This is a genomic window from Tenacibaculum sp. M341 (assembly GCF_004337695.1).
Taxonomy (GTDB): Bacteria; Bacteroidota; Bacteroidia; order Flavobacteriales; family Flavobacteriaceae; genus Polaribacter.
In genome coordinates, this window is sequence record NZ_SJXJ01000007.1 from 1 (window position 1) to 113008 (window position 113008).

Genomic DNA, 113008 nt, shown 5'->3' on the forward strand with positions numbered 1-113008 from the left:
ACTCTTTAAACAGATGTAAGCAATCTTGAAACAATATCAAATCATTTTACCAATTATGTTAAAATATTAGCAGCTAAGCTGCGCTATAGGCAAAAGGCATACAGCTAAAAGTCAATAGCAAAAATTTAAGGTGATTATAGCAATGGGGCTCACCTCTTACCATTCCGAACAGAGAAGTTAAGCCCATTAGCGCCGATGGTACTGCCACTGGTGGGAGAGTAGGTCGTCGCCTTTCTTTATAACAAAACCGTTCAATCTATATTGAACGGTTTTTTGTTTTTATAATAACTTCATTTTTTATAACTCACAAACTCAAAAAATACTTTATATACAATTAATAGGATTAAATGATAAAGTTATATGTTGTACATTATTTTCAAGTGAAACTCATTTTATAATCTTCTTTGTTTAATAGTCGGCTTAACATTTTTAAGCAAATTAAATTAAAAACCAATCAAATAGCAGTTTTGCTCAGGTTTTACTTACATATAGTAAAAACAAGTGAACGTTTTCGTAATAAAAAAATAATAAAAAGTTCATTTTTTTGAAGTAAATATATTTTTAGTGTCTTTTTTTTAATGATTTAATCATATTTTTTTTAGAGCGATTGCTTAACTTTAAAGAAACTATAATTAAGTCTCCATTAATGAAAATTCTACATTTAAGTTTTGAATGTTATCCAATAGCTAAAGTCGGTGGTTTAGCTGATGTTGTAGGTGCACTTCCTAAGTATCAATCAAAATTAGGTACTACATCTAGTGTTATTATGCCTTATTATGATAATGCTTTCACAAAAAAGAATAAACTAAATGAAATATATAAAGAGGAAGTAAGTCTAGACACGAATATTTATCAATACACAATTTATAAAGTCGATTCAAAAAAAATAGGTTTTGATTTGTTTTTCGTACATATAGAAGGTTTATTAGATAGAGAAAATGTATACGGTTATGAAGATGACTTATACCGTTTCTTAAGTTTTCAGTTAGCTACTTTAAATTGGATTAAAACAGATGCTGTTGATTTTGATATTCTTCATTGTCACGACCACCATACATCTATGGTACCTTTCTTTATAAATTATTGTTACGATTATAAACAGTTAGAGGATACGCCAACAATATTAACAATTCATAATGCTCAGTACCAAGGACAGTTTTCTCATGATTTAATGGATCTTTTGCCAAGTTTTGATTTTAGTAATGTTGGATTGTTAGATTGGTATGGACAAATTAATCCATTAGCAACTGGTATTAAGTGTGCTTCAAGGGTAAATACAGTTTCTCCATCTTATATGGATGAATTGAAGCACAATGCAAATGGTTTAGAAGGATTACTTAGATCAGAAGAAAATAAATGTATTGGTATTTTAAATGGGATTGATGATGTTTTTTGGAATCCAGAGAAAGATAAAATGTTAGTAAAAACATATAAAGTAACTAATGTTGTTTCTGGAAAGAAGAAGAATAAAATAGAATTATGTAAAAAGTATGGATTAGATCCAGAACTTCCACTATTTGGTTTTATTGGACGTTTGGTAGGAGAAAAATCAGCAGATTTATTACCAGAGGCATTTAAACAATCAATAAAAGAAAATCAGAATATAAATATCTTTTTACTTGGTTCGGGACATCAACATGTAGAGGAAGAGTTACTAGGTTTAAAAGAAGAATTAAACGGTAATTTTAATGTACATATCGGTTATGATGAAAAGTTATCGCATGAAGTATATGCGGCATCTGATTTTTTATTAATGCCATCTAGAGTTGAACCTTGCGGTTTAAATCAGATGTATTCACTAAGATATGGAACCATTCCTATTGTTAGAAGAACAGGAGGATTAAAAGATACAGTTATAGATATAGGAGACGACGGCTTTGGTATCTGTCATGATCAAGCTTCAGTATGGGATATTTGTTATTCTATAAACAGAGCAATACAATTATACAACGAAACAAACACCTTTAGAAAAATACAAAAACGAATAATGAAAATAGATAACTCTTGGACCAAATCGGCACAAGACTATTTAAATTTATATTCATCAATTAACTTACCTCAAATACATAATGATTAACAAAAAAGTTCTAGCTATTATTTTAGGAGGAGGACAAGGATCTAGGTTATCTCCTCTAACAGACAAACGTTCAAAACCAGCTGTATCGATTGCTGGTAAATACAGATTGGTAGACATACCAATTTCAAATTGTATCCATTGCGATATTAAACGAATGTTTGTACTTACACAGTTTAATTCAGCATCATTAAATAGACATATAAAAAATACTTATCGATTTAGTTCGTTTAGTGAGGCTTTTGTAGACATAATGGCTGCAGAACAAACTCCCGATAATAAAACATGGTTTCAAGGTACAGCAGACGCTGTAAGGCAATCAATGCATCATATCTTAAATCACGAGTTTGATTATGTACTAATTTTATCAGGAGATCAATTATATCAGATGGATTTTAATGATATGATTCAACAACACATTGATAAAAAAGCAGAGATAAGTATAGCAACAATACCAGTAGCTAGTAAAGAAGCTACTCAGTTTGGAATTCTAAAAACAGATAATGATAGTTATATCTCTTCTTTTGTAGAGAAGCCTTCGGCAGAACAACTTGTAGGTTGGGAATCGGAAGTTGATGATGAAATGAAGAAAGAAAACAGGCATTATTTAGCTTCTATGGGTATTTATATTTTTAATAGAGACTTGCTAGTTGAATTAATGACAGATACTGCTACTATCGATTTTGGTAAAGAAATCATACCGCAATCAATAGGGAAAAATACTGTATTGGCATATCAATACAAAGGGTACTGGACAGATATTGGAACCATTGCTTCTTTTTTTGAGGCTAATGTAGGTTTAACAGAGGAAGTGCCAAAATTCGATTTATTTGATACTTCTAAAAATGTATTGACCAGACCAAGGATATTACCACCTTCTAAGATTTATGGAACTAGATTAGATAAAGCAATGATTGCTGATGGTTGTATTATTAATGCAGATACCATAGAAAATTCAGTAATTGGAATTAGATCAAGAATAGGAAAGAATAGTAAAGTGAATAGTACCTATATGATTGGTGCTAATGTATATCAAGATATTGAAGAAATAGAAAGTGATAAGGCAAAAGGAATTCCTTATATAGGAGTTGGAGATAATTGTGTAATTGAGAATACGATTATTGATAAGGACGCTCGTATAGGTAATAATGTTATTATCAAAGGAGGAAAACATCTAGAAGATGTAAAAGAAGAAGGATATGTAATTAAAGATGGTATTGTAGTCATTAAAAGAAGAGCTGTAATTCCTGACGGATTTACTTTGCAATAAGTTTTAAGGACTAATTTTTTTATGAGTAAAGTTATAGCGCATAGTTTATTAACAGATTTTGATATTAATTTATTTAAAGCAGGAAAGCATTATAAATTATATGAGAAGTTAGGTTCACATATAATGACATTAGATGGTGTTGAAGGAACCTATTTCGCAGTTTGGGCTCCTTCTGCCACTGCTGTTTCTGTTGTAGGAGATTTTAATTTTTGGAAAGACGAAGAATATAAATTAAATGTTCGATGGGATTCATCGGGTATTTGGGAAGGATTTATACCAAATGTAGGTAAGGGAAATTTATATAAGTATAAAATACATTCCTCTAATGATGGTATTATAACAGAAAAAGCAGATCCTTATGCTAGAAGATGTGAGCACCCTCCAAAGACAGCTTCAGTGGTTTGGGATGACGATTATATTTGGGATGACACTTCATGGATGGAAAAGAGAGCAAAAAATAATGCAATAGATGCTCCTTTTTCAGTGTATGAGGTACATTTAGGATCTTGGAAAAGAAAGTCAGAAGACAATAATAGATCTTTATCATATATTGAATTAGCGGATGAATTGGTTTCTTATGTAAAAGAAATGCAATTTACACATGTTGAGCTAATGCCAGTAATGGAGTATCCTTATGATCCTTCTTGGGGATACCAAATAACAGGATATTTTGCACCAACCTCTAGGTTTGGTTATCCTGAAGATTTTAAACATTTAATAGATACATTTCATAAGAATGATATAGGAGTCATTTTAGATTGGGTACCCTCTCATTTTCCTGAAGACAGTCATGGTTTAGGTTTCTTTGATGGATCACATTTATATGAACATCCTGATAGAAGAAAAGGATATCATCCAGATTGGAAAAGCTTAATTTTTAATTACGGAAGAAATGAAGTAAAAAGCTTTTTAATTAGCAATGCACTGTTTTGGTTAGATCAATATCATGTAGATGGTATTCGAGTTGATGCAGTTGCTTCTATGATTTTTCTTGATTATTCAAGAAACTATGGAGAATGGGAACCAAATATTTATGGAGGGAACGAAAATTTAGATGCTATTAATTTTTTAAAAGAATTAAATGAAGCAATCTATGGTAGTTTTCCAGATGTTCAGAGTATAGCAGAGGAGTCTACAGCGTTTCCTAAAATTTCAAAACCGACTTATTTAGGTGGATTAGGATTTGGAATGAAGTGGATGATGGGATGGATGCATGATTCATTACAATATTTTAGTAAAGAACCTATTTATAGAAAGCATCATCAAAATGATTTAACATTTAGTATGACGTATGCTTTTACAGAGAATTTCATGTTGCCGTTTTCTCATGATGAAGTGGTACATGGTAAAGGAAGTATTATTTCTAGAACACCAGGCGATGAATGGCAAAAATTTGCCAATCTGAGATTATTATATAGTTACATGTTTACACACCCTGGAACAAATTTATTGTTTATGGGAAGTGAATTTGGTCAGCATGCAGAATGGAATTTTCAAGGAAGTTTAGATTGGTATGTTTTAGAATATGATTTTCATTTTGGAGTACAAAAACTAGTAAAAGATTTAAATAAACTTTATAGAGAAGAGGAAGTTCTGTATAAGAGTCAATTTAAACAAGAAGGCTTTGAATGGATAAGTTATGATGATCATGAAAACTCCGTAATAAGTTATTTAAGAAAGTCAGAAACGGTAGAAGATTGTTTGGTTGTGGTTTGTAATATGACACCAGAACCAAGAAAAGCATACAGAATTGGTTTACCTAAAAAAGGAAAACTAGTTCAAGTTTTTAATAGTGATTATAAAGAGTACGGAGGTAGTGGCATAACTAACAAAAAGAAGATAACAATAGAAAAGACTGATTGGAATTCTAGAAATTTTTCATGTGAAGTTACACTTCCACCTTTAGCAACAGTGATATTTAAAATAGAATAAGGTTAATGCCTATCTATTATTGGTATAAGTAGAATCATAAACGGTTTAAATTCTCATAGCTTAGTCTAATGTAGAAAATAGCCAAATAAAAATAAACTAAACCCCAAGTATTATGATAATTAATACAGAACTAGAACACAAAGGGAATCTGTTTCCTGGAAAAATTATTTCTTTTTCTCAAGATGTAGATAAGATGTATTTTAAAACAGAAAATGGTGTAATACTTCAAGTTACCATATTAAGGGGTAGCGTTATTAGATTTAGATATGCTACTGATAATAATTTTGAAAATGATTTTTCTTACGCAATTAGTGAAGATGGTGTTAGAGGATATAGCTTATTAGAAGTTGAAGAAGAAGAAGATTATTATAAAATTATAACCAGAAGAGTTGAAATTTATATCAACAAAGTAGATCTAAAAACGAAGATTGAAGATAAAGAAGGAAATGTTATTTGTAAAGATGACTGGGGCTTTCATTGGGAGCAGAGTTATGAGTTTGGAGGTAACATTGTAAAAATGAGTAAAGCTGCTCCGCAAGGAGAATGTTATTATGGTTTAGGAGATAAACCAATGCATTTAAATTTAAAAGGAAAACGAGTAGAAAATTGGGCTACAGATCAATATGCGTATGGTAAAGATCAAGACCCTCTTTATAAAAGTGTTCCATTTTATATTGGTATGCATGAAGAAAGAGCTTATGGAATTTTCTTCGATAATACTTTTAAAACATTTTTTGACTTTTGTCATGAAAGAAGAAATGTAACTAGTTTTTGGGCTCATGGTGGAGAAATGAATTACTATTTCTTCTATGGGTCTAACATGCAAGAAGTAATTACTCGTTATACAGATTTAACAGGAAAACCAGAGTTACCACCTTTATGGGCTTTAGGATATCATCAATGTAAATGGAGTTATTATCCAGAATCTAAAGTAAAGGAAGTAACTAGTAAATTTAGAGAACTAAAAATTCCATGTGATGCAATTTATTTAGATATTGATTATATGGATGGTTTTAGATGTTTTACTTGGAATAAAGATTATTTTCCAGATCCGAAGCGAATGGTTGCAGAATTGGCTGAAGATGGATTTAAAACCATTGCAATTATAGATCCGGGAATTAAAATTGATGATGATTATTGGGTGTATAAAGAAGCCATGGAAAATGACTACTTCTGTAAAAGAGCTGACGGACCTTATATGAGAGGTAAAGTTTGGCCAGGAGAATGTTTCTTCCCAGATTTTACAAATCCTAAAGTAAGAGAATGGTGGGCAGGATTGTATAAAGAAATCATTGATGAAATTGGAGTGAAAGGTATTTGGAATGACATGAACGAACCAGCAGTGATGGAAGTACCAGGTAAAACTTTCCCTAATGATGTTCGTCATAGTTACGATGGAAATCATTGTAGTCATAGAAAAGCACATAATATTTATGGTACGCAAATGGCAAGAGCTACCTATGAAGGTGTTAAAAAGTATGCGTATCCAAAACGCCCGTTTATAATTACAAGATCAGCATATTCAGGAGCACAACGTTACACATCATCATGGACAGGTGATAATATTGCTACTTGGGAACATTTATGGATTGCCAATATTCAAGCGCAACGAATGAGTATGAGTGGTATGTCGTTTACAGGAAGTGATATTGGAGGTTTTGCTGAACATCCAACAGGAGAGTTATATGCAAGATGGATACAATTAGGTGTTTTTCATCCGTTTTGTAGAACACATTCATCAGGAGATCATGGGAATCAAGAACCTTGGACTTTTGGGCAGGAAGTAATTGATGTAACTAGAAAATATGTTGAGTTACGTTATCAATTATTACCATATTTATATACGATGTTTTGGGAATATGCAGAGTTTGGAATCCCTATGTTAAAATCATTGGTTTTATACGATCAATACGATCCTCAAACACATTACAGAACAGACGAATTTATTTTCGGAAATCAAATTTTGGTATGCCCAGTACAAGAGCCTAATTCAAAAGGAAGAAGAATTTATATTCCTAGAGGAAAATGGTATAATTACTGGACACGTGAATATGTAACTGGTGGATTAGAAAAATGGGTAGATGCAGATATTGATATAATTCCATTATTTATAAAGGAAGGAGCTATTATTCCGAAGTATCCGGTACAACAATATGTTGGAGAAAAGAAAATAGAGCAACTAAAGTTAGAATCGTATTTTACATTAGATGAAAAAATAATTTCTAAAGTGTATGAAGATGCTCAAGATGGGTATGATTACATGAAAGGAAGATATAGCTTACGTACCTTTACTTTTACAGGAAAAGAAAAAGAGGTAATTATTCAGCAACATAAAGACGGAACTTTTGTTAATGAGTACGAAACCATGAAGATAGAATTGATTGGTTTGCCTTTTGAGATAAAAGAAGTAGAGATAGATAATGTTACTGTACCATTAAAAGAAGTTCATTTTGATGCAATACAAAATACATTAGTAATACCAAAGAATTTTGCAGAACTACATATTGTAGGTTAAGCACTAAATTTTGATAAAAAGCACCACTTTTACCTAAAAAAGTGGTGCTTTTTGGCTTTTAGGACTAAAAATATTCTAATTTTGCCTAAAATTAGAATATGAACAAAGCAATATATATAGCTGCCAGCGGAGCCAATTCAGGAAAATCAATGTTAAGTTTAGGGTTAATGCAATTGTTATTGCGAAATAAGCCTAAAGTTGGGTATTTCAGACCAATTATAGACAATCCTGTAAATGGAAAAAAAGATAATCATGTAAATACCATTGTCAACTTTTTTGATATAAAGTGTGATTATGAAGATACATATGCTTTTACAAGATCTGAATTAATAGATTTATTAAATGAAGATAAAGAGGATGAAGTACTTAGTTTGATTCTTGAAAAGTACAAAAAGCTTGAAGATAAAAATGACTTTGTAATTGTTGAAGGAACCGATTTTTCTGATCATGGTGCTGTAATTGAAATGGATTTAAATGTTTTAATTGCAAAAAACTTAGGAATTCCGGTGATTATTGTTGCAGGAGGAATTGATAAATCATTAGAAGATTTTATTCAAGGATTACGATTAACTTATGATTCTTTCAATAACAAAGAAGTTGAAGTTATAGCAGTAATAGCAAATAAAGTTCAGGAGAAAAATATTTCGGCAATTGTGGAAGGTATTGGAAAAAATTTGCCTCAGTCGTTATTGATTAACGCAATACCAATTAATAGCAAGTTAAATAACCCAACGATTCATGAAATAGCAACTGCTTTAGATGCAGATGTTATTTTTGGAGAAAAGTTTTTAAATGCTACTACCGGAGAAATAAAAGTGGGAGCAATGCAATTGGCTCACTTTTTAAATCATTTAACAGATGAGTGTGTGGTAATTACACCTTCTGATAGATCTGATATTTTATTAGGTACTTTACAAGCTAATATTTCTAGTAAATACCCAACAATTTCAGGAATTATTCTAACAGGAAATATGGAGTTAAGTCCATCGGTTATTGAATTAATAAATGGTTTAGAGAAAGTAGTACCAATTTTAAAAGTAAATGGAGGAACTTTTGGAATCGCATCTAAATTAGGGTCGATTCGTTCACATATTTATGCAGAGAATAAGAATAAAATTAAATTATCAATTAACACTTTTGAGAAATATGTTGATGTTGATGCATTGAGTGATAAATTGATAACTTATAAAGGTACCAATGTTCTTACACCAAGAATGTTTCAGTACAACCTTATAAAAAGAGTTAAGTTAGCTAAAAAACACATTGTATTACCAGAAGGAAGTGATGATAGAATTTTAACAGCGGCTGCTCAATTACAAAAGACAGATTTAGTTGATTTAACTATCTTAGGTAAAAGAGTAAATATTGAAGCAGCTGTAAAGCGTTTGAATATTTCATTTGATTTTGAAAAAACTCAAATTATAAATCCAATAACTTCTGATTACTTTAGTGATTTTTCCAATACATTGTATGAATTAAGAAAGCACAAAGGTATAAGTCCGGCAATGGCTGAAGATTTAATGGCTGATGTTTCTTACTTCGGAACCATGATGGTTTATAAAGGTTTAGCAGATGGAATGGTTTCTGGAGCAGCGCATACAACTCAGCATACGATTAGACCGTCTTTACAATTTGTGAAAACTAAACCAGGATTCTCTGTAGTTTCTTCAATCTTTTTTATGTGTTTAGAAGATAGAGTTTCTGTTTTTGGCGATTGTGCTATAAATCCTAATCCAACTTCTGAACAATTAGCTGAAATTGCAATTTCATCAGCAGATTCAAGTATTTCTTTTGGAATTGATCCGAAGATTGCCATGTTATCTTATTCATCAGGAAGTTCAGGTAAAGGAGAAGATGTAGATACGGTTAGAAAAGCTACAGAAATTGTAAAAGCAAAAAGACCTGACTTAAAAATAGAAGGACCTATTCAATATGATGCAGCTGTAGATCCTACTGTAGGAAAAAAGAAATTACCAAATTCAGAGGTAGCAGGACAGGCAAATGTGTTGATTTTTCCAGATTTGAATACAGGAAATAACACATATAAAGCAGTTCAGAGAGAAACAGGCGCTTTAGCTATTGGTCCTATGCTACAAGGATTGAATAAACCAGTAAACGATTTGAGTAGAGGTTGTACCATAGATGATATTTACAATACCATTATAATAACAGCAATTCAAGCACAAGAAAGTTAATCACTTTTTCAATATATAAAAATAGAAAATGAAAGTATTAGTCATTAATTCAGGGAGTTCATCTATTAAATATCAATTATTCAATATGCCTGAGGAGAAAGTGATTTGCTCAGGATTAATTGAAAGAATAGGTTTAGAAGAAGGTGTAGTACATTATGAATCTGAAACTAATTCAATAAAAGAGACAATAACCATAAAGAATCATAAAATTGGTTTAGAAAAAGTAGTTTCATTGTTGTTGGATGATAAAGTAGGAGTATTAAAGTCTACAGAAGAAATAGAAGTAGTAGGGCATAGAGTTGTGCATGGAGGAAGTGCTTTTACAAAAACAACAGTTATTACAGAAGAGGTAAAAACACAGATTGAAGATTTATTTTCTTTAGCACCACAACATAACCCAGCTAATTTAGAAGGAATTAAAGTTGCTGAAGCAATTTTTAAAAAAGCAAAACAAGTTGCAGTTTTTGATACAGCTTTTCATCAGTCAATTCCAGAGAAAGCATATACTTATGCCATACCTAAGCAGTTTTTAAAAGAAAATAAAATTCGTTTGTACGGTTTCCATGGAACTAGTCATAAATATGTTTCAGAAAAAGCGAATGATTATTTACAAACAAAAAAATCAAAAATAATTACAGTTCATTTAGGGAATGGTTGTAGTATTTCTGCAATTGAAAATGGACAAAGTATAGATCATAGTTTAGGATTCGGACCTGTTACTGGTTTGGTAATGGGGACTAGATGTGGAGATATAGATCATACCCTAATATTTTATTTGATAAATACGTTAGGTTATGATGCAGATAAAGTGAATAGTTTACTACAAAAGGAAAGCGGAATGTTTGGTTTAACTGGCTATAGCGATTTAAGAGATATTGAAGCTGAAGCAGCTAAAGGAAATGAAGATTGTTTATTAGCATTAGATATTAATACGTATAGAATTAAAAAATATATAGGTTCGTACATTGCGGCAATGAATGGAGTAGATGCTATTGTTTTTACTGCTGGAATTGGAGAAAACTCATCATTGATAAGAGAGAAAGTTTGTACAGATTTAGAATTTTTCGGAATTAGTTTAGATATTGAAAAGAACAATGTAAGAGCAAAAGAGCTTACTAAAATTAGTACTAATGATTCTAAGGTTACTTTACTAGTAATCCCTACAAATGAAGAATTAGAAATAGCAAAGCAATCATATAAATTATAAAAAAGATTGTTAATATTTATTGATTGAGATAGTAAAATTATACTTAATGTACCATTTTTAATACACAGAGAAATCATTAAAACGAGCATACATTGGTATTTAATAAGCAATAATTGCTCGTTTTTTTACCTCTCATTGGAATATTGAAAAGTATTCTTATAAGAGAAAACTGAATAAAAAGTAAAATTTTCTTTTAAAAAGAGAAGAAAAAAAAGATCAAGTTCGTTTTTACAAAAGTACTTGAACGAAACATGTTTCGAACTTGATCTTTTTTTATTTAATTAGACTTGTTTTAATATCAAAAAAGCATAAAAAACCCAAACCATATGGTTTGGGTTTTAAATTTCTATTTGTAATAAGTAATGTTTAGTTCTTTGATACAAAAGAGTTATAAGCATACCTAATTTTAGAGTTATACTTATTTTTTATTTTTTTTAGTGTTAATAATAGTCTGATCTCCATAGCTTATAAATAACTGTTTTTAATTACAATTATAAATGTCTTTTTATTTAAATCAAAATCAATTTTCAAAGGTTGAAACAAATAAAGCAGTCATTGTATTTTTAGAGTATCAATTACTATTGCTTAAAAATTCACCAACACTTACTCCTGATTTAAAATTATAATTTTGTTTTTCTAAAGCACTTTCTATGGCGCTTAAAGTTGCCACAATATCACTTTTTGTAATAGCTCCCATGTGTCCTACTCTAAAGTACAAGTTTTTAATTTCAGCATGTAAACCCCCAGCTATTATAACTCCAAAGTCTGCAATGTCTTTTCTAAATTGTGCTGCATCAATATTTTTAGGATAATAAATAGCTGTCATAGTATTAGCGGCAATGGCTTCTTTTTTAGGTACAATTTCTAACCCTAAAGCTAAAACCGCTTTTCTAAAAGCATTTGCATATTTGATATGATTTTTTACTCTATTAGCAATTCCTTCTTTATCAATTAAGGTAAGACTAACTTCTAATGCTCTAATTAAATTTACAGGAGGAGTACCAAAATAAGAAGGTCTTCGCTCTTCGTAAGCAGTCATAATTGGAAGCCAGTTATGAAAGCTACCGTAATAATTCTGTACATTGGTTTTTCTTTCTTTCCAAACATGCATTGCTCTTTCAGATACAACTAACAATGCCAAGCCAGGAGGTACACCTATTGCTTTTTGAGATCCTGTTAAAACAACATCAATACCCCAGTTATCTTGTAAAGTTTCTTCTCCTGCAGTAGCACAAACTCCATCTAAAATACTTAAAGTATTGTGTTTTTGCGCAATTTCTGCTATAGGTTTCGGATCTGTTAAAACACCTGTAGAAGTATCAACATGAGTAATAGTTAAAAGTTTATAATCCTTAGAAGCTAATTCTTTTTCGATAATTTCTAAAGAAACTGTTTCACCTATCTCAGCCTGAAGAATTGTTACATTAGCTCCATATGTTTCTAAAATATTTTTGTAACGTTCTCCAAAATATCCAGTAGAAATAACTAGAGCATTTTCATTAGGTTCTATAAGATTACTAACTGCCATATCCATAGCTAAAGTACCACTACCAGCAACAATAAAAGGCTGTCCTTTTGGAGATTCCCATATGTTTCTCATTAACTCTAGCGATTTACCAAAGCTTTCAATAAAATTAGGAGCAACATGACTTGTGGTTACTTCACCTATGGCTCTCAATACTGCAGGATCCATTTCAATAGGACCAGGAATCATTAATAGTTTTCTATTTTTCATGTAAAATTAGATAGAAATTAAAACGTTATGTTGTCAATTTACGTAAATGTTTTTAACTATCTATTGTTTTAAAATGAGTTTATCAATTCAATAAAAACACGTATTTATTTTTGTTTTTTGTTAAAAAAGACAAGGTGATTTTTAGAATTACGAAAACGTTTTAGTAATGTGGTTTAAGTAAAATAAAAAAGAGAGTGGAAACTCTCTTTTTTATTATTTTGAAATTTATCTCTGAATGGCTATTCGATCATTATCTATTTTAGCCCAATCATGATTTCTTATTTTATTTGTTGAGATACAACTAATTTTCCAACTTTTACATAAGTTCCATTCATCTCTATTATTAGCAGAATATACTCTGGTTATCATTCCTCTTCTAGCCATTTGTCTGGCGTATTCTCTTGAGCCAGCTCTATTTTTCTTATCGTTAATGTCAGACATGCTGAAATTATAAAAAACATAGTTAGGCGTATTATCAATTGTATTATTTGCGTGCCAAATTCCAGAAGCAGCATCATTATTTCCAGCTATAGTTTGAGCTTTCATTCCAAATGCCCATCTGTATCTAGAGTTAGTTCTTACATATTGATCCATCCAACTACCATTTCCAGTTAACACAATAATGAATTTACCTCTTAATTCATTTAAAGAAGGCCAAGCATTTTCGTAAAGAACATTATGTCTGATAGATCTTGCTGGATCTTTAAATAAACGTTGTGCTTTAAAAATAACGTCACTATCTCCTAAGTATCTTTGTAAATACCATTCTATTTGCTCGTGAAAGTTTTGATATCCTCCGTTAGAACTCTTAACATCTAATTTAATCATTATAGGTAAATGATTTTGATTGCGATTATGCCAATCTTTTAACTTAGAAAAATAATAAGATAATGTTCTTCCATATCTTCCTGGATGTGGCCAGTGATTTACAACCCATGTATTTGCAGGAATTGTTTTATTGTTGTAAGAATCTTTAGGAGTATTTCTCCAAATATCCAATTCTAATGCTAATACATTGTTTTGATAAATAGGAGTACTGTTACTAATTTGCTCTATAATATCCTCTTTTCGTTCATAAGAATTATGAGAACCTTTATACATTACTTGATTGTATTTTAAATGACCTGGTGTTGGTAGTTTGTTTCCAGTAACATTTACATTGGTTTCATTATTTATTTGTTCAGATTCACAACTTAAGCAGTTTTCAACATCTGAGCAATTGTATAAAAACAAGGTTAGGATAAATAATAAGTTTAGTTTTTTCATGATTTAGTAAGATTAATAATTAAACAACTAAAATACAGCCTCTAAATTGTTTTTTGTTATCATGACATTAACGAAAATTACCTAAATGTAAAATTTGATGCAAGAATAATAATTTAGTATTAAGAGCATTAAACAATGGTGAAAGAGATCTCAAAACAGTATCGTTTTAATTACTTAAAACTTCTTTAATTTTGTGGTATGAATTATAAGCATTCTTATTTAGTAAGATTTCAATATTTAGGATTTAGATTTCATGGTTGGCAAAAACAACCAAATTTAAAAACAGTTCATTGGGCATTAGATAAAACATTAAAATTTGTATGTAAAGGTGTGCGATTTAAAACGGTTGGTGTTGGTAGAACTGATGCAAAAGTATCTTCTACAGATTATGCATATCAATTGTTTATAGATGAGCCTCCGGAAGCAGCGAGCTTTATAGAAAGTTTTAATATAAACTCTCCTGCTGATATTAGAGTGTTATCTATTGAAGAACTATTAGATGAAAAGTTCAACATAATCCAACATCCAAAAGTAAAAGAGTATAATTATTATTTTTCATTTGGAGAAAAGAATCATCCATATTGCGCTCCATTTTTAACTGGGTATTTAGATGATTTAGATATTGATTTAATGATGGAAGGAGCAAGTTTGTTTGAAGGGCAACATAATTTTACCATGTTTTGTACCAAACCATCAGAAGAGACTAAAGTAGTAAGGACTATAGATAGCTGTGAAATTATTGAAAATACAAAGTTGACTGCATCTTTTTTTCCTGAAAAAAGTTATGTGTTAATAATAAAGGGGCAAGGTTTTTTAAGAAATCAGATACGATTAATGATGGGAGCTTTGGTTGAATTGGGAAGAGGTACTATTTCTTTAGAGTTTATAAAAAAGAGTTTAACAGGTAAAATAGAAGGGGAATTTATAAAAAATATTGCGCCAGCATCTGGACTGCATTTGAACACAATAGATTTAAAAAAATAAAGAGGAAAGTTTTAATACTTTCCTCTTGTAATATTTTATAATTTAAACATTACTCCTAATCCAACATTAGAAATATTTTGACCATTACTTGAAATTCCACTGTAAGAAGCTTGTAATGAAATATCATCTGAAATATTATAAGCCAGCATTGGTCGGTAATAGAAACCACCGTCATTTCCAGTATTAATTCCTATTCCATAACCTATATCAGCACCAAGTGTAAACTCATCAGAAATATTGAATCTACCAGCAGCAGCCAATGGTAAGAATTGAATATCTCCAAAACCTACATTATTTTCTTCTTTACCAAAGTAATTGATAAAAGAAGCAGAAGGACCAACTGAAATGTTTTCTGAAATATCGAAAAGATAATTAGCTTCAACGCTTAGAGCAAAAGAAGTAATGTTACTATAATTACCAGTAGGAAGCCCAAAATTAGCACCTAAATTAAATTGACCTTCTTGAGCATTCATTGATAATCCTAAAGCGATTGTAATAATAAAAAATAGTTTTTTCATTTCTCTTATATTTAAAGTTGTTTGGTGTTTATCCAACTTTCATGCCATAAATAAAAATGAATAAGTTTAGTAAAATGGATTAGTTATTCTTACTACTATAAATATTTAATCTTTTATGATTATCTATAAAAGATCTTCTTATTAAGAAATATTAATTATGTTAACTTTTCATAATTATTGATTTTATTAGTAAATAAGTATTAAAAAAACTTGAAAAGTGCTTTTTTTTATTTGTTTAATAAGAAATTATTAGCTTTTTATTATCATTTGAACTTTTTGTTTACAAATAGATTTGCCTTCACAATTAACAAATTATTTAATTATGAAAGTAAAATTACTATTGATTCTATTAAGTTTAATAACTGTGAATACGTTTGCACAAGAAAAAGAAAAGTTTAAAATAGAAAAAGGAAGTTGGAATTACTCAGGTCAATTATCATTAAATTTCTCAGCAGTTAATGGAGGCTTCGATTTTGTTGGAGATATAAAAGCACAGGTAGGGTATACCATAAAAGATAATTTAGTTTTGGGAATTGGGTTAGGAAGTTTCAATTCAGATTTACCGCTATTAGATAATTCAAGTAATAACTTTAAAATGAATGGAGCGAGTGTTTTCACTTATTTGAAAAAGTATTATCCTATTTCAGAAAAACTAGCATTTACTTTACAAGGAGAGATTAAATATTCTTTCGAAGAAAATGAAATAAATTATTTGGCAGCGCCTGTTATAAAGAATGATGTGTTTTCCATAGGAGTTCGACCAGGATTCACTTATTTTTTATCTAAAAACATAGCCTTGGAAACAAATTTAGGCTTTGTAGGTTACTCTTATACTCACGAACGAACTCTTAATAATAATACTCATAAGTTTGGTGTGGATTTAGATGCAACTAACGTCACTTTTGGAGTTTTATTCAACTTTTAATTATAATTCAGTAAAAAATAAAACACTCTAAGAACAATTAGTTTTTAGAGTGTTTTTTAGTGAGTTTATCTTTTCAAATTAATTTGCTTTTGTATAATGTCTCCAATAAATTTGATCAATACTTTTAAAACCTAACTGTTCGTATAGTTTAATAGCACCTTCATTAATTTCTAAAACATGTAGTATTGGAGTTTTATTTTTTGCTAAAATTTGTTCAGAAGTTTTAGCTACTAGTTGTTTAGCAAAACCTTTTCTTGTAAAATCAGGATGTGTAACAACACCACTAACTTCAATAAAATCATTTCCTTGAATACGTTCACCAGTCACAGAAACTAGTTGGTCATTATTAAAAATACCATAATAATCACCTACATTAAAAGACTTCTCACGATAAGTTCCTGGCATTACAAGCATAATTAAATCATACACTTTTTGTTCGTCTTCTTTTGTTAGTTTTTTAATTGTAGCGGTGTATTTGGGTATTTTAAAATCATTTTTAGTCAATGCCATTTGTTTACAAGCATATTCACCTTCTAAAGAAATATTGTTTGAATGATTAGGAGCTTCTTTACCGACAATAAAAAAATCGGAAGTTAGTTTGCTATAGGCATCCATTGCAGTTTGAATATTTTTAGAATTATTAAAGCTTCCAAACGGACAATATTCAGGAAGATAAAATTTAGCATTCTCATAATCAATTGTATAATTTTTATGAGTTTCTTCTAAGGCTAACCAAACAGGATTATTGAAGTTTTTCTTTTCTTTCATAAGAGTAAAAGTAAAAAAGGTAATTTTAAAAAGACTAGTATTAATTATAAATTTTAGTTTGATTACAGGATATTTTAAATAATCGTAATAGCTTATTTATTAGAAGATTAATTTTAATTGTTCGTAATAATTTCTTATATTTAAAGGAATATCTCTAAAGTAAAAAATTGATCTATAGTTTTTTGTTTTCAATTTTTATTATAGATAATTGTTTTACCCCGAATAAAACTAAATCATGCAAGCAGCAAGTATTCCAGTAAACGAAGTGGAAAGAATAGCATCACTAAATAGCTATTCTATTTTAGATACACTTCCAGAAAAAAATTATGATAACATTACAAAAATAGCAGCAGAAATATGTAATACCCCCATAGCTCTGGTATCATTAGTAGATCCATCCAGACAATGGTTTAAATCTACTTATGGTTTGGACGCACAGGAAACACCAAGAGATTTGGCTTTTTGTGCGCATAGTATATTGGAACCAGATAATTTATTTATTGTGCCAGATGCTACAAAAGATGATCGTTTTCACGATAATCCATTAACGGTAGAAGCTCCTTATGTGGTTTTTTATGCCGGTGCTCCTTTAGTTACTGAAGATGGTTTTGCGTTAGGGACGTTATGTGTTATTGACAATGAACCAAGACTTTCACTTACAGAAGGACAAAAAGCGTCTTTAAAAGCTTTGTCAGAACAAGTCGTGAGTCTTTTAGAATTAAGAAAGAAGAATCAAAGGTTAGAGCAAGCAAATCATGAAATCACTAGATTAAATGGAGAGTTGAATCAGTTTGCATACAGATTAACTCACGATTTAAAAACACCTATACGTGGTATTAATTCATTAGCGGAATTTTTAAAAGAAGATGTAGAAGAGTTATCTGAAGATTCAAAAGTAGGAGAGTTTGTAGATCTTATTTCATCACGAACCATATATATGGAATCAATGATTGATCAGCTTTTGAATTATGCGAAAGTAACCAATGAGAATATTTATTTTGAAAGTTTCAATTTTCAATCATTATTAATAGATATTCTAAAAAACTGCGATTTACAAAGTGTGATAGATATTAATTTAAATGAGTTAAATTTCGAAATTGTTCATTCAAAAATATGTTTTATACAAATTTTTCAAAACCTACTAACGAATTCTTATAAGTTTAATGATAAAGAAAGATGTGTTGTAAATATTAAATATGCACATAATAAAGATGTTTTCAAATTTATTTACGAAGACAATGGTCCAGGAATACCAGACAAATATTATGACAAAGTTTTTTTAATGTTTGAAACAGTTGCAGAAGCAAGTTTTAAAAACACAGGTATTGGGTTGGCTACTATAAAATCAATTATCACAAGGTTAAATGGAACCATCAAATTAGGAAAAAAGAAAGACAATACAGAAGGTGTTTGTTTTGAATTTACAATACCAAAGTCAAATAGATATGTATAAATAAAAAAGCTCATCTTTTTTAAGATGAGCTTTATAATATTATATTGAAAAAATATTATTCTTTAATTAAGCTTCTAGAAATTACAATTTTTTGAATTTCAGAAGTACCCTCATAAATTTGAGTAATTTTAGCATCACGCATTAAACGCTCAACATGGTATTCTTTTACAAAACCGTTACCACCGTGAATTTGAACAGCTTCAACAGTATGTTCCATTGCTACTTTAGAAGCATATAATTTAGCCATAGCTCCAGAGCGAGTGTAATCATCTCCATTGTCTTTATCACAAGCAGCTTGCATTACTAAATGACGAGCAGCAGTAATATCTGTATACATATCAGCTAATTTAAAAGCAATAGCTTGGTGGTTACAAATTTCAGTACCAAAAGCTTTACGCTCTTTAGAATATTTTAAAGCTAATTCGTAAGCTCCAGAAGCAATACCTAATGCTTGAGCAGCAATACCAATACGACCACCTGATAAAGTTTTCATTGCAAACTTAAATCCAAATCCATCTTCACCAATTCTGTTTTCTTTAGGAACCTTTACATCATTAAATTGTAATGTATGCGTATCAGAACCACGAATACCTAATTTATCTTCTTTTGGACCAATGTGGAAACCTTCCATACCTTTTTCAACAATAAAAGCATTGATACCTCTATGTCCTTTAGCTCTATCAGTTTGAGCAATAACTAAATATACATCAGATCTACCACCGTTTGTAATCCAGTTTTTAGTACCGTTTAATAAATAGTAATCACCTTTATCTTCAGCAGTAGTAGCTTGAGAAGTAGCATCAGAACCAGCTTCAGGCTCACTTAAACAAAAAGCACCAATTTGTTCACCAGTAGCTAATTTTGTTAAGTATTTTTGTTTTTGCTCTTCAGTACCATAAGCTTCTAAACCATAACAAACTAACGAGTTATTTACTGAAACCATTACAGAAGCAGAAGCATCAATTTTAGATAACTCCTCCATAATTAACACATAAGAAATAGTATCCATACCACTTCCACCGTATTTTGGGTCAACCATTACTCCCATAAAACCAAGCTCACCCATCTTGCGAACTAATTCATCAGGAAACTGTTGTTTTTCATCTCTTTCAATAACCCCCGGTAATAATTCATTCTGAGCAAAATCGCGGGCAGCGTCACGTATCATTAAGTGTTCTTCTGTAAGATTAAAATCCATACTATATCGTTATCGTTAATAATTTTTAAAATTGGTTTCAAAGATACCTTTTTAATATCATTATTTCAATATGCAATTTGTATTTTTACCTTATGCAGAATGAATATAATTATGCTATAGGTTTAATGTCTGGGACATCATTAGATGGGGTAGATATTGTGTATGTGAAATTTGAAAATGACTTCAAAAAAAATGAAATAATTCATTGCAAAACATATGATTATGATACTTCTTGGAAAAAGAAGTTGCAACAAGCTTTTTTTTTAAAAACAGATGAGCTAAATAAGTTAGATGTTGTTTATGGGCAGTTTTTAGGAAATAAAGTAAATGAGTTTTTAAAAGAGTATGATGTAAAAAACGTCGATTTTATAGCTTCACATGGTCATACAATTTTTCATGAACCCGATAAAGGGATTACTTTACAAATAGGAAATGGACAAGAAATAGCCAATGTTACTGGTTTTAAGGTAATATGCGATTTTAGATCTCAAGATGTTGCTTTAGGTGGTCAAGGAGCTCCTTTGGTTCCTATAGGTGATGAGTTGTTGTTTTCTGAATATAATTATTGTATAAATCTTGGAGGTTTTGCTAATGTCTCTTTTAAAGAAGATGATAAAAGAATTGCTTTTGATATTTCTCCAGTGAATATTGTGATGAATTTTTATGCTAATAAATTAGGATTAGCATTTGACAAAAATGGTGAAATAGCTTCAAAAGGAACTGTAAATACTAAGCTTTTAAATGAATTAAATGCTTTAGCATACTATAAAGAAAAGGCTCCAAAATCTTTAGGAGTAGAATGGGTTAATGAACAAGTTTTTCCAATAATTAACAATTTAGAAACCAACATATCGAATATTTTAAGAACATTTGTCGAGCATGTTGCTGTTCAAATTACCAATAATTTGATAGCAGATAAAACGGTATTGTTTACTGGAGGAGGTGTTTTTAATAGTTTCTTGATAAATAGAATTAAAGAAATTAGCTCAAACATAGTTGTTATTCCAAATAGAGAAGTAATTGATTTTAAAGAGGCTTATATTTTTGCTTTTTTAGGTTTATTACGTTTACAAGGAAAAAATAACTGTTTATGTTCAGTTACAGGAGCAAGTAAAGACCATTCTTCAGGGGTTATTTTTAAACCAATGAGTTAAAGTTTTCTAAAAATAAATTTTAGTGGAAACTTTTTTTGATTTAAAAGTTTCCTATTTGTATTTTAGCGACCGTTTTTTAGCAAACAAACAATTAATTTATAGAATACTTTTTTTAAAGTATGTTTGTAAATACGTATAAATTTTAAAAACAGATAAAATGAATCAGCTTTAGCCCCTTCAGAGGGGAGTTTACGACAGAAAATCAGGTTTACATGAAAAGGAAGAAAATAGAAGTTGATATCATAATATTAAATTTAAAATGAAAGAATTACTTAAGAAATACGAAGAAAAACAACCAGAAATAGTTTTCAACTGGAAAGACTCTGAAACAGAAGCAGAAGGATGGACAGTAATAAACTCTTTACGAGGAGGAGCAGCCGGAGGTGGTACTAGAATGCGTAAAGGATTAGATAAATATGAAGTAATGTCACTTGCAAAAACAATGGAAGTGAAGTTTACAGTTTCAGGACCAACAATTGGTGGTGCAAAATCAGGGATTAATTTTGATCCTAGAGACCCAAGAAAAGAAGGGGTTTTAAGAAGATGGTATAAAGCTGTATCTCCATTATTGAAAAACTATTATGGAACAGGTGGTGATTTAAATGTAGATGAAATCCATGAAGTGATTCCAATTACAGAAGATTGTGGAGTTTGGCATCCGCAAGAAGGTGTATTTAACGGGCACTTTAAACCAACAGAAGCAGATAAAATCAATAGAATAGGTCAGTTAAGACACGGAGTAATTAAGGTTTTAGAAAATGAAAGCTATTCGCCAGATGTATCTAAGAAATATACAGTGGCAGATATGATTACTGGTTTTGGTGTTGCTGAAGCTGTAAAACATTATTACAATATTTATGGAGGTTCTGTAGTTGGTAAGAAAGCAGTAGTACAAGGATTTGGAAATGTAGGTTCAGCAGCAGCATATTACTTAGCACAAATGGGAGCTAAAGTAGTTGGAATTATAGATAGAGTTGGTGGTGTAATTAATGAAGAAGGATTTTCTTTTGAAGAGATTAAAGAGATGTTTTTAAATAAAGACGGAAATACTTTAGTTGCTGAAAAAATGATTCCTTTTGAAGAAATGAATGCTAAAGTTTGGAATTTATCTTGTGAAATCTTTGCACCATGTGCGGCTTCAAGGTTAATAACCAAAGAACAAATAAACCAAATGATTGGAACAGGTTTAGAGGTAATTTCTTGTGGAGCAAATGTTCCTTTTGCTGATCAGGAAATATTTTTTGGACCAATCATGGAAGAAACAGATAAAAAGGTAAGTTTAATTCCTGATTTTATCTCAAACTGTGGAATGGCAAGAGTGTTTGCTTATTTTATGGAAAAAAGAGTTTCAATGAATGATGAAGCTATTTTTAACGATACATCAAATACAATAAAGAAAGCTTTGGAGATTGCTTACGCTAAGAGTGAATCAAAAACAAACATTAGCGCAACAGCATTTGAAATCGCTTTAAAAGAATTAATTTAAATCAAATAAAATAACATAATTATGTTAAAATACTTTTTAGGAAATAGTCCAAAATGGTTTAAAATGACCATGATAGGCTTTTTAATTTTTAACGTGTTTTCTCTATTTGCTTTTGGAGAAACAGTTACATCTTGGTTGTTTATAGGTGAATTTATTTTCACGTTAGCTATGGCTTTAAAATGTTACCCTTTACAATCTGGAGGTTTGTTAGCAATAGAAGCAATGGCTTTAGGATTAGCGCATCCAATGTATAAAGTTGATCATGGGAAAGTAGTGGAAAATGCAGCAGGAGAAGCTATTAAGGGAGGAGTTTTACTAGAAGTAGAACATAATTTAGAAGTTATTTTATTATTAGTTTTTATGGTGGCTGGTATTTACTTTATGAAGCCACTATTAATGTATATCTTCAGTAAGGTATTTACAAAAATTAAATCAAAATTAGCTTTATCATTACTGTTTGTGTTTTTAGCAGCTGTTTTATCAGCATTTTTAGATGCTTTAACAGTAACAGCAGTATTAATAAGTGTATCAGTAGGGTTTTATGGTGTGTATCATAAAATTGCATCTGGATCTTCAGATCATGATAAAGATGGAATTTTAGATAGAAAAGAACTGAACAAGGATACTTTAGAACAATTTAGAAGTTTCTTAAGAAGTTTAATTATGCATGGAGTTGTAGGTACAGCTTTAGGTGGTGTATGTACTTTAGTAGGAGAGCCTCAAAACTTATTAATAGGTGAAAGAATGGGATGGGATTTTGTAGAGTTTTTCTTGAAAATGGCACCTATTACAATGCCTGTACTTGTAGGGGGGATGCTAACAACTACTGTTTTAGAATTAACAGGTTGGTTTGGATTTGGAGCTAAGTTACCAAAAGTAGCTGCTGAAATTATTGAGGCTTACACAGTAGAACAAGATGCGCAAAGAACAGATAAAGAAAAATTTGGATTAATAGTACAAGGAGTATCTGCCGTTTTATTAATTATAGGTTTGGCATTACACATAGCACCTGTTGGTTTTATAGGTTTAGGACTTATAATTGTTCAGACAGCATTTATGGGAATTATTGATGAACATCAATTAGGACACGCTTTTGAAGAAGCATTACCTTTTACAGGTTTATTAGTTGTGTTTTTTGTAATTGTAGCAATGATTCATCAACAACATTTGTTCAGTCCTATTATCAATTGGGCTTTACAGCAAGATCCAGCATCTCAACCAGGTTTATTTTACATTGCAAACGGATTTTTATCAGCAATTAGTGATAATGTATTTGTAGCAACAGTATATATAGGAGAAGTTCAAAGTGCATTTCATAACAAAGTAATTGGTCCAGAACAATACGAAAAACTTGCAATCGCTATTAATACAGGAACAAACTTACCAAGTGTTGCTACTCCTAATGGGCAAGCCGCATTTTTATTCTTATTAACATCTTCATTAGCACCATTAATTAATTTATCTTATGGTAAAATGGTTAAGATGGCATTACCATATACAATTGTACTTGGAGGATTAGGATATATAATGGTAAAAATTGTTTTATCATAAGGAAAGTAGCCTTTACAATATAAAAAAAATCCTGAATTTTTATAATTCAGGATTTTTTTTATATTGCTGTATAATAATCCTTTAAATACGTTTTTAGTTAGAAGAAAATTACCATAGTTTCATTTTAATAATAGCTTTTATAAAGTTCAATCCCTTTTCAATTATAATAAAATAGTTGAGTTTTCTGTGTTATATAAAAGCAAAATTCTTTTAGCTATAATCTAGGTCAATAAGTCTACCATGGGTAAAATTATAGCTATTTGTAACCAAAAAGGCGGAGTAGGTAAAACTACTACATGCGTTAATTTGTCTGCTGCATTAGGCGTTTTAGAAAAAAAAGTATTGATAATTGATACAGATCCTCAAGCCAATGCTTCAATGTCGTTTGGTTTTGATTCGGGTACCATAAATAATCCGGCTCTCGAGTTTATGGATTTTATTTCAGTGATTAACAATAATCTAGTACAAACAAAAGTTCCTAATGTTGATCTACTTCCTTTTTATGAAGATTTGAATTTTTTCGATAAACCGTCAGCCTTGTCAAAATTTCAAAAAGCAATAAAATCAATAAAAAGTTCATATGACTATATAATTATAGATTGTATTCCTTGTTTTAAAGCTAAAAACTTAGAAATATTAGCAATCTCAGATTCAGTAATAATACCTATTCAATGCGATTATTATGCTTTAGAGGGTTTGCATGAATTTTTAAAAACAGTTCGTTTCGTTCAAAAGAAAATGAATAGTAGTTTACATATTGAAGGTTTTTTATTAACCATGTTTGATCAAAGGTTGAATTTATCTAAAAAAGTAGCTAATTACGTTTAAGAATGTTTTGAAGATTTGGTTTTTGATGTATTAATAGTTAGAAATTCAAAAATTACTCAAGCACCTAGTTACGGTCAAAGTATAATTGAGTTTGATGCTACTTGTAAAGGTGCATTATGTTATTTGGAATTAGCAGCAGAAATTTTAGAAAGAAATATTTACTCAGATGAAATTGAAGAGGAAATAGTACCCAACTAAAGAAACTAATTTCAACGCTAAAAATTTTAATATTTTACCAGAAGAAGAAATAGAAAATGAAGTTATTTATGAAAGAGTTTTGGATAAATTCAAATCTTCATGTGATGATAAAGTTTCTAACTTTTTAAACGATTTTAATGAGTTAATTGATTTGGATAAAAAAACGGTAGAAGATATGATGGGCGCTTGTCATAAAAATCATTTTGGAAGTATTTGGGTTTACAAAATAAACAAAGCAAATTTGTTTAAAAAGAAGTATTTACATGTTCATTTTGATAATGATGTGGTTTCTCATTATACTACTAAATGGTTCAGCAATTAAAAATTTTACTTTTATTATAAATCTAAACATACTTTTAGTCTATAATGAATATATTTGTTTTAATGGTTTATGTTGATTAAACATATAATCTTATTATGAATTTTGAAGTTAACACCAGTTTGTTTTTTGAGCTAATTGTTAAATTTTACACAATAAACACAAGTTGGTCGGCTTTTTGATTCAAGTACTAAAATTTTTAAAGAAACAATTCGTTAAAATCTAAAAAGTAAGAATACTATATGTTATTATTTATTCAAGAAGTAGCAGAAGAAGCATTGAAAGAAGAAACACAGGAAAAAACGCTATCAATCATTCAGTTAATTAAAGATGGTGGTTTAGGAGGTCAATTAATTATAGCCTTGTTATTTGTGTTATTAGGAGTGGCATTATATATTTATTTTGAAAGATTTTTTGCTATTAAGGCAGCTTCTCAGGTAGATAAAGATTTTATGAATCAAATTAGAGACTTTGTTTTAAATGGTAAGTTAGAAGCAGCAAAGTCATTATGCGAATCAACAAAAACTCCAACATCAAGGTTGATCGGTAAAGGGATTTCTAGAATAGGAAAACCTTTAGACGATATTAACAAAGCAATAGAAAATGCGGGTAAATTAGAGGTGTATAAACTTGAAAAAAATGTATCTGTTTTAGCAACAATAGCAGGAGCTGCTCCTATGATTGGTTTCTTAGGAACTGTAATCGGAATGATAGTTGCTATACATGAGATAGCAAATTCAGGAGGTCAGATAGATATTAAAATGTTATCTGATGGTTTATATACTGCAATGACTACAACAGTAGCTGGTTTAATTGTTGGTATTATAGCATATATAGCTTATAACCATTTAGTTGTTAGAACTGATAAAGTTGTTTATCAAATGGAGGCTAAGTCTGTAGAGTTTTTAGATTTACTAAACGAACCAGTGTAGTATACTAACGTTCTTAAAATTAAAATATAATGAATTTAAGAGGTAGAAATAAAGTAGATCCTAGTTTTAATATGTCGTCAATGACAGATATTGTTTTTCTATTATTGATATTTTTTATGCTAACATCTACATTGGTTACCGTAAGTGCTATTGATGTTTTGTTGCCAAAAGCAGGAGGTAAAACTGAGAATAATACATCAATAGCTGTGACAATTACGAAAGATTCAGATTTTTTTATAGATAAAACCAAAATAGCATCTAATAATTTAGAGCAAGAGTTGTTAAATAAAGTAGGAGCTGAAAAACAAAAAACAGTTGTTATTAGAGGAGATCAAAATGTTCCGTACAAAAATGTGATGAAAGTTATTGATATCGCTAATAGGAATAAATTAAAAATGATTTTAGCAGTAAAAGGAAGATAATATGCAGTTACTTGATACAAAACATAAAAGGAAATCGGCAATAATTACGGCAGTAATTTTGCTTCTTTTGTTGTTTTTAATGTATGGATTCGGAATGAAGTATATGGATCCGCCTATTGAGTATGGAGTAGCTATCAACTATGGAGATTCTAGTGTAGGTAATGGAGAACCTGTAGAAGAAGTAAAAACAGCTTCATCACAAGAAAGCAATGATGTGCAAGAAGAAGTTGAAGATCAGGTAGAGGAAGAGGTTGAGGAAACTCCAACAGAAGAAGCTGTACAAGAAGAGGTAATCACCGATGATTCTGCAACTGATGCTCCTGTAGTAGAAAAAAATAAAGAAGATAAAGTAGAAGGAAAAACTGAAGAGGTTAAAGAAGAGAAGCCTAAAGAAGAAAAGCCCAAAGAGAAACCAAAACCTAAACCATCGAAAGCTACCACAGATGCTTTAAATAGTTTGTTAAATGGAGATGCTTCTGATACAGGAAAACCTCAAGGAGAAGGAGATGATAAAGAGTCTGGAGTAAAAGGAAGCAAAGATGGAGATCTTGGTTCTTCTAACTATTATGGAAAAAAAGGAGGAGGTTCTGGCGGTAACTATAATTTAGCAGGTAGAAAAGCTTTAGCAAAACCAATACAGAAACCTAAGTGTGAAGAAGAAGGTAGGGTGGTAGTTCGTATTGAAGTAGATAATAATGGAAATGTAATTAAAGCAATTCCAGGAGTAAAAGGCTCAACTAACACAGCTCCATGTTTGTTAGAACCTGCAAAACAAGCAGCATTAAAAACTAAGTGGAATGCTGATGGTAAAGCACCTGCAAAGCAAAGAGGAACTATCATTTACAACTTTTCTTTATCTAAGTAAATTAGTTTAATGGATGCTCATGTTTATAAAGAGCTTATTAAACTAATAATATCAAATATTTTTTTGTTTAAATGAATTATCAAGAAACGGTAAATTGGATGTTTAACCAATTACCAATGTATCAAAGTCAAGGAAAAAAGGCTTATAAAGAAGATTTAACAAATATCATAAAGCTGTCAACTTATTTAGGGAATCCGGAACATAAATTTAAGTCGATTCATGTAGGCGGAACTAATGGAAAAGGATCTACAAGTCATATGATAGCTTCTGTTTTGCAGGAGGCAGGATATAAAGTTGGTTTATATACTTCACCGCATTTAAAAAGTTTTACAGAAAGAGTTAAAATAAATGGTAAAGAGATTCCTGAAAAAATAGTAACAGCGTTTATTAACTCACATAAAACATTTTTTGAGGAGAATCAATTGTCTTTTTTTGAAATGACTGTAGGTTTAGCATTTGACTTTTTTGCAAAAGAGCAAGTGGATATTGCTATTATTGAAGTAGGTTTAGGAGGAAGGTTAGATTCAACAAACATTATAACGCCAGAAGTTTCCGTAATAACTAATATTGGGTTAGATCATGTTCAAATTTTAGGAGACACACTTCCTAAAATAGCGGCAGAGAAAGCTGGCATAATTAAAAGAAATATTCCTGTTGTAATTGGAGAGAAACAAGAAGAGGTAGCAGAAGTTTTTTTGAAAAAATCAGAAGAATTAAGTTCTGAAATTATTTTTGCATCAGAAGAAAACATTAGAAATTTTGAAACAGATTTATTAGGAAGTTATCAAAAGAAAAATGCAAAAACAGCTATTACAGCCATAGCAAAAGTTTCATCTGTATCTGTTTCAGAAGAAAATATAAGTAAAGGCTTATTAAATGTAGTTAAAAATACAGGTTTAAAAGGAAGATGGCAGATATTACAAGATAGTCCTAAAGTTATTTGTGATACAGCGCACAATAAAGAAGGACTGACTTATGTGTTAAATCAACTTAAAGAAGAAACTTGTAAGCAGTTACATATTGTTTTAGGGGTAGTTTCTGATAAAAATTTAAAAACAATTTTATTCTTATTTCCTCAAAAAGCCATTTATTACTTTTGTAAACCGAATATTCCTAGAGGATTAGATGAAAAGGAGCTTTTTAAAGAAGCACAATTATACAATTTAAAAGGAAGAATTTTTAATTCGGTTAATGAAGCATATAATAGTGCATTAGAAAAAGCAGATAAAGAAGATTTAGTTTATGTAGGAGGTAGCACATTTGTGGTATCTGAAGTCATATAAAAAAGATAGAATGAATATAGTTATAGTAGGAACAGGATATGTAGGATTAGTTTCAGGAACTTGTTTTTCTGAAATGGGGAATAAAGTAACCTGTGTTGATGTTGATAAACAGAAAATAGAAAAGTTAAAAGAAGGAGTGATTCCAATTTATGAACCTGGTCTTGAAGCTATGGTAACAAAGAATGTAGCGAATCGCAACTTATTTTTTACGACAGATTTAAAAGAGTGTTTAAATTCAGCTGAAATTGTTTTTATTGCAGTTGGTACCCCTATGGGTGAAGACGGCTCTGCGGACTTAAAATATGTATTGTCAGTTGCAAAAGAGATCGGGGAAAACCTTCAAAAAGATATAGTAATAGTAAATAAGTCAACTGTACCTGTAGGAACTGCTGACAAAGTGAAAGAAACTATTGCAAAGGAATTACAAAAACGAAATTTAGATTTAAAATTTCAAATGGTATCTAATCCTGAGTTTTTAAAAGAAGGAGATGCTATTAATGATTTTATGAAGCCAGACAGAATTGTTATTGGAGCTGAAAGTGAGTTTGCATTTAAACAAATGAAACAGTTATATAGTTCTTTTTTTAGAACTCATGACAGATATATAACTATGGATATACGTTCAGCAGAAATGACAAAGTATGCTGCAAATGCCATGTTAGCAACTAAAATCTCTTTTATGAATGAAATAGCCAATATTTGTGAAAGAGTAGGGGCAAATGTTAATGATGTTAGAATAGGTATTGGATCAGATAAAAGAATAGGTTATAGCTTTATTTATCCTGGAGCGGGTTATGGAGGGTCTTGTTTTCCTAAAGATATTAGGGCTTTAAAGAGAGTAGCAGAAACTCATAATTATAAAGCAGAGTTAATTACAGCTGTAGAAAACGTAAATAATAGACAAAAATTTGTAATATCAGAGAAAATAGTAAAAAGGTTTGGAGAAGATTTAACTGGTTTTACTTTTGCTCTTTGGGGATTAGCTTTTAAACCTGGTACTGATGATATGCGTGAAGCTCCTTCATTATATCTAATAAAAGAGTTAGTAAAAAGAGAGGCTAAAGTAAAAGCATATGACCCTAAAGCAATTTTAGAGGCAAGAGATTTTTATTTAAAAGATGTAGATGGTGTTTCATATCATGAGTCGAAATATGAAGTGTTATCAAATTCAGATGCTCTTATTTTGTTAACAGAATGGAAAGAATTTAGATCTCCTGACTTTTTAGAAATAGAAAAACAATTAAAAAATCCAATCATTTTTGACGGTAGAAATCAATATGGAGTTTTCGATTTAGATGAAAAAGGGTTTGAATACTACCAAATAGGAAAATAAAAGTGATTTTTGTTTCTTTTGATTTACAGTTTGTTATGTTTTTAAAAGAAAAAAAGTTCTTTTTTTTATTAAAAAAGTAGTGATTTTATTTTGTGGGATCGAAAAACAGTTATATATTTGCACCCGCAATAACAATAGAGGGCGCGTAGCTCAGTTGGTTCAGAGCACTTGGTTTACACCCAAGGGGTCAGGGGTTCGAATCCCTTCGCGCCCACAAATATTACTCTAATTGTTGTTGTAAGAAACAGAAAAGGGCGCGTAGCTCAGTTGGTTCAGAGCACTTGGTTTACACCCAAGGGGTCAGGGGTTCGAATCCCTTCGCGCCCACAGAATATAAAGGTTACTTTTTTAAGTAACCTTTTTTGTTTTATTATATTTTAGTTTTGTTAACTTCGTAGGCTAAACAATAATAAAGTCAAGATTAATTAGTTCTTCAAGAATGGAAATACAACTTTCAGAGAAAAAAATATTAGTAACAGGAGGTGCAGGATTTATTGGTTCTAATTTGTGTGAAGAATTACTTCGACTAAATAATGAGGTGGTTTGTTTAGATAATTTTTCAACAGGAAAAAGAGAGAATATACAAGCTTTTGAAGATGATGAGAAGTTTAAATTGATTGAAGGAGATATAAGGAGTTTAGAAGATTGTAAGAATGCGATTGAAGGGTGTGATTACGTTTTACATCAAGCAGCTTTAGGATCTGTACCTCGTTCTATTAATGATCCGATAACTTCAAATGGAGTAAATGTATCTGGTTTTTTAAATATGTTAGTGGCAGCAAGAGATGCAGGAGTTAAAAGATTCGTGTATGCAGCTAGTTCTTCTACTTATGGAGATTCTGAGACTTTGCCTAAAATAGAAGACAAAATAGGAAAACCTTTATCGCCCTATGCTATTACAAAGTATGTAAATGAATTGTACGCAGATGTTTTTTCAAAAACTTATGGGATAGAAACAATTGGTTTACGTTATTTTAATGTATTTGGAAGAAGACAGAATACTGATGGAGCTTATGCAGCTGTTATACCAAAGTTTGTTAGTCAGTTTATGAATGGAGAATCGCCAGTGATTAATGGAGATGGGTCTTACTCTAGAGATTTTACATATATTGATAATGTGATACAAGCTAATTTATTAAGTTTAATATCTGAGAATGCTGAATCTGTTAATACTGTTTATAATGTGGCTTACGGAGATAGAAATACGTTAAATGATTTAGTATTATATATTAAGAGTTTCTTGTCTTCTTTTGATGAGAAAATAGCTGATATAGAAGTTAAATATGGTGAAACTAGGTTAGGAGATGTCCCTCATTCACATGCAAGTATTGATAAAGCAAAGAATTTATTGAATTATAGTCCTAAGTTTTCTTTAAAAAATGGATTAAAAGAAGCGATAGTTTGGTATTGGGAAAATTTATAAGATGAAATTAACTGAAGTTAAAATAGGGGTAATAGGTCTTGGTTATGTAGGATTACCTTTAGCAAGACTATTTGCTACTAAATATTCTGTAGTAGGATTTGATATTAATAAAGAAAGGATAGCTGAGTTAAATAAAGGAGATGATATAACATTAGAAGTTAATAAAAATGATCTTCAGTCAGTTTTAATTTCTGAAAATTCACAGCAGAAAGGACTTTTTTGTACTGATAAAGAAGAGGAATTGAAAGAGTGTAGTTTTTATATTGTAACAGTTCCTACTCCTATAGATAAAAATAATCGACCTGTATTGACACCATTACTCAAAGCTAGTAAAACTGTTGGGAATGTTTTGAGAAAAGGTGATATTGTGGTTTATGAATCAACGGTGTATCCAGGAGCAACTGAAGATGATTGTGTACCTGTGTTAGAAGAGTGTTCACAATTAAAATTTAATAAAGATTTTTTTGTGGGGTATTCTCCAGAAAGAATCAACCCAGGAGACAAAAAACATACTATAGAGAAGATTTTAAAAGTAACATCTGGTTCAACACCTGAAATAGCAAAAAAGATAGATGAGTTATATGCTTCAGTAATTAAAGCAGGTACACATTTAGCGCCAACAATTAAAGTAGCTGAAGCAGCTAAAGTTATAGAGAATTCTCAAAGAGATATAAATATTGCTTTTGTTAATGAGTTAGCAAAAATTTTTAATCTCATGGACATAAATACTTATGATGTGTTAGAAGCCGCAGGAACAAAATGGAATTTTTTGCCTTTTAAACCAGGTTTGGTAGGTGGACACTGTATTGGTGTTGATCCATATTATTTAGCACAGAAAGCTCAAGAGTATGGGTATCATCCAGAGATTATTCTAGCAGGAAGGAGATTGAATGATGGAATGGGAGAGTATGTAGCTTCTCAAGTTGTAAAACTCATGATTAATAAAGATATTCGAGTTAAAGGAGCTAAGGTTTTAATGTTAGGAATTACTTTTAAAGAGAACTGTCCAGATGTAAGAAATACAAAAGTTGTAGATGTAATAAGATCTTTGAAAGAATATGGTACAGAAGTTATAATTTATGATCCTTGGGCTGATGTAGAAGAAGTTGAAAAAGAGTATGGCTTAGTTGCTAAGAAGTCTTTGCCTAAAGAAAAGTTTGCTGCAGTTGTATTAGCGGTAGCACATAACGAGTTTAAGAAAATTGATTTCAGTACAATTGTAAAGAAGAAATCGGTGATATATGATGTGAAAAATGTCATGCAAAATTCAAATATCGATAAAACATTATAAATGAAAAACTTTGCTTTATTTGGAGTGGCAGGTTTTGTTGCACCTAGACATTTAGAAGCTATCAAAGAAACAGGTAATAATTTAATAGCTTCTTTAGATAAGAGTGATAGTGTTGGTGTTTTAGATCATTATTTTCCTGAATCAAAGTTTTTTTTAGAGTATGAGCGTTTTGATCGTTTTATAGAAAAAACAAAAAGAAGAGAAGGGTTACAGTTAGATTATTTGAGTATATGTACACCAAATTATTTACATGATTCGCATATTAGAACAGCCCTTCGTTTGGGAGCAAATGCTATTTGTGAGAAGCCATTGGTTTTAAATCCTTGGAACTTAGAAGCGTTAGAAGCTATAGAGAAAGAGTCTGTTAATTCTGTAAACACAATTTTACAGTTACGTTTACATCCGGAGATAAAAAAACTGAAAGAAAGAGTTGAAAAAGAAAGTGTCAAAGAGAAATATGATGTAGATTTAACCTACATAACCTCCAGAGGTAATTGGTATTCAATTTCATGGAAAGGAGATGATGCTAAGTCTGGTGGAGTAATAGCTAATATAGGTATTCACTTTTTTGATATGCTAGGCTGGGTATTTGGTGGTCTACAAGATACGTATGTGCATCACAGAGATGATAAAACAGCTGCTGGTTATTTAGAGTTTGAAAAAGCTAGGGTTCGTTGGTTTTTGTCTATAGATAAAGATAATTTGTCAAGTGTGATAAAAAACAAAACAACTAAGATGTATCGTTCTATTACAATTAATGGAGAGGAGATTGATTTTAGTAAAGGTTTTGAAAAATTACATGTAAAATCTTATCAAGAAATTTTACAAGGTAATGGTTTTACTTTACAAGATGCTAAAGCTTCTATTGAGTTGATGTATAAAGTAAGAAATGAACAAATCATTGATAAAAGAGAAAAACACTTTTTATTATAGATATACTTAATCTAAATATGTGTCTAAAGAATGTTTATTGGTGATTTTTAATATAACAACATAAATGTTTGTTAAGTCTAAGTTCAAGTAATAAGTGCAATATTTATATTTAAAATGCTTTGGGGTTATCCTCAAGTGTGTTAGTTTCAATATTGGTACTGATCTTGCATGAAATATTACAAATAATTACTTCTTTTCTCAAGGATATCAAATTCAAAGTCTATTAAAGGTTGGTTTTATTGAAGCTCAAATAGCTATTGAGTTATGTGTTAACCATTAGACTATTTATAAATGGATATGGAACGTAAAGCATAGTAATCATCTTTAATATAAACAATATAAAGATCTTTATAAATATCTTCTTCATACGAGCATAAGACAAAAACGAGGTAATCTAAAAGATAATCCAGAGGCAATAGTTAATAGAGTTTCAATAGAAGAACGATCAGAAGTAGTATCTCAAGTGCAAGCTTATAGAAGATGTCGAAGTAGATTTTATGATGTGAGGTAATCACAAATCTGGATTATAGGTAATGATAGATAGAGTAACATTAGTAACTATATTAGAATATTTAATAGGTGAAAATGCACAACAGGTCTATCAGAAAAAAGAGTAAACTTTTATCTAATTTTAGTAGTTCTTGGATAAAGATAATCACATTTGATAATTTGCATATCACTATAAAATAGCTAAAGAGTTAAAAGTAAAAATACACTTTACAGGAACTTATATTCTTTCAAGACAAAGGGTGAATAGAATAGGTGTAATTAGGCGTTTTTTTCCAAAGAAAACTGATCTTAACAAAATATCCAAACAAAGAATTAAAGAAGTAGAATTATTGCTAAATTACAGATTTATTAGAAGATTTAATTATAACAATTCTATTGAAGTCTTAAAAAACACCTGTGTTGCACTTATCTATTGAATACAGTAAGTAGTTAATGTTATTTTTTAAAGTTTAAGTTCTAAGTGCATGAAAAAAATATATCTAGTTGATTAATAGGGTTTAGGTTTTTTTATAAAATCTAGACTGTGTTAGAATATACTTTTAGCTTTTTCTTTGGTGTTTTTTAATTTTGATAGATTACATTTTATGTGAAAATTTCCTATTTAATAGGTCTATATGAAAGCTATCATGACAATTAGTATGGGGTTTCAATTCTATGTATATTTGTCAAGTGTTTTTTTTTATTAAATCCGCTAGACTTCATAGCTTTAAAACACATTTCTATTTGCTGCTTTTTGTGGTATTGTTCTTTAGATTTTTCTGTCTATGATTTTTATTTCTAATAAATAACAATATTGATTATTAACCTTTATAATTTCATAAAATCGCAAAAACTTATTGATCTTCAGGTTGTTAAAAAGATGGGGCTTTTATTTCTTTATTTTTATGTGGGAGAAATACTTTAAGATTATTACGATTTCTAATATAATAGTGTAGTTGATTAGTGTTTAAAAAATCAAACCATTGTTCCTTTACAAATTCTCTGTCTGCCACAATACAGTCAATAACCTCTTTACCAAAAAGTTTTATAAATCAATATATTCTTGGCTATTAAAATTCCCTCGTTTAGCTAACATTGTAAATAATAAAGGAAAAGCCACACCTTTGTAAACAACACCAAGCATGAAAATATTAATATTGGTTTTTCCAAACTTTCAATTAGTTCTATCAATACTTAACACAAGTTTTTCTTGAAGAGGTAATAAGTTGAAAACTAATAGAGCTATTAAACTAGTATCCAAAGTATAATTGACTATAAATCGTTGAATTCTTCTTGAAGAGGATGTTGGTTCAGCTTTAGTGTTAAAAGTATTTAGTACTTTTTCGAAAGTGACTGTTTGTGTTTTGCATAAGGCTATTATTAAGTGAGTAATCAATTTGATTCTAGCTAAATTGATGTTTCCTTGAAATTGATTCTTTAGAATTGACCTTAGTTTTTAGTGTAAAAGCCGCATCTAAATATTTTAAAATAAGACGCTTCTATTTTTATTGTGTATTAAAAGATGTTTGTTTATTAGTTGCTTTGGTGGATTTGTTGTAAATTAAAGGTTAATAAAGTAGTAAAATACTTTTCAATATAAATTAACTTAATATATTTGTCCTTCGAAAAAAGAAAGAATTATGAAAGTAGGTATAACTTTTAGTGCATTTGATTTACTTCATGCCGGACATATTAAAATGTTGGAGGAAGCAAAAATGCAATGCGATTATTTGATCTGTGGTCTTCAAACAGATCCGACTTTAGATAGACCAGATAAAAATAAACCTGTTCAATCAGTAGTAGAAAGATACATACAGCTTAGAGGGTGTAAATATGTTGATGAAATAGTTCCATATGCCACTGAACAAGATTTAGAAGATATTTTAATGTCTTTTCATATTGATGTGCGAATTATTGGAGATGAGTATGCTAATAAAATGTTTACTGGAAGAGATTATTGTGAAAAGAAAGGAATAAAATTATACTTCAATAAAAGGGAACATCGTTTTTCAAGTAGTGGTTTACGTAAGGAAGTTCATGAAAAGGAAAGCTTAAACTCTAAAGATAAGTGAAAATATTTGATTTTAAAAACATAGCATAAATTTTAAATAAAATTAGCGAAAAAATAAAAAATGTTAGACTTAAATAATAAATCGGTTTTAATTACTGGCGGAACAGGTTCTTTCGGTAAAATGTTTACCAGGTTAATATTAAAAAACCATCCAAATGTAAAAAAGTTAGTGATTCTATCTAGAGATGAACAGAAACATTTTCAGATGGCTCAGGAATTTAACGAGTCTAAATTTCCACAAATTAGATATTTTATTGGAGATGTTAGAGATAAAACTCGTTTAATTAGAGCTTTCGAAGGTATAGATGTTGTTATTCATGCTGCTGCAATGAAACATGTTCATTTAGCAGAATATAACCCTATGGAATGTGTTAAAACGAATATAAATGGGGCTGAAAATGTAATTGATGCTGCCTTAGAATGTGGAGTTAAAGATGTAGTAGCTTTATCTACAGATAAGGCAGCTGCACCAATTAATTTATATGGAGCAACTAAACTAGCGTCTGATAAATTATTTATTGCGGCGAATAATATTAAAGGTAATAGAAATATAAAGTTTTCTGTTGTTAGGTATGGGAATGTAATGGGGTCAAACGGTTCGGTGATGCCTTTCTTTTTGAATAAAAGAAAAGAAGGAGCAAACTTCTTACCAATAACAGATGATAGAATGACTCGTTTTAATATATCTTTAGAAGATGGGTGTGAAATGGTTTTTTATGCCATTGAAAAAGCATGGGGAGGAGAGGTTTTTGTTCCTAAAATACCTTCGTATAAGATACCAGATGTAGCAAAAGCAATAGCTCCTGAATTAGAACATAGAGTTGTGGGTATTCGACCTGGAGAAAAATTACACGAAGAAATGATAACTTCTTCAGATTCGTATAATACGGTAGACTTAGGTAAATATTATGCTATTTTACCTCAAAAGTCTCCATATTCTCAATATTCTAAAGAAGAATATAAAAAAGCATTTGGAGGAGTTGATGTTCCCGATGGGTTTTCTTATGACTCAGGGAATAATACAGAATGGGAAACAGTAGAGTCTCTTAGAGATCTAGTTAGGAAGCATGTGGATTCTAATTTTGAAGTATAATGAAAGCAATACCATACGGAAGACAAAATATAGAGCAAGATGACATAGATGCAGTTTTGAATACATTGACTGCAGATTTTTTAACACAAGGACCAAAAGTTAAAGAATTTGAAGAAAAATTTGCTGACTATGTGGGAGCTAAATATGCAGTTGCAGTTAATAATGCAACATCAGGCTTACATTTAGCGGTTTTATCATTAGGATTAAAAGAAGGGGAAAGAGTTATAACTACCCCAATTACTTTTGCAGCATCTGCAAATTGTATAAGATATGCTGGAGGTGAGGTTTGGTTTGCAGATATTGATGCTGATTCGTATTTATTATCATTAAAAAAGACAAGAGAGCTTATAGAGAGTAAACCCAAAGGTTTTTTTAAAGGTATTATTCCTGTAGATTTCGCTGGTCTTCCTGTAAATTTAGAATCTTTTAGAGAGTTAGCTAATGAACATGATTTATGGATAATTGAAGATGCATGTCATGCACCTGGAGGTTATTTTATAGATTCTAAAGGAGTCAAACAAATGTGTGGTAATGGAAGTTATGCCGATATAGGTGTGTTCTCATTTCATCCAGTAAAACATATAGCTTGTGGAGAAGGAGGGATGATAACAACTAATTCTGAAAAATTATATAAAAAACTATCTTTATTAAGAACACATGGTATTACTAAAGAGAATATGAATGAAAACCATGGAGGGTGGTTTTATGAGATGCAAGAATTAGGGTTTAATTATAGATTAACAGATATTCAATCAGCATTGGGTATTACGCAATTGTCTAAAAATGTTCAAGGGGTAATTAGAAGGAATGAGATAGCAGATAGATATAAAGAAGCTTTTAGTGGGAAAATTAACTTTCAGAATCTTCCACAAAATTTTTACAATGCTCACCACCTATTTGTTATAGAGGTAGAAAGAAGAAAAGAATTGTACGATTTTTTAAGAGAACAAAATATTTTCGCCCAAATACATTATATCCCAGTGCATACTTTGCCTTATTATATGGGTATAGGATATAATAATGCGGATTTAGTTAATGCAGAAAGTTACTATTCAAAATGTATTAGTTTACCTATGTTTCCTTCATTAAAAGAAGACGAACAAAACTTTGTTATTACAAAGGTATTAGAATTTATAGATGAGTAATTTAGCGATTATACCTGCAAGAGGAGGGAGTAAAAGAATACCTAAAAAAAATATTAAGTTATTTTTAGGTAAACCAATAATAGCTTATTCAATAGAAGCAGCTATAAATAGTGGCTTATTTGATGAAGTTATGGTTTCTACCGATAACAGTGAAATTGCAGAGATTGCAAAATTATATGGGGCTACTGTACCCTTCATGAGGAGTGATGAAAATTCAGATGATTTTGCAACTACTATAGATGTAATAGAGGAGGTGTTATCTGAATATTCTAATTTAGATAAAGAATTTAATAATACTTGTTGTATTTACCCTACTGCCCCTTTTATTGATGATCAAAAATTAGTTAAGGCGTACAAACATCTAATTGATAATGATTTTGATTGTGTGTTTCCTGTATTGAAGTATGGTTTTCCGATACAAAGGTCGTTGAGGAAAGATGAGAAAAATGGAGAAGTTTTAATGTTTTATCCAGAAAATTTGAATGCTAGATCTCAAGACTTAGAACCTGCGTTTCATGATTCTGGTCAATTTTATTTTTTTAATACAAAAGTAATCTTAAAAGAAAAAAGATTATGGACTAATAATACTGGAGCAATAGAAATATCAGAATTAGAAGGACAAGATATAGATAATGAAGTGGATTGGAAATTAGCTGAAATAAAATATAAAATTATTAATGAGAAAAAGAATTCTTTTTAGAGCTGATGGTAATTCATCTATTGGATTAGGACATATTTACCGCTTAATTAGTTTAGTAGAGATTTACAGAAATAAATTTGATTTTGTCTTTGTTACTAAAAGTGATTCAGAACTAAGTGTCATCCCTAGTAATTATTCATTAAAGTTAATACCAATAAACATTACAATAGCAAAAGAAAGTAATTGGTTAAAAGATAACTTTAGCCAACATGAATCTATAATTATAGCTGATGGATATCAATTCAATTCAGAATATCAAAAAGAAATAAAAGAGATTGGTTTTAAATTGATATATATAGATGATTTAGTTAAAAATCATATGTATGCAGATATTGTAATCAACCATGCACCAGGCTATATACAAAGTGATTATTCGAAAGAAAAGTATACTATTTTTGCATTAGGAACTGAGTTCTCATTGTTGAGACCTCAATTTATTAATGCAGCTAGTAGGAATAGAGGAATAGATAAGGTTGATTCTGTTTTTATTTGTTTTGGAGGGGCAGATCCTTATGGATTAACATTAGAAGCAGTAAAAGCTGTTCTAGAATTAAAAAAAATAAAATCCATTAATGTTGTTATAGGAGCGGCATATAAAGATGAAGAAATATATGATATTTCTAAAAATAATTTAAAAGTCCAAATCTTTCAAAATCTATCTGAAGATGAAATGATGGAATTAATGTTAAACAGTAATTTTGCAATAGCCCCATCTAGTACTATTTTATATGAATTGTGTAGTGTGAAAATGCCTATAATATGTGGCTATTATGTAGAAAATCAAAAACGAATATATAATAGCTTTTTGAATAAAGGTGCTATTTACGGTATTGGTAATATTAATAGTTTTACGAAAATTGATTTTAGTAAAGTTATTGAAACGTTTTTGTCATTAGAGAGATATGATAATTATATAGAAATTCAGAAACAAATGTTCGATAGTGAAATTGAAGAACGATTTCTTAAATTAATACAAGAAGTATGTTGAAATTAGGTGTTTTATGTAGTGGTAATTTAGGGCTTTCTGTTTTAGAATATTCTTTTAATAATTATGAAATAGGCTTTATTTTAACGGATAGAAAATCAAAAGATATTTTAAAATTTGCTTTGGATAATAATGTGCCTTGTTTTTCAGGAAATCCTAGAAATGGTAAAGCATATAATTTTATAAAAAATATAGAAGTAGATGTAATTGCATCTGTAAATTATTTATTTTTAATAGAGGAGGATATTATTAACCATTCTAAGAAGGTCACTTTCAATATACATGGTTCTTTATTACCTAAGTATAGAGGAAGAACCCCACATGTATGGTCAATAATAAATGGAGAAAAAGAAACAGGTGTAACAGCACATTTGATAGACCCTGAGTGTGATACAGGAGAGATAATTTATCAAGAAAAAGTCGAAATTAATGAAAATGAGACAGGAGCTGATATTTTAGATAAATATAAAAAACTGTATATACCACTTTTTGATAAAGTTTTACATCTAATAATTAATGATACTATAGAGACTTTTCCTCAGGATGAATCTAAGGCTAGTTTTTATGGGAAAAGAACCCCAGAAGATGGAGAGATTAACTGGTGTTGGAATAAAGAAGATATTAGAAATTGGGTAAGAGCACAAGCATACCCATATCCAGGTGCTTTTTCTTTTTTTGATAATCAAAAAATAATAATAGATAGAGTTTCTGTTAAGGAAGGAGGGGCTTCTTTTGAAGAAGGAACAATTTTATCTGTGAAGCCTAAAATATCAGTTAAAGCTAGAAATGGAGTTGTAGTTTTGGAAGAAATTAGAACAAAGAATAATATATTTGAAATAGATAAAAAATTCAAAAATGAAAATAGGTAATAAAGAAATAGGAGGAGAAAACCCATGTTTTATAATAGCAGAACTCTCAGCTAATCATAATGGTAATTTAGATGTTGCAATAGAGACAATTAAAGCAGCAAAAAAAACAGGTGCAGATGCTATTAAACTACAAACCTATACACCAAATACTATAACAATAGATTGTGATAATGAGTACTTTCAAATAGATAGCGGGACCTTATGGGATGGTAAAACCCTTTATGAATTATATGATGAAGCATATACTCCTTGGGAATGGCATAAAAGACTTTTTGAGGTAGCAAAAGAAGAAGGATTGATATGTTTTTCTTCGCCTTTTGATATAACTGCAGTTGATTTTCTTGAGGAATTAAATGTACCAGCTTATAAAATAGCATCATTTGAGATTCAAGACATTCCATTAATAGAATATGCTGCATCTAAAGGAAAACCAATAATAATGTCAACTGGTATTGCAGAAGAAGACGATATAAGGTTAGCAGTTGAAACATGTAGAAAAGTAGGGAATAATGATATTATTTTATTAAAATGTACCTCTTCTTATCCAGCCCCGTTAGAATTAGCCAATCTTAAAACAATACCAGATTTAAAATCAAGATTTGGAGTAGAAGTAGGATTTAGTGATCATACTTATGGTTCTTTAGCTCCTACCATCGCAACTACTTTGGGTGCCAAAGTGATAGAAAAACATTTTATTTTAGATAAATCTATAGGTGGGCCAGATGCTGATTTTTCATTAGATGTAAACGAATTTACTGAAATGGTAACTAAAGTTAGAGATACAGAAAAATTATTAGGAGCTGTGTCTTATCAGGTATCAGATAAAGTTAAAAAAAATAAAAAATTTGCGAGATCATTATTTATCGTTAAAGATATGAAAAAAGGAGATGTTTTAACTAAAGATAATTTAAAATCAATAAGGCCTGGATATGGGTTACATCCTAAATATTATAGTGAAGTATTAGGTAAATCTATAAATAAAGATGTTAAAAAAGGTAAACCGTTTAGTTTAGAGGATTTTGATTAAGTTTATAAAAAATAAAGTATTTTTATATACAATAAGTAGATATTTAACTTATATAATACAGTTTGTTAATTCATTATTGATAGCTAAATATCTTGGTGTTTATTATCTTGGTGTTTGGGGTTTTATAACACTTGTATTACAATATTTGATGAGGTTTAACTTTGGTATATCCAATGCAACAACTGCTATTGCATCAGTCAATAAATCAGATGAAAAGTACGTGTCAAAGATAATAGGTGTCTCTATAACATTACTATTAATACTATCAGTTTTAATAATATTGTTTTTTTTAGTAACAACTATATACTCAATTGATATAGGAACTAAATATTCTTTTACAAAATTTATACCTTATGTTATTGTTATAGCTATTTTAAATCATTTTAATTTGTTTTTTTCTAATATATTTAGAGTCTATGGAAAACTAGTTGCTGTGGCTTTTAACCAGTCTGTATTACCAATAGGAATATTAATAACTACTTTTTTTTATAAAGGAGAAGATTTGTTATGGGCATTAGTTTATGCTAATTTAATAGCAGTGTTTACTGCTTTTTTGTTTTTTATAACTACGAGACCACTTTCTTTTTTGCCTAAAATAAATTGGAAATTAGTGAAGAAAATACAGATTAAAGCTACTTACTTGTTTATATATAATGCCTGTTTTTATTTTATAATAATCTCTACAAGAACTTTTGTTAGTGAGTATTATACCATAAAAGAATTTGGTTTTTTTACTTTTGCTTTTATTTTAGCAAATTCAGTATTACTTTTATTCCAATCTATAGCATTTTTAATATACCCCAAATTATTAAATAGATTTTCAAATAATTCAAATGAACAATCTATTAAGCTATTAAACATACTTAGGAATGCTTATGTTACTGTCTCACATTTTAGTATTCATATTATTATTTTTTTATATCCATTTTTAATAACATTTTTCCCTGAATATGAATCGACTAAAGTTGTTTTTTCAATTATCGCTTTAACTACAGTTGTTTATACAAATTCTTTTGGTTATCAGGGACTTATTGTAGCGAAAGAAAAAGAAAAACAAATTAGTTTTATGGCTTTAATAGGATTGGTTCTAAATATATTGTTAAGTTATTTATTAATTTGTTTTTTTGATTGTTCATATGAGTACGTGATCATATCTACCATGATAACTTATTTTGTTTACATAATTTTAATAACAAAATATGGAAGAAAATTAATATCAGTTAAATATGATTTAATAAATACTTTTAGAGATGTTTTTCCATTAAAATGGATGTTTCCTTTTGTTTTAAGTTTATTAATAACAATCTATAATTCTAAATATAATGATTGGTTATATACACTACCTATTATTGTCTTTGTTTACTTTAATTATAGAGGGTTGCGTGAAGCTACAGGTATGGTGAAGAAAATTTTAAAGAACCCTAAAGTGATAGATGTTTAATTATGAAAGTTCATAATAGTGTTATTTTATCTTTCTACATGTTCATAGCAAGCATATATTATATGTTTAATGATACTGTTAGAATAGTTTTTTTTGGGATATCGTTAGGTATCTCTTTGTATATGAGTGTTAAAGTTGAAAATTCAAACTCAGTATTAAAAGTACCAGTACGTTTATTTAGGTTATTTATTTGTATTTTTATTTTTACACTGTTTGTACAAGTTATAAATGATACATTTACACCTCTAATATTGTATTATCTTTCCTCTCCATTAGTAGCATATTTTGTTTATAAAAATAAATTTAATACTAAGATACTCCAAGTGCCTTTTTATGTGTTCTCATCATACATATTGATATACTTTTATTTTAGAAGAAATTTAACAGGAGTATTAAACCTTGTTAGTGAAAATTATATATCTATCATTATTATAATGAATATATCTACTATATATATAATAAAATACATACAAAAAGAAAAAATGCCAATTTTGCCAGTTATTATTGGATTGTTTCTTTCCATATTAGCCAAAGGAAGATCTGGTATAATTACAGTCTTATTCCTTTTAATGCTTGTTGTTTGGTTAAAATGGAAAGAACAAGGAGTGTTAAGAAAAATAGTTACATTTTTAATGTTTTTTATTCCAGTAATAGTTGTTGTTAGATTAAAATGGAGTATGTTATTGAATGCTTTTGAAAAAATGCAATTTTTTGAAAAATTTTCTAAGTCAGGGGTAGATTCACCTTCTCGTAATATAATAAAAGAAGCTTACCTTTCTAATATAAATAATATTACTTTTTTTACGGGTTATAATTATGAAAATAATTATTGGTTTCAATATTATGGTTTAAATCCTCATAATTCGTTTATTAGGTTACATTATTTTTCTGGATTTGCTTTTTTTATAATAATATTTTTATTATTAATTTCATTCTTTAATTTAATAAAGAAAAATCTTTTTTTTGCAGGATTATTAATTACTATTTTGCTTAGAAGTTGGACAGATAGTGTAATTTTTCTAACATTATTTGACTATGTTTTAATTTTACTTACAATAGTAGCATTCAATGACAAAAGAAGAGTTAAACAGATTAATTAAAATAGAAAAGAATCTAGATTTAGATAGTATTAAAATTGATGATATTCCTATATGGAGAATATTAAGGTTTTCGTTTAGGTTAAATTATCTCAAAAGGAAAACAGAATTTAGAAATAAAACAACAAAAAATAAGATAAAAGTAATTGATGTTATTACTAATTATCTAAAATCAAAAAGACAATTTAAAAAAATAAAGAAGCTAAAGATCGAAAATATCGTATTTGCATTTCCAAGATTAACAAGAATTTCTAAAATGGAATATATAGATAGATTTACAGATCCATTAATTGAACAAACTTTAATAGGAGAAAGCTTTGTTGTTTTTCAAAAAACATTGTCTGGGAAGAAATTAGAACCCAGGCATAACTCAAACAAAGTTGTTTATATAGATTCAATAGACATAGAAACATTTTTTACAGTCCCATTTCAAATGGTTAGGTTATATGTAAAACATCAAAAAAAAATCAAGAACTTATTTAACTTGTTAAAAAAAGAGTTTGATTTAGGTAAGAAAGATCTATTCAGTTTTTATTTAAAATTATCTGTTTTTTTTGTAAAAAAAGAAAAATATAAGAAAAAAATAAAATCTCTTGGAGCTAAAAGAATTTTTATAGTTTCTAGAGAAATTTATACATCAGCTATAGTAGCTGCTAAATCATTAGATGTTTCAGTATATGAATTACAACATGGAATTACTTTAGAAAAAACAGTTTTATATTCTGGAATTTATAATAGTGTTGTAGACCCAGATTATTTCCTCGCTTTTGGAGAAAGATCAAAAGGAGAATTTTTTGCTTTACCTAATGATAAAATAATAAATTTAGGTTTTCCTTATATAGATTATCTTAAAAAAAGAATAAAAATAGATAAAAAAAGCATTAATAAGAGTGTATTAATAGCTTCATCTCCTAATATAACAAGTGAAATTTTCTTGATAACAGAAAAATTAGCAAAAAATATAAAAAATTTTACTTTTGTTATAAGGTTACATCCTCAAGAAGGAATAAAAGAAAAGGAAATGAAAATTATAGATAATAATGATAATATAATTATTGATGAAGGTACTATTGATTCTTTTATAAATATTTTAAATTATAATATTATTATAGGAGATAAATCTACTGTTTTATATGAAGGTTTAGCCCTAGGTAAGAATGTCATCAAATTAAACTGTGAAAATTTTGATAATGAACCTAAAGAAGATAATTTTTTATATGCAAATTCTTTTCAGGAACTTGTTAATCATATTAAAAATTGTAATCATAAAAAAAATAAAAATGATAGGACATATTCAAAATTTGATTCATCTAAACTAGAAAAAACATTTAAGAAATGATAAAAGTACTTGTAACGTGTGTAGGATCTGGAGTTGGTCAATCTGTTATTGATTCTTTAAATTTAAAAAGAGATTATGTTTTGATTGGATGCGACGGAAATAACAACGTATATGCTCATAGTTATTGTGATAAATTTTATAAGGTAAGTAGCTTATATTCTAAAGGATATATAGATGAAATAGTTAATATCTGCTTAGAAAATAATGTAAATATAGTGATACCTGGTCATGATCATGAATTAACATTATTCGCAAATAATTTAGATAAATTTGAAAAAGCTAAAATAAAAGTATTGGTTTCTGAACCGAGTGTCACAGAAATAAGTAGAAACAAACAAATTTGGTATGATTATTTTTCTCCAAAAGGGTGTAAAATAGTACCAACTCTTTCAGTTAATGAGTTTAAAAAAAATATAGATACAACAATCTTTCCAGCAATAGTTAAACCTAGTGGAGGTTCAGCATCACAAGGAATTACTATTATCAATACTGAAGATGATTTAAAAGGTTTAAAAGAAGAAGATATAATACAACCTTATTTGTTTCCTGAAGAAGATGATATTAATTATAAGGCAATTAAAGAAGCAGTAAATAAAGGAAAGTTTATTCAGAAATCAGAAATTTCTATTCAATTATTATTTAATAAAGATTCAAAATACGTTGCAGTTTTTATTTCTAAAAACACACTAAAAAATGGGGTTCCGATATTTATAAGTCCAATTAATCCTGATTCTTTTGAGTATATAGATGAGATACTAAAATTTGTTCCAATTTTAGAAAATAAAAAAGTAAAAGGGCCGGTTAATATTCAGGGAAGGATAACACCTAATGGTCTTTGGTTTTTCGAAATGAATATGAGGTTCACAGGGATAACAGGAAATAGAGCATTATTAGGGTTTAATGAAGTGGATTACCTAGTGAGAGATTTTTTAGGTAAAGAAACTTCAATTAAAGGTTACGCTTATAATAAGTTAGGAGTTCGTCAAGTAGCTTGTAGTACTATACCTAAAGAAAAAACAGAAAAGAAAGTTTTAACAATTTTAGGAGCTGGAAGTTCTTTAGGAAAATGTTTTTTAGAGGCAATAGATCATAAAGAATATTATAAAATATATTTAATTTCCAGGGAGAAATCAATTAAAAAGTATAGAGAAATATTTTCTAATCCTATTTTTGAAATTGTTTCCAGTGAAAGCTTTAAGCTTTCAAATTGCTTTACACAATCTGATGTTTTAGTTAATTTTGTAGGAGCATTAGCATATGAAGAAGACAGTTTAAAATATGATGCAATTAGGTATATTTATAAAATGATACCTAAGATATCAAAAGCTAAAATTCCTCAAATAATAAATATTTCATCTCAATCAGTTTATGATCAAAAAGAAAATATTTCTAAAACTGAAGAATCTAGTGTAGAAATAAAAACAAGTTATGCTTTTCAGAAATTAATAATTGAAGATTTTATATCATCAATAAAAGAATTTAATGTTCAATCAAATGTGTTAAATTTGAGATTACCACGTATTTTAAATACAAAAGATATTAATCAGTTAGGTTTTTACGGAACTGTTATTACAAATTGTATTCAAAATAAAGAAACATTAATAAGTAACCCGAATAATAATACGAACTTAATAGATGTAGAAGATGTAGTTGGGGTTGTCAAATATTTGATAGATAATAAAATAAATGAAGAGTCTGTTTTAAATGTTTCAGGCGAAAATATTAGTATGAAAGAATACTGTGAGGAAATAAAAAAACAATTATCTTATGAGAAAAAAGGTATAATTATTTACGGGGATGACTTAACTGTAAAAAACAGTTCTATGTTAAATGGTGAAAAGCTTTTAAATTATGGCTGGAAACCTAAATTTTTAGTAAAAGATATTATTAGCAAAATTATAAAAACAATTAATAATGCGTAGACTTATTTGGAATTTTTTATCTCAAATTTACCCTTTTTTTTTGCGTAAGAGATATAGAATGAACATCGAGAAAAATGTCATAATATCTTATAAAGCAAGATTAGATAAGAGTATAAACCCTAAAGGGATTCATATAGGAGAAAACACTTGGGTATTAGCAAATTCAGTTATATTAGCTCATGATCATTTAAGGAAAATGAAAGTCAATACATACATTGGTAAAAATTGTTTAATAGGAATTGACTCTATAATTATGCCAGGGGTAGTGATAGGTGATCATGTAGTTGTAGGAGCTGGAGCAATAGTTACTAAAGATGTAAAGAGTAATTGTATTGTAGCTGGTAACCCTGCAAAAGTTTTAAAAACAGGGATTAAATTAAATAATAAAGGACAATTAATTAAAGAAAATGTATAATTTATTTTTTAAAAGAGTATTTGATATTTTATTATCATTAGTAGCTTTGCTTTTTCTTTTTCCTGTTCTGTTATTGGTTGTTTTTTGTATAAAAATAGATTCAAAAGGATCTGTTTTTTACATAAAAAAAAGACTTGGTAAGGACCAGAAACTATTTAAGTTTTATAAGTTTAGAACAATGACGGATAAAGAAAGAAGTCAATATAAACAAGTTTTTGAAGGAGATTCTGAAATTACTAGAGTTGGAGCTTTTTTAAGAAGAACTAAAATAGATGAGTTACCTCAATTGTTAAATGTTTTTATAGGAGACATGTCTATAATTGGCCCTAGGCCATGTTTGCCAAAAATGAAGGAACGTTTTGGGAAACATTGGGAAGAAAGGTTTAAAGTAAAACCAGGTCTATCGAGTTTAGCTGCAGTTAAGGGAAGTATATACTTGACATTTGAAGAAAAAGGGTATTGGGATAAATATTATGTTGATAATTTATCTTTTATCCTAGATGTAAAAATTATTTTAAAGACGATTCGAATTGTTTTAATAGGGGAAAAAAAATTATTTAATAAAGCTAACTAAAAATATAAATAATGGAAATAAAAAATTTTAAAGAAGGAGATGAATATCAAATATTTAAATTATTTGAGTTAGTATTTGAGAGACCAATGAACCCTGAATATTGGTATTGGAGGTTTCAAAACAACCCTGCTGGTAAGCACATGATAAAATTAATGTGGAGTGGAGAGACATTAGTTGGTCACTATGCGGTTAGCCCTGTTCAAATGAGTGTAAATAACACAACGGTTTTAGGAGCTCTGTCTATGACTACGATGACTCATCCAGATTATGGTAGACGAGGTATCTTTGGGAGTTTAGCTGAAGCTTTATATAAAGATTTAGAGGAAAATAAAAATGTGCAAGCAATATGGGGCTTCCCTAATAATAATTCACATTATGGTTTTATAAAAAAGTTAAAATGGAATGATTTAGGAGTAATAAATCACTTAATAAAAGACTCTGAAAAAATTGAGTCTGAAAAGAATTCAAATATAAAACTATGTAAAGTATTTAATAATAATCATGAAAATATTATTAAATCGATTACAAGTAATTTTGATGTAAAAGTTGATAGAAACGCCAAGTATTTAAATTGGAGATTTAATGATAACCCAAATGTTGAATATATAACATTTGAATATACTGAAAATATGGAAGTAGAAGCCTTTTTAGTTGTCAAAAAATACCCAACAGAAGAAGAAGGCGTTTATAATATTTTTATAGTAGAAAATGGGATACCTTTTGAAAAATTAGAATTATTACCAAAGTTTTTATCACATATAAAAAATCATTTTGAAGTTTCAATTAAAACGTTTAATATTTGGTTGTCATTATTTGATAAAAGACATATATATTTAGAAAGAAATGGATTTTTAATTGGAGGTAGACCTACTTATTTAGGTTCTAGAAATCAGAGTGAGAATCAAAATATACTTAAAGATTTTAGGAATTGGTATTTTTCTTATAGTGATTCTGATGTTTATTAAATAAAATAATTATTATAAAATGAAAGATATATTAATTGTAGCACCTCATGCAGATGATGAGGTTTTAGGTTGCGGAGGCCTAATTAAGAGAAAATCTAATGAAGGAAATAACGTTATAGTCTTAATAGTAACAAGAGGAACTCCTAAATTATATTCAGATGAAAGAGTTTCTAATGTTAGAAAAGAAGCGCTAGAATCACATAAGATTTTAGGTGTTAAAAAAACACTTTTTCTAGAATTTCATGCACCAGAATTAGATATAACATCTTCTGCAGAGATAGCCAGAGAAATTAGTAAAGTAGTTAAGGAAAACAATATCAGAGAAATGTATATTCCACATAGAGGTGATATTCATTCTGATCATACAATTGTAGCTAATGCATGTTATGTTGCAGCAAGACCTGTAAATGAATGCTCTGTAAAATCTATATTTGCCTATGAAACTCTTTCTGAAACAGAATGGGCACCTCCTTTTGGTGATGATGCTTTTATTCCTACTCATTTTGTTGATATAACTGGCTCTTTTGAGTCTAAGTTAGAAGCTATGAAGTGTTTTAAAAGTCAACTTAAAGAGTTTCCAAATCCTAGATCTTTAGAATGTTTAGAATCTTTATCTAAATTTAGAGGAGCTACTATTGGTGTTAAAAGAGCTGAAGCTTTCATGGTTATAAGGACTATAATATAAAATAGATGAAATTATTTTTTATAAGTATATTTTTATTTAGCATTAATTTCTCTTGCCAAACAGTTAGAAAAAAAAAAGTTAAAAAAATAACTTGGAATGAACATTTAAATAAAGTATATGATGATGGAGTAAAATTCGGAATTAAAGTATATGAAAATCCAATTAATATAATCTACAAAAAAAATGAAAAGGAGAAATTTAGCATACATATTCAAAGACCAAAGACTGTTTTTAAAGCAAGAAAACCTCAGGGTTGGGGATTTGTTCAGTTTCCAAGGTTAATAAAAAAAAATGAAAATACATTAGCAGTTATATGGAATATGAATGAAGATGATGTTTTGGCAAGACCTAAAACAGAATGGAAATTCTCTAAAGATAATGGGAAATCATGGTTTTTTAATAATGAAAAACTTCCATATGATGAAGGGGTATCTTTATCTGATGGAAGTAAACTAAAATTATATTCTAAGAAATATAAAGTAAGTAATTTTCCCCATATAGGATTTAAAGACGATTCAAAAATATCAAAAATATCAAAAAGTAAAAAAAAGGACTTAATAAGTTTTAAAAAATATGATGAATTGGTTTACTATAATGTAGAAAACCTTAATGATTCACTTACAAGTTTTAATTCTATAAAGACTAAAAAAGGAGTTAAAAAAATAAGTAAATCTATAGTTTCATATTTACCTAAAACAATTAAACATTCATTTAAGGGGATATATTATAATCAATTATGGGGAAGGGTGATGAAATTAAAGGATGGAAGTTTATTAACATGCCAATACCCGTATTTTTTTCGTGATGAAAATGATAATATTAATCCATCAGGAGTAGCTTTTTATAAATCATTAGATGATGGAGAATCATGGAGTCAGATAAGTAAAATTCCTTTTTCTATTAATAAGAATTTAGATCAAGATAACTTTAAGTATAGAACTTTTTATGGGTTTACTGAACCTATTTTTCAAATTGTAAATGATCAAAAAATAGTATGTATACTTAGATCTTCACCTACTTATAGATCTGCACCTATGTATATGACTATTTCTAATGACTTAGGGGAAAGTTGGTCTAAACCTAAAGCAATTACAAATCATGGAGTTTTACCTCAATTATTACTTTTAAATAATGGAGTATTAGTACTATCATATGGTAGACCTGGTGTTCAGGTTCGATTTTTAGATACTAAAAAAGAAGAATTAGAATGGTCTGATCCTATAGAAATGTTAAGGGTTAATGGATTAAAAGGACAAGTTTCATGTGGCTATACAAATTTGGTTGCTATGTCAGAAAATGAATTTTTAATTGTTTATTCTGATTTTAGAAGTAGAGATGATGAAGGGAATCTTCGTAAATCGATATTAGTTCGGGAAATATCAATAAAAATTACAGACAAGTAAAGTGTTTATTTTAATTTAGTTATGAGTAAAATATGGTTATCATCACCTCATATGGGAGGTGGAGAACAAAAATATGTACAAGAAGCCTTTGATACTAATTGGGTAGCGCCATTAGGACCAAATGTAAATGGATTTGAAGAGGATTTGGAAAAATATGTAAAGGAAAATTCTAAAGTGGCTTGTTTAGCATCAGGTACTTCTGCTTTACATTTAGCTTTAATTTTAGCAGGTGTAAAATCTGGAGATAATGTAATATGTCAAAGTATGACATTTTCTGCTTCAGCAAATCCAATTAAATATCAAGGAGCTGAACCTATATTTATTGATAGTGAAAAAGATACATGGAATATGTGTCCTTTAGCATTGGAAGCAGGAATTCTAAATTCTATTAGTAAAGGAAGTAAACCAAAGGCAATTATTGTAGTTCATTTATATGGAATGCCAGCAAAAATGGACGAGATTTTAAACATTTCAAAAAAATATGAAATTACTTTAATAGAAGATGCTGCGGAAGCTCTTGGTTCAACTTATAAAGGTCAAAAATGTGGTACTTTTGGAGATTTTGGAGTTTTATCTTTCAATGGAAATAAAATTATAACTACTTCAGGTGGAGGTGCTTTGGTTTGTAATAATCAAGAAGATAAGAATAAAGCGATTTTTTTAGCAACGCAAGCTCGAGATAATGCTCCGCATTATCAACATTCTCATGTAGGATATAACTACAGGATGAGTAATATTACAGCTGGTATTGGTAGAGGACAAATGGAGGTTTTAGATGAACATATAGGGTTTAGAAGGGTAAATAATCAATTTTACAAGGAACTATTTGCAGAAGTCGAAGGAATAGAAGTTTTAAAAGAGCCTGATTCTAATTATTTTTCAAATCATTGGTTAAGTTCTATAATCATTGATAAAGAAAAAACTGGTTTTAGTAGAGAAGATTTAAGGTTTTCAATGCTAGAGGATAACATTGAATCAAGACCATTATGGAAGCCAATGCATATGCAACCTGTTTTTAAGGATTGTTTATTTTATGGAAGCAATATTTCAGAAAAATTATTTGAAGAAGGATTATGCCTTCCTTCAGGATCAAATTTAACAGATAGTGATAGAGATAGAATTAAGGTATCCATACATAAATTATTAAAAAAATAACCTCAGAAATTTTTCTGAGGTTATTTTTTTAATTTAGCAGATATAATTTTACAACAAAATGAAGGGCATAATATTAGCAGGCGGGTCAGGAACTAGGTTATATCCAATAACCAAAGGAATATCAAAACAGTTATTACCTGTTTATGATAAGCCTATGATTTATTATCCGTTGTCTATATTAATGTTGGCTGGTATAAGAGAGATTCTTATTATTTCAACTCCTGTCGATTTACCAAATTTTCAAAAACTGTTAGGTTCTGGAGAGGACTTAGGAATTAAACTTACTTATAAAGAGCAACCATCACCCGATGGTTTAGCTCAAGCATTTATTTTAGGAGAAGAATTTATAGGTAATGATGATGTCTGTATGATCTTAGGAGATAATATTTTTTATGGTCATGGATTACCCGAATTATTAAAAAATGCTATAAAAAATGTTAAAGAAGAAAATAAAGCCACAATTTTTGGATACTATGTGAAAGATCCAAATAGATATGGAGTTGCTGGTTTTGATAGCGAAGGAAATGTAAATTCAATTGAAGAAAAGCCAGATAAACCTAAATCAAATTATGCAGTTGTTGGCTTGTATTTTTATCCGAATAATGTGATTGAGATAGCCAAAAATGTAAAGCCATCAAATAGAGGTGAACTTGAAATTACATCTGTGAATCAAAAATATTTACAAGATCAAAATTTGAAAGTTCAATTAATGGGAAGAGGATTTGCTTGGTTAGATACAGGAACTCATGATTCATTAATGGAAGCAGGACAGTTTATAGAGACTATAGAAAAAAGACAGGGATTAAAAGTGGCTTGTTTAGAAGAAATTGCTTTGTATATGGGGTATATAGATAAGGATCAAGTAAGAAAAATGGCTGAACCATTAAAGAAAAATAACTACGGACAATATTTATTAAATTTAGTAAAAGACTAAAAGTCTACTAAAAATGAACATATTAATAACAGGAGCCTCTGGTCAATTAGGATCAGAAATACAGATTGAATCTAAAAATTTTTCTCAACACAATTATTTTTTCGAGACTTCAAAAAGTCTAGATATCACTAATTCTATTAAAGTAAAAAAATATTTTAAAGATAATAGTATTGATTGTGTAATTAATTGTGCGGCTTATACAGCCGTAGATAAGGCTGAATCTGAGACTGAGTTAGCTCAGCAAGTAAACGTAGGTGGAGTAGAGAATTTAATATTAGCATTAGAAGGTAAGGGAAAGTTTATTCAAATATCTACTGATTACGTTTTTAATGGACAAAATTTTCTTCCTTATAAAGAGTCCGATGATGTTGATCCTATAGGAGTTTATGGTAAAACTAAACTAAAGGGAGAAGAAGTGTTTTTAGATTCTAAGGTTCAAGGTCTTATAATAAGAACATCTTGGGTATATTCTAGTTTTGGTAATAATTTTGTAAAAACAATGTTACGATTAGGAAAAGACAAAGATAATCTTGGAGTTATTTTTGACCAAATAGGTTCTCCAACATATGCTAGAGATTTAGCTAGAGTATGTTTATATTTAATAAATGAAGATTTATCTAATAAATCAAAAGTTTATCATTATTCAAATGAAGGAGTAGTTTCATGGTATGATTTTGCAAAAAATATTATGGAATTAGCCAATCTTAATTGTAAAATAAATCCTATAGAAACAAAAGATTATCCAACACCTGCTAAAAGACCCAATTATTCTGTAATGAATAAATCTAAAATAAAGGAAGATTTTGGAATTGAAATTCCTTACTGGAAAGATTCGTTAAAAGAATGCATATTTAAACTTGAAAATAAATAAATGAAAAACATTTTAATCACTGGAGGGGCTGGTTTTATAGGTTCACATGTAGTTCGATTATTTGTAAATAAGTATCCTGATTACAACATCATTAATTTAGATGCATTAACATATGCAGGAAATCTAAAAAACTTAACAGATATTGAAAACGCCTCTAATTATACGTTTGTGAAAGCAGATATTTGTGATGAAAAAATAATAGATAATATTTTTTCTGAATATAATATTGATGCTGTTATTCATTTAGCAGCTGAGTCACACGTAGATCGTTCTATAAAAGATCCATTATCATTTGCAAAAACAAATGTAATAGGAACATTAAATTTATTACAAGCAGCAAAAAGTAATTGGAATGGTGATTTTAAGAATAATTTATTTTACCATGTTTCTACGGATGAAGTTTATGGTAGTTTAACAGATCAGGGGTTTTTTACTGAGAAAACGCCTTATGATCCACATTCTCCATATTCAGCATCTAAAGCTTCTTCAGATCACTTTGTAAGAGCTTTTTTCGATACATATAGATTGCCAATAGTAATTTCTAATTGTTCCAATAATTACGGATCATATCAGTTTCCTGAGAAGTTAATTCCGTTGTTTATAAACAATATTTGCAATAATAAACCTTTACCAGTTTATGGAAAAGGAGAAAATGTTAGAGATTGGTTGTTTGTTAATGATCATGCTAGAGCAATTGATGTTATTTTTCACAAAGGAAAATTAGGAGACACTTATAATATTGGTGGATTTAATGAATGGAAAAACATTGATTTGATTAAAGTTTTAATAAAAACTGCAGATAGGTTATTAGGTAGGGAAGAAGGAGCTTCTGAAAGCTTAATTACATATGTTACCGATAGAGCAGGACATGATTACAGATACGCCATAGATTCATCTAAATTAAAAGATGAGTTAGGCTGGGAACCTTCGTTACAGTTTGAAGAAGGAATAGAAAAAACAGTTAAATGGTATTTAGAAAATACAGATTGGGTTGAGAATATTGTGAATGGAGATTATCAAAAATATTACTCAGAAATGTATGAGAATCGATAGTAGACGAAAGATTACATTCTAAAACACATAAAAGCCTTTTGAAACTTATTTCAAAAGGCTTTTATGTTGTTTATAAGATTTAATTATTATCTCAATCGCTCTAAACTTAAATCACGATTGTATTTTACTATAAATAAACCTTTATTACTAGTAGCTCCAAAAAGCTTTTTAGAGTATTGAAACTTATTTTTTAAACGTAATGAAACTCCTTCTTTAAATGTATCTGTAAGTTTTTCTCCAGAAGCCATTCTTATTAAGATGTCATAAGTAATATCGAATCCTTTAAAAGAATATTCAGAAGGAATATCTTTGTTTTTTAGACGATATTTTTTGTTAAAAGCTTTAATTTTTTCATTATCCGACTCAGAATAATTATTAGCTACGTAGGTAAAATCTATTCTAGCTAAAGTATTATTATCAACTTCATTATAAGCTCTGTTTTTTTCTACAGCAAAAACTTGCGCGGTCATATTTTCAGGTAAAACAACCATACTATTTAAAGCGTCAGCAACAGCTGCATTATCATCAGAAGTTAAAATTACCCAGTTATGAACACCTTCTTTCATTTCATTGGTAAAACGCTCTTTTTTAATGTATCCATCTTTAGGTTTTAAAACATGAATTTTTTCTATTGAATCATGTTTTTTTAAGCCTGTTAGCATACTTTTAACTAAGTCGTTAGATTCTTCGCTTCCATCACCAACAAGAAAAATATTTTCACCTTTATACAAGCTCTTTAAATGGCTTACTAAAAATTCACTATGAGTTTCTTTATCAGGTGCAGATTTTATAATTTTAGAAGATGAGAATTGTTGTTGATTCTTTGAAAAATGAGGGAAAACTACAGGAACATCTACTTTATCAGCAACCAGTTCAGTTTTATCAGAATAAAAAGGACCAATAACTACGTCAGTTTCATCTAAGCTATTTTGCTCTAAAATTTTAGAAACTAGTTTTCCTCTATTTCCAGTATCAAAAACAGATACGTCAATGTCTATCCCTTGATTTCTGATAGAATCAATTGCCATTTCTGCTCCTAAATAAAAATCAGTAACAATATTTGCTAATCTTGCAGCACTAGCTGATTTTTTGTTTTTTTTCTTATCAAAAATATCTTCATAGTTAATACTGTCATATTCTTTAGCTCTAAAAGGTAATAATAAAGCTAATTTTATAGATTCATCATTTTCAGCAATAGAATCTGTGTATATAGCCAATTCGTCTGTTTCTATTTTTTCTTCAATAGGTCTTATTCTTAAAACTTGACCAATATCTAATTTATCATCAACTATTTCTGGATATTCAGGATTCATTTGAATTAATGTTTCCTTAGATATGTTGTAGAATCTAGTTAAACCATAAACTGTTTCTTTTGGTTTAACGATATGAGTTACGTGATTTTTCAAATCTTCTTCTCTAGAAATATAGATTAATTTTTTTTCAGCAACTTTAATTTTTAAGTTTTGACCAACGTCTAAATAATTGTCTTTAATTCTAGGGAATTGCGGATTCCATTTAATTAGATCGTCTTTAGAAATATTATATTCTTTTGTGATTCTGTATACTGTTTCTCCTGGTTGAACAGTATGATCTTTAAACTCATAAACAGTTCTAACTATTTGAGTAGAGTCAGGAGACTGAGAAGTTTCGTTTTCAGTGTCTTTTTTTATATCTTCTATATCTTTCTCTTCAGAAGGTACAGATTCATTGGTGTTTTTTGTTTCTTTACCTTTTTGTATTAAAGGTATTGTTTTTTGATATTCAGGATTAGGAATAATGATAGTACTATTTGCTGAAGGACTATCTCCGATATCTGGGTTTAATCTAACTAAATCTTCTGTTTCTACATTAATTCTTTTAGCGATGTCTCGCATTGTTTCTCCTTCTTTTACTTTATAAGAAATATATCTTTTTTGTTGGCTACAAGAAAAAAACAAACTCAATATTAAAGTAAAAGTCAAGAACTTTATTGTATTCATACATTTTTTTTTAGAATATACATACTGCATCACTAGAACGTTTCCCTTTTGATTTAATTATAATTTTTAATACAAAGTGTAAACCAAATATACATTACTTTTAAATAAAAAGGTAAAAAATATATTCAGTTTACACTTTATACAACGAAAATAAACTTTTTTAGATTATTCCCACTCAATAGTTGCAGGAGGTTTTGAGCTAATATCGTATACAACTCTGTTTACGCCTCTTACATTATTAATTATTTTATTAGATGTTTTTTGTAAAAATTCATATGGTAAGTTTACCCAATCAGCAGTCATACCATCAGTACTTTCAACAGCTCTCAAAGCAACTACTTTTTCATAAGTTCTTTCATCACCCATAACACCAACAGAATTTACAGGTAATAATATAGCTCCAGCTTGCCATACTTTATCATACAAACCATCTTCTTTTAGTCCATTGATAAAAATAGCATCAACCTCTTGTAGTATACGTACTTTTTCAGCAGTTATATCTCCTAAAATACGAATTGCTAAACCAGGTCCAGGGAAAGGATGTCTACCTAAAAGTTCTTTGTCTATTCCCATAGAAGCACCAACGCGTCTTACTTCATCTTTAAAAATCATGCGTAATGGTTCAACTACTTTTAATTTCATAAAATCAGGAAGTCCTCCTACGTTATGATGACTTTTAATAGTTGCTGATGGACCACCGTTTACAGATACAGATTCAATTACATCAGGATATATAGTACCTTGTGCTAGCCATTTAGCATTTTCTACTTTTGAAGCTTCATCATCAAAAACTTCAATAAAAACTCTACCAATTGTTTTACGTTTTGTTTCAGGATCACTTATTCCTTCTAAAGCAGTTAAAAAGCGCTCAGAAGCATCTACACCTTTAACATTCAATCCCATTCCTTCGTACTGCTTAAGTACACTAGAGAATTCATCTTTTCTTAATAAACCATTGTTAACAAAAATACAATGAAGGTTGTCGCCAATAGCTTTGTGTAGTAAAACACCAGCTACGGTAGAATCAACTCCACCAGAAAGACCTAAGATAACTTTATCATCACCAATTTTCTCTTTTAAACCGTTAACAGTTGACTCAACAAAAGAATTTGGAGTCCAGTTCTGTTCAACTTCAGCAATATCTACTAAAAAGTTTTTAAGTAATTGAGTACCGTCTGTTGAGTGGTATACTTCTGGGTGAAACTGAATAGCATATGTAGTTTCTCCTTCAATTCTATAAGCAGCATTTTCTACATCATGCGTACTAGCTAATAAAACACCGTTTGTAGGTAATTCTTTTATCGTATCAGAGTGGCTCATCCATACTTGGCTGCCTTCTGAAATACTTTTGAAAAATTCTTCGTCGTTTTTTATGAAAGATAAATTAGCTCTACCATATTCTCTTGTGTTTGATGGTGCTACTAATCCTCCTGAAAAATGAGCTAAATACTGTGCTCCATAACAAACAGCTAATAAAGGTTTTTTACCTCTAATTTCTGATAAATCTGGGTGAGGTGCTTCTTCAGAACGAACTGAAGATGGACTACCAGATAAAATCACTGCTTTGAAATTATTTAAATTTTCAGGAATTCTATTGAAAGGGTGAATTTCACAGTAAATGTTTAATTCTCTTACACGGCGCGCAATTAATTGCGTGTATTGCGATCCGAAATCTAATATAAGTACATTGTGTTGTTGCATCCGCAAAAATAACAGTTTGATTTTATTTTTGCGGTTATTTTTTACAGATTTTAATATCTGTATACAATTGCATTAATATTCATTCCTGCACCTACTGAAGCTAAGATAATAACATCACCTTTTTCTAACTTTTGATTTTCTATTTTGTTCTTTAAAACTAAGTCAAATAAAGTAGGAACTGTGGCTACAGAACTATTACCTAACTTATGAATACTCATAGGCATTATGTTCTCTGGAATTGGCTTTTTGTAAAGTCTATAAAAACGTTTGATAATAGCTTCATCCATTTTTTCGTTTGCTTGATGAATAAAAATTTTCTTAATATCATCAATAGCCACACCGCTTTTATCAACAGCAGCTTTCATAGCTGTAGGAACATTTGTGAGTGCAAATTCATATATTTTTCTACCATACATTTTAATGTATCTCACATTTGGATCTTCATTTTTGTCATATGAATTACCAAAGAATAAATGGTAAGCTTCATCTTTAGCAAATGTTTGAGAAGCGTGACTTAAAATACCGCTATCTGATGTTGCATCTTCAGAGGCTTCAACAATACAAGCTCCAGCACCATCACTATAAATCATAGAATCTCTATCGTGTTTATCAACAACCCTAGATAAAGTTTCAGCACCAATAACTAATACTTTTTTTGCAATGCCAGCATGTATAAAAGCTTTTGCTTGAATTACACCTTCAACCCAACCAGGACAACCAAAAAGCACATCGTATGCTACACAATTAGGATTTTTAATTCGAAGTAAATGTTTTACTCTTGTAGCTAAACTAGGTATAATATCACTTTGTATAGCATCATTCTTTACATCACCAAAAGTATGAGCTAAAATAATATAATCAAGGTCTTCGGCACTAATACCAGCATCTTCAATTGCTTTTTCGGCTGCAAAATAACCTAAATCAGAAGCTGTAAAATGGTCTTCAGCATATCTTCTTTCTTCAATACCCGTAATGGTTTTGAATTTTTCAATAATTACACTGTTATCGGCTTCAAAATTGCTGCCATCAACATTTAAAAATCTATTACTACTAAATTTTGAATTTTCCTTTTTAATATTAGGGATATAGCATCCTGTACCTGTAATTACTGCCTTCATTGCTAAGATTTTTTTCTACAATTAAAACAAATAAACAAGATTTAATTTATGAAACCTATTATTTGTATCAATGAATCTGAATTTTTGTTAAATTCTCATTTTATCTTTTTAAAATTGGTTTTTTGATAAAAAAAAGATTGTTTTATTGTTTAGTGACTAAGTCTTGTAGTTTTGTAAATGAGTTTTTAATTTTTAAAGAAATGAGCTATCGAAAGAAAAGGGTAGTAGTGAAACTAGCGATTCTACTTTTATGATTTTACCAACTTCTCCCATAAATATAATCTCTATTGGTTCTTTTTGATTGAATTCAAATTCATGTATTGCTTGTCTGCATGCTCCACACGGACCAACAGGTTTATCTACTGTGTATTCTAAAGAAGCAGCAGTTATAACTAATTTTTTTATTTTAACTCTTGGGTATTCAGATCCAGCTTTCCATATAGCAACTCTTTCAGCACACATTCCTGAAGGATATGCAGCATTTTCTTGATTATTACCAGTTATAATAATATCATTTTCTAGTAATAAAGCTGCACCAACATTAAACTTAGAGTATGGGGCATATGCTTTTTTTCTTGCTTCTATAGCATCGTTCATTAATTTTTGATCTTCTTGATTTAAATCAGAAAGGTTGTCATAAAGAACTGCACTTGTTGTAACATTAATTTTTTTCAAATGTAAAATTTTTAGAAAAAAAAACAGTCTAAAATTAATTTAAGACTGTTTGTATTGATAACACTAAGTTATGAAAAAATATTTTTAATAATCATCATAAATTTCACCAAGATCAAAAGCTAAAGAGAATCTTAATGTATTTTCTAATGGATTGTTTACGTCAGATACGTTTACAAGGTAAGAAAGATCAACAGAGAAAGACTGTGCTGTAAATCCTGCACCTAAAGTAAAGAACTTTCTGTTTCCTTTGTTTTCACTTTCGTTAAAGTAACCAGCTCTTAAAGCAAATGCTTTGTTATAGCTATATTCAGCCCCTAAAGACCAGTTCACTTCTTCTAACTCTTCACTAAAAGGTCTATCACCTAAAGAAGTAAACATTCCTTCAAACCAACCTCTGGTAGATAAGTTACCGCTAGATGGAACTAATAATTTTCTAAATTCAAGGTTTAAACCTAAAATGTTAAAATCATCAAAGATGAAATCAAATCCACCACCAATTTTACCAATTGTAGGAATAAAGTTTTCTTGACCTGGTGAATATTCTACTTTAGGACCAATGTTTGCAACATTAATACCTAAACGATATCTACCATTAAAAGAACCATAGTTTTCTTCATCAGATTGATAGTAAGCAGCAATATCAACACCAAAAGAGTTAACAGCTTCTAAAGAACTATCTGTAATATCTAAGTTAGAGTTAATGTATTTTAAACCTACAGCCATAGATACTTTTTCGCTTAATTTTAATGAATAGTATCCAGATAAAGCTAATTCAGATGGATTGATAGATGATGTTATTGTTCCTATATCATTTGTTAAATCAATTCTACCTAAAGAGAAATATTTTAAATCTACACCCCAAGCACTATTCTCATCATATCTATTTACAACAGAAAAGTTTCCTGCAAAAATATCATCTGTTAAGTTACGTAACCAAGGTACATAACTTACACCGATACTAAGTTTACTTTCATTAAAAGTTATTTTAGCAGGGTTGTGGAATAAAGAGTAAGCATCTGAAGAAGTAGCTACCCCTATGTCTCCCATACCTCCAGCTCTTGCATCAGAACTAATTTGTAAAAATGGAACTGCAGTTGAAATAGCCCTAGAATCTAATTGGGCTTTTATTTTTGCATTGAAAGCAAATAGTAAGGTGATTAGAATTAATTTTTTCATTTTTAGTTTAAAAATTTGTGAGACAAATATATAATTTTATTACAGTATTACCAGCTTCTCATACTTTTCTGATGATAATTTATTCACCATTGAAGTAACTTTTATCTTATACAAATACACTCCTTTACCTATTTTATTTCCAAAATCATCCATTCCGTTCCATGAGATTGATCTAGACAATCCTCCAGTAGTTTGTACTGTTTGATTTAAAGTTTTTACCAGTTTACCTGAAACAGTAAATACTTGTACTTGCACTTCTAAAGGTTCGTTAGGTTTGTTGTGATTAAACCAAAACTCTGTATAGTTTGTGAAAGGGTTTGGATAATTTAAAACGTTATTTAGTAACAGTTTTGTATCACTAGTGACTTCAAAGCTTAACGTAGCTTCTGAAGAATTATTATACGTATCCCAAGCTTTTATTTTGATTGTATGCTTACCAACAGATAAATCTCTTAATTGAAAAGAGACAGTTCCTTTGGTAAAATCATTAAGCTCAGTTTCGTAAAAATCATTTAAAATAATAGGAGAGGCTTCGTTACCATCTAAAATGGCAACAATATCATGGTCGATAGCAGTAATTGAGGTGTTGATACCACTGCTATCTGATAATTTTACAATTAAATTTGGAGAGGTGTTAGTTTGTCCTCCATCAATGAATGATTCATCATTCATAAAAGGTTGAATTTCTGGACCAATATTATCTTCAGGAGCATTTTCATCAATTCCCCCAACATCAATGTCAAAGTTAACTCCAGCAGTATCTACTTTTTCATTTTGAGCATAAAAACTAAATTTTCCTTTACCTACAGCTATTTTTATATCCTTTGGGACTATAAATTCAAGATTAAAAATTCCATTATTAACAGATGATTTACCTCTGAAAATTTTACTCTCTTGAGAATCAAAAGTATTTATAACTCCAAAACCATCATTATCTAAAGTAGTTTTATCAATAGGTTTATCAAAGAATGTTGTAAAAATAGTTCCGTTATAATCACTTAAAATATTCCCAGATGCATCTGTTACAGCTCCTTCTACTTGAACTTTAGATAATGCTTTTAAAACATCAGTAGGTCCAGAGATAGGATTTCCATTTAAAGATTGTATACGAACATCTGGTTTAGGAATAGCTAAACGCATAGCGGGATCACCAAAAAAGTAAATGAAAAAACGTTCACTTGTAGTTGTTTCATTTTTTGCTTTGATAAGATTTTCAGCAATAGAATCGTCACTATTATTATAATCTAAAACATATTTAGTAAGATCTCTATTGAAAACTTCTCCCGTACTTATAAAAACTTCTCTAGTAGTTGTAATCATACTAACAGCTCCACCATTAGCATTCAAGAATAATTGTTCTCCTGCAGTATTTCTCAAAGGATTGTCAAATCGAGAAAAATCACAAGTAACAGTAATAAATAAAGGAAGTTTATTAGGGTTGTTAAACCCTCTGATTTGAGGAACTTCTAAAATTCTTTCAGTAGCCAATCCATCTTCACCACCATGACCAAAATAATTAAAAAGTAATGTTCCTTTTTCTATAGAATTGGTAACTGCAGTTTTAGCATCTGGGTACCTTTCTCCGCCCGAAGAATTTTCTTGCTTAAAGGCATCTAGATAAATTTTGTTAATGTTTAGTATTGGTTTGTTAATTTTTATATCATCAGCTATTTCTTCAATACCTGTTTGCAGACTTCTATCAGAATCTGCGTCTATGTCGTCTGCAACAAGTGTTATGTTATTTCTCCAATCACCAAAAGAATCAGCACTGTAATAACTTAAAATTTTATTTACTACTTCATTGGCTTCTTGTGTGGTTGAAATAGGAATTCTTCCTGAAGCAATATCTATTTTGTCATCAGGATTCATAAAACCATCATTGTCACTAATCATTACAAAAAAATCATCAGTAACATATGCACGCACTAAGTGAAAACTTTCTTCTGCATGATATGTAGGAACTATATTGTTATTGTTAGATATTCTATCTTTAAAATCATAAGAAGAATCTCCAAAAAAACATACATACCTTAGTTTTCTTGTACTAGAATTGTCATGTAAATATTTAATAAAATCCCTAATGGCTACAATATCGGGTGAACCTGAACCAAATTCGTTGTAAATTTCAGATAAATTAACAACTTTGGTGTTTAAGTTAGAATTTGTTTGGTGGTAATTAGTTAGCCTTTCAGCTTCATTTATGAATTCACTTGAAGTTATCACCAAATAATCAATATTAGTTAATCCATGTAAGTTCTGATTGGAAACAATTCTGTTTGGTATTTGAATAGGACTGTAAAAATCGTTTGAATCAAGAAAAACATATTCTTTTAAACTTCCACCATTTGTTTTGAAAGCAAAATTATTATCAGAAGCATCTTCATCTGTAATACTGATTGGATTTAAAGGATCAGTAACATTCCATACACCAAAAATATTTGCAGTGTTGTTAATTGAATAGTCTACAATCCCTGAACTTTTAGCTTCTATAAAGCTGCGAAAAGTAAATTGTTTTCTATCGGTAGTAAGTCTTTTTTTTCCAATTACTTCAATATAATCTAGGTAAGCTTTGGCTGAAGGATTTCCGTTGTTGTTATAATTTAGCTGGAATTCAATTTCATTTGTTGCAGTTATATTACCGCGACTGCTTATTAAACTAGCTTGATTACCTGGACGATTACTAGGCACAGGAGTGAAACCCATAGTTGGTAGGGTAGTACCATTAGAGACTATATTCATTGTTGAGCTAGTGCTAGATTGTGCAACAGCAGATACTGTTACATTAGCGTTTGATCCAGCTACCGCATTATCAAAAGGTATTTTAAAAAGAAGGTTACTATTAACATTAAAACTTTCACCCATCCATAATCTTCCTAAAGCTAATAAATTTACTTCTTCATTTTCATAAAATTGAAAATCATCGTATTCATTAATATTAACTGTACTTGTTCCAGTTAAAGGTGTAGAATTAGAAATTCGTTTACTAGGATTGCTATTTACAGTTAAAAAATAATATGATCTGTCAGAATAAATATTTTGGTTGTGAACAGCAGTTTCGTTGGTAATGTTTACTGTCCAACTGTGAGGTCCGATACCATAAAAAAGGATAAAATCATTATCGTTAAATACATTGTCGTCTTCACCCTGAACAAAAATTGCATTTTCAACCAAGTCATCATGTCTAAAATTAGATGCTAATTCAGGTAATAAATGACCACCATTACCATAAATTTTTATATCTTTAGGATTGATGTTATTTACATTGATCCCTAATTCGCTTAAAAAATTACGATCTAACTTAAAAACACCAGTAGTATTTATAGCAAATTTGTACCAATTTCCGTTGCTTAGCACAGAGTTTTTACTTTGACTATTCACTATTAAAGTGAAAAAAAACAATATGTATAGTGACTTTTTTCTCATAAATTGTTCTTATTTAACGCAGGGCTGTGTTAAATAGTGTTTATTTTACAAGATTAATTATAATAAAACAAAAAAGCAATCGTTTATATTCAGTGTTTGTGGCATAACTTAAAAATATTATATTTATAGTTGAATAATATTTTAAATGTTGTAAATTGGCAGACCCTAAAAAAAGAAGTAAATACATGAAAAGTACATTAAAATTATTAGGTTTACTATTGATTTCCTCAATTGTCTTGTCTTCTTGTCAAAGTTCAAGAAGAAGCTCAAGTAGGTCTAATTTGACAGGATGGAATTTTAATGATCCTAGTTACGGAAACTATTTAAAAGGAGATTTCAAAGATGGAGAAGTACCAATGGGTATGGTTCATATTGAAGGAGGAACTTTCACTATGGGATTAGTGCAAGACGATGTGATGTTTGATTGGAATACAACTCCGAAGCAAATGCATGTTAGGTCTTTTTACATGGATGAGGCAGAGGTTACAAACTCTGAGTATAGTTTATTTATGCAATACACTAAAGATGTATTCCCTCCAAGCGATCCTCAATTTAAAGATATTTATCCATCTATTTTACCAGATACTTTAGTTTGGAGAAAAGGTTTAGGAAATACAAACTTACTTTCTGAAAGTTATTTAAGACACCCAGCATATTCAGATTATCCTGTAGTTGGTGTTACTTGGATTCAAGCGAATCAATATTGTAAGTGGAGAACTAACGCCGTTAACCTTAAAGTTTTAATGGATAAAGGTGTTATTACAAATATATTTAAAGAAGATTCATTAGAGTTTAGAGGAAAAAATAATTTTGATACTGATGTATATTTAACAGATCCGTATGCACTTTTTGATGGAGATTCAACAATATATAAGAAAGGTATTCCTGTACCACGTAAAAAAGGTGAGCCAAAACCTGAAAAAGGAGCTTTTACTGGTAGACAAGTAACTTCATCTGATGGTATTTTATCTCAGAAATTTAGATTACCAACAGAAGTAGAGTGGGAGTATGCTGCAAAAGCTATTTTTGAAAATAGAGAGTACAACAATATTAGAGGTAGAAAAAAGTATGCTTGGACAGGTAAGTATACTAGAAATAAAAGTAAATCAAAAAGAGGAGATCAGTTAGCTAACTTTAAGCAAGGTAAAGGTAACTATAGTGGTATTGCTGGATGGAGTAGTGATGGTGCTGATATTCCTAACTCTGTTAGAAGTTACCCGCCAAATGCATTTGGATTATATGACATGTCTGGTAACGTTGCAGAATGGGTATCTGATGTATATAGACCAATTGTAGATGCTGAAGCAAATGACTTTAACTATTTTAGAGGAAACATCTTTACAAAGAAAATGATTGATGAAAATGGTAAGGTTGTAATTGTAGATGATAGTGAAGTAGAAATTGATACTTTAGTAAATGGTAAAGTAACTCCAAAAGACTTACCAGGTACGATTAAGTACATTCCAATTACTAAGGATGATACTTATATGAGAAGAAATTATTCTTTTGCTGATAATTCAGACTTAAATGATGGAGATCAAAAATCATCTAAGAGTTTCTCTTTAGAGGAAGATCAATTAGCAGATGCACCAAGAATGTATAACTCTCCAATGAGACCTGAAAGTGAAAGAGATTCTTTAGGAAATGTTACTAACAGATTTGAGTATGATAAAAAGACAAGAAGAACTTTAATTAGTAATAAAACTAGAGTATACAAAGGTGGTTCTTGGGCTGATAGAGAATATTGGTTAGATCCTGCTCAAAGAAGATATTTTCCTGAATATATTTCAACAAATTATATCGGATTCAGATGTGCTACAGATAAAGTAGGACCTATGGTAAGAGAGCAAAAGAAAACTGCTACACCGAGATATAATTTTTCTAGAAAATAGAACTTAATAAAATTTAATAATAAAGCCTCGTTAATTTTTTAACGAGGTTTTTTATTTTTGTTATATGATGAAAATTGAAGATTTATACTCTTTATACACCGAACATTTTCTTGTAGATACTGATACGAGAAAGATTAGAGAGAATAGCGTTTTTTTTGCTTTAAAAGGCGAAAATTTTAATGGGAATAAGTTTGCTAAACAAGCATTAGAAAATGGCGCTAAATATTGTGTTATTGATGAAGAAGAATACAATGTAGATGATCGTTTTATTTTAGTTGATGATGTTTTAAAAACATTACAAGCGTTATCTAATTATCATAGAAGACAATTGAAAGCTCCTATTGTAGCATTGACAGGAAGTAATGGTAAAACAACAACTAAAGAGTTGATTAATGCTGTTTTGAGTAAAAAGTACAAGACGTATGCAACTAAAGGAAATTTGAATAATCATATTGGTGTACCATTAACGTTATTATCCATGACGTTAGACACCGAAATTGGTATTGTTGAAATGGGGGCTAATCATCATAATGAAATCGCTTTTCTTTCTAATATTGCTGAACCAGATTTTGGTTATATCACAAATTTCGGAAAAGCACATTTGGAAGGTTTTGGTTCTGTAGACGGTGTAATTCAAGCTAAAAGTGAGTTGTATGATTTTATAGAAAGTAAAAGTCGAAAAGTATTTGTTAATCCGAATGATCCAATTCAAATAAAAAAAACAGAAGCTATTGATAGAGTTTTGTTTTCAAATGAGATTAGTTTTGTTGAAGCCAATCCTAATGTATCATTAAATTATGCAGGAGAAAAAGTTGAAAGTAATTTAATAGGAAGTTATAATTATAATAATATAGTCGCAGCGATTACAATTGGAGAATATTTTTCAGTAAATAAAACAGATATAATTTCAGCTATTAAATCTTATTCATCAAATAATAATCGTTCACAGGTAATCACTAAAGGATCCAATGAAATAATACTTGATGCTTATAATGCAAACCCTACAAGTATGGAAGCAGCATTGAGTAATTTCAATAATATAAATTCAGAAAAGAAAAAAGTTGTGATTCTTGGAGATATGTTTGAATTAGGAAATGATAGTGAATTAGAGCATCAAAACATTGCTAATTTAGTTGATAGCTTAAGTTTAAATTCCAAGTTTTTAGTAGGAAGTAATTTTAACCAGATATCTTTTAATGGAATTTTGTTTGAAAATTTTAATGTATTATCCGATTATTTAAAAGATAATTCAATAGAAAATTCACTAATTCTAATAAAAGGCTCTAGAGGTATGGCTCTAGAGCGCTTAGTTGATTTATTTTAATTGATATTTTCTTTATGATAGGATAACAAATTATCAATTGGTCTTTGAATAATATCGGTAATAGATAAATTATTTTTTGTAGCTACTTTTTCTAGTATTTCTCTAAAATAATAAGCTATTGAACCAATAAAATATACAGGAGTATTGAAGTCTTTGTTATAAGGTATCACACGATATTTAAAGAACTCTTCAAAACCTTTTTTAATGATTTTTCTGATGTATTTTTCGTCTTTAAAATCAAACATAAATTTAGCAAATGAAGCTAAATACATGTTAGGATTTGGTTGTCTGTATAAATTGTATTTAATAAAATCAGCATCAAGATTATATTCTTTTTCAAATGCCTTAGATATTTTCTTAGGCATTTTGTCATAATAAAAATCTCTAAGAAGTTTTTTACCAAAATAATTACCACTAGCTTCATCCATTATTGTATAACCAAGTGAAGCAGCAAGCATCTCCATATCGTTACCGTTATAATAACAACTATTAGATCCAGTACCAAGAATACATACAATTGCTGGATTATTACCTGAAGAAGCATAAACAGCAGCTAGCATGTCTTCAGCAATATTAATAGAAGCATTTTCAAAAATGGTTTTCATAACTTTTTTTAGAATGTCAACTGCTTGAGGAGTACCACAACCAGCACCATAAAAATGTATTTCGTCTACTTGATCTTTAATGTTAATCAATTGAAACATATTTACGATTCTGTTTTTTAGTTCATCCTCAGGAACTACAGCAGGATTTAAACCCAAAGTTCTTACTCTAAACGTTTCATTTTTGTCCGAATCTAAAGCTATCCAATCAGCTTTAGTTGATCCACCGTCAGCTATTAATATCATTCTTTTAGTTGTTGTTTTATTCAAATATAAATTTTCAAATTAGGTTACACAACAAGATATTTCAACTCAAACGATTTCGTTTATAATAATGATAAAAATTAGTAATAAATACATTAATTTTGTTGTTAGATAATTATTTAATATGTTTTTTTTAAAAGAAAAATCAATCCCTTTAAACGAAATTTTTAAGGATAAATTTGTTGATATTCATTCACATCTATTACCTGGAATAGATGATGGAGCTAAAAATATAGAGGATTCTATAAGTTTAATTTCTAAAATGTATGAATACGGTATTAAAAATTTCATAACAACGCCACATGTCTTAGGAGATGTATATCCAAACTCTACAGAAACAATTCAAAAAAAGTTAGAAGAAGTAAAATCAGCATTATCTAAAAAAGGATTAAACGATGTAACTTTTAGAGCTTCAGCTGAGTATATGATGGATGAACAATTCGTTGAAAGATTAAAAGCAGATGACATTATACCTCTTAAGGATAATTTAATATTAGTAGAAATGTCTTATTTCAATGCTCCATTTAATTTATACGATGTATTGTTTGAAATTCAATTAAAAGGTTTTAAACCTGTTTTAGCACATCCAGAGAGATATAATTTTTATCATAATGATTTTCAAAATTTTTATAAGTTAAAGAAAGCAGGTTGTTTGTTTCAACTAAATTGTTTGTCTTTGACTGAACAATATGGGAAGAGTGTAAAAGGTACGGCTGATAAGTTATTAAAAGAAAATTTATATGATTTTATAGGTACCGATACTCATCATCATAATCATTTGAAACTTTTACAAAAAATAGGAACAAAGAAAACATATAAAAAGATAGAAACTATAGTAAACAACAATCAAAAGTTTTTAGAATAAAAAAAAGATGTGAATTTAAAATTCACATCTTTTTTTTATTCTATTTATTTAAGTATTTTATTGGAAAATTCTCTTATACCAAGGTTTAGTTTCTTCTTGAACATTTCCATAACCATAACCATATCCATATCCATATCCATAACCATAACCTCTTTTCATATCAGTATCATTTAGAATGATTGACATGTTTGGTAGTTTTCCTTCTTTATATAAAGTTTCAGGTACTACAAGAAGTCTTTTATCTAAATAATTAGCCCTTGAAATATATACGAATAAATCAGCATATTTAGCTATTAATAGTGTGTCTGTAACCAGGTTTACAGGAGCAGTATCAACTAAAACATAATCATATTGACTTCTTAATTCGTCAAATAATTCATTTATTTTAGAAGACATTAATAATTCTGCAGGATTAGGTGGAATAACACCAGACGCTATTATGTCTAAATCTTTAAGTTCATCAACATTAAACTTTAATGAATCAAGTTTAATACTATCATTAGTAAGATAATTAGTAACCCCTTTTCTATCAGGAATGTTTAAATATTCTGTTACTTTAGGTGCTCTTAAGTCCATACCTACAAGTATTACTTTTTTTCCAGATAAAGCTAAAGTAGCGGCTAAATTAATAGAAATAAAAGATTTACCCTCTCCACTAGTTGTTGAAGTAATAAAAATTGTTTTACCTTTTTCTGCCTTAACATTAGATAACATAAAATCTAAATTAGTACGTATTAATCTGAAAGCTTCAGCTGTACTTGATCTTGCTTCTGAGTTTACAACAATTTTTTCATTAGTTTCATTATGTGGAATGTCTCCAATAAAAGGAACAGATGTCAATTCTTGAATATCTCTTTTAGTATGAACTTTAGTATCAAGAAGATCTCTTAAGTAAATAATAATAAAAGGTATAACTAAACCAAGTAATAAAGCAGCTAAAAAGATTATTTTCTTTTTAGGAGATACAGGTATATTTGAGCCATAAGCTTTATCTATTATTTTAGCATTTGGTACAGTCACAGCTAAAGATATAGCTGTTTCTTCTTTTTTCTTCAATAAATAAGAAAAAAGACCAGAAACTATCTCTTGCTGCATTGCAATATCTAAAAATTTACGTTCTTTAACTGGTATCGAAGATATTCTTGAATTATATATGTTAGCTTCTCTCTTTAAGTTATCAACGTTAAGTTGTAATGATTTTTGTTGATTATCTAAACTACTTTTTAAAGCTATTTTTAAATTCTGAATGTTTTCTTCAAGCTCTACAACAGTAAAATTCTTTTTTCCAGCACTTTTTAGTAATCGATTTCTTTTATTTAGCAATGAGTTATATTCTGAAATAGATTTTCCAATGTTTGGATCTTGTAAACCTAAATTGGGAGGAAGTATACCATCGGAACCATTTAACTTTTTATTTAATGACTTTATAACATCAAGTTGGATATTAGCATTAATTAATTTTTGTCTATTCATAATATTAGACTCTAAAACTAATTTAGCTTCAGATTCAATATCTGTTACTTTATTATCCGTTTTAAATTTTTCAACATTATCATTTACAATTGCGAGTTGTTTTCCAACTGTATTTAATCTTTCTTCAATAAAAACAACAGTTTTTCTAGAGACTTCGCTTTTATCCCTTTGAGCATCTAAATTGTATTGTTTAACAATTTCATTTAGGATATCTTCAGCTTTTTCTAAAACAGAGGACTGAAGAGAGAGTTTTAATACGCTAGAATTTTTGTTTATAGGGGCTATGGAAACAGCTTTAATTAAACCATCGATTATTTCATCTCTTGGGAATATACTTACAATTAATTTATTTTCGATGCTTTGTTTATCGAAAAGATTACTTTTCTTTAATGTTATATTACCTAAATCTTCAGTTAAGAATGTTTCTCCAAAAGCAATTGAGTTCTTTAATGAATTTCCTTCTTCATCAAATATTGAAAAATCATTTTCTGAATTTATTTCTACCGTAAAGTTATAAATATCGTCTATACTATGAATATTAATAGAATCTTTTAGAATAATTTCAATAGGAGGATTTTTATATATCTCAGAGTTCTTAACTCTACCTTCACTGATATATTTGATAGTTAAATTTAGATTATCAACAACATCTCCTAAGATTTTTCTAGATTTTAAAATTTCTATTTCATTATCTGGATTATTACTTGAACCCCCACCAATAATTCCTAGATCTTCAAAAGCAGCTAGTTCAGCAGATATTCCAGACTTTTTATTGTCTTTTATCATTATGGTTCCAGTTGCAGAATATTTGTGTGTACTATATCTTAAATACAAAAAAGCAAATACTAAGCTTAAAATTACGCCAAATAAAAACCATTTCCAGTGAACTAAATACTTTTCAAGTTCAGCTCTAATATTAATAGTATCGTTATCTTCTATTTGTTGAGAATTAATTTGATTACTCATTAGTTTTTCTTTATCTCGTTAAAATATTAATAAGTGATATAATGATAGATCCAATTGAAACAAATAACCCTGTATTTCTATTAAAAGCAGCATCTTGAGAAGAAGCTTTGTTTTGATCTACATAGACAACATCATTTTGTTGTAGATAATATACAGGAGATGTAAATATTGAATTTGATCTTAAATCAAGATTAAACTGAATTTTTTTTCCTTTAATTTCTCTGAAAACTTTAATGGTGTTTCTTTTTCCTGTTATATTCAAATCACCAGCTAGACCTAATGCTTCTAAGATAGTTATTCTTTCATTTGGAATTGTATAAGTTCCAGGACGTTTTACATCTCCAAGAATAGTAACAGAATAATTAGCAATTCGGATATTTATAGTAGGTGTTTTGACATAATCAGGATCTAGTTTACTTTTAAGTAAAATTATTGCTTCATTACGTGATAAACCACCTATTTTTATTCTTCCTATAACAGGAAAATCAATGAAACCATCATTGTCAATTAAATAAGTTTGTTGCTGAGGTGTTCCTACAGCTCTATTTGTAGTAACAGCAAAACTAACTGCAGGTAAATTAAAAGCTTTTACAGCTTCTAAATCCGTAGCTGAAACTGTTATCTGTAGTAGGTCATCTGGTTTAAAAATTGTTTTGTAAGCATTGGATACTTTGGATTGGTCTATTTGATCATTTTGGAAATATGTTATATCTTTTTTAGAAACACATGACCCTAAAAAGAAAATAGAAAGTAAAAGAGAAACAATTTTTGTTACTTTTTTCATGTTTTTAAATTTTTCGCGAAAGTAATAATTTTAATTTAAAATTTGTTGATCTAATTTTTCGTAAACAGAATTGTTTGATTTGTATTCAGGAACAATTTCTTTGACTAGCTTTACTGTAATATTATTATTGTTATTTAAATTTTCATTACATAAATTGCTAATCTTGTTTAGAATGTCTTGGTGATTTATTTCTTGATTCTTAGCTATCATTATTTTTTCATGGTATGTAGGAGTAGTATTTTCTCCATTAGCTAATAGTTCTTCATATAATTTTTCTCCAGGTCTAAGTCCTGTTATTTTGATGTCAATATCTTCAGGGTATTTTAATCCGGATAAATGAATCATTCTTTTAGCTATGTCAAAGATTTTAACAGATTTACCCATGTCGAAAATATAAATTTCCCCACCTTCACCCATTGTACCAGCTTCTATAACTAACTGGCAAGCTTCTGGTATTGTCATGAAATAACGAGTTATATCTTTATGAGTAACAGTTAAAGGACCTCCTTCTTCTATTTGTTTTTTGAATAATGGAATAACAGAACCATTAGAACCTAAAACATTACCAAAACGAGTAATAGTAAATTTTGTTGTTCTGTTTTTTTTACTAAGACAACTAATATACATTTCAGCCACTCTTTTAGAAGCCCCCATTACATTCGTCGGGTTTACAGCTTTGTCTGTGGAAACCATTACAAATCTTTCTACGTTGTATTTTAGTGATAAATCGGCTATTATTTTAGTTCCAGCAACATTTATTTTGATAGCTTCATAAGGAGTTGATTCCATTAAAGGTACATGTTTGTATGCGGCTGCATGATATACTTTTTCAGGCTTAAATTCCTTAAATACATCCTCCATTCTATTCAAATCTCTAACATCAGCCACTATAGCAGTGAAGTTTTTTATTCCTTTACGAATAAGTTCTTGTTGGATTTCATAAAGAGGTGATTCAGCTTGATCAATTAAAATTAGATGTTTATGGTTGTAATTGCATATTTGTCTAGATATTTCACTACCTATAGAACCTGCAGCACCAGTTACTAGAATAACTTTGTTGTTAACATCCCTTTTTATGATTGGGTTATCAATTGTTATAGGCTTTCTATCTAATAAATCTTCTATTTTTACCTGTTTAATTTGATTTGCATCAAAATCACCACCAATCCATTTAGAGAAAGGAGGTACAATTTTTGGTTTAACTCCTAATTGTAATAGTCTGTCAGTAAGATATAAAAGTCTTTCAGATTTAATATTTTGGATAGAGAAAATTATTTCATCTATTTCTTTTCTCTCAACGAATTCTTTTGTCAATTGAGATCTACTGTAAATTTTTACACGATCTATTTTCTTGCCAATTTTATTAGAGTCATCATCAATAAACCCAATAACTTCATAATTGTTTTTAGTATCCCTGTTTAAAGCACCATATGTAATAAGTCCAGAATCACCCGCACCATATATCATTACATTAGTTATCTCTTTTAATTCAGATGAAATTATTTCGTAAAAAGCTTTGAAAATAAATCGACTAACTACTAATACAAATATTGAAATGAAATAATGAATTAATATAATTGATTTTGGAATAGTATAGCTTGGTAGAATTTTAAATATTGTGTTAAAGGTTACAATAAACATAATACCAATACTAGCAACACTTACCCCTAAAAAAACATTAAAAGCATCCCTAGTTCCGGTATGTCTAATAATTCCTCTATTAGAACCTACCAGCCAAAAAGAAATTAAAGAAATAAAACAAATAAACGGTAATTGATAAGTTAAATTACTGGTGTTAAAATTTAAAGAAGCATTAAAACGAATTGTGTAAGCAAGTATAAAACAAAGTGCTACTAAAATAACATCAATAATTAAAACAACCCAATGCGAAGCATGCTTGTTAAGAGCTTTTAAAAGAAAATTTCTAATCATTTATCATCAAAATCAAACTGAGTAAATATACAACTAATTAACTAATGAATATTGATTATATTCTCTTCATTTGCTGCTTTAGCATCTGAATCTGCTCTTTTAACATTCCATGCTTATCTAATTTTTTTGCTTCGTTCATTAAAGTAGTAGCCTCTCTCTTTCTTCTTTTGGTCATGGCAATACCAGCTAACTGTAATTTAGCCATAGCTAAATCATGATCCATAGACAACCCAAGTTTAATTGATTTTTTTAGATACTTTTCAGCTTGAGTCATATTAGTTTGAGAAACCATAATTCCATGAAGATAATTATAGTAACCTTCTTGTTTTCTTATTAAAGCAGAAGAAGGATTTTTAATATATCCTAACCATTTTTTTGCTCCTTCAAAATTTTGTTTTCTTAACTGAAGAAAAGCAAGTAAAATGAATTCGTTTTTGAAATAAAAAAGAACAAAAATAGAAGCGAATAATAATAAAGCAATTCCATTTCCTATGTGACCTTGGAAAAATTCATAGAAAGCCCAAACTGTAATTATTGCAGCAATGGCTAGTTTAATATTTTTATTGAACATCTTTTATCTTTTAGGTGGCAAATGTACGTTTTTCTAACAGAATTAATTTTATGATTTGTAAAACTTTTTGTGTTTAAACCAAGCAATCAATCCAATGATTATAACAAATGCTACCGAATAAGTTACAGAATCTGGTGTAATCACTTTATCACCACTAGCATAAGAATGCAAGCCTGCTAAATAAAAGTTAACTCCAAAATACGTCATCATAACTGATGCATATGCAATTACTGTCCATAAATTAAAAGTATATCTAGATTTTAAACCAGGAATTAAGCGCATATGAAGAACAAAAGCATAAATCATAATGGAAATTAAAGCCCACGTTTCTTTTGGATCCCATCCCCAATAACGCCCCCAACTTTCATTAGCCCACATTGCACCAAGGAAATTCCCTACAGTTAACATTACTAAACCAACAGCAGCAGACATTTCGTTAATTATGGTAAGCTCTCTTAAGTTTAGTAACATTTTCTTTTTATTGTTTTTGGTTGTGAAAATAATTAAGAATAAAGAAACAACACCTAAAATCATACTTAGAGAAAAAGGACCATAGCTCGCAACAATAATTGATACATGCACAAGAACCCACCAAGAATTTAAAACAGGAACCAAATTAGCTATTTCAGGATCAAGCCAATTACCCATTGCAAAAAATAATATTATAGATGTTACAAAAGAAGCAGCTCCTATTGTTAAAGCTGATTTTCTTCCTAAAGAAAGTCCAAACAGCATAGTTGCCCACGCTACATATATAATACTTTCATAAGCATTACTCCAAGGAGCATGACCACTAATATACCAACGCATTATAAGTCCAATAGTATGGAATACTAATAATAGAATTATAACGGCTATTAATCCTTTTATGAGGTAGTTGATAAACTTATTTTCATAAAATATTTTTAAAACAACAACTATGGTTAAAAGTAAACCTAACAAACCATAATATCTGAAAAGCTTCTTGAAAAAGTTTATTTTATTATACGCTATCTCGGCATCTATTTTATCTTTTGAAGGAATAACTTCGCTACCATATTTTTGTTGGAATTTTTTTATACCATCGAGTACCTTGTTAGCATCAGAATAATCATTAGTTTTTTTAGCTTCAAATAAAAATTGTAAATAAACAGGTAAAGATTGACGAACGAAAACAGAATCTGTTCCTTTAAATCCTGCAGTTATAGTTTCAGCTTGTGACACCCATTTATTGTTTTCATCATTAGGAATAGGGTAAATTTTTAAGATACCACCGCTTAGAGTTTGAGTTAATAACCAAACTCTTTCCTCAGCTTTAATAAGATCTCTTTCAAAATAATTTTGAATTTTTTTCTTTTGAGCTTTCACTACTAGTTCAGCGATTTTAGAATTACCGTTTTGATCATAAAAATCAATAATTCTAGCATGTTTTGCAGTAGGTGCTACTCCCAGAATTTCTCTAATTTGTGTATTTCCTCTTTGTAAATGAATAACAGGAATGTTAAACCAAAGTCTAGGTGTTTGTGTCATAGATAGAAGTATTTGACTTGGAGTCAAGCCTCTAAAGTTCTCACTATGTGTAACTTTTCTTACCAATTCAGAGGCAAATGTGTGAGCTGGTTTCATTCTACCTTTAGCATCTTGAATAACCAATCGACCAAATTTTTCAGCTTCTTCCTTATTTGTAATGAAAGTATTTAAAATACTATCAATTTGTTGTTCTGTAAATTCCTTTTTTTGTTCTTTTTGATGGTTGTTATGTTGTGCATAAGAAGAAATATTAAAAGCAAAAAGAATTAGAGCTGTTACGCCAACTTTCTTATCGTTGATTTTTCGTAGTGATTTCTTCAATGAATCAAAACGAGTGTTTTTTGCAAAAAGCATTGAAATTAATCCTATATAAAGAAGTGAGTAACCTAAATAAGTAACAAATGTTCCCCAGAAATCGTGATTAACAGAAAGGTGAGTTTGTTCAATAGCTTGACCTTCATTTTTATAACTTGCTTGAAAGAATTTATATCCTTTATAATCTAAAATATGATTCATGAAAATTCTGTAATCAAAAGATTCTTTTTTATCAATTACTGTAATTTCACTAGCGAAAGAAGCAGGACTATCAGAACCAGGGTATTTTTCTAATTGAAAATCGTTTAATTTTACTTCAAATGGAGTATTTAACATTTTTGCACCATACCAAGATCTGAAATTTAAATCGCCTATAGAAAAATCGTGTTTATTGTTGGTGTTAAACTGTCCTCCCGTGTACTCTACACGTTTCGTTTCTCCATTGTAGGTAATATCAAAAATAGCAACATCGTATTTTGTCTTATCCTTTTTTCCTCTGATGGTTTTAATTTCTCCTTTCTCAGCAGGTTTTGGAATAACAAACTGTAAACCTTCAACATTATGAAGTGTTAAAAATTGGAAGTTCTGAGTACTATCTTTTACAATGTTACCTTTTTTCTGATCAGCCATTCGAAGCCATTCTCCGTTAGCTTTTGTTTTCATTTTTAAGCTGCCATCTTCATAAAAGAAGTTGATAGAAGCGTTATCATATTCAGCATCAAAACCAACAAGTATATTGTGTATGTTTTCAATAGTACCTCTCTTTATATAGTGTTCATGTCTGCTTCCGCTTGAACTTTCTACTAAAAATAAATGTTCAGTGCCATTTTCATCTAAAACCAATTTAGTTTCAGCCCAAGGGATATATTCTACTAATTTAAAATTAACTTCTTTTGCAGCAACATTTTGTTTCGGCTTAAAAGCGAAATTAAATTCTTCATTATTTGTACCCCAAGCAGAAAATAGTAATTTTTGGTTGTAAGATCTTTGTGAAACATTATCATCTATTGTTACATTTAAGTAATTAGTATCAGACAAGAACACACTTGTAGTTTCTCCTTCATCTATTATCATCATTCCTTCGTAACCAAAATATCTTGTAATTCCTGCACCAATTAAAATGAATAAGAATGCTATATGAAACATAAATACAGCCCATTTTTCTTTTCTGAATAACTTGTATTTAAAGATGTTTCCAAAAAAATTAATAACAAAAAACAATAGAATTAGTTCGAACCACCAAGTATTGTATACTAATTTTTTTGCGGTTTGTGTTCCAAAATCGTTTTCTATGAAAGTGGCAATTCCCATGGCAGCAGCAGCAGCAAAAAATAAAACAGCCATTAAACGAGTGGAGTAAATTATATTTAATAATTTTTTCATGTGATAAATGTTATCTTTTCTTGAGATATAAAGAGTAAGAAAGTTTCATTTTAGAATAAATTTCTTACAAAAAGTTTAAATACTTAAAACATAAACTAAACTTTAGATATCTCAGAGATTTTGACTTTACTATAAAATATTTATGCTTTCTATGTGAAAAAGTAAAATTAGTAATAAAATGATACCAGATTAAAAAGCGTTGCAAATTTACGCAAACTTCAGTGAATACGCTTTATGAATCGATTTGATTTTTGGTCTTTAGAATAACTAAAAATTAAGTGAATTTATACACCTATTTTTTCGCCCATTTTAACAAAAGTTTCTATGTTGTTTTTTGTGTTTTCCAAAATGTCGTTATCTATTTTGATTTTATTCTTGTCAATTAAAATAACAACAGTAGAACCACCGAAAGCAAAATACCCCATTTCATCTCCTTTGTTTATTGTAGTGTTAGGAGTATAGGTGCTTAAAATGCTTCCAACCATAGTAGCTCCTACAGGGGCAAGAAGTATATTGCCTTTTTCTTCAGATTTTAAAATGCAATATTCTCGTTTGTTTTCACAAAAAACTTTAGTGAAATTAGAAGCTAAAGCATATGGTGAAACTGACAAGTAATCACCATCTATTTTTTCTGATTCGCTTGGAATTCCGTTGTAAGGAAAATGGTAACGATGGTAATCATTAGGAGCTAATCTTAAAATTAACATTGATGCGTTATCATATTCTTTTGCTAAATCATCATTATTTAAAAATTCTCTTAACGTAAATTTTCTACCTTTAACAAAAAAACTACTGACATCCTGTATGTTTTCGAAGGCTAGCAACTTTCCGTCACCAGGTGATATAAAATCACTTTCAATTGGCCTGGCTTCTGGTTTTAATTTACGATAGAAAAAATCATTAAAAGAAGTAAACTCATCAATAGATTTTTTAGCTTCAGTAATATCAATGTTTAAATCTGAGACAAACTGCTTGATTTTTTTTGATGATGAAGGTTTGTTCATTTTTCTACCATACCATTCAGATAAAAACTTGCGTTTTACAAGTGGTAAAAAAAGCATTTTACCGAAAGGGTTATTATAGAGTAATTTTAGAAAACCTTCACCTGGAGGAGTTTCTATTTGTGTTTTTCCAGATTTTCTATCGATGAATTTGATTTGCATTTTATGCTTGATTTATATGGTTGTTGTTGAGAAATTATTCTTCAACACTATCAATTAGAATGTCTAATAATTCAATAGCAGCTTGCGCTATTTTAGTACCTGGTCCAAAAACACCAACAGCACCTGCATCAAATAAAAATTGATAATCTTGTGCTGGTATAACTCCACCAACTATCACCATGATATCCTCTCTGCCATACTTTTTAAGCTCTTCAATAACTTGCGGGACTAATGTTTTATGACCTGCTGCCAAAGATGAAATACCTAAAATGTGTACATCATTTTCTACAGCTTGTTTGGTTGCTTCTTGTGGTGTTTGAAATAAAGGACCAACATCAACATCAAAACCTAAATCAGCATAACCTGTAGCAACTACTTTAGCTCCACGATCATGTCCGTCCTGACCTAGTTTTGCAATCATTATACGAGGTCTACGTCCTTCTAATTTAGCAAATTCATCAGCTAATTCACTAGCTTTTTTAAATAATGAATCGTCTTTTATTTCTTTACTATACACTCCAGATATGGTTTTGTTAACGGCTTTATGTCTGCCAAAAGTAACTTCTAAAGCGTCAGATATTTCACCTAATGTAGCTCTGTTTCTTGCCGCTTTTACAGCTAAATCTAATAAGTTACCGTTACCAGTTTTAGCACATGCTGTTAAGTCTGATAAAGATTTTTCAACATCGCTATTATTTCTTTTCGATTTTAAATCGTTAAGTCTTTCTATTTGAGATTTTCTAACGGCTTCATTATCTACTTCTAGAATGTGCAGAGGGTCTTCTTTTTCTAATTGATATTTGTTTACGCCAACAATTACATCTTGAGCGCTATCTATTTTTGCTTGTTTAATAGCAGCGGCTTCCTCAATACGCATTTTCGGAATTCCTTTTTCAATAGCTTTGGTCATTCCTCCTAAATCATCAACTTCTTGAATTAATTCCCAAGCTTTATTTGCAATTTCTTCTGTTAATTGTTCTAAATGATAACTTCCAGCCCAAGGATCTACAGTTTTGGTAATATGAGTTTCTTGTTGTAGATAAATTTGGGTGTTTCTTGCAATACGAGCAGAAAAATCTGTTGGTAAGGCAATTGCTTCGTCTAAAGCATTTGTGTGTAAACTTTGAGTTCCTCCAAATGCAGCAGCCATCGCTTCTATAGTTGTTCTAGCTACGTTATTAAAAGGATCTTGCTCTGTTAAACTCCAACCGCTTGTTTGACAATGTGTTCTTAGTGCTAGAGATTTTGGGTTTTTAGGGTTGAATTGTTTAACTAATTTAGCCCATAACATTCTACCAGCACGCATTTTGGCAATCTCTGTAAAATGATTCATCCCAATAGCCCAAAAGAAAGATAGGCGAGGGGCAAAAGAATCAATATCCATACCAGCAGTCAATCCTGTTTTTATGTATTCTAGTCCATCAGCTAGGGTGTAAGCTAATTCAATCTCAGGAGTAGCACCAGCTTCTTGCATATGATATCCAGAAATGGAGATAGAATTGAATTTTGGCATATTATTACTGGTGTATTCAAAAATATCAGCAATAATTTTCATTGAAGGAGTAGGTGGGTAGATGTATGTGTTACGCACCATAAATTCCTTTAAAATATCGTTTTGTATTGTTCCTGATAATTTTTCTGGTGAAACACCTTGTTCTTCAGCGGCAATTATATAGAAAGCTAGTACAGGTAGTACAGCTCCGTTCATAGTCATTGAAACAGACATTTTATCTAAAGGAATCTGATCAAATAAGACTTTCATGTCTTCAACTGAATCAATAGCAACACCAGCTTTACCAACATCTCCTTGAACTCTCTCATGATCCGAATCGTATCCTCTGTGTGTAGCTAAATCAAAAGCAACGGATAAACCTTTTTGTCCTGCGGCTAAGTTTCTTCTGTAAAAAGCATTACTTTCTTCAGCGGTTGAGAAACCAGCGTATTGTCTAATGGTCCAAGGTCTACGAACGTACATTGTAGAATAAGGTCCTCTCAAGTTTGGTGCAATACCAGCAACAAAATCTTCGTGTTTGTAATGTTCTACATCTGATTTTTTATTGTCAGATAATTTTATGTTGGATAGGTCTTTTCTACTCATTTTCTAATCGTTCTTGTTCAAGTTTTTCAGCTAATCGTCTTTGGATGATTGGTTGAATAAGTGTTTTTTGATGGCGTTGTTTTACAAAAGGAAATAACTCGAGATCATTTTTCATTTGATCTTTTTCGTTTTGAATTTTATTAGTTCCTAATAAAACGATTTCGTTTTTGTTAAAAAGAAGTTGTTCTTTTTCTGCTGATTCAGAAATTTTTCGTTGAATAACACCTTCTTTTAGTTGTTTTAAAAATCCACCACCTTGTTCTATTTGCTTGAAAATTTCAAGAGCATTTTCTGCAAGTTCTTTAGTAATAGCTTCTATGTAATAACTTCCGTCAGCAAAATCATGGGCGTTTTCAAAACCGCTTTCTTCTTTTAAAATAAGTAATTGGTTTCTAGAAATTCGCTCTCCAAATTCATTTGATTTATGGAAGATTTCGTCGTAAGAAACATTAGAAACAGTGTTTGCTCCACCTAAAACAGCACTCATGCATTCAGAAGTGGTTCTAAGCATGTTTACATTATAATCGTAAAGTGTTTTGTTTCTTAATGAAGGTTGAGTAAAAATATGAGCTTGATTGTTTGTTACATCATATTCGTTCAGTAATGAGTTCCAAAGAATTCTAAAAGCTCTAAGTTTGGCTACTTCAAAGAAATAATTACTTCCAACAGAAAAATTAAAATGAATTTTATCAGTGATATCTGCTCCAAAATGATTTAAATATTCATTAGCATGTGCTAAAGCATAAGCTAATTGCTGCGTGTTGGTTGCACCTGCATTTTGATATAAACTAGCGTTTACAGCTATTGCAGGTTTAGAAACTTTGGTAATTAATTCTTCTAGCTCTTGATGATCTTTGTTTAAGTTTGAAAACCAATTTCCTGTTTGGGCTAAGTTTCCAATAATATCAATGTTAAAGTATACTTTTTCTTTTTTTAGAAAATCAGAAATCTCACTGATAAAATTGACATCCAGAAAAGTAAAATTAAAATAAAAGTAAGCGCTGAATTTATCTAAATCATTCAGTACTTCTTTGTAATCAAAATCAGCATCTGCTTTAAATTCGATAGCATTAGCACCTCTTTTTAAAGAATCTATAGCTAATTTATTTGCAATTATCTCGTTGTCTATAAAGATAGACTCACAGATGTTAAAATCATCATTTGAGCGATTTGTTTTTTGGTGTGTTTGGTCGTCTTTTGTGTAAAAAGGTTTTACCGTAATTCCCTCATTTGTTTTCCATAACAAGGTTTCGTTGTAATCTAATCCTTTTAAATCGACATTTATTTTTTGTTTCCAGGCTTTCTCAGAAACGGTTTCAAATTCGCTAAATAGATAATTGCTCATTATTTTTTTATGGTATCAAATTCAATAATATATATATCTTCATTACCTCTCTTCATTAAATATTTTTCTCTCGCAAAGCGTTCTAACTCTAAAGAATCTTTTAGTTTTTCTATAGTTTCTTTGTCTTTGGCAATTCTTTTTTTATGATGATTTATCCAAGTTTCAAGCTCATCAATATCTTCATTTAATTCTCTGTGATTAAGATATGAATTTTCATCAAAAAAAAGCATCCAAACTACAAATACAGTTAGGATAATTAGGTAAATGTTTGTAGCTAACTTAACTACAGGTTTATTTTTTATTGATTTTAAATTCATATTGACTTATAAACGTTCACTAATTACTGTTCTTACAATGTCAATAGCAACTGTATTGTATCGGTCATTAGGAATAATAATATCAGCATAGCTCTTAGTAGGTTCAATAAATTCTTCATGCATAGGTTTCAAGGTGTTTTGATATCTTGTTAAAACCTCATTTATATCTCTACCTCTTTCTGAAATATCTCTTTTTACACGTCTTATTAATCTTTCATCGGCATCAGCATGAACAAATATTTTTATATCACATAAATCTCTTAGCAATTTGTTATTGAAAATTAAGATACCTTCAACAATGATTACTTTTCTTGGGTGAGTTTTTACAGTGTCTTTTGTTCTGTTATGAGTTACAAAAGAATAAATTGGTTGTTCTATTACTTTATTTTCTCTTAATTCTGCTAAATGCTCAACTAGTAATTCAAAGTCTATAGCTCTAGGATGATCAAAATTTATTTTAGAGCGTTCTTGGTAAGTAAGATTATCTGTAGCTTTATAATAAGAATCTTGAGAAATTATACAAACTTCATCAGGTGGTAATTCATTTACAATTTGATTCACTACAGTGGTTTTTCCACTTCCTGTACCTCCTGCGATACCTATTATAAAAATATTTTTCATTCGAATAATTTATGTGACAAATTTAGGAAAATATGTAAACAAAAAAAGACATCATTTCTGATGTCTTTTATTTTTTTTGAGCCGATAGAGGGACTCGAACCCACGACCTGCTGATTACAAATCAGCTGCTCTAGCCAGCTGAGCTATATCGGCTATTGCGTTAAAAGCGATGCAAATATACTATGCTTTTTAAAACTGGCAAATTTTTTTTGAAAAAAAATGATTTTTTTTTGAAATTTATATTTTGAATGATAAAACAGGTAGGGGAGAATGGTTGGCTACATCTTCAGTAATACTACCATCAAAAAAGTGAGCAAACCCTTTTCTACCGTGGGTTGCCATAGCTATAATGTCTGCTTTATGTTTTTTAGCAAAATTTAAAATACCTGCTTCAACAGTGTAATCAGAAATATAGGCAACATCATCTATGTAGTCAGCTCTTGTTCCTGCTTTTTCAAAGAAATTCTTTACAGTTGTTCTCATTTCTTCAGAACTTTTGAAAGATTTAGTTGGAGTATTTACATACACAACTTTCATTTTACAATTAATTGAGTTTGCAAAAAAGCGTGCTCTTTTAAATGCAGAAATTGATTCTTCAGAAAAATCACAAGCAAAAATAGAGTTTTCAAAAGATAATTTGGGTTCATCTTTAATTACAAGAATAGGTACTTCTGAATGTCTAATTACTTTTTGTGTATTAGATCCAACAAAAAGTTCTTTGATACCAGAAGCTCCTTGAGACCCCATGATGATTAAGTCAATATTTTCTTCTCTGCTTAGTTCATTCAATTCACTAAAAACCTTATAATGTTTAATAACTGGAGTTATTTTAATATCTTTTAAATAACTTTTGTCTAAAAATTCATTAAGTCTTCTTTCTGTCAGCTTCAAGTAAAAAACAGTTTCTTGTGCGCTTTGTGCACTACCAGAAATGATTGCCTGTGAGAATTCAAGCATGTGAACAATCACAATTTCAAAATCGAATTTTTTGGCAAATACAGCAGCTGTTTTTAATGCGTTTTCAGATTGTTCAGAGAAATCAATTGGTACTAAGATTCTTTTCATCATATTTCGGGGTGTTTTAAATTCACAGTCTAATTTACTAAATATTAAGGTGTTTCTTTTAAAACTATAGATGAAAAAGCATTAATTTTAGTTGAAATGAAGGAAAAAACAGTTAAAAAAGCTATTTTTGTTAACATATGTTTATGTAAAATGCAGGAAAAAATATGTTTTGAAGCAGTTAAAGTCGGGATGAAAGGATTCGAACCTTCGATCTCTGGTCCCCCAGACCAGCACTTTAACCGGACTAAGCTACATCCCGATAGTCAGCAAATATAGCAAAAAAGTTATTCTGAAAAATGAATGTATGGTGAAGGGGATTTAAAGAATTGTATTAAAAAAAGAGGTGAATACTTACTCACCTCTTTCAAAATATTTACTTGTAAAATATCAGATCTTATTTAACAATTATTTTTTTTGTAATTGAATCTTCACCTTCAGTTTCTAATTTAACTAAGTACACTCCTGGAGTTAAATGCAGTTTTTTAGCAGAGATTAAATTGTTTTGAGTATCTAGTTTTCGCGATAAAAACTTTTTACCATTTATGTTGTAAAGTGTTATTTTAACTTTGTTAATGTCTTCGTTGTTAATGTTTACTTGAAAATTATTTTCGGTTAGGCTATAATTAATTTTAATATTTTCAAGTATTCCTTCACCTTCCTTACCCAAGCTAGGAGTTATATTGCTTATAATATTTTTTTGAGCAACGTTTGAATTGCTACAACTACTTTCATAAATTTTCACATTGCTGAAAGTAGAAGTATTACCTGATCCGGCATCGTTATCATTTATAAAAACTAAACGATCCATGTTACCTGTATAAAAACTTCCTACAGGTATTGCATAAGTTGTGGTTCCGCTTGAATAATTATCATAGTTTGTAACACCATAATTTTGAGTTCCATGTATCTTGAAATATCTGCTAGAGGTAAGGTTGTTATCATCTTCAAATCCAATTCCATGAATTTCTCCTTGTGAAGAACTGCTGAATTCAAATTCTATAATAGTATTGCTAGTAACATTGTAATTTATGTTAATATATTTCCATGTATTATTGGTTAATTCTAATGAGTTTCCGCTATTAGTAATATTAAAAGCACCGTTTGAATCCTGATTAGAAAATGCACTAATACTAAAATCATTAAAGTTTATTGCTTCACAAGTAGGTGGAGGTGGAGTTGTAGTTCCGTTGTCAACAGAAATGGAATCAATAGCAATATCACTTTGCCAACCTTCATTACCAGTACCAGTTACAATAATAAAACGTATTTGAACATTTGATTCATTAGCGTAACTACTCAAATCTACAGAAGCTGTGTTCCAATTATTTCCTTCTGCACCAGATTTACTAAAAATACTAGACCAACTTCCTGTATCATCTATCCTTGCTTCAACAGTTAAAGACCCTATTGAGCTACCTAGCATATGATAGTCAAAAGTAAGGTTAGGTGAATTTAATGAACTAAAATCAAAACAAGGGGCGTTAAGAATAGCAGTTTTGTTAGGGTATCCTGTTCCTTCAACAGAAGCTTCAACATAAGCATAGAAACTTCCATCTGAAGCACTAGATGGACCAGTGTTGTTAGAAGGAGTTGTTCCTGAATTTCTAGTGTAGTCTATATCGTCATTAATATCTTGTGAAAAATCGCCAAAAGAAGATTCAAAACTTTCATTAAAAGGAAAAGTTGAAATAGTTTGTGAGCAAGTATTACCTGGAGGATTATTTGTGCCCACTCCATTAGATATTTCAATTAAATACTCTAAAGCTAGTTTAGCGAATTTTGCGGCATGGGTTGCATTAGGAGTAGGGGATCTGTCAAAAGTATCTCTTGTTGTATGGATGTTTGGGTTGCTTTGGTTGAAACTAGCTTCAAAAGGGAAGGCAACATCATAACCTTGTTGTGCCCAACTATAATGATCAGAGCAACCATAATTACATTGAGATGTTCCATAAGTAAGTTGATGAGTTCCTGAAGCATTGTAAAAATTCATTAATTCAATTAAAAAGTTATTTAAATTGTCATCATTATATGAATCAGTAGAGATATAAATGTCATTTGTTGATCCTTTGTAGTTAGTCATATCTAATTGCATATAACTAACAACATTTACATTTCGGTTTTTGTAGTCAACTGCAATTTCGTTTGAGCCTCGTAAACCAACTTCTTCAGCAGCAAAAGCCATGAATTCGATGGTTCTTTTTGGTTTAAAATTCATTTCAAATAAAACTCTAGCAGCTTCTGTAAAAGTAGCTATTCCAGAGGCGTTATCATCGGCTCCTGGAGCATTGTTGGCATTGCCACCAGATGCAGTAGAATCTATATGACCTCCAATAATTACAAATTCTTCAGGCTTTTCAGTACCTGTAATTGTCATTACAACAGAAGGCATATTGGTACTTGTATGGTTAACAATTCTTACAGAAACATCACTTCTACCAGAAGCCATATTTACCCATTTGTCTCTAAGATCTAATACAGATTGAGTAGCGGTAGCAGTAGTATGATATCTACTACCGTATGCTTCTAGTTCTTGTATTTGAGCTGCTATATTTAAGTTGTTAACAAGGTCTAAGCTCTGTCTTACTAGTGTTTCTTGTGTGATGGAGAAAGTAGTAAGGCTGTTTAGTGATTGGCTTCTAGATGCAATTTTGTTGTTGTTTTTGATGGTTTTAAGGGCGCTTTCTATATTAGGTTGATAGATAAAACCTGGTCCATGAACAAGTACTTTGTGGTGTAGTTCTTCTGCTGCATGAGAGGTTAGCATAACGGCGCTAAAACCGTTTAAAGATTCGATAATTTTAATGTCTTCGGGGTGGTTGATTTTTAATCCTTGGGCATCTCTAGTTTGTATGGTTGCGTAAAACATTTTTTCATTCTTTTGAGCAAAAATGTTTTTGGGAGTTAAAAAAACGCATAGAAGTACAATTGCTAAAACAATTAGTTTTAATGGTTTCATTTATAAAGGGTTTTTGGTTAATATTTAATAGGAGTGTTATGGTGGGGATAAATTTTACATGAAGTCGCTTTTTTGGTTGTTTTTTAGTTTGAAACTAATTGTAATACAGTTTCTTGTGTTTTAAAAGTACGTAAAAAATATGAAACTGTATTATTGTGTTAAGAGATTGTTATGAAAATAACTTAAAAGCTTTTTTGTATGTAAAATTATAACGAGAAGTTGAATTTTTTTTTCTAGCTGAACTTTCTTTATAAAAAAAGCATCTTAAAAAATCTTTTCAAGATGCTTTTGAGTTTTTACATGGTATAAAAAAATTGTTCATTTGTGATTTTACCGTCTTTTACTTCATATACACAAATTTCGTCCATTTGTTGTCTTCCTCTATCTTTAAAAGTAATGTCAAAAGACATTTTAGTAGTGAAATGATTTTCGGCAATAACAGGTTCAGAAATTTCGCTTTTGTGAAACTCTACTACATTATCTAACCATTGTTTACTTTTTTCGTATACATTTTCTTTTCCAGATACTACTTCGCCATGTGGTACACCTGGCATTTCTTTACTTACGATACTTTCATGATAAAGTTCGTTTATACATTCTAAATTTTTGCCTTCACGACACATTTGTAACCATTTGTTGGCAACTTCTTGAGTATTCATTTTAAACTGATTTATTGTTAGTTATCTAAAATAAATAATTTAAGTTGAAAATTAAGTGTTTGTTTATTAAATAGTTGTTAAGGCTTTTTTGTATGTGTCTAAGCAACGTTCTCTGGCGAATTTATGATCAACTATTTCTCTTTCGTAAGTAAGTTCTTGAAATTCTGGAACCCATTTTTTTATGTAGGTAAGTTGTTTATCAAATTTTTGTATTTGAGTTGTTGGATTAAAGATTCTAAAATAAGGAGCAGCATCAACACCACAACCAGCAACCCATTGCCAATTACCAACATTGCTAGCTAATTCAAAATCTAAAAGTTTTTCTGCAAAATAAGCTTCACCCCATCTCCAGTCAATTAATAAGTGTTTACATAAAAAGCTACCCACAAGCATTCTAACTCTATTATGCATAAAACCAGTTTTGTTAAGTTCTCTCATACCAGCGTCAACTAAAGGGTAACCTGTTTTTCCTTCACACCAACGTTTAAAATCATCTTCATTATTTCTCCATGCTATTCCTTCGTATTTTGGTTTGAATGATTTTTGAACAGTGTGCGGATAATGCCAAAGTATTTGCATGAAAAACTCTCTCCAAATCAATTCTTTTAAGAAAGTAATATTTTTACTTTTTTTAGCTTCTATGACGGCTTTTCTAGTCGATATACTTCCAAATCTTAAGTGAATTCCTAATTTAGACGTTGCATCTATACCTGGAAAATTTCTCTTAGCTTCATATTCATCTATCAAATCTGGTTTGATGTTATAAGTTGGAATTTTTATATCAGACTCGGTAAACCCTATTTCATCTATAGTAAGAATCTGAGTTTGCTTGCTAGAGAAACAATTGTTTAGTTTTTCAAGTGAAGGGTATTCTGTATAAGATTCTTTGGTTAGTGTAGAAAGCCATTTTTTTGAATACGGTGTGTATACTTTATACGGAGTACCATCAGCTTTTATAATTTCATTTTCTTCAAAAATAACATGATCTTTGAAAGAATGAAAACTAATATTTTTAGTGTTTAAAAAGTTAGATATTTCTAAATCTCTATTGATACCATACGGTTCGTAATCTCGATTGCAATAAACAGCTTCAATCTCCATTTCGTCAGATAATTTTTCAAAAACTTCTGAAGGAGTGCTAAAAAAAGTAAGAATAGAACTATTGTGTTTTTTTAATTGTTCATTGATTTGAGTTATTTGTTGATGAATAAAATGAACTCTAGCATCATTTCTAGGTAATTTATCTAAAATGTTTTTATCAAAAATAAAAATAGGAACTACATTAGAACTGGCTTCTAAAGCTTTAAATAGTCCGTGATTATCATCTAAACGAAGGTCTCTACGAAACCAAAATAAGGTTACTTTATCCATTAAATTCCCCAAAAAGTTCGATTAATTTTTTTTGACGATATGAGAAGATTTCTTCAAGTTTAGGTTTTACTAAAATAGGGTGTCCTAATTGACCTAAAAGTCCTAAAGGTAATTTATAATCTATAATATCTTCCATTTCTACACCACCTTTAATAGGATTTATGAAGTGCTTATGATGCCATAGAGCATATGGACCAAAACGTTGTTCATCAACAAAATATTTTTTATCAACAACATGAGTTATTTCTGTAACCCATTTTGTTTTAATTCCTAAAACAGGAGTTACTATGTATTGTATAATTTGCCCTGCAAACATTTCTTTTTCTGCACCAGATAAAATATGAAAGCCCATATAATCAGGTGTAATTGTTTTTAAATTTTTTGGATCTGATAAAAAAGCCCATGCTTGATCAACAGAAATAGGTAGTTTTTGTTTTTTTTGAAGCCTATATACTTTCATTAAAATTGGAATTAAAAAAAAGCTGCTAAATTTTAATTTAGCAGCTTTATTAGTTTAAACTTATGCGGTTAGAGGTTTACCTTTTAATCTCTTTTCAATTCGTTGTTTAACTACAGTGAGTCTTTTCATTAAGTCCATAAGCTCTGTGTCTTTGGTCTTCTTATACTCCTCGTTAATCTCTAAGATCAACGCCTTAGCTTCTCTAGAAGCTAAAATTCTGTCACTTGTAGTCACGAATTTGAATTTTCGATTTTCGAATTCTAACGCTTTTTCTACTAATGTCATAACTATTCAATAATTACTGGGTTACTTCCAAACTCTAAAAATTACTGGTTTGGCATTTTGTGTTGTTTAAAATGTACTTTTAAACATTTAAAACCAATTTCGTGCCAAATGTATATATATATTTTAATAAATATATAAATAAATTAATCTTAAAACACAATAAATAGTTAAAATTTCTTGTAAAAGAACTTTTGTTTACCAAAACTAATTAAAACTTAAACAAAAAACAAAAAGAAACTCAATATTTAATTTTAGTTTTAAATTATAATTAACAAAACGTTAGATTAAGGTGTTTTTAATTTTTACAAGGTATTTATATTCACTGATGTTAAAGATCTTTTGGTTTTTTATTGTAGTAAAACCAATAGAAGCTTTCTTTTAATGCTTTAAGAAAAAGTGAGATGATTAAATAAAAACGATTTAATTATTTTTGAATTGAATCGTTTTAGTAAATATAAGAGATAAAAAAAACTGAATTCTCTTAAGAATTCAGTTTTTCTAATATGCAGTTAGATTGATTATTTCTTTTTTAAAGTGTTGGTAATTTTTTTTAAATCATATAAAAAGAAGTTTCTATCATCATTCATTGCGACAAATAAACCATTCGGAAATTGATTTCCTAAAGAAGAAGTAGTTACTTCGCATCCATCAGTTTGAGTTGTAGATAAATTTAAAGCTCCAAGGAAATTGTTTTGTTGTCTGTCAAAAAAGTTAAAAGTACCTCTTTGCTGGTCAGATACAATTAAATATCCTGCTTTTGAATTCGTTTTAGCAATAGCAATACCTTCTATATCTGATTTGAATTGCTTACCACCAAAACAAGAGATTTCTTTATTTCCTTTATTTGGTTCAGCATGATATTTACGAATACAATGTTGTTCATCTGAATAATATATAAATCCTAATTCATTGTCAACCGCTATGGCTTCAATCTCTTTTTTACCTGAAAATTGACCAAACTTACGTACCAGCTTTAAAGAAAATTTTTCATCGAAAATTATTTCGTATTGGTACAAGTAATTATTTAAAGGACCTTCTTTTCTCCCAACAATTAAATATGTTTTATTGTTTTTTGAAGATTGATAAAAAGCAATTCCCATAGGTAATTTGAATTGTATATTTTCTTCATCTTCAAAAACTTTAAATCCACCATTATCAATAGCTTTCATATTTGGAATAGAAAATAAACGAACTTGTTGTAGCTCTCTTTCTGTAAAAGCTAATAAATCTAGAGAGGTGCTATCATTCAATTGAAAGTTGTATGAAATATCAACATTGTTAGGTCTTTTTACATTGTAAATAGATTTTTCTTGAATAATTTTTCCATCTAAATCAAAAGCATATATGGCACCTTTGGTGTTTTTATCGGTGCCGAAAATGATACTCTTTTCTGGATTTTTAGAGTTTATCCAAATAGCAGGATCATCTGAATCATTCGCAGTTTGTTCCGTAATGACATCAGGAGTTAATTTTGGGGTATTGTCTTTTTTACAAGAGCTTGTTAAAAAAATGATGCTTGTTAAAAAGATATTTGAAAGTTGTTTATTTAAATAAGTCATATTTTAAACCTAAAGTTAAACGTCTACCATAAAATTCTACTTGCATAGTTCTTTCTTCTATTCCTTGATAAAAACGTAGTGGTTGATTGGTTAAATTTGTTATGTCGGCATAAAAACGAAGATTTTTGGTAATTGCATAGCCCACATTAAAATCTAAGAAAAACTGTTTATCATAATAACGATCTTCAAACTCATTTTTTCCAAACTCATCAACATAAGCATCAGAAAAATTCGCTGAAATACGAGCTGTTAATTTCCCATCATCGTATCCTAATGAACCATTAAACATATTTGGAGCAGTATTAGGTAATTCTAAATCATCACTTCTGTCATTAATTCCATTAGCTTCAGAAGTTAAGAAAGTATAGTTTGCGTATACACTAAAGTTTTTAGTAAAACTAGGTAAGAAGTTTAATTTTTTTTGGATAGCAATTTCAGTACCTAAAACAGTAGCGTTATCACCATTTTCTGGTTTTAGAACTGTAAAACCATTAGTGTCTTCACCTAAAGTATCATCAGTAGCTTCAAAGAAAGAAACAAAAGAAAAATCTCTAATATCTTTGTAAAAAGCACCAACAGAAATTAAACCAATATCTTTAAAATAATGTTCAGCAGTTAAATCGAAGTTCATAGATTTAGCTGGCTCTAAATTTGGATTTCCTAGTTGAATTTCATCATCTTCTCTTACAATGTTTCTGAAAGGAACCAATTCAACATAATTAGGTCTTGCAATAGTGTTTGTATAAGCAAATCGAATAACGCTGTTTGGTGTAAAGTTGTATTTTAAATGTAGATTGGGTAAAATATTTGTATAAGACCCTTCATCGGTAGTAGGAGAGAAGTTTTGAAAATCTCCATCATCATCAAAATTAATAATGTTTCCTGTAGCAGTTGTTTTAGTATGTTCTACTCTAACACCAGCAAGTATTGTAAATTTATCAGAAAGCTTTTGCTCAGTCATAATATAACCAGCGTACACGTTTTCTTTGGTTAAAAAGTTTTCTCCTAAGAATTCGTCATATACAGGATCTGCATCATTACTGTTTAAATTTAAGTTACCCAACCACCTCTCATCAGCATAATTACCGGCTTGGTATTCTTCACCCACTAAAAAATCAGGATTGGTGTAGTCTTTTGTAGGAACCAAACTTAAAGTTGGATAGATGCCTTCTAAATCATATTCAAAAAAGTTGTTATTTCTTTTCTTCTTTTTTAAACGAGTTCTAGCTCCAAATTTTAAAGAACCGTCTTTACTATTAAATAGTTGCAGAGGTAGTTTAAAATTAACAAAGAGGTTAAAGTCTGTTTCATTAGTGAATTTGTTTTCTTCAGTAATTTCTTTGTATTCAAAATTACTTGAGTCATTAGCTTCGTCAATGTTTAAAGGAGTATAAATAGGAATTCTAGGATTTGAGTTATTGTTTTTAATAGTATACTCACTTTCAAAACTAGCATAACGCTCATTTAAACGTTCTTCTGAAGCTTCTGCATATGAAAAAATCCAGTCAGTTTTTAAATTTCCAAATAAATGATCACCACCAATAGTATAGTTTTGCATTCTTTGATCTTCTAAACGACGATTTTTATTTCTGTTGTTATTAATTCCTCCTTTAGATTCACGAGATACTTCTACAGGAAATCTTGTTAAGTTGTTTTCTGTAGATACTACAAAATCGCTAGCTTGAATATCATCGCCATCTAAAATCTCCTGTTTTAATCTAAAACGATTTTCTCTGTCGTCACGCCAGTTGTACATTGATTTAAAATATAAGCTATTGTTATCATCTAACTGAAAATCAAAATTAGCAGCAATACTTCTTCTAATTCGTTGAACAAAATAGGTTCTTTGCTGAAATTCTTTGGTGTACGGATTTACATCTACTTCTTCTAAAATATCTTCACCATCAGCATCTTCAACTCCTGTATTGTATTCAAATTCATTGTCCCATTCAGCTTCAATGTTGTGAGAAGCAAAATCAGTATCATTTATTGAGGCAGAAACCATCCATCCAAATTTTTTATTTTCAGTTCTGTCTCCTACTAAAAAAGAACCATTTAAAATTCTCTTATCAGTAATAAAGTTGATACCAGCTCCTGCGGTGGCAGACAATCTAAAGTTTTGAGGAGCTGTTCTAGTAATTAAATTTATAGAGCCTCCTAAAGCATCTCCATCCATGTCAGGTGTAACTGCTTTGTTAACTTCAATTGTTTGTATCATATCAGACGGAATTAAATCCATCTGAATATTTCTATTGTCTCCTTCTGCTGAAGGAATTCTGCTACCATTTAAAGTAACAGAATTTAATTGAGGAGATAATCCTCGAACAATTACATTTCGAGCTTCACCTTGATCTACTTGCATGGTAATACCTGGAACTCTTTTTATGGCATCTCCAATATTGGCGTCTGGAAACTTACCAATTTGGTCGGTAGATATTACGTTTGTAATATTAATGTTAGATTTTTGTTTGTTAATAGCTTTAGCTTCGCCTCCAATAGCTGTTGAAATGGTAACTTCATTTAATATTGTAGAATTAGGTTTCATTACTAATTTTACAACAGAAGTTTGATTTTCAATTACCGTTACTGTTTTTTCAATGCTGTCATAGCCTAAAAAAGTAACTTTTAGTTGTTGTTCGCCAATAGGAACATTCACAATAGTAAAGTTTCCATCGAAATCAGAAATACTTCCTTTTTTTAAATTTTGAATAAGAACACTAGCGCCTGGTACATAAATTCCGTTTTCATCTGTAATAATACCTTTTATGTTTCCGGTTTGTGCAGTTATTTGATTGTAGCTACAAAGAAAAATAACTGAAAATAGTAAGAGTTTTAAATAGTTTAACCGCCCCATTTTTATGTTTTTTAAGTTTGGCTAAAACTATTTAATCGTTTTATCTAAAATGTTTCTTGAAAAATAAATTAAGGTTTTTAAAATGAAAACCGAAGATGTGTTTTAACTATATTTTTACTTTAATTTAAACTGATGAATTAATATTGGAATTTTTAAAGAGTGGACTTCTTCTTTTTGTGTTTTTTCTTGTTCCATTTTCTTTTAAGAAATCGATAGCCTAAAACAGTTCCAGTAAAACTAACGATGGTACCACCAATTAATAAAAAGAAAAGAACAATATCCCATAAAGGTCTATTCCAAGCAAGAAATGAAAAATCTAAACTATGTAAACCATGATAAATCCAACGTTGAATTCTGTTTTTAGTAGCGCATTTATAAACTACCTTGGTGGTTTTAGGATTGATATAGTAGCTGATTTTATTAGTAGTATTAACTCTTATAATAGGTAATTCTTTTGTGTTATGCCTACTGTAATAGTAATTATCGTATTCATTTAATAAACTAGTATTGGTAACTTTATTATTTGTATTGAAAGATTGAATGCTTACGCTGTATTTTTCAGTATCAGGTATCTCACCAAGTTGGTTTAAATTATGCAATTGAGATGAGGTGTTCAAATGTGTAATTGAAAAAACATCATTGTCAAATAAGGTGAAATTAGCTTCTTGAATTTTTTGATGATTGGTTTTAGCTAAAAAGTTATTCCAGATTTTAGGAGAGATGTCAGATAGTAAAAAATCTCCTTTTTGCCATTCATGTAATTCTGATTTAGTTAAACTAGTGCTAGGAGTCCAGCTAAAGGGAGTCATACTCATCCATCCACTAAAAATCCAAGTGCAAACAAAAGTTCCGAAGAACAGACCAAAATAATAATGATAGTTATACCATTTATTTTTAAAACGTTTGAATTTAGCATTTGGTTTTTTCTTGTACCTAACAATTCCTGTTACCATACCGGTAACAACCATTAAAAAACCAAGGCTAGATAGCCAAACAATTAATTGAAACCAAAGTGTGTTGTGAATTCTAATATCTTTAAAGTAAATCCAATGAGGAATAGCACCTAACCACGACCAAAACCTTTCTGAAACAGTATTGGTAGCTAAAACTTCACCTGTAACAGAAGAAATATAAGTATATGTTTTGTTTGAATTGTTGAAAGAGACCTTGTAAATAGGCATGTGTTTTAGAAAACGTGTTCTAGGAATCCATTGGTCTAATTCTGTAAGTTTTGTGAGTGTTGCATCTGAATTGATTTTTAAATTTTCTTGAGCTATTGAAAGTGCTGTTGAATCAGTAATATCTACCATTTCTCCATTGTCACCATATTTAGAAATGATTTTTCCTGATGAAGTTGTTAAATGAAAAACAGGTCTTTGTAATTGAAAATTTAAAGATAAATTATGAATAGTGTCTCTATTGTTGTTTTTAAAAACAGAGTTAGGACTTAAAATGCTGTCTATTTGTTGCTGAGGAAGCATTGCTCTTTGTTGATTTTTACTCAAAAAAGGAAATGTATGGTACATCATAACAAATCCTGATAAAAACCAAATAAGAAATAAAACACTAAAAAAAGTGCCTAGCCAGTGATGCAAAGAAATTATTTTTTTTATCATAAAAAAAAGAAGCACTACCTGTTTAAGATAGTGCTTTAAGTTTTAGAAGTTATAGCTAATATTTACTTTGTAGTTTCTTCCCTGACCAACAAAAAACTGACGGTCATAAATTGCATCTGTAAAATACAGTTCATCTGAAATATTGTTAAGGTTGAATCCTATTCTTACTTTTTTTGCTTGATAGTAAATTGTACCATCTAAAGTTGTGTAAGCAGGTAATTCAAAAGTATTGCTAGAGTTTGTGTAATTGCTATCAACATAATTACCACCAAGTCCAATACCAATTCCTTTTAGTTTTGGTGTTTGAAAATCGTAGTTTATCCAGAAGTTAGCGCTGTTTTTAGGAGCAAAACGGAGTTGGTTTCCAGGAGTAATGGTTTGTAATGTTTCATCATATGATCTAACTTTTGCATCTACATATGCGTATCCAGCTTTAGCATACAATCCTTTTAATGGTTGAGACTCAATATCTATCTCAAAACCTTTAGAATCTGCTTCACCAATTTGTCTAAAATCATCTACACTTGTTCTTTCTACAATGTTATTTTTTAACATATAATAAGTAGAAAGAGTTGCTGTAAATAAATTTTTCTTTTGAAATTTTACACCACCTTCAACTTGATACCCTTCTTCAGGATCGAAAATTGTTCCATCTGGCGCAATTCTTCTAGAAGGTTTAAAGTAGTTAGAGTAAGATCCAAAAAAACTAAGAGTATTTTTAATAGGTTGGTATACTAAACCAGCTCTGTATGTAAAAGCATCAGAAGGAATATTTGTTCTGTCTCCGTTTGTTATTATATTTCTGTTATTGTCTACAGTATCTCTATAGTAAGTACCTTCAAAAATATCATATCTTAATCCAATTAAAGCTTTTAATTTATCAGAAAACTCTAACCAATCTTGTAAGTAAAATCCGCTAACAGATTCGTCTGTAACATCCACTCTTTCATCTACAGGTTCTATGTGCCCTTGATTTAAAATAGGATTTTGAACAGAAATAGTTGTAAAAGTTCCAGGTCCGATAACGCTACCTCTAAAAGTTTTACGATCTAAATAGCTGAAAGAATTACCTAAAAGTAATTTATGTTTAATGCTTCCAGTAGTAGTTGTGTAGCTAAAGTCTAATTGATTTTGAAGTGTTTTAGTTTGATGGTTAAAATAGAAAGGAAATGCTCTCGTTAATTCATCTTTTGTACTGTTAAATTCTAAAAATTCAGTAGATAAATAATCAATATCATCATCAGAATAAGAAAGAAGATTTGTTAGTTTGAAATTACTGTTAAACTCATGAGTATATTTTAATTGAAAATCAAAACGTTTGTGTTTTAGATAATCTTGAGGATCGTTATATCTTGTTTCAGGATCCATTCCAGAAACTAGAGATCCGTCATCATCAACAGGAATTCCTGTATCTGTATCGTACTTGTCGTTGTTTGCTTGAACATAAAATTCAAATGTGTCTTTACTAGTTGGTGTGTATTCAAAAGTAAAAGAACCATTATTAGTAGCTACTCCATAATCTCTCCATCCATTGGTTCTTGTCATACCAAAATCAGCTCTGTATCTTAATTTTTCAGAAATAGCTCCGCCAAATCCTGCAGACATATTGTAAGTATCAAAGCTACCATAAGAAACATTGAAGTTACCTTGAGAAACATTAGTTGGCTTTTTTCTAACAATATTGATGATTCCTCCCAAAGCAGAATGCCCATATAAAACACTAGCCGGTCCTTTTAAAACTTCAATTCTTTCAACATTGGCTAAGTTAGTTGTTGGTGCACTAGTAGAAATATTATGTCTTTCATCTCTTACTCCGTCAACAAGTAATACAAAATTATTAAATCCACGAATTCTAAAGGTTTGAAAACCTCCGTATCTGTTAATAGGTCTTACACCAGTAGCACTTTTAACAGCATCTCCTAAATCACTTACATTACGAAGCTGTAAAATTTTATTATCAATACTGTTTGTTGTAATCGGTGCATCTATATCTTTTATAGGTAGCTTTCCAACACTTAATATTTCTTTTTTAAATGTTCTTTGATTGGCATCAATATTTACTTCTTCTAAAGCAATGTCTTGTTTTTGTAACAAGATAATCAAAGGTGATTTTACTGTAGAGGTATTTATTTTTTGTTGAAGTGTTTTGTATCCAATTTTAGAAAACCTGAGTGTTTTATGGTTTTCAGGAATTGTAATGGTATAATTACCATCAATGTCTGTGGTGGTTCCTTTTGTTAAATTGTTAATGATAATTGAAACGTCAGGAATAGCTTTGCCTGTTTTAGCGTCTTTAACGATTCCTTTAATTGTAGTGTTTGATTGTGCTATGGCAAAAATAGACCATAACAAAAACACACTGCATAATACTAATCTTTTCATTTTAAGAAAAAAAGTTTTGTGCAGGTAATTTGTAGAAAATACTACAGTAATGTAGTTTTTATTTTCTAACTCTTTACCCGAGAGTTATTAATTATGTTAATGATTTATGGCAGGTCTCCTGACTTAGTTCCAAAATATCGCCTTCCCATTTATTAGACAGTGGCATATAGATATTTTGTTTGTTATGAACTTTACAGTTGCGGGAACAGTTTTGGATTTGCACCAAATTCCCTTTTAATCTTTATTCTCATAAAAAACCAAAAAAATCAGCGGCAAATGTAGTCTTTTTTATGTAACATAGGTTAAGATAATGTTGTTTAAAGATGGTTGTTTGTTGCAGAGTTAAAAAAAGAACCGTTCATTTGAAACAAAATGAACGGTTTAAGTAAGTTGTAGTATATGAAAGTAAAATTAAATATATATGCAGTAGTTTTGGTGTTTATAAAATTGTTTCTAGCAAAGTTCTTCTCGTTCAATTTTTATAACATAATCAATAATCTTTTGACCAGATTTAAGTTTAAGTTTTTTGCGTAAACGATATCTTGCAGTTTTTAAGCTTCCTGGAGAAATATTAAGAATATTAGCAGCTTCTTTAATGCTTAAGTTTAAACGAATTAAAGAACATATTTTTAAGTCGTTAGCGTTTAAATCTGGGTGTTTAGAAACTAATTTGCTATGTAGACCAGATAGTGTTTCTTCAAAAAAGAATTTAAAATGTTCCCATTCTTTATCTATATGTAGGTTTTCTTTACCAATATTAATAAGCTCTTTAATGAGTTGTTGCTCTTCTGTAGAAGAAGAAGTTTTTTCAAGTCCTCTAGCTAGCGAAAAAACTTTATTAATAATTTCATTTTTTTGCTGGAAATTGAATGCGTAAGAAATGAGTTGTTTGTTTCTAAAATCTATTTTTTGTTCTAACTTTTCTTCTTTTTTTAGTAAACCTTCTCTGTGAATATCTAGTTCTCTTAATCTTTCAGAAAAGACACTTTTGTAATAATAAATTATGAAATAAGAACTGGTTAAAAAGAATAAAAAAAATCCAATGATAATCAATTTGTTTTTAAAGTTAATATTGGATAGTTTGTTCTTGTTACCATGTAAAAATTGGCTTTGAACTCTAAAGAAGAAGTATCCTACATTTTTATTCAGTGTTAAGATTTTCTCTTTTAAGGGAGTATTTTCAATTAAATTGACATTAGTTTTTGAATCTAATTTAAATAGAAGTTTGTTTTGACAATACAATTGTTGGTAAAAACTAATGATGAGTATTATTAAAATTTTTTTTCTCTTTTCAATTAAAGATGTAACTCTTTTTAGTGTTAGGATTATTTTCATCTGAAATTTGGTTTTTATAAATTTTGTTTGGTCTGACCAATAAAAAGAAATAATCTAAAAAACAGTAGAAAACCCAGTGGACAAAGGGGGGACAGGTTTTAATTTATGGTCACAAAAGAGCCTTTATTTATTTATATAGTGATCATTTAATTGTTAATTACTTGTTGTTTAGTTGTTTATGTTGTTGGTCAAAAGCAAGTGTTTTTACCTTAATAAAAATAAGTTTGTAATTGTATAACTAAGCACTTGTAACTTAATGATTACCTATCTGTGCCTTTTTGTGCACCTGTTTTTCAAGGTCAAAAACCCTGTTCTCTTTATCATTGCATACATGTTTATGTTTTTAATTTAAAGCTTACTCTTCATTATAGTAACAGTAAAATGAAAGAGGAATACTTTAAGAAATTGAAAAATTAGATTGTGTATAAGAATGAGAATGACAATAAAAACATATTTACTATTAATATTTCTGATGGCGATAAGTCTTTGTGAAGCGCAGCAAGATGCTCAATATACTCAATATATGTATAATACAATAAGTGTAAATCCGGCATATGCAGGAAATAAAGGAACATTAAATGTTACAGCTTTATACAGAAATCAATGGCAGGGATTAGAAGGGGCACCTACAACTCAAACATTAGCTATAGATACGCCTATTGGTTGGTTAGAGCAATTCGGTTTAGGTGTATCGATTATTAATGAACAAATAGGACCAACTTCTGAAACATATTTTAATATAGATTTTTCATATAAAATTCCTGTTTCGGAAGAAGGAGAATTAAGTTTAGGGTTGAAAGGTGTAGCTCATTTGTTGAGTGTAGATTTTGAAAAGTTAAACTTGTTTGATGTAAATGATACTAGTTTTAGTAGTAGTATCAATAATAAGTTTAGTCCTAATGTTGGAATAGGTGTTTATTACAATACAGATAAGTTTTATTTAGGTATGAGTGTGCCAAACTTATTAGAGATAAATCATTTAAAAGAGAGTCAAACTTTAGGGCAAGAACGGATAAATTATTATTTCATTACTGGTTATGTTTTTGATATTAATAAAAATGTAAAATTTAAACCTGCATTATTAACTAAGTTGGTTTTTGGAACTCCTTTACAAATAGATGTATCAGCGAATTTTATGTTGTATGAAAAGTTAACCATGGGCTTAGCGTATCGCTGGAGTGCTGCTGTAAGTGCTCTAGTAGGAGTAAAAATAACTGATTCTTTAACTTTAGGTTTTGCTTATGATAGAGAAACTACTGAGTTAGGTAATACTCAGTTTAATAGTGGTAGTTATGAGGCAATGTTACGATATGAATTACCCAAAATAGGAATAAGAAGATTAACACCTCGTTTTTTTTAAAAAAAGTAAAAATGATCATAGAAAATTTATTTAAAAAGCTGTTTTTTTTAGGTGTGTTTATATGTTTTCATACTTCAATTTTTTCTCAAAAGAAAATGATGAATAAAGGGAATAATCAGTATGAAAGGTACGAATATATTAATGCTCAGAATACTTATTTAAAAGTGGTTGAAACAGGATTTAAAAGTTCAGAGCTTTTTAAAAAACTAGGTAATAGTTATTATTTTAATAGTCAGTTTGAAAATGCATCTAAATGGTATAAAAAGTTATTGGAGAATTATGAAACTACAATTAAAACAGAATATTTCTATAGGTATGCACAAACATTAAAAACTGTAGGGAATTATAAAGAAGCAGATTTATATATGCACAGGTTTGCAAGAATAAACCCAGAAGATAAAAGAGCAAAACTATTTCTTAAAAAGCAAGACTATTTGCAAAAAACAAATGATAGTATAGAGAAATTTAAGATAATTAATTTGGCTATGAATTCTTCTTTTACAGATTTTGGAACTGCATTTTATGATAATCAAGTCATTTTTAGTTCATCTAGACAAGCAGAATCAGAAGATCAAAATGTCCATGAGTGGAATAAAGAGGTGTATTTAGATTTTTATATAGGAAAGCCAGATCCAAGTACTGGAGAATTGTATGAGATTAAAAAATGGGAAGAGAACTTTAATAGTGAACTTCATGAATCGACACTTGTTTTTACAAAAGATAAAAAAACAGTTTATTTTACAAGAAATAATGAAGATGGAGGAAGTAATGATAGACTTTCTGAAAAAAGAAAAATTAAAACAAATAGACTAAAAGTATATCGATCTAAATTGAATGAAAACGGAGAATGGTCAATTCCTGAGGCTTTACCTTTTAATAGCGATTCATATTCTGTTGCACATCCTACATTAAGTGTTGATGAACAAAAAATGTACTTTTCTTCTGATATGCCTGGAGGAGTAGGTGAGTCTGATCTTTATGAAGTAACAATAAATGCTGACGGAACTTTTGGTACCCCTCAAAATTTAGGATTACTCATCAATACAGAAGGTAAAGAAACCTTTCCTTTTATAAGTGCTAATAACAATTTCTATTTTTCTTCAGATGGTCACGTAGGTCTAGGAGGTTTAGATGTTTTTACTATAAACAAGTTTGATAAAAAAGAACAGTGGGAAATAAAAAATATAGGGAAACCAATAAATAGTAGAGCTGATGATTTTGCTATCATTGTTAATGATGAAATGGGGAAGGGGTATTTTTCATCCAGTAGAAGTGAAGGAAAAGGGAAAGATGATATATATAGCTTTTCTTATTTAGAAATTAAGAAAAAAGAAGAACCTAAAATAGAAAAAGACACTTTGAAAATTCCTGAAATTACAGAGATAAAAAAAGGTGATGATTTAGGAAAAACAATAGAATTAAATCCAATTTATTTTGATTTAGATAAATCTTTTATCAGACCAGATGCAGCTTTAGAGTTAGATAAAATTGTAACTGTTTTAAAAAAGTATCCAAAAATTAAAATTCAAGTAAGATCTCATACAGATAGTAGAGCAATTTGGTATTATAATACCGCTTTAAGTAAGAGAAGGGCTAAGAGTACACGAGCATATTTAATAAAGAATGGAATTAATTCAAGCAGAATTTCAAGTAGAGGTTTTGGAGAGTCTAGGTTATTAAATAAATGTAAAGATTATGTAGTCTGTACAGAAGAAGAACATCAACTAAATAGAAGAAGTGAGTTTATAGTATTAGAAAAGTAAGAATGTAAGTCAGTCACATTCCCCCTTTTTTTAGTGTAGAGTTTTATTCCGGGGATTTTGATAAAATTTCTACACCCATGAGACCATTGTGAAAACAATGGTCTTTTTTGATAGATAGATAGGTAGTATAGTTATTATCAACTGAAACATGTCTTTTAGTTTTAAAAAGAATAAACAGCATCAATAATATGAAGTCATTTTTATATAAGAGAATAACATTTTTTTTAATGTTTATCTGCTAGTACTGTGTCTTAATTTTTATTATCAATAATACTGGTGATTGATACAAAAAAGTATACTAATTAAAGTGATTTTTGTCGTGTTTTTTACTGTAAAAAAGAGAAAATAATACTTTTCATTTTGTTCTGTTTTCTAAGATGCTAAAGTCTGGGTTTTTGTTGCTAAATGTTCATTCTTGTTCACCTTTTGTCTACCTTTTTTTTAATCATTTCTTTATTTCAGTATTTAGTTTTGTGCTTAAAATAAAAGAAAACAGTTGCTTTTAGGAAGTTAGGTTGCTATAGTTGTTTTTGAGATTTGTATCAGTTTTTTTGAGAATAAAAATCGAAAGTGCATAGATGATTTTAAGTTAAACTAGACTGTTTTTTTTAGAAAGAGGTTAAAATTATGAGTAAAACGATTTCTGTTATTTTAAAAGTGTTTTTTATAGCAATATGTGTGGGGTTATTATCTTTTTCTTCAATTGCTAAAAATAGTTTGTTTCCTAAAAATGAAATTATATTAGGTACAGACGTAGAAAAAAATAAAGTAGCTATTAAATCTACTGATGATAAAAAAGTATTTACTGTCAGTACATGTATAGAAAGTACAATTGAAACAGTAAATACAGAAGCTGTATTTTCATTTGATAATACAACAAACGATGAAGACGGAACAAATAATCCTGATATAACCTCATCAATTATTTTTGATATGGATAATATTGCAGGAGGAAGTTCTTTAGTATTTGACGGGGCTACAGAAATGGGCTTTCAACCTAGCTCAGCCGCAGATACTTTTGGTAGAACATTTAGAAATGTATCTGTTGGTTTTTGGATAAAACCAGATGCAGCTATACTAACAACAAATGAAGTTTTATATGAAGAAGGTGGTGCTAATGTTGGTTTTATAATTTATAGAGAAGTAACAACTGGAAACATTGTTACAAGAATAAGAAATGGAGTAAGATCAGTTATAATTGCTGATTTTGCATATCCTGCGGATAATGATTGGCATCATGTAGCTTTTACATTTAATAACGGTAGAGGTGTTACTTATTTAGATGGAGAAATAGGAGGTGATGTTACTGTTTCAACTACTCAAATGCCTGCTCATTTGAATGCTAGTGGCTTTGGTAATGTATATGGAAGCTCACATATAGCATCAGATTTTTCAACTAATTTTGGAAGCTATCAAGGTAAAATGGATGAAGCTTTTTATAGTTATAATACCATTAGAGGAGGGCAAATTTTACAATACATACAATGTTTAAAAGGAAGTGCTATTGGTGATTCAAATCCAATTTTATGTCCAGATGTAGCTTTTCAAACAAATAGTGGTGAATATTACAGTATCGATTTAGCATCTGGTGAAACCATACAACAAACAGTTACAAATACAGTATTTACGAATACTTTTGCAGCGGGTTTCAACGAGAACGATGGTTTGATATATTCTCTGACTGCTGACCAAATAACAATCACCGAGATAGAAGAAACAGCGCCTAAAACTTATGAATTTACCAATCACAAAGCGGGTCCAGTAGTTGGTCTCCCTCCTAGTGTTAATTATGTAGCAGGTGATGTGTATGATAATAAATTATATGTTAAAACCACTTCGCTCCGTGCTATATATGAAATAGATATAGATAATACCTCTCCAACCTACTTAACACTTACTAATACAATTCTTTTAAGTAATAATATAGCTATTGGAGATTTTGTGGTTTCTAATGGAATATTGTATACTGTAGCGGAAGATGGAAATGCGTATACGATTGATTTAACTACAGGTAATGTAACTAGCCTTAGAAGAGTATCTGGTGTGGCGCCTCCATTGGCGGGAATGTTTATGGATGGAGAAGGGTTCGTATATGCTATTAACAACACTACTGGTATAATTTACAGATTAGATGTTAGTGGGGCTTTCCCAAAAGTTGTAGAATTTTCCAATACAATCACCATGGGACCTAATGATGGTATTTTTTGTAAAAGCAATATCTTCAATTTTGATTTTGGAGATGCTCCTGATTCCTATGGAATAACATTGGTAAATTCAGGAAATGGTGGCCCAAGACATTTAATTACAAATTATGATGCAATAAATTATACGTCTGACTTAAATTTAGGAGCTACGATAGATAGAGAAACCGATGGTTTTGTTAGTTTGGCTAGTGGAGATAATAATGATGAAACTGTTGATGAAGATGCCTTAACTACCATTCAGGATATTGATAGGAATGCAACTTCACATACCATAACTATCCCTTATGTAAATAACACTGGAAGTGATGCTATTATTTATGCTTGGATAGATTTTGATAGAAACGGAACTTTTGATGATAATGAAGAGTTTACAAGCACCACAGCAAGTTCTGGTGCTACTTCTGCAGTTTTAAATTGGACTTTTCCTAGTGATATTACTTTAGGAAATACATACATGCGATTTCGTATTACATCAGATGCATTAACAGACACAACTTCTGGAAATACAGATGATAGAGCTTTAGGTTTTGCTAGCAATGGTGAAGTTGAAGATTATGCTGTTAGAATAGATGGAGGAGGAAATATAAGTACTTGTTTAATAGATTATATAAGAGTTGATAATACTGAGGCTGTATTTTCATTTGATAATACGACTAACGATGAAGATGGAACAAATAACCCTGATGTTACTTCATCAATTACTTTCGATACAGATAATATTGCAGGCGGAAGTTCTTTAGTTTTTGATGGAACTACAGAAATGGGCTTTCAACATAGTACAACTACAGAAACTTTTGGAAGAGCCTTTAGAAACGTATCTGTTGGTTTTTGGATAAAACCAGATTCAAATGCACCTACAACAAATCAAATGTTGTATGAAGAAGGAGGTAATGGTGCTGGATTAGCAATTTTTAGAGCAATAACTACTGGAAATATTACGGTAAGAATACGTAACGGAGTAACCTCAGCTTTAGTTGCTGATTTTGAATGTCCTACAGATGATGAGTGGCATCATATTGCTTTTACATTTAATAACGGTAGGTGTTTATCATATTTAGATGGCGAGTTAGAAGGCGAGGTAACTGTATCTTCAACTCAAATCCCTGCACATTTAGACGATAGTGGATTTGGAGGAGTATATGGAGGTTTACACGCAGCTATGGATGTAACAACTCCTTTTGGTGGTTATGAAGGTAAAATGGATGAAGCTTTTTATGGTTATAATACATTTTCTGGAGGACAAATTTTACAATATGTGCAATGTACAACGGGCACTGTCATTGGTGATTCAAATCCAACATTATGTGCTACAGCTCTTTTTCAAGTAGCTGCTGGTGAATTCTATGAAATTAATTTATTTACAGGAGCTTCTGTTCAGCAAACAGTCACAAATGAAGTATATTCAACTTCTAATGCATATGGATACAATGAAAACGATGGTCTTAGTTATTCTTTAGTAGGTCAAGATAAAGTTATCATTTCCGAAATGGTAGAAACTGTCGCTGGTTTTGAATTTACCAATCATTTAGTTGGACCTATAATGGGTATTCCTATAGCAGGAAAACTATATGTTGCAGGAGATGTTTCCGAGAATAAACTATATGTAAAGTCAGTTGTAGATTCAGAAATTCATGAAATAGATATAGACCCAACTTCACCTACCTATTTAACGGTTACCAATACCATTACAATTAGTCCTACTCTCAGTGTTCAAACTGCTGATATAGTTGTAAATGATGATACCGTATTTTTAGTTGGAATTAATCAAGTTGCGTATTCTGTAGATTTAACTACGGGGGCACTCACTACTTTAGGTGCTGTTCCTTACCCTGTTGGTACTGGTTCGGTGTCTGATATATTTGGTGCTATGTTTATGGATGCAGATGAATTCATTTATGGTGTTCAAAATAATACAGGAATCGTTTATAGAATGGATTTAAATGTTTCTCCACCAACTATTGTAGAATTTTCAACAAGTGTCCCGACGGCTACTAACGACGGATTAGCCTGTAAAAATGCTCGTGTTAATTTAGATTATGGAGACGCACCAGATTCATACGGAACAGTATTAGTTGCCAGTGGGGTTGGAGGACCAAGACATTTAATAAACAACTACGATGAAGTAAATAATACCTCAAGTTTATCATTAGGAAGTACTGTAGATTCTGAGACAGATGGATTTGATAGTTTGGCTATTGGAGATGATAACGATGGAATAAATGATGAAGATGCTTTAGCTTTAATTCCAAATATTGATATAAATTCAAGTAGTTATACTTTAAACATCCCCTATGTAAATACTACAGGAGTTGATGCTACTATTTATGCTTGGATAGATTTTGATAGGAATGGAACTTTTGAAGATAATGAAGAGTTTACAAGTACTGTAGCTTCTTCAGGAGGAACTTCAGCTTTATTAATTTGGTCTTTTCCTGCGGATATTACCTCAGGAACAACGTATATGCGATTTCGTATTACATCTGATGTATTAACAGATACAACTTCTGGAGGAATCGATGATAGGGCTCTTGGTCCTGCAAATGATGGAGAAGTTGAAGATTATGAAGTTGAGATAATAGATTGTTCAGGTGTAGTTCCAACTGTAGGAACAGTAACGCAACCGACATGTACAACACCTACAGGTAGTTTTCAAATCACAAGCTTTAGTTCAGGTGATACCTATACATTTTCACCAAGTGTGGTCAATATTTCTTCAACAGGATTAGTAACAGCAAATCCAGGAAGTTATACTTTTACAGTAACCGATACAGATGGTTCAGGGTGTACTTCTAGTTCTAGTGCAACAATAGTTGTAAATTTATTACCAATAACACCTGCTGCGCCATTAGCAACACATACCGATCCAACCTGTACAGTTTTAACAGGAAGTATCAATGTCACAAGTCCAGTAGCGACTTCCACGTATACCTTAACAGGAATTACACCAGTGGTAGCCGCTCAAACGGGTACTAGTTTTTCAAGTTTACAACCAGGAACTTATGAGTTAACGGAGACCAATGCTAGCGGCTGTATTTCAGCTGCGACTACGATTGTTATAGATCCATTGTTGCCAGTTCCTGTAGCTCCAAGTGCTACACATGTAGATCCAACCTGTACAGTTTTAACAGGAAGTGTTAATGTTACGAGTCCAGTAGCGACTTCTACGTATACTTTAACAGGAATTACACCAGTAGTAGCTGCTCAAACGGGTACTAGTTTTTCAAGTTTACAACCAGGAACTTATGAGTTAACAGAGACCAATGCCAGTGGATGTATTTCTGCTGCGACTACGATTGTTATAGATCCATTGTTGCCAGTCCCTTTAGCTCCAAGTGCTACACATGTAGATCCAACGTGTACAGTTTTAACAGGAAGTATCAATGTTACAAGTCCAGTAGCGACTTCTACGTATACTTTAACAGGAATTACACCAGTGGTAGCTGCTCAAACGGGTACTAGTTTTTCAAGTTTACAACCAGGAACTTATGAGTTAACAGAGACCAATGCAAGTGGATGTATTTCAGCTGCAACTACGATTGTTATAGATCCATTGTTACCAGTTCCTCTAGCTCCAAGTGCTACACATACCGATCCAACCTGTACAGTTTTAACAGGAAGTATCAATGTTACAAGTCCAGTAGCGACTTCTACGTATACCTTAACAGGAATTACTCCAGTGGTAGCTGCTCAAACGGGTACTAGTTTTTCAAGTTTACAACCTGGTACTTATGAGTTAACGGAGACCAATGCCAGTGGATGTATTTCAGCAGTGACTACGATTGTTATAGATCCATTGTTACCAGTTCCTGTAGCTCCAAGTGCTACACATGTAGATCCGACGTGTACAGTTTTCACAGGAAGTGTGAATGTTACGAGTCCTGTAGCGACTTCAACATATACCTTAACAGGAATAACTCCTGTAGTAGCTGCTCAAACGGGTACTAATTTTTCAAGTTTACAACCTGGTACTTATGAGTTAACGGAGACCAATGCCAGTGGCTGTATTTCTACTGCGACTACTATTGTTATAGATCCATTGTTACCAGTTCCTGTTGCTCCAAGTGCTACGCATGTAGATCCAACCTGTACAGTTTTAACAGGAAGTGTCAATGTTACAAGTCCAGTAGCGACTTCTACGTATACCTTAACAGGAATTACTCCAGTGGTAGCTGCTCAAACAGGTACTAGTTTTTCAAGTTTACAACCAGGTACTTATGAGTTAACGGAGACCAATGCCAGTGGCTGTGTTTCAGCTTCGACTACTATTGTTATAGATCCATTATTACCAGTTCCTGTAGCCCCAAGTGCTACGCATGTAGATCCAACGTGTACAGTTTTAACAGGAAGTGTGAATGTTACGAGTCCTGTAGTTACTTCGACGTATACCTTAACAGGAATTACACCAGTTGTTGCTGCTCAAACAGGTACTAGTTTTTCAAGTTTACAACCTGGGACTTATGAGTTAACGGAGACCAATGCAAGTGGGTGTATTTCTGCTTCGACTACTATTGTTATAGATCCATTGTTACCAGTTCCTGTAGCTCCAAGTGCTACACATGTAGATCCAACATGTACAGTTTTCACAGGAAGTGTGAATGTTACAAGTCCAGTAGCGACTTCTACTTATACCTTAACAGGAATTACTCCAGTGGTAGCTGCTCAAACAGGAACCGTTTTTTCAAGTTTACAACCAGGGACTTATGAGTTAACGGAGACCAATGCTAGCGGCTGTGTTTCTTCAGCAACTACTATTGTTATAGATCCATTGTTACCAGTTCCTGTAGCTCCAAGTGCTACACATGTAGATCCAACATGTACAGTTTTCACAGGAAGTGTGAATGTTACAAGTCCAGTAGCGACTTCTACTTATACCTTAACAGGAATTACTCCAGTGGTAGCTGCTCAAACGGGTACTAGTTTTTCAAGTTTACAACCAGGAACTTATGAATTAACGGAGATCAATGCCAGCGGATGTGTCTCTGCTGCAACTACGATTGTTATAGATCCATTGTTGCCAGTCCCTGTAGCTCCAAGTGCTACGCATGTAGATCCGACGTGTACAGTTTTAACAGGAAGTGTGAATGTAACTACTCCCGTAGCGACTTCTACGTATACTTTAACAGGAATTACACCAGTGGTTGCTGCTCAAACAGGAACCGTTTTTTCAAGTTTACAACCTGGTACTTATGAATTAACAGAGACCAATGCCAGCGGATGTATTTCAGCAGCGACTACGATTGTTATAGATCCATTGTTACCAGTTCCTGTAGCTCCTAGTGCTACGCATGTAGATCCAACCTGTACAGTTTTAACAGGAAGTGTCAATGTTACAAGTCCAGTAGCGACTTCTAC

General features: G+C 29.9%; 80 protein-coding genes, 4 tRNA genes, 1 rRNA gene, 1 pseudogene and 1 riboswitch. Of the genes and pseudogenes, 51 read left to right on the forward strand and 35 right to left on the reverse strand.

Annotated elements, in window-relative coordinates; genetic code table 11:
* Positions 1-126 precede the first annotated feature (126 nt).
* From rrf to EYW44_RS09120, 7 genes are all read left to right on the forward strand, one after another.
* A 5S ribosomal RNA gene (gene rrf / locus EYW44_RS09090) occupies positions 127-235 on the forward strand.
* Positions 236-646: 411 nt separating this feature from the next.
* Complete coding sequence (locus tag EYW44_RS09095) at positions 647-2077, forward strand: glycogen synthase (RefSeq protein ID WP_132723360.1); 1431 nt, start codon at positions 647-649, stop codon at positions 2075-2077.
* Positions 2070-3344, forward strand: coding sequence for a glucose-1-phosphate adenylyltransferase (locus tag EYW44_RS09100; protein ID WP_132723361.1), 1275 nt, complete (start codon positions 2070-2072; stop codon positions 3342-3344). The genes EYW44_RS09095 and EYW44_RS09100 overlap by 8 nt, the downstream gene beginning before the upstream one ends.
* 21 nt (positions 3345-3365) lie before the next feature.
* Complete coding sequence (gene glgB, locus EYW44_RS09105; protein ID WP_132723362.1) at positions 3366-5276, forward strand: 1,4-alpha-glucan branching protein GlgB; 1911 nt, start codon at positions 3366-3368, stop codon at positions 5274-5276.
* A 112-nt stretch (positions 5277-5388) separates the two neighbouring features.
* Positions 5389-7791, forward strand: a complete 2403-nt coding sequence (locus EYW44_RS09110; protein WP_132723363.1) for a glycoside hydrolase family 31 protein — start codon at positions 5389-5391, stop codon at positions 7789-7791.
* 98 nt (positions 7792-7889) lie between these two features.
* A complete protein-coding gene (pta, locus tag EYW44_RS09115; protein ID WP_132723364.1) occupies positions 7890-9986 on the forward strand; it encodes a phosphate acetyltransferase in 2097 nt (698 codons plus the stop codon).
* Positions 9987-10014: 28 nt separating this feature from the next.
* A complete protein-coding gene (locus EYW44_RS09120) occupies positions 10015-11193 on the forward strand; it encodes an acetate/propionate family kinase (protein WP_132723365.1) in 1179 nt (392 codons plus the stop codon).
* A 571-nt stretch (positions 11194-11764) separates the two neighbouring features.
* Here EYW44_RS09120 and EYW44_RS09125 read toward each other — a convergent pair.
* Both EYW44_RS09125 and EYW44_RS09130 read right to left on the reverse strand, forming a co-directional pair.
* Positions 11765-12928, reverse strand: coding sequence for a pyridoxal-phosphate-dependent aminotransferase family protein (locus tag EYW44_RS09125; RefSeq protein WP_132723366.1), 1164 nt, complete (start codon positions 12926-12928; stop codon positions 11765-11767).
* Positions 12929-13153: 225 nt separating this feature from the next.
* Positions 13154-14194: a Ca2+-dependent phosphoinositide-specific phospholipase C gene (locus EYW44_RS09130; protein WP_132723367.1), complete on the reverse strand. Its 1041-nt coding sequence runs from the start codon at positions 14192-14194 to the stop codon at positions 13154-13156.
* A 198-nt stretch (positions 14195-14392) separates the two neighbouring features.
* Between EYW44_RS09130 and EYW44_RS09135 the strand changes: the two genes are divergently transcribed.
* Positions 14393-15178, forward strand: a complete 786-nt coding sequence (locus tag EYW44_RS09135; RefSeq protein WP_132723368.1) for a tRNA pseudouridine synthase A — start codon at positions 14393-14395, stop codon at positions 15176-15178.
* Between the two features lie 35 nt (positions 15179-15213).
* Here EYW44_RS09135 and EYW44_RS09140 read toward each other — a convergent pair whose 3' ends face one another.
* Positions 15214-15696: an outer membrane beta-barrel protein gene (locus EYW44_RS09140; protein WP_132723369.1), complete on the reverse strand. Its 483-nt coding sequence runs from the start codon at positions 15694-15696 to the stop codon at positions 15214-15216.
* Positions 15697-16018: 322 nt separating this feature from the next.
* On the opposite strand from EYW44_RS09140, the gene EYW44_RS09145 reads away from it, so the two are divergent.
* Positions 16019-16621, forward strand: coding sequence for an outer membrane beta-barrel protein (locus tag EYW44_RS09145; protein WP_132723370.1), 603 nt, complete (start codon positions 16019-16021; stop codon positions 16619-16621).
* A 78-nt stretch (positions 16622-16699) separates the two neighbouring features.
* Here the strand turns inward: EYW44_RS09145 and EYW44_RS09150 are convergent, their stop codons facing one another.
* Entirely contained in the window at positions 16700-17389 is a 690-nt protein-coding gene (locus tag EYW44_RS09150) for a GNAT family N-acetyltransferase (RefSeq protein ID WP_132723371.1), read from the reverse strand.
* 235 nt (positions 17390-17624) lie between these two features.
* On the opposite strand from EYW44_RS09150, the gene EYW44_RS09155 reads away from it, so the two are divergent.
* Positions 17625-18842 carry a sensor histidine kinase gene (locus EYW44_RS09155; RefSeq protein WP_132723372.1) on the forward strand — a complete coding sequence of 406 codons (1218 nt, stop codon included), beginning with the start codon at positions 17625-17627 and terminating at the stop codon, positions 18840-18842.
* Between the two features lie 55 nt (positions 18843-18897).
* On the opposite strand, the gene EYW44_RS09160 is transcribed toward EYW44_RS09155, so the two are convergent.
* A complete protein-coding gene (locus tag EYW44_RS09160) occupies positions 18898-20040 on the reverse strand; it encodes an acyl-CoA dehydrogenase (RefSeq protein ID WP_132723373.1) in 1143 nt (380 codons plus the stop codon).
* A 92-nt stretch (positions 20041-20132) separates the two neighbouring features.
* On the opposite strand from EYW44_RS09160, the gene EYW44_RS09165 reads away from it, so the two are divergent.
* From EYW44_RS09165 to rfbB, 35 genes and pseudogenes are all read left to right on the forward strand, one after another.
* On the forward strand, positions 20133-21194 hold the full coding sequence (locus EYW44_RS09165) for an anhydro-N-acetylmuramic acid kinase (protein ID WP_132723374.1): 1062 nt from the start codon (positions 20133-20135) through the stop codon (positions 21192-21194).
* Positions 21195-21453: 259 nt separating this feature from the next.
* Positions 21454-22680, forward strand: coding sequence for a Glu/Leu/Phe/Val dehydrogenase dimerization domain-containing protein (locus EYW44_RS09170; protein ID WP_132723375.1), 1227 nt, complete (start codon positions 21454-21456; stop codon positions 22678-22680).
* 21 nt (positions 22681-22701) lie between these two features.
* The gene (gene nhaB, locus EYW44_RS09175) at positions 22702-24231 is read left to right on the forward strand and encodes a sodium/proton antiporter NhaB (RefSeq protein WP_132723376.1); all 1530 of its coding nucleotides are present in this window, start codon (positions 22702-22704) and stop codon (positions 24229-24231) included.
* 240 nt (positions 24232-24471) lie between these two features.
* Positions 24472-25257 (forward strand): annotated as a pseudogene (locus tag EYW44_RS09180) (ParA family protein).
* Positions 25258-25336: 79 nt separating this feature from the next.
* Positions 25337-25579, forward strand: a complete 243-nt coding sequence (locus tag EYW44_RS09185; RefSeq protein WP_132723377.1) for a hypothetical protein — start codon at positions 25337-25339, stop codon at positions 25577-25579.
* 239 nt (positions 25580-25818) lie between these two features.
* On the forward strand, positions 25819-26508 hold the full coding sequence (locus EYW44_RS09190; RefSeq protein WP_132723378.1) for a MotA/TolQ/ExbB proton channel family protein: 690 nt from the start codon (positions 25819-25821) through the stop codon (positions 26506-26508).
* 29 nt (positions 26509-26537) lie between these two features.
* Entirely contained in the window at positions 26538-26930 is a 393-nt protein-coding gene (locus tag EYW44_RS09195; protein ID WP_132723379.1) for an ExbD/TolR family protein, read from the forward strand.
* A gap of 1 nt (position 26931) precedes the next feature.
* Positions 26932-27795 carry an energy transducer TonB gene (locus EYW44_RS09200; RefSeq protein ID WP_132723380.1) on the forward strand — a complete coding sequence of 288 codons (864 nt, stop codon included), beginning with the start codon at positions 26932-26934 and terminating at the stop codon, positions 27793-27795.
* A 71-nt stretch (positions 27796-27866) separates the two neighbouring features.
* On the forward strand, positions 27867-29078 hold the full coding sequence (locus tag EYW44_RS09205; RefSeq protein WP_132723381.1) for a bifunctional folylpolyglutamate synthase/dihydrofolate synthase: 1212 nt from the start codon (positions 27867-27869) through the stop codon (positions 29076-29078).
* Between the two features lie 10 nt (positions 29079-29088).
* A complete protein-coding gene (locus EYW44_RS09210; protein ID WP_132723382.1) occupies positions 29089-30411 on the forward strand; it encodes a UDP-glucose dehydrogenase family protein in 1323 nt (440 codons plus the stop codon).
* 139 nt (positions 30412-30550) lie between these two features.
* A tRNA-Val gene (locus EYW44_RS09215) sits at positions 30551-30625 on the forward strand.
* Between the two features lie 38 nt (positions 30626-30663).
* A tRNA-Val gene (locus EYW44_RS09220) sits at positions 30664-30738 on the forward strand.
* Positions 30739-30850: 112 nt separating this feature from the next.
* Positions 30851-31834, forward strand: coding sequence for an SDR family oxidoreductase (locus EYW44_RS09225; protein WP_132723383.1), 984 nt, complete (start codon positions 30851-30853; stop codon positions 31832-31834).
* A 1-nt stretch (position 31835) separates the two neighbouring features.
* Positions 31836-33125: a nucleotide sugar dehydrogenase gene (locus EYW44_RS09230; RefSeq protein WP_132723384.1), complete on the forward strand. Its 1290-nt coding sequence runs from the start codon at positions 31836-31838 to the stop codon at positions 33123-33125.
* Entirely contained in the window at positions 33126-34058 is a 933-nt protein-coding gene (locus EYW44_RS09235) for a Gfo/Idh/MocA family protein (protein WP_132723385.1), read from the forward strand.
* Between the two features lie 2129 nt (positions 34059-36187).
* Positions 36188-36619 (forward strand): adenylyltransferase/cytidyltransferase family protein, encoded by a 432-nt coding sequence (locus EYW44_RS09240; protein WP_132723386.1) that lies wholly within the window; start codon positions 36188-36190, stop codon positions 36617-36619.
* Positions 36620-36679: 60 nt separating this feature from the next.
* Entirely contained in the window at positions 36680-37711 is a 1032-nt protein-coding gene (gene pseB, locus EYW44_RS09245; protein WP_132723387.1) for a UDP-N-acetylglucosamine 4,6-dehydratase (inverting), read from the forward strand.
* Positions 37711-38856, forward strand: coding sequence for a UDP-4-amino-4,6-dideoxy-N-acetyl-beta-L-altrosamine transaminase (gene pseC, locus EYW44_RS09250; protein WP_132723388.1), 1146 nt, complete (start codon positions 37711-37713; stop codon positions 38854-38856). Before pseB ends, pseC begins: the two co-directional genes overlap by 1 nt.
* Positions 38849-39556 carry a pseudaminic acid cytidylyltransferase gene (pseF, locus tag EYW44_RS09255; RefSeq protein WP_132723389.1) on the forward strand — a complete coding sequence of 236 codons (708 nt, stop codon included), beginning with the start codon at positions 38849-38851 and terminating at the stop codon, positions 39554-39556. Before pseC ends, pseF begins: the two co-directional genes overlap by 8 nt.
* Positions 39534-40544, forward strand: a complete 1011-nt coding sequence (gene pseG / locus EYW44_RS09260) for a UDP-2,4-diacetamido-2,4,6-trideoxy-beta-L-altropyranose hydrolase (RefSeq protein WP_132723390.1) — start codon at positions 39534-39536, stop codon at positions 40542-40544. The genes pseF and pseG overlap by 23 nt, the downstream gene beginning before the upstream one ends.
* Positions 40538-41410, forward strand: coding sequence for a methionyl-tRNA formyltransferase (locus EYW44_RS09265; protein ID WP_132723391.1), 873 nt, complete (start codon positions 40538-40540; stop codon positions 41408-41410). Before pseG ends, EYW44_RS09265 begins: the two co-directional genes overlap by 7 nt.
* Positions 41397-42437 (forward strand): pseudaminic acid synthase, encoded by a 1041-nt coding sequence (gene pseI / locus EYW44_RS09270; protein WP_132723392.1) that lies wholly within the window; start codon positions 41397-41399, stop codon positions 42435-42437. Before EYW44_RS09265 ends, pseI begins: the two co-directional genes overlap by 14 nt.
* A complete protein-coding gene (locus tag EYW44_RS09275) occupies positions 42430-43878 on the forward strand; it encodes an oligosaccharide flippase family protein (RefSeq protein WP_165872189.1) in 1449 nt (482 codons plus the stop codon). Before pseI ends, EYW44_RS09275 begins: the two co-directional genes overlap by 8 nt.
* A 482-nt stretch (positions 43879-44360) precedes the next feature.
* Complete coding sequence (locus EYW44_RS09280; RefSeq protein WP_132723394.1) at positions 44361-44978, forward strand: hypothetical protein; 618 nt, start codon at positions 44361-44363, stop codon at positions 44976-44978.
* A complete protein-coding gene (locus tag EYW44_RS09285; RefSeq protein ID WP_132723395.1) occupies positions 44947-46314 on the forward strand; it encodes a hypothetical protein in 1368 nt (455 codons plus the stop codon). Before EYW44_RS09280 ends, EYW44_RS09285 begins: the two co-directional genes overlap by 32 nt.
* On the forward strand, positions 46311-48236 hold the full coding sequence (locus tag EYW44_RS09290; RefSeq protein ID WP_132723396.1) for an NAD-dependent epimerase/dehydratase family protein: 1926 nt from the start codon (positions 46311-46313) through the stop codon (positions 48234-48236). The genes EYW44_RS09285 and EYW44_RS09290 overlap by 4 nt, the downstream gene beginning before the upstream one ends.
* Before the next feature lie 58 nt (positions 48237-48294).
* Complete coding sequence (locus tag EYW44_RS09295; RefSeq protein ID WP_132723397.1) at positions 48295-48651, forward strand: acyltransferase; 357 nt, start codon at positions 48295-48297, stop codon at positions 48649-48651.
* The gene (locus EYW44_RS09300) at positions 48644-49225 is read left to right on the forward strand and encodes a sugar transferase (protein ID WP_132723398.1); all 582 of its coding nucleotides are present in this window, start codon (positions 48644-48646) and stop codon (positions 49223-49225) included. The genes EYW44_RS09295 and EYW44_RS09300 overlap by 8 nt, the downstream gene beginning before the upstream one ends.
* Before the next feature lie 11 nt (positions 49226-49236).
* A complete protein-coding gene (locus EYW44_RS09305; RefSeq protein ID WP_132723399.1) occupies positions 49237-50190 on the forward strand; it encodes a GNAT family N-acetyltransferase in 954 nt (317 codons plus the stop codon).
* Positions 50191-50209: 19 nt separating this feature from the next.
* Positions 50210-50875 (forward strand): PIG-L deacetylase family protein, encoded by a 666-nt coding sequence (locus EYW44_RS09310; RefSeq protein ID WP_132723400.1) that lies wholly within the window; start codon positions 50210-50212, stop codon positions 50873-50875.
* Between the two features lie 5 nt (positions 50876-50880).
* On the forward strand, positions 50881-52278 hold the full coding sequence (locus EYW44_RS09315) for a sialidase family protein (protein WP_132723401.1): 1398 nt from the start codon (positions 50881-50883) through the stop codon (positions 52276-52278).
* Positions 52279-52299: 21 nt separating this feature from the next.
* A complete protein-coding gene (locus EYW44_RS09320; RefSeq protein ID WP_132723402.1) occupies positions 52300-53433 on the forward strand; it encodes an aminotransferase class I/II-fold pyridoxal phosphate-dependent enzyme in 1134 nt (377 codons plus the stop codon).
* Between the two features lie 58 nt (positions 53434-53491).
* Positions 53492-54367 (forward strand): glucose-1-phosphate thymidylyltransferase RfbA, encoded by an 876-nt coding sequence (gene rfbA / locus EYW44_RS09325; RefSeq protein ID WP_132723403.1) that lies wholly within the window; start codon positions 53492-53494, stop codon positions 54365-54367.
* Positions 54368-54380: 13 nt separating this feature from the next.
* Complete coding sequence (rfbD, locus tag EYW44_RS09330; protein ID WP_132723404.1) at positions 54381-55238, forward strand: dTDP-4-dehydrorhamnose reductase; 858 nt, start codon at positions 54381-54383, stop codon at positions 55236-55238.
* On the forward strand, positions 55239-56291 hold the full coding sequence (gene rfbB / locus EYW44_RS09335) for a dTDP-glucose 4,6-dehydratase (protein ID WP_132723405.1): 1053 nt from the start codon (positions 55239-55241) through the stop codon (positions 56289-56291). It abuts the gene before it with no gap.
* 86 nt (positions 56292-56377) lie between these two features.
* Here the strand turns inward: rfbB and EYW44_RS09340 are convergent, their stop codons facing one another.
* The 6 genes from EYW44_RS09340 to porU form a co-directional block, all read right to left on the reverse strand.
* A complete protein-coding gene (locus EYW44_RS09340; protein ID WP_165872190.1) occupies positions 56378-58270 on the reverse strand; it encodes a PBP1 and LysM peptidoglycan-binding domain-containing protein in 1893 nt (630 codons plus the stop codon).
* Between the two features lie 165 nt (positions 58271-58435).
* Entirely contained in the window at positions 58436-59971 is a 1536-nt protein-coding gene (guaA, locus tag EYW44_RS09345) for a glutamine-hydrolyzing GMP synthase (protein WP_132723407.1), read from the reverse strand.
* A 50-nt stretch (positions 59972-60021) separates the two neighbouring features.
* A complete protein-coding gene (locus EYW44_RS09350; protein WP_132723408.1) occupies positions 60022-61089 on the reverse strand; it encodes a 3-oxoacyl-ACP synthase III family protein in 1068 nt (355 codons plus the stop codon).
* A 192-nt stretch (positions 61090-61281) separates the two neighbouring features.
* Positions 61282-61764, reverse strand: coding sequence for a cytidine deaminase (gene cdd / locus EYW44_RS09355; RefSeq protein WP_132723409.1), 483 nt, complete (start codon positions 61762-61764; stop codon positions 61282-61284).
* Between the two features lie 84 nt (positions 61765-61848).
* Positions 61849-62940 (reverse strand): type IX secretion system outer membrane channel protein PorV, encoded by a 1092-nt coding sequence (gene porV / locus EYW44_RS09360; protein ID WP_132723410.1) that lies wholly within the window; start codon positions 62938-62940, stop codon positions 61849-61851.
* Between the two features lie 39 nt (positions 62941-62979).
* A complete protein-coding gene (porU, locus tag EYW44_RS09365; protein WP_132723411.1) occupies positions 62980-66363 on the reverse strand; it encodes a type IX secretion system sortase PorU in 3384 nt (1127 codons plus the stop codon).
* 185 nt (positions 66364-66548) lie between these two features.
* Between porU and gldJ the strand changes: the two genes are divergently transcribed.
* Together gldJ and EYW44_RS09375 are read left to right on the forward strand one after the other, a co-directional pair.
* Positions 66549-68255, forward strand: a complete 1707-nt coding sequence (gldJ, locus tag EYW44_RS09370; protein WP_132723412.1) for a gliding motility lipoprotein GldJ — start codon at positions 66549-66551, stop codon at positions 68253-68255.
* A 67-nt stretch (positions 68256-68322) separates the two neighbouring features.
* Positions 68323-69579, forward strand: coding sequence for a UDP-N-acetylmuramoyl-tripeptide--D-alanyl-D-alanine ligase (locus EYW44_RS09375; RefSeq protein WP_132723557.1), 1257 nt, complete (start codon positions 68323-68325; stop codon positions 69577-69579).
* On the opposite strand, the gene EYW44_RS09380 is transcribed toward EYW44_RS09375, so the two are convergent.
* Entirely contained in the window at positions 69576-70427 is an 852-nt protein-coding gene (locus EYW44_RS09380) for an N-acetylglucosamine kinase (protein WP_132723413.1), read from the reverse strand. The genes EYW44_RS09375 and EYW44_RS09380 overlap by 4 nt on opposite strands.
* A 142-nt stretch (positions 70428-70569) precedes the next feature.
* Between EYW44_RS09380 and EYW44_RS09385 the strand changes: the two genes are divergently transcribed.
* Complete coding sequence (locus EYW44_RS09385) at positions 70570-71310, forward strand: tyrosine-protein phosphatase (protein ID WP_132723414.1); 741 nt, start codon at positions 70570-70572, stop codon at positions 71308-71310.
* Between the two features lie 57 nt (positions 71311-71367).
* Here EYW44_RS09385 and EYW44_RS09390 read toward each other — a convergent pair whose 3' ends face one another.
* The 23 genes from EYW44_RS09390 to EYW44_RS09500 form a co-directional block, all read right to left on the reverse strand.
* The gene (locus tag EYW44_RS09390) at positions 71368-73749 is read right to left on the reverse strand and encodes a GumC family protein (protein WP_132723415.1); all 2382 of its coding nucleotides are present in this window, start codon (positions 73747-73749) and stop codon (positions 71368-71370) included.
* A gap of 10 nt (positions 73750-73759) precedes the next feature.
* The gene (locus tag EYW44_RS09395) at positions 73760-74533 is read right to left on the reverse strand and encodes a polysaccharide biosynthesis/export family protein (protein WP_132723416.1); all 774 of its coding nucleotides are present in this window, start codon (positions 74531-74533) and stop codon (positions 73760-73762) included.
* 30 nt (positions 74534-74563) lie between these two features.
* Positions 74564-76465 (reverse strand): polysaccharide biosynthesis protein, encoded by a 1902-nt coding sequence (locus EYW44_RS09400; RefSeq protein WP_132723417.1) that lies wholly within the window; start codon positions 76463-76465, stop codon positions 74564-74566.
* Between the two features lie 55 nt (positions 76466-76520).
* Entirely contained in the window at positions 76521-77036 is a 516-nt protein-coding gene (locus EYW44_RS09405; protein WP_132723418.1) for a DUF2892 domain-containing protein, read from the reverse strand.
* Positions 77037-77084: 48 nt separating this feature from the next.
* On the reverse strand, positions 77085-80243 hold the full coding sequence (ccsA, locus tag EYW44_RS09410) for a cytochrome c biogenesis protein (RefSeq protein ID WP_132723419.1): 3159 nt from the start codon (positions 80241-80243) through the stop codon (positions 77085-77087).
* Between the two features lie 284 nt (positions 80244-80527).
* Positions 80528-81406 carry a phosphatidylserine decarboxylase gene (locus EYW44_RS09415; protein WP_132723420.1) on the reverse strand — a complete coding sequence of 293 codons (879 nt, stop codon included), beginning with the start codon at positions 81404-81406 and terminating at the stop codon, positions 80528-80530.
* Positions 81407-81440: 34 nt separating this feature from the next.
* Positions 81441-83504 (reverse strand): methylmalonyl-CoA mutase, encoded by a 2064-nt coding sequence (gene scpA, locus EYW44_RS09420; RefSeq protein WP_132723421.1) that lies wholly within the window; start codon positions 83502-83504, stop codon positions 81441-81443.
* On the reverse strand, positions 83497-84849 hold the full coding sequence (locus EYW44_RS09425; RefSeq protein ID WP_132723422.1) for a methylmalonyl-CoA mutase subunit beta: 1353 nt from the start codon (positions 84847-84849) through the stop codon (positions 83497-83499). The genes scpA and EYW44_RS09425 overlap by 8 nt, the downstream gene beginning before the upstream one ends.
* On the reverse strand, positions 84849-85166 hold the full coding sequence (locus EYW44_RS09430; protein ID WP_132723423.1) for an FtsB family cell division protein: 318 nt from the start codon (positions 85164-85166) through the stop codon (positions 84849-84851). Before EYW44_RS09430 ends, EYW44_RS09425 begins: the two co-directional genes overlap by 1 nt.
* A gap of 6 nt (positions 85167-85172) precedes the next feature.
* Complete coding sequence (gene udk / locus EYW44_RS09435) at positions 85173-85778, reverse strand: uridine kinase (protein WP_132723558.1); 606 nt, start codon at positions 85776-85778, stop codon at positions 85173-85175.
* Between the two features lie 88 nt (positions 85779-85866).
* Positions 85867-85940: transfer RNA gene (locus EYW44_RS09440), tRNA-Thr, on the reverse strand.
* A gap of 84 nt (positions 85941-86024) precedes the next feature.
* Complete coding sequence (locus EYW44_RS09445; protein WP_132723559.1) at positions 86025-86852, reverse strand: universal stress protein; 828 nt, start codon at positions 86850-86852, stop codon at positions 86025-86027.
* 184 nt (positions 86853-87036) lie between these two features.
* Positions 87037-87111: transfer RNA gene (locus tag EYW44_RS09450), tRNA-Pro, on the reverse strand.
* Between the two features lie 135 nt (positions 87112-87246).
* Positions 87247-89808: a M20/M25/M40 family metallo-hydrolase gene (locus tag EYW44_RS09455; RefSeq protein ID WP_132723424.1), complete on the reverse strand. Its 2562-nt coding sequence runs from the start codon at positions 89806-89808 to the stop codon at positions 87247-87249.
* 296 nt (positions 89809-90104) lie between these two features.
* Positions 90105-90467, reverse strand: coding sequence for a nuclear transport factor 2 family protein (locus EYW44_RS09460; protein ID WP_132723425.1), 363 nt, complete (start codon positions 90465-90467; stop codon positions 90105-90107).
* Positions 90468-90533: 66 nt separating this feature from the next.
* Complete coding sequence (locus EYW44_RS09465; RefSeq protein WP_132723426.1) at positions 90534-91838, reverse strand: cryptochrome/photolyase family protein; 1305 nt, start codon at positions 91836-91838, stop codon at positions 90534-90536.
* Positions 91831-92298 carry an SRPBCC family protein gene (locus EYW44_RS09470; protein WP_132723427.1) on the reverse strand — a complete coding sequence of 156 codons (468 nt, stop codon included), beginning with the start codon at positions 92296-92298 and terminating at the stop codon, positions 91831-91833. Before EYW44_RS09470 ends, EYW44_RS09465 begins: the two co-directional genes overlap by 8 nt.
* A gap of 60 nt (positions 92299-92358) precedes the next feature.
* Positions 92359-92583: a hypothetical protein gene (locus EYW44_RS09475; RefSeq protein WP_132723428.1), complete on the reverse strand. Its 225-nt coding sequence runs from the start codon at positions 92581-92583 to the stop codon at positions 92359-92361.
* A 518-nt stretch (positions 92584-93101) separates the two neighbouring features.
* A complete protein-coding gene (locus tag EYW44_RS09480; RefSeq protein WP_132723429.1) occupies positions 93102-94142 on the reverse strand; it encodes a phytase in 1041 nt (346 codons plus the stop codon).
* Positions 94126-96996, reverse strand: coding sequence for a TonB-dependent receptor (locus EYW44_RS09485; protein ID WP_132723430.1), 2871 nt, complete (start codon positions 96994-96996; stop codon positions 94126-94128). Before EYW44_RS09485 ends, EYW44_RS09480 begins: the two co-directional genes overlap by 17 nt.
* A gap of 152 nt (positions 96997-97148) precedes the next feature.
* Positions 97149-98612, reverse strand: a complete 1464-nt coding sequence (locus EYW44_RS09490) for a PepSY domain-containing protein (protein ID WP_132723431.1) — start codon at positions 98610-98612, stop codon at positions 97149-97151.
* Between the two features lie 42 nt (positions 98613-98654).
* The gene (locus tag EYW44_RS09495) at positions 98655-100994 is read right to left on the reverse strand and encodes a TonB-dependent receptor (protein ID WP_132723432.1); all 2340 of its coding nucleotides are present in this window, start codon (positions 100992-100994) and stop codon (positions 98655-98657) included.
* Positions 100995-101085: 91 nt separating this feature from the next.
* Positions 101086-101271: riboswitch (cobalamin riboswitch) on the reverse strand.
* 176 nt (positions 101272-101447) lie between these two features.
* A complete protein-coding gene (locus EYW44_RS09500) occupies positions 101448-102329 on the reverse strand; it encodes a helix-turn-helix transcriptional regulator (protein ID WP_132723433.1) in 882 nt (293 codons plus the stop codon).
* Positions 102330-102759: 430 nt separating this feature from the next.
* Between EYW44_RS09500 and EYW44_RS09505 the strand changes: the two genes are divergently transcribed.
* The 3 genes from EYW44_RS09505 to EYW44_RS09515 all read left to right on the forward strand — a co-directional run.
* Positions 102760-103689 carry a PorP/SprF family type IX secretion system membrane protein gene (locus EYW44_RS09505; protein WP_132723434.1) on the forward strand — a complete coding sequence of 310 codons (930 nt, stop codon included), beginning with the start codon at positions 102760-102762 and terminating at the stop codon, positions 103687-103689.
* 11 nt (positions 103690-103700) lie between these two features.
* Complete coding sequence (locus EYW44_RS09510) at positions 103701-105452, forward strand: OmpA family protein (RefSeq protein ID WP_132723435.1); 1752 nt, start codon at positions 103701-103703, stop codon at positions 105450-105452.
* A gap of 627 nt (positions 105453-106079) precedes the next feature.
* Positions 106080-113008 (forward strand): GEVED domain-containing protein (locus EYW44_RS09515; RefSeq protein WP_132723436.1); only part of this gene is annotated, 6929 nt, incomplete at its 3' end.

What these genes read in the sequence shown, in the direction of transcription:
- EYW44_RS09095 (WP_132723360.1), top strand. Translation starts at nt 647, where the DNA reads ATGAAAATTCTACATTTAAGTTTTGAATGTTATCCAATAGCTAAAGTC.
- EYW44_RS09100 (WP_132723361.1), top strand. Translation starts at nt 2,070, where the DNA reads ATGATTAACAAAAAAGTTCTAGCTATTATTTTAGGAGGAGGACAAGGA.
- glgB (WP_132723362.1), top strand. Translation starts at nt 3,366, where the DNA reads ATGAGTAAAGTTATAGCGCATAGTTTATTAACAGATTTTGATATTAAT.
- EYW44_RS09110 (WP_132723363.1), top strand. Translation starts at nt 5,389, where the DNA reads ATGATAATTAATACAGAACTAGAACACAAAGGGAATCTGTTTCCTGGA.
- pta (WP_132723364.1), top strand. Translation starts at nt 7,890, where the DNA reads ATGAACAAAGCAATATATATAGCTGCCAGCGGAGCCAATTCAGGAAAA.
- EYW44_RS09120 (WP_132723365.1), top strand. Translation starts at nt 10,015, where the DNA reads ATGAAAGTATTAGTCATTAATTCAGGGAGTTCATCTATTAAATATCAA.
- EYW44_RS09125 (WP_132723366.1), bottom strand. Translation starts at nt 12,928, where the DNA reads ATGAAAAATAGAAAACTATTAATGATTCCTGGTCCTATTGAAATGGAT.
- EYW44_RS09130 (WP_132723367.1), bottom strand. Translation starts at nt 14,194, where the DNA reads ATGAAAAAACTAAACTTATTATTTATCCTAACCTTGTTTTTATACAAT.
- EYW44_RS09135 (WP_132723368.1), top strand. Translation starts at nt 14,393, where the DNA reads ATGAATTATAAGCATTCTTATTTAGTAAGATTTCAATATTTAGGATTT.
- EYW44_RS09140 (WP_132723369.1), bottom strand. Translation starts at nt 15,696, where the DNA reads ATGAAAAAACTATTTTTTATTATTACAATCGCTTTAGGATTATCAATG.
- EYW44_RS09145 (WP_132723370.1), top strand. Translation starts at nt 16,019, where the DNA reads ATGAAAGTAAAATTACTATTGATTCTATTAAGTTTAATAACTGTGAAT.
- EYW44_RS09150 (WP_132723371.1), bottom strand. Translation starts at nt 17,389, where the DNA reads ATGAAAGAAAAGAAAAACTTCAATAATCCTGTTTGGTTAGCCTTAGAA.
- EYW44_RS09155 (WP_132723372.1), top strand. Translation starts at nt 17,625, where the DNA reads ATGCAAGCAGCAAGTATTCCAGTAAACGAAGTGGAAAGAATAGCATCA.
- EYW44_RS09160 (WP_132723373.1), bottom strand. Translation starts at nt 20,040, where the DNA reads ATGGATTTTAATCTTACAGAAGAACACTTAATGATACGTGACGCTGCC.
- EYW44_RS09165 (WP_132723374.1), top strand. Translation starts at nt 20,133, where the DNA reads ATGCAGAATGAATATAATTATGCTATAGGTTTAATGTCTGGGACATCA.
- EYW44_RS09170 (WP_132723375.1), top strand. Translation starts at nt 21,454, where the DNA reads ATGAAAGAATTACTTAAGAAATACGAAGAAAAACAACCAGAAATAGTT.
- nhaB (WP_132723376.1), top strand. Translation starts at nt 22,702, where the DNA reads ATGTTAAAATACTTTTTAGGAAATAGTCCAAAATGGTTTAAAATGACC.
- EYW44_RS09190 (WP_132723378.1), top strand. Translation starts at nt 25,819, where the DNA reads ATGTTATTATTTATTCAAGAAGTAGCAGAAGAAGCATTGAAAGAAGAA.
- EYW44_RS09195 (WP_132723379.1), top strand. Translation starts at nt 26,538, where the DNA reads ATGAATTTAAGAGGTAGAAATAAAGTAGATCCTAGTTTTAATATGTCG.
- EYW44_RS09200 (WP_132723380.1), top strand. Translation starts at nt 26,932, where the DNA reads ATGCAGTTACTTGATACAAAACATAAAAGGAAATCGGCAATAATTACG.
- EYW44_RS09205 (WP_132723381.1), top strand. Translation starts at nt 27,867, where the DNA reads ATGAATTATCAAGAAACGGTAAATTGGATGTTTAACCAATTACCAATG.
- EYW44_RS09210 (WP_132723382.1), top strand. Translation starts at nt 29,089, where the DNA reads ATGAATATAGTTATAGTAGGAACAGGATATGTAGGATTAGTTTCAGGA.
- EYW44_RS09225 (WP_132723383.1), top strand. Translation starts at nt 30,851, where the DNA reads ATGGAAATACAACTTTCAGAGAAAAAAATATTAGTAACAGGAGGTGCA.
- EYW44_RS09230 (WP_132723384.1), top strand. Translation starts at nt 31,836, where the DNA reads ATGAAATTAACTGAAGTTAAAATAGGGGTAATAGGTCTTGGTTATGTA.
- EYW44_RS09235 (WP_132723385.1), top strand. Translation starts at nt 33,126, where the DNA reads ATGAAAAACTTTGCTTTATTTGGAGTGGCAGGTTTTGTTGCACCTAGA.
- EYW44_RS09240 (WP_132723386.1), top strand. Translation starts at nt 36,188, where the DNA reads ATGAAAGTAGGTATAACTTTTAGTGCATTTGATTTACTTCATGCCGGA.
- pseB (WP_132723387.1), top strand. Translation starts at nt 36,680, where the DNA reads ATGTTAGACTTAAATAATAAATCGGTTTTAATTACTGGCGGAACAGGT.
- pseC (WP_132723388.1), top strand. Translation starts at nt 37,711, where the DNA reads ATGAAAGCAATACCATACGGAAGACAAAATATAGAGCAAGATGACATA.
- pseF (WP_132723389.1), top strand. Translation starts at nt 38,849, where the DNA reads ATGAGTAATTTAGCGATTATACCTGCAAGAGGAGGGAGTAAAAGAATA.
- pseG (WP_132723390.1), top strand. Translation starts at nt 39,534, where the DNA reads ATGAGAAAAAGAATTCTTTTTAGAGCTGATGGTAATTCATCTATTGGA.
- EYW44_RS09265 (WP_132723391.1), top strand. Translation starts at nt 40,538, where the DNA reads ATGTTGAAATTAGGTGTTTTATGTAGTGGTAATTTAGGGCTTTCTGTT.
- pseI (WP_132723392.1), top strand. Translation starts at nt 41,397, where the DNA reads ATGAAAATAGGTAATAAAGAAATAGGAGGAGAAAACCCATGTTTTATA.
- EYW44_RS09280 (WP_132723394.1), top strand. Translation starts at nt 44,361, where the DNA reads ATGCCAATTTTGCCAGTTATTATTGGATTGTTTCTTTCCATATTAGCC.
- EYW44_RS09285 (WP_132723395.1), top strand. Translation starts at nt 44,947, where the DNA reads ATGACAAAAGAAGAGTTAAACAGATTAATTAAAATAGAAAAGAATCTA.
- EYW44_RS09290 (WP_132723396.1), top strand. Translation starts at nt 46,311, where the DNA reads ATGATAAAAGTACTTGTAACGTGTGTAGGATCTGGAGTTGGTCAATCT.
- EYW44_RS09295 (WP_132723397.1), top strand. Translation starts at nt 48,295, where the DNA reads ATGAACATCGAGAAAAATGTCATAATATCTTATAAAGCAAGATTAGAT.
- EYW44_RS09300 (WP_132723398.1), top strand. Translation starts at nt 48,644, where the DNA reads ATGTATAATTTATTTTTTAAAAGAGTATTTGATATTTTATTATCATTA.
- EYW44_RS09305 (WP_132723399.1), top strand. Translation starts at nt 49,237, where the DNA reads ATGGAAATAAAAAATTTTAAAGAAGGAGATGAATATCAAATATTTAAA.
- EYW44_RS09310 (WP_132723400.1), top strand. Translation starts at nt 50,210, where the DNA reads ATGAAAGATATATTAATTGTAGCACCTCATGCAGATGATGAGGTTTTA.
- EYW44_RS09315 (WP_132723401.1), top strand. Translation starts at nt 50,881, where the DNA reads ATGAAATTATTTTTTATAAGTATATTTTTATTTAGCATTAATTTCTCT.
- EYW44_RS09320 (WP_132723402.1), top strand. Translation starts at nt 52,300, where the DNA reads ATGAGTAAAATATGGTTATCATCACCTCATATGGGAGGTGGAGAACAA.
- rfbA (WP_132723403.1), top strand. Translation starts at nt 53,492, where the DNA reads ATGAAGGGCATAATATTAGCAGGCGGGTCAGGAACTAGGTTATATCCA.
- rfbD (WP_132723404.1), top strand. Translation starts at nt 54,381, where the DNA reads ATGAACATATTAATAACAGGAGCCTCTGGTCAATTAGGATCAGAAATA.
- rfbB (WP_132723405.1), top strand. Translation starts at nt 55,239, where the DNA reads ATGAAAAACATTTTAATCACTGGAGGGGCTGGTTTTATAGGTTCACAT.
- EYW44_RS09340 (WP_165872190.1), bottom strand. Translation starts at nt 58,270, where the DNA reads ATGAATACAATAAAGTTCTTGACTTTTACTTTAATATTGAGTTTGTTT.
- guaA (WP_132723407.1), bottom strand. Translation starts at nt 59,971, where the DNA reads ATGCAACAACACAATGTACTTATATTAGATTTCGGATCGCAATACACG.
- EYW44_RS09350 (WP_132723408.1), bottom strand. Translation starts at nt 61,089, where the DNA reads ATGAAGGCAGTAATTACAGGTACAGGATGCTATATCCCTAATATTAAA.
- porV (WP_132723410.1), bottom strand. Translation starts at nt 62,940, where the DNA reads ATGAAAAAATTAATTCTAATCACCTTACTATTTGCTTTCAATGCAAAA.
- porU (WP_132723411.1), bottom strand. Translation starts at nt 66,363, where the DNA reads ATGAGAAAAAAGTCACTATACATATTGTTTTTTTTCACTTTAATAGTG.
- gldJ (WP_132723412.1), top strand. Translation starts at nt 66,549, where the DNA reads ATGAAAAGTACATTAAAATTATTAGGTTTACTATTGATTTCCTCAATT.
- EYW44_RS09375 (WP_132723557.1), top strand. Translation starts at nt 68,323, where the DNA reads ATGAAAATTGAAGATTTATACTCTTTATACACCGAACATTTTCTTGTA.
- EYW44_RS09380 (WP_132723413.1), bottom strand. Translation starts at nt 70,427, where the DNA reads ATGATATTAATAGCTGACGGTGGATCAACTAAAGCTGATTGGATAGCT.
- EYW44_RS09385 (WP_132723414.1), top strand. Translation starts at nt 70,570, where the DNA reads ATGTTTTTTTTAAAAGAAAAATCAATCCCTTTAAACGAAATTTTTAAG.
- EYW44_RS09390 (WP_132723415.1), bottom strand. Translation starts at nt 73,749, where the DNA reads ATGAGTAATCAAATTAATTCTCAACAAATAGAAGATAACGATACTATT.
- EYW44_RS09395 (WP_132723416.1), bottom strand. Translation starts at nt 74,533, where the DNA reads ATGAAAAAAGTAACAAAAATTGTTTCTCTTTTACTTTCTATTTTCTTT.
- EYW44_RS09400 (WP_132723417.1), bottom strand. Translation starts at nt 76,465, where the DNA reads ATGATTAGAAATTTTCTTTTAAAAGCTCTTAACAAGCATGCTTCGCAT.
- EYW44_RS09405 (WP_132723418.1), bottom strand. Translation starts at nt 77,036, where the DNA reads ATGTTCAATAAAAATATTAAACTAGCCATTGCTGCAATAATTACAGTT.
- ccsA (WP_132723419.1), bottom strand. Translation starts at nt 80,243, where the DNA reads ATGAAAAAATTATTAAATATAATTTACTCCACTCGTTTAATGGCTGTT.
- EYW44_RS09415 (WP_132723420.1), bottom strand. Translation starts at nt 81,406, where the DNA reads ATGCAAATCAAATTCATCGATAGAAAATCTGGAAAAACACAAATAGAA.
- scpA (WP_132723421.1), bottom strand. Translation starts at nt 83,504, where the DNA reads ATGAGTAGAAAAGACCTATCCAACATAAAATTATCTGACAATAAAAAA.
- EYW44_RS09425 (WP_132723422.1), bottom strand. Translation starts at nt 84,849, where the DNA reads ATGAGCAATTATCTATTTAGCGAATTTGAAACCGTTTCTGAGAAAGCC.
- EYW44_RS09430 (WP_132723423.1), bottom strand. Translation starts at nt 85,166, where the DNA reads ATGAATTTAAAATCAATAAAAAATAAACCTGTAGTTAAGTTAGCTACA.
- EYW44_RS09445 (WP_132723559.1), bottom strand. Translation starts at nt 86,852, where the DNA reads ATGAAAAGAATCTTAGTACCAATTGATTTCTCTGAACAATCTGAAAAC.
- EYW44_RS09455 (WP_132723424.1), bottom strand. Translation starts at nt 89,808, where the DNA reads ATGAAACCATTAAAACTAATTGTTTTAGCAATTGTACTTCTATGCGTT.
- EYW44_RS09460 (WP_132723425.1), bottom strand. Translation starts at nt 90,467, where the DNA reads ATGAATACTCAAGAAGTTGCCAACAAATGGTTACAAATGTGTCGTGAA.
- EYW44_RS09465 (WP_132723426.1), bottom strand. Translation starts at nt 91,838, where the DNA reads ATGGATAAAGTAACCTTATTTTGGTTTCGTAGAGACCTTCGTTTAGAT.
- EYW44_RS09470 (WP_132723427.1), bottom strand. Translation starts at nt 92,298, where the DNA reads ATGAAAGTATATAGGCTTCAAAAAAAACAAAAACTACCTATTTCTGTT.
- EYW44_RS09475 (WP_132723428.1), bottom strand. Translation starts at nt 92,583, where the DNA reads ATGACATTAGTAGAAAAAGCGTTAGAATTCGAAAATCGAAAATTCAAA.
- EYW44_RS09480 (WP_132723429.1), bottom strand. Translation starts at nt 94,142, where the DNA reads ATGACTTATTTAAATAAACAACTTTCAAATATCTTTTTAACAAGCATC.
- EYW44_RS09485 (WP_132723430.1), bottom strand. Translation starts at nt 96,996, where the DNA reads ATGGGGCGGTTAAACTATTTAAAACTCTTACTATTTTCAGTTATTTTT.
- EYW44_RS09490 (WP_132723431.1), bottom strand. Translation starts at nt 98,612, where the DNA reads ATGATAAAAAAAATAATTTCTTTGCATCACTGGCTAGGCACTTTTTTT.
- EYW44_RS09495 (WP_132723432.1), bottom strand. Translation starts at nt 100,994, where the DNA reads ATGAAAAGATTAGTATTATGCAGTGTGTTTTTGTTATGGTCTATTTTT.
- EYW44_RS09500 (WP_132723433.1), bottom strand. Translation starts at nt 102,329, where the DNA reads ATGAAAATAATCCTAACACTAAAAAGAGTTACATCTTTAATTGAAAAG.
- EYW44_RS09505 (WP_132723434.1), top strand. Translation starts at nt 102,760, where the DNA reads ATGAGAATGACAATAAAAACATATTTACTATTAATATTTCTGATGGCG.
- EYW44_RS09510 (WP_132723435.1), top strand. Translation starts at nt 103,701, where the DNA reads ATGATCATAGAAAATTTATTTAAAAAGCTGTTTTTTTTAGGTGTGTTT.